The 110,912-nt window shown below is 70.0% G+C and carries 113 protein-coding genes, 1 tRNA gene, 1 pseudogene and 1 riboswitch (2 of these 116 cut by a window edge); of the genes and pseudogenes, 64 read left to right on the plus strand and 51 right to left on the minus strand.

What is annotated here, in order from left to right; genetic code table 11:
* Together BMW88_RS01415 and BMW88_RS01420 are read right to left on the minus strand one after the other, a co-directional pair.
* A protein-coding gene (locus tag BMW88_RS01415; protein WP_089948433.1) for a response regulator crosses the window boundary here: on the minus strand, nucleotides 1–557 show its 5' portion. It extends 100 nt beyond the left edge of the window; only the first 557 of its 657 coding nucleotides appear in the window; its start codon is at nucleotides 555–557; the stop codon falls past the left edge of the window.
* 9 nt (nucleotides 558–566) lie between these two features.
* Entirely contained in the window at nucleotides 567–1,742 is a 1,176-nt protein-coding gene (locus BMW88_RS01420) for a sensor histidine kinase (RefSeq protein ID WP_342714885.1), read from the minus strand.
* A gap of 116 nt (nucleotides 1,743–1,858) precedes the next feature.
* On the opposite strand from BMW88_RS01420, the gene BMW88_RS01425 reads away from it, so the two are divergent.
* Nucleotides 1,859–2,533 (plus strand): hypothetical protein, encoded by a 675-nt coding sequence (locus tag BMW88_RS01425; RefSeq protein ID WP_143115935.1) that lies wholly within the window; start codon nucleotides 1,859–1,861, stop codon nucleotides 2,531–2,533.
* Complete coding sequence (locus BMW88_RS01430) at nucleotides 2,530–2,898, plus strand: GntR family transcriptional regulator (RefSeq protein ID WP_089948437.1); 369 nt, start codon at nucleotides 2,530–2,532, stop codon at nucleotides 2,896–2,898. Before BMW88_RS01425 ends, BMW88_RS01430 begins: the two co-directional genes overlap by 4 nt.
* Here the strand turns inward: BMW88_RS01430 and BMW88_RS01435 are convergent.
* Complete coding sequence (locus BMW88_RS01435; protein WP_089948438.1) at nucleotides 2,883–3,320, minus strand: hypothetical protein; 438 nt, start codon at nucleotides 3,318–3,320, stop codon at nucleotides 2,883–2,885. The two genes, BMW88_RS01430 and BMW88_RS01435, sit on opposite strands and share 16 nt — an antisense overlap.
* On the opposite strand from BMW88_RS01435, the gene BMW88_RS01440 reads away from it, so the two are divergent.
* From BMW88_RS01440 to BMW88_RS01465, 6 genes are all read left to right on the plus strand, one after another.
* Nucleotides 3,319–4,875 carry a dynamin family protein gene (locus BMW88_RS01440; protein WP_425434585.1) on the plus strand — a complete coding sequence of 519 codons (1,557 nt, stop codon included), beginning with the start codon at nucleotides 3,319–3,321 and terminating at the stop codon, nucleotides 4,873–4,875. The genes BMW88_RS01435 and BMW88_RS01440 overlap by 2 nt on opposite strands.
* Nucleotides 4,872–5,237, plus strand: coding sequence for a nucleotide exchange factor GrpE (gene grpE, locus BMW88_RS01445; protein WP_089948440.1), 366 nt, complete (start codon nucleotides 4,872–4,874; stop codon nucleotides 5,235–5,237). The genes BMW88_RS01440 and grpE (BMW88_RS01445) overlap by 4 nt, the downstream gene beginning before the upstream one ends.
* Nucleotides 5,234–7,054 (plus strand): dynamin family protein, encoded by a 1,821-nt coding sequence (locus tag BMW88_RS01450; protein WP_089948442.1) that lies wholly within the window; start codon nucleotides 5,234–5,236, stop codon nucleotides 7,052–7,054. The genes grpE (BMW88_RS01445) and BMW88_RS01450 overlap by 4 nt, the downstream gene beginning before the upstream one ends.
* A gap of 95 nt (nucleotides 7,055–7,149) precedes the next feature.
* Nucleotides 7,150–7,836, plus strand: coding sequence for a DUF6802 family protein (locus BMW88_RS01455; RefSeq protein ID WP_089948443.1), 687 nt, complete (start codon nucleotides 7,150–7,152; stop codon nucleotides 7,834–7,836).
* A gap of 300 nt (nucleotides 7,837–8,136) precedes the next feature.
* A complete protein-coding gene (locus tag BMW88_RS01460) occupies nucleotides 8,137–9,948 on the plus strand; it encodes a phosphoenolpyruvate carboxykinase (GTP) (RefSeq protein ID WP_089948445.1) in 1,812 nt (603 codons plus the stop codon).
* 74 nt (nucleotides 9,949–10,022) lie between these two features.
* Nucleotides 10,023–10,235 (plus strand): hypothetical protein, encoded by a 213-nt coding sequence (locus BMW88_RS01465; protein WP_089948446.1) that lies wholly within the window; start codon nucleotides 10,023–10,025, stop codon nucleotides 10,233–10,235.
* 364 nt (nucleotides 10,236–10,599) lie between these two features.
* On the opposite strand, the gene BMW88_RS01470 is transcribed toward BMW88_RS01465, so the two are convergent.
* The 5 genes from BMW88_RS01470 to BMW88_RS01490 all read right to left on the minus strand — a co-directional run bounded on the left by BMW88_RS01470 (nucleotide 10,600) and on the right by BMW88_RS01490 (nucleotide 15,432).
* Nucleotides 10,600–11,442 (minus strand): septum formation family protein, encoded by an 843-nt coding sequence (locus tag BMW88_RS01470; RefSeq protein ID WP_143115936.1) that lies wholly within the window; start codon nucleotides 11,440–11,442, stop codon nucleotides 10,600–10,602.
* Nucleotides 11,439–12,695 (minus strand): pyroglutamyl-peptidase I, encoded by a 1,257-nt coding sequence (locus tag BMW88_RS01475; protein ID WP_425434586.1) that lies wholly within the window; start codon nucleotides 12,693–12,695, stop codon nucleotides 11,439–11,441. Before BMW88_RS01475 ends, BMW88_RS01470 begins: the two co-directional genes overlap by 4 nt.
* A 62-nt stretch (nucleotides 12,696–12,757) precedes the next feature.
* Nucleotides 12,758–14,392 carry a monocarboxylate uptake permease MctP gene (mctP, locus tag BMW88_RS01480; protein WP_089948450.1) on the minus strand — a complete coding sequence of 545 codons (1,635 nt, stop codon included), beginning with the start codon at nucleotides 14,390–14,392 and terminating at the stop codon, nucleotides 12,758–12,760.
* Nucleotides 14,392–14,658, minus strand: coding sequence for a DUF3311 domain-containing protein (locus BMW88_RS01485; protein WP_089948452.1), 267 nt, complete (start codon nucleotides 14,656–14,658; stop codon nucleotides 14,392–14,394). The genes mctP and BMW88_RS01485 overlap by 1 nt, the downstream gene beginning before the upstream one ends.
* An 87-nt stretch (nucleotides 14,659–14,745) precedes the next feature.
* Nucleotides 14,746–15,432: a GntR family transcriptional regulator gene (locus BMW88_RS01490; protein ID WP_089948454.1), complete on the minus strand. Its 687-nt coding sequence runs from the start codon at nucleotides 15,430–15,432 to the stop codon at nucleotides 14,746–14,748.
* A 93-nt stretch (nucleotides 15,433–15,525) separates the two neighbouring features.
* Here BMW88_RS01490 and BMW88_RS01495 point away from each other — a divergent pair, with 93 nt between their 5' ends.
* Nucleotides 15,526–16,302 (plus strand): LamB/YcsF family protein, encoded by a 777-nt coding sequence (locus BMW88_RS01495; protein WP_089948456.1) that lies wholly within the window; start codon nucleotides 15,526–15,528, stop codon nucleotides 16,300–16,302.
* Between the two features lie 396 nt (nucleotides 16,303–16,698).
* Here the strand turns inward: BMW88_RS01495 and BMW88_RS01500 are convergent, their stop codons facing one another.
* From BMW88_RS01500 to BMW88_RS01530, 8 genes are all read right to left on the minus strand, one after another.
* Complete coding sequence (locus BMW88_RS01500; protein WP_218147974.1) at nucleotides 16,699–17,598, minus strand: ROK family protein; 900 nt, start codon at nucleotides 17,596–17,598, stop codon at nucleotides 16,699–16,701.
* Nucleotides 17,595–19,778: an NEW3 domain-containing protein gene (locus tag BMW88_RS42630; protein WP_218147975.1), complete on the minus strand. Its 2,184-nt coding sequence runs from the start codon at nucleotides 19,776–19,778 to the stop codon at nucleotides 17,595–17,597. The genes BMW88_RS01500 and BMW88_RS42630 overlap by 4 nt, the downstream gene beginning before the upstream one ends.
* 53 nt (nucleotides 19,779–19,831) lie before the next feature.
* Nucleotides 19,832–21,940, minus strand: a complete 2,109-nt coding sequence (locus tag BMW88_RS01505) for a translocation/assembly module TamB domain-containing protein (RefSeq protein ID WP_089948459.1) — start codon at nucleotides 21,938–21,940, stop codon at nucleotides 19,832–19,834.
* Nucleotides 21,941–21,944: 4 nt separating this feature from the next.
* The gene (locus BMW88_RS01510) at nucleotides 21,945–22,712 is read right to left on the minus strand and encodes an amino acid ABC transporter ATP-binding protein (protein ID WP_089948461.1); all 768 of its coding nucleotides are present in this window, start codon (nucleotides 22,710–22,712) and stop codon (nucleotides 21,945–21,947) included.
* Nucleotides 22,709–23,512 carry an amino acid ABC transporter permease gene (locus BMW88_RS01515; protein ID WP_089948462.1) on the minus strand — a complete coding sequence of 268 codons (804 nt, stop codon included), beginning with the start codon at nucleotides 23,510–23,512 and terminating at the stop codon, nucleotides 22,709–22,711. The genes BMW88_RS01510 and BMW88_RS01515 overlap by 4 nt, the downstream gene beginning before the upstream one ends.
* A 79-nt stretch (nucleotides 23,513–23,591) precedes the next feature.
* On the minus strand, nucleotides 23,592–24,404 hold the full coding sequence (locus BMW88_RS01520; RefSeq protein ID WP_089948464.1) for a transporter substrate-binding domain-containing protein: 813 nt from the start codon (nucleotides 24,402–24,404) through the stop codon (nucleotides 23,592–23,594).
* Between the two features lie 241 nt (nucleotides 24,405–24,645).
* The gene (locus BMW88_RS01525; protein ID WP_089948465.1) at nucleotides 24,646–27,300 is read right to left on the minus strand and encodes an MGH1-like glycoside hydrolase domain-containing protein; all 2,655 of its coding nucleotides are present in this window, start codon (nucleotides 27,298–27,300) and stop codon (nucleotides 24,646–24,648) included.
* A gap of 117 nt (nucleotides 27,301–27,417) precedes the next feature.
* A complete protein-coding gene (locus BMW88_RS01530; RefSeq protein ID WP_089948467.1) occupies nucleotides 27,418–28,836 on the minus strand; it encodes a M20/M25/M40 family metallo-hydrolase in 1,419 nt (472 codons plus the stop codon).
* 357 nt (nucleotides 28,837–29,193) lie between these two features.
* On the opposite strand from BMW88_RS01530, the gene pdhA reads away from it, so the two are divergent.
* The 6 genes from pdhA (at nucleotide 29,194) to BMW88_RS01560 (ending at nucleotide 34,880) form a co-directional block, all read left to right on the plus strand.
* Nucleotides 29,194–30,390, plus strand: coding sequence for a pyruvate dehydrogenase (acetyl-transferring) E1 component subunit alpha (gene pdhA / locus BMW88_RS01535; protein WP_089948469.1), 1,197 nt, complete (start codon nucleotides 29,194–29,196; stop codon nucleotides 30,388–30,390).
* Nucleotides 30,390–31,415, plus strand: coding sequence for an alpha-ketoacid dehydrogenase subunit beta (locus tag BMW88_RS01540; RefSeq protein ID WP_089948470.1), 1,026 nt, complete (start codon nucleotides 30,390–30,392; stop codon nucleotides 31,413–31,415). The genes pdhA and BMW88_RS01540 overlap by 1 nt, the downstream gene beginning before the upstream one ends.
* Before the next feature lie 14 nt (nucleotides 31,416–31,429).
* Nucleotides 31,430–32,830 carry a dihydrolipoamide acetyltransferase family protein gene (locus BMW88_RS01545; protein ID WP_089948472.1) on the plus strand — a complete coding sequence of 467 codons (1,401 nt, stop codon included), beginning with the start codon at nucleotides 31,430–31,432 and terminating at the stop codon, nucleotides 32,828–32,830.
* A gap of 318 nt (nucleotides 32,831–33,148) precedes the next feature.
* A complete protein-coding gene (locus tag BMW88_RS01550) occupies nucleotides 33,149–33,520 on the plus strand; it encodes a hypothetical protein (RefSeq protein WP_342714886.1) in 372 nt (123 codons plus the stop codon).
* A gap of 43 nt (nucleotides 33,521–33,563) precedes the next feature.
* Complete coding sequence (locus BMW88_RS01555; protein ID WP_177220870.1) at nucleotides 33,564–34,484, plus strand: helix-turn-helix domain-containing protein; 921 nt, start codon at nucleotides 33,564–33,566, stop codon at nucleotides 34,482–34,484.
* Nucleotides 34,485–34,553: 69 nt separating this feature from the next.
* Nucleotides 34,554–34,880 carry a hypothetical protein gene (locus BMW88_RS01560; protein WP_089948475.1) on the plus strand — a complete coding sequence of 109 codons (327 nt, stop codon included), beginning with the start codon at nucleotides 34,554–34,556 and terminating at the stop codon, nucleotides 34,878–34,880.
* Here BMW88_RS01560 and BMW88_RS01565 read toward each other — a convergent pair.
* The 3 genes from BMW88_RS01565 to BMW88_RS01575 form a co-directional block, all read right to left on the minus strand.
* Nucleotides 34,877–35,281, minus strand: a complete 405-nt coding sequence (locus tag BMW88_RS01565; RefSeq protein ID WP_089948477.1) for a hypothetical protein — start codon at nucleotides 35,279–35,281, stop codon at nucleotides 34,877–34,879. The two genes, BMW88_RS01560 and BMW88_RS01565, sit on opposite strands and share 4 nt — an antisense overlap.
* Before the next feature lie 95 nt (nucleotides 35,282–35,376).
* On the minus strand, nucleotides 35,377–36,591 hold the full coding sequence (locus tag BMW88_RS01570) for an acyl-CoA dehydrogenase family protein (RefSeq protein WP_089948479.1): 1,215 nt from the start codon (nucleotides 36,589–36,591) through the stop codon (nucleotides 35,377–35,379).
* A 10-nt stretch (nucleotides 36,592–36,601) separates the two neighbouring features.
* Complete coding sequence (locus BMW88_RS01575) at nucleotides 36,602–37,231, minus strand: SCP2 sterol-binding domain-containing protein (protein ID WP_089948481.1); 630 nt, start codon at nucleotides 37,229–37,231, stop codon at nucleotides 36,602–36,604.
* 158 nt (nucleotides 37,232–37,389) lie between these two features.
* Here BMW88_RS01575 and BMW88_RS01580 point away from each other — a divergent pair, with 158 nt between their 5' ends.
* Nucleotides 37,390–37,968: a TetR/AcrR family transcriptional regulator gene (locus BMW88_RS01580; protein ID WP_245777509.1), complete on the plus strand. Its 579-nt coding sequence runs from the start codon at nucleotides 37,390–37,392 to the stop codon at nucleotides 37,966–37,968.
* Here BMW88_RS01580 and BMW88_RS01585 read toward each other — a convergent pair.
* Both BMW88_RS01585 and BMW88_RS01590 read right to left on the minus strand, forming a co-directional pair.
* Nucleotides 37,957–38,718: a MaoC family dehydratase gene (locus BMW88_RS01585; RefSeq protein ID WP_089949407.1), complete on the minus strand. Its 762-nt coding sequence runs from the start codon at nucleotides 38,716–38,718 to the stop codon at nucleotides 37,957–37,959. The two genes, BMW88_RS01580 and BMW88_RS01585, sit on opposite strands and share 12 nt — an antisense overlap.
* A complete protein-coding gene (locus BMW88_RS01590; protein ID WP_089948482.1) occupies nucleotides 38,718–39,953 on the minus strand; it encodes a 3-oxoacyl-ACP reductase in 1,236 nt (411 codons plus the stop codon). The genes BMW88_RS01585 and BMW88_RS01590 overlap by 1 nt, the downstream gene beginning before the upstream one ends.
* Before the next feature lie 52 nt (nucleotides 39,954–40,005).
* Here BMW88_RS01590 and BMW88_RS01595 point away from each other — a divergent pair, with 52 nt between their 5' ends.
* Genes BMW88_RS01595 through BMW88_RS01605 form a run of 3 tightly spaced genes read left to right on the plus strand, consistent with a single transcriptional unit; the run spans nucleotide 40,006 to nucleotide 42,532 of the window.
* Nucleotides 40,006–41,211 (plus strand): acetyl-CoA C-acetyltransferase, encoded by a 1,206-nt coding sequence (locus tag BMW88_RS01595; RefSeq protein WP_089948484.1) that lies wholly within the window; start codon nucleotides 40,006–40,008, stop codon nucleotides 41,209–41,211.
* 59 nt (nucleotides 41,212–41,270) lie between these two features.
* Nucleotides 41,271–42,248, plus strand: coding sequence for a serine hydrolase domain-containing protein (locus BMW88_RS01600; RefSeq protein WP_089948485.1), 978 nt, complete (start codon nucleotides 41,271–41,273; stop codon nucleotides 42,246–42,248).
* Nucleotides 42,245–42,532 carry a hypothetical protein gene (locus BMW88_RS01605; RefSeq protein ID WP_143115937.1) on the plus strand — a complete coding sequence of 96 codons (288 nt, stop codon included), beginning with the start codon at nucleotides 42,245–42,247 and terminating at the stop codon, nucleotides 42,530–42,532. Before BMW88_RS01600 ends, BMW88_RS01605 begins: the two co-directional genes overlap by 4 nt.
* Here the strand turns inward: BMW88_RS01605 and BMW88_RS40775 are convergent, their stop codons facing one another.
* Nucleotides 42,533–42,823: a hypothetical protein gene (locus tag BMW88_RS40775; RefSeq protein ID WP_143115938.1), complete on the minus strand. Its 291-nt coding sequence runs from the start codon at nucleotides 42,821–42,823 to the stop codon at nucleotides 42,533–42,535.
* Here BMW88_RS40775 and BMW88_RS40780 point away from each other — a divergent pair.
* Nucleotides 42,804–43,154, plus strand: a complete 351-nt coding sequence (locus tag BMW88_RS40780) for a hypothetical protein (RefSeq protein WP_143115939.1) — start codon at nucleotides 42,804–42,806, stop codon at nucleotides 43,152–43,154. The genes BMW88_RS40775 and BMW88_RS40780 overlap by 20 nt on opposite strands.
* Here BMW88_RS40780 and BMW88_RS01615 read toward each other — a convergent pair.
* From BMW88_RS01615 to BMW88_RS01630, 4 genes are all read right to left on the minus strand, one after another.
* Nucleotides 43,144–43,854 carry a hypothetical protein gene (locus tag BMW88_RS01615; RefSeq protein ID WP_143115940.1) on the minus strand — a complete coding sequence of 237 codons (711 nt, stop codon included), beginning with the start codon at nucleotides 43,852–43,854 and terminating at the stop codon, nucleotides 43,144–43,146. The two genes, BMW88_RS40780 and BMW88_RS01615, sit on opposite strands and share 11 nt — an antisense overlap.
* Before the next feature lie 35 nt (nucleotides 43,855–43,889).
* Nucleotides 43,890–44,228, minus strand: coding sequence for a hypothetical protein (locus BMW88_RS01620; protein WP_089948491.1), 339 nt, complete (start codon nucleotides 44,226–44,228; stop codon nucleotides 43,890–43,892).
* A 1-nt stretch (nucleotide 44,229) separates the two neighbouring features.
* Nucleotides 44,230–44,946: a hypothetical protein gene (locus BMW88_RS01625; protein ID WP_089948493.1), complete on the minus strand. Its 717-nt coding sequence runs from the start codon at nucleotides 44,944–44,946 to the stop codon at nucleotides 44,230–44,232.
* 142 nt (nucleotides 44,947–45,088) lie between these two features.
* Nucleotides 45,089–45,703, minus strand: a complete 615-nt coding sequence (locus tag BMW88_RS01630) for an SIMPL domain-containing protein (RefSeq protein WP_089949408.1) — start codon at nucleotides 45,701–45,703, stop codon at nucleotides 45,089–45,091.
* Between the two features lie 143 nt (nucleotides 45,704–45,846).
* On the opposite strand from BMW88_RS01630, the gene BMW88_RS01635 reads away from it, so the two are divergent.
* The 5 genes from BMW88_RS01635 (at nucleotide 45,847) to BMW88_RS01650 (ending at nucleotide 50,200) form a co-directional block, all read left to right on the plus strand.
* Nucleotides 45,847–47,040, plus strand: a complete 1,194-nt coding sequence (locus BMW88_RS01635) for an ATP-binding protein (protein ID WP_089948495.1) — start codon at nucleotides 45,847–45,849, stop codon at nucleotides 47,038–47,040.
* 158 nt (nucleotides 47,041–47,198) lie between these two features.
* A complete protein-coding gene (locus BMW88_RS41575) occupies nucleotides 47,199–47,345 on the plus strand; it encodes a hypothetical protein (protein ID WP_167969512.1) in 147 nt (48 codons plus the stop codon).
* A gap of 225 nt (nucleotides 47,346–47,570) precedes the next feature.
* Nucleotides 47,571–48,422 carry an NAD(P)-dependent oxidoreductase gene (locus BMW88_RS01640; protein ID WP_089948497.1) on the plus strand — a complete coding sequence of 284 codons (852 nt, stop codon included), beginning with the start codon at nucleotides 47,571–47,573 and terminating at the stop codon, nucleotides 48,420–48,422.
* A gap of 51 nt (nucleotides 48,423–48,473) precedes the next feature.
* The gene (locus BMW88_RS01645) at nucleotides 48,474–49,841 is read left to right on the plus strand and encodes a S28 family serine protease (RefSeq protein ID WP_089948498.1); all 1,368 of its coding nucleotides are present in this window, start codon (nucleotides 48,474–48,476) and stop codon (nucleotides 49,839–49,841) included.
* Between the two features lie 14 nt (nucleotides 49,842–49,855).
* The gene (locus BMW88_RS01650; protein WP_089948500.1) at nucleotides 49,856–50,200 is read left to right on the plus strand and encodes an NYN domain-containing protein; all 345 of its coding nucleotides are present in this window, start codon (nucleotides 49,856–49,858) and stop codon (nucleotides 50,198–50,200) included.
* A gap of 9 nt (nucleotides 50,201–50,209) precedes the next feature.
* On the opposite strand, the gene BMW88_RS01655 is transcribed toward BMW88_RS01650, so the two are convergent.
* Nucleotides 50,210–50,983 (minus strand): HAD family hydrolase, encoded by a 774-nt coding sequence (locus BMW88_RS01655; protein WP_177220872.1) that lies wholly within the window; start codon nucleotides 50,981–50,983, stop codon nucleotides 50,210–50,212.
* Between the two features lie 10 nt (nucleotides 50,984–50,993).
* Complete coding sequence (locus BMW88_RS01660) at nucleotides 50,994–51,512, minus strand: hypothetical protein (RefSeq protein WP_089948501.1); 519 nt, start codon at nucleotides 51,510–51,512, stop codon at nucleotides 50,994–50,996.
* Here BMW88_RS01660 and BMW88_RS01665 point away from each other — a divergent pair.
* Nucleotides 51,511–52,179 (plus strand): dienelactone hydrolase family protein, encoded by a 669-nt coding sequence (locus BMW88_RS01665; RefSeq protein WP_089948503.1) that lies wholly within the window; start codon nucleotides 51,511–51,513, stop codon nucleotides 52,177–52,179. The genes BMW88_RS01660 and BMW88_RS01665 overlap by 2 nt on opposite strands.
* Here the strand turns inward: BMW88_RS01665 and BMW88_RS01670 are convergent.
* A complete protein-coding gene (locus BMW88_RS01670; RefSeq protein WP_177220874.1) occupies nucleotides 52,176–53,192 on the minus strand; it encodes an NAD(P)-binding domain-containing protein in 1,017 nt (338 codons plus the stop codon). The two genes, BMW88_RS01665 and BMW88_RS01670, sit on opposite strands and share 4 nt — an antisense overlap.
* Before the next feature lie 73 nt (nucleotides 53,193–53,265).
* Between BMW88_RS01670 and BMW88_RS41580 the strand changes: the two genes are divergently transcribed.
* The 6 genes and pseudogenes from BMW88_RS41580 to BMW88_RS01695 form a co-directional block, all read left to right on the plus strand.
* Nucleotides 53,266–53,478: a hypothetical protein gene (locus BMW88_RS41580; RefSeq protein ID WP_177220875.1), complete on the plus strand. Its 213-nt coding sequence runs from the start codon at nucleotides 53,266–53,268 to the stop codon at nucleotides 53,476–53,478.
* A 62-nt stretch (nucleotides 53,479–53,540) separates the two neighbouring features.
* Entirely contained in the window at nucleotides 53,541–55,361 is a 1,821-nt protein-coding gene (locus BMW88_RS01675) for an NHL domain-containing thioredoxin family protein (protein ID WP_245777510.1), read from the plus strand.
* Nucleotides 55,362–55,370: 9 nt separating this feature from the next.
* On the plus strand, nucleotides 55,371–55,691 hold the full coding sequence (locus tag BMW88_RS01680; protein ID WP_177220877.1) for a GroES family chaperonin: 321 nt from the start codon (nucleotides 55,371–55,373) through the stop codon (nucleotides 55,689–55,691).
* Between the two features lie 280 nt (nucleotides 55,692–55,971).
* Nucleotides 55,972–57,756 (plus strand): VanW family protein, encoded by a 1,785-nt coding sequence (locus BMW88_RS01685; protein WP_425434605.1) that lies wholly within the window; start codon nucleotides 55,972–55,974, stop codon nucleotides 57,754–57,756.
* A 110-nt stretch (nucleotides 57,757–57,866) separates the two neighbouring features.
* On the plus strand, nucleotides 57,867–58,595 hold the full coding sequence (locus BMW88_RS01690) for a DUF1206 domain-containing protein (RefSeq protein ID WP_089948508.1): 729 nt from the start codon (nucleotides 57,867–57,869) through the stop codon (nucleotides 58,593–58,595).
* A gap of 125 nt (nucleotides 58,596–58,720) precedes the next feature.
* Nucleotides 58,721–59,752 (plus strand): annotated as a pseudogene (locus BMW88_RS01695) (Cmx/CmrA family chloramphenicol efflux MFS transporter); the annotation flags it as partial.
* A gap of 68 nt (nucleotides 59,753–59,820) precedes the next feature.
* On the opposite strand, the gene BMW88_RS01700 reads toward BMW88_RS01695, so the two are convergent.
* Nucleotides 59,821–61,656 carry an acyl-CoA dehydrogenase gene (locus BMW88_RS01700; protein ID WP_089948511.1) on the minus strand — a complete coding sequence of 612 codons (1,836 nt, stop codon included), beginning with the start codon at nucleotides 61,654–61,656 and terminating at the stop codon, nucleotides 59,821–59,823.
* A 518-nt stretch (nucleotides 61,657–62,174) separates the two neighbouring features.
* On the opposite strand from BMW88_RS01700, the gene BMW88_RS01705 reads away from it, so the two are divergent.
* Nucleotides 62,175–63,689, plus strand: a complete 1,515-nt coding sequence (locus BMW88_RS01705; protein WP_089948513.1) for a sodium:solute symporter family protein — start codon at nucleotides 62,175–62,177, stop codon at nucleotides 63,687–63,689.
* Here BMW88_RS01705 and BMW88_RS01710 read toward each other — a convergent pair.
* Nucleotides 63,679–64,044, minus strand: a complete 366-nt coding sequence (locus BMW88_RS01710; protein WP_143115941.1) for a hypothetical protein — start codon at nucleotides 64,042–64,044, stop codon at nucleotides 63,679–63,681. The genes BMW88_RS01705 and BMW88_RS01710 overlap by 11 nt on opposite strands.
* A gap of 91 nt (nucleotides 64,045–64,135) precedes the next feature.
* Here BMW88_RS01710 and BMW88_RS01715 point away from each other — a divergent pair, with 91 nt between their 5' ends.
* Nucleotides 64,136–64,552: a hypothetical protein gene (locus tag BMW88_RS01715; RefSeq protein ID WP_089948516.1), complete on the plus strand. Its 417-nt coding sequence runs from the start codon at nucleotides 64,136–64,138 to the stop codon at nucleotides 64,550–64,552.
* A gap of 5 nt (nucleotides 64,553–64,557) precedes the next feature.
* Here BMW88_RS01715 and BMW88_RS01720 read toward each other — a convergent pair whose 3' ends face one another.
* A complete protein-coding gene (locus BMW88_RS01720) occupies nucleotides 64,558–65,010 on the minus strand; it encodes a hypothetical protein (RefSeq protein WP_089948517.1) in 453 nt (150 codons plus the stop codon).
* 21 nt (nucleotides 65,011–65,031) lie between these two features.
* Nucleotides 65,032–65,691 (minus strand): Crp/Fnr family transcriptional regulator, encoded by a 660-nt coding sequence (locus BMW88_RS01725; RefSeq protein WP_089948519.1) that lies wholly within the window; start codon nucleotides 65,689–65,691, stop codon nucleotides 65,032–65,034.
* Nucleotides 65,692–66,143: 452 nt separating this feature from the next.
* Between BMW88_RS01725 and BMW88_RS01730 the strand changes: the two genes are divergently transcribed.
* Entirely contained in the window at nucleotides 66,144–67,337 is a 1,194-nt protein-coding gene (locus BMW88_RS01730) for a helix-turn-helix domain-containing protein (protein ID WP_089948521.1), read from the plus strand.
* Between the two features lie 93 nt (nucleotides 67,338–67,430).
* Entirely contained in the window at nucleotides 67,431–68,048 is a 618-nt protein-coding gene (locus BMW88_RS01735) for a hypothetical protein (protein ID WP_177220879.1), read from the plus strand.
* A gap of 67 nt (nucleotides 68,049–68,115) precedes the next feature.
* On the opposite strand, the gene BMW88_RS01740 is transcribed toward BMW88_RS01735, so the two are convergent.
* Nucleotides 68,116–68,189, minus strand: a tRNA-Gly gene (locus tag BMW88_RS01740).
* A 74-nt stretch (nucleotides 68,190–68,263) separates the two neighbouring features.
* On the opposite strand from BMW88_RS01740, the gene dcd reads away from it, so the two are divergent.
* The gene (dcd, locus tag BMW88_RS01745) at nucleotides 68,264–68,845 is read left to right on the plus strand and encodes a dCTP deaminase (protein ID WP_089948523.1); all 582 of its coding nucleotides are present in this window, start codon (nucleotides 68,264–68,266) and stop codon (nucleotides 68,843–68,845) included.
* Here the strand turns inward: dcd and BMW88_RS01750 are convergent.
* On the minus strand, nucleotides 68,842–69,816 hold the full coding sequence (locus tag BMW88_RS01750) for a cation diffusion facilitator family transporter (RefSeq protein WP_089948524.1): 975 nt from the start codon (nucleotides 69,814–69,816) through the stop codon (nucleotides 68,842–68,844). The two genes, dcd and BMW88_RS01750, sit on opposite strands and share 4 nt — an antisense overlap.
* Before the next feature lie 250 nt (nucleotides 69,817–70,066).
* On the opposite strand from BMW88_RS01750, the gene BMW88_RS01755 reads away from it, so the two are divergent.
* Nucleotides 70,067–70,447, plus strand: coding sequence for a phage holin family protein (locus BMW88_RS01755; RefSeq protein WP_089948526.1), 381 nt, complete (start codon nucleotides 70,067–70,069; stop codon nucleotides 70,445–70,447).
* Between the two features lie 61 nt (nucleotides 70,448–70,508).
* Here BMW88_RS01755 and BMW88_RS01760 read toward each other — a convergent pair whose 3' ends face one another.
* Entirely contained in the window at nucleotides 70,509–72,770 is a 2,262-nt protein-coding gene (locus tag BMW88_RS01760) for a (Fe-S)-binding protein (RefSeq protein WP_089948527.1), read from the minus strand.
* A gap of 143 nt (nucleotides 72,771–72,913) precedes the next feature.
* Here BMW88_RS01760 and BMW88_RS01765 point away from each other — a divergent pair, with 143 nt between their 5' ends.
* From BMW88_RS01765 to BMW88_RS01800, 8 genes are all read left to right on the plus strand, one after another.
* Nucleotides 72,914–73,237 carry a DMT family transporter gene (locus BMW88_RS01765; RefSeq protein WP_143115942.1) on the plus strand — a complete coding sequence of 108 codons (324 nt, stop codon included), beginning with the start codon at nucleotides 72,914–72,916 and terminating at the stop codon, nucleotides 73,235–73,237.
* Nucleotides 73,238–73,242: 5 nt separating this feature from the next.
* A complete protein-coding gene (locus BMW88_RS01770) occupies nucleotides 73,243–73,824 on the plus strand; it encodes a TetR/AcrR family transcriptional regulator (RefSeq protein ID WP_425434587.1) in 582 nt (193 codons plus the stop codon).
* A gap of 5 nt (nucleotides 73,825–73,829) precedes the next feature.
* Nucleotides 73,830–74,387, plus strand: a complete 558-nt coding sequence (locus BMW88_RS01775) for a hypothetical protein (RefSeq protein WP_089948529.1) — start codon at nucleotides 73,830–73,832, stop codon at nucleotides 74,385–74,387.
* Nucleotides 74,388–74,465: 78 nt separating this feature from the next.
* Nucleotides 74,466–75,299 carry a DUF4097 family beta strand repeat-containing protein gene (locus tag BMW88_RS01780; protein WP_143115943.1) on the plus strand — a complete coding sequence of 278 codons (834 nt, stop codon included), beginning with the start codon at nucleotides 74,466–74,468 and terminating at the stop codon, nucleotides 75,297–75,299.
* 186 nt (nucleotides 75,300–75,485) lie between these two features.
* Nucleotides 75,486–77,348, plus strand: coding sequence for a molecular chaperone DnaK (gene dnaK / locus BMW88_RS01785; RefSeq protein ID WP_089948531.1), 1,863 nt, complete (start codon nucleotides 75,486–75,488; stop codon nucleotides 77,346–77,348).
* Entirely contained in the window at nucleotides 77,345–77,974 is a 630-nt protein-coding gene (gene grpE, locus BMW88_RS01790) for a nucleotide exchange factor GrpE (protein ID WP_089948533.1), read from the plus strand. The genes dnaK and grpE (BMW88_RS01790) overlap by 4 nt, the downstream gene beginning before the upstream one ends.
* A 17-nt stretch (nucleotides 77,975–77,991) precedes the next feature.
* Entirely contained in the window at nucleotides 77,992–79,152 is a 1,161-nt protein-coding gene (dnaJ, locus tag BMW88_RS01795; RefSeq protein WP_089948534.1) for a molecular chaperone DnaJ, read from the plus strand.
* A 5-nt stretch (nucleotides 79,153–79,157) separates the two neighbouring features.
* On the plus strand, nucleotides 79,158–79,586 hold the full coding sequence (locus BMW88_RS01800) for a heat shock protein transcriptional repressor HspR (protein WP_089949414.1): 429 nt from the start codon (nucleotides 79,158–79,160) through the stop codon (nucleotides 79,584–79,586).
* A gap of 244 nt (nucleotides 79,587–79,830) precedes the next feature.
* Here the strand turns inward: BMW88_RS01800 and BMW88_RS01805 are convergent, their stop codons facing one another.
* The gene (locus BMW88_RS01805; protein WP_089948536.1) at nucleotides 79,831–80,730 is read right to left on the minus strand and encodes an SDR family oxidoreductase; all 900 of its coding nucleotides are present in this window, start codon (nucleotides 80,728–80,730) and stop codon (nucleotides 79,831–79,833) included.
* An 86-nt stretch (nucleotides 80,731–80,816) separates the two neighbouring features.
* Between BMW88_RS01805 and BMW88_RS01810 the strand changes: the two genes are divergently transcribed.
* Complete coding sequence (locus tag BMW88_RS01810) at nucleotides 80,817–81,392, plus strand: TetR/AcrR family transcriptional regulator (protein WP_089949415.1); 576 nt, start codon at nucleotides 80,817–80,819, stop codon at nucleotides 81,390–81,392.
* Here the strand turns inward: BMW88_RS01810 and BMW88_RS01815 are convergent.
* Both BMW88_RS01815 and BMW88_RS01820 read right to left on the minus strand, forming a co-directional pair.
* Nucleotides 81,375–82,592 carry a serine hydroxymethyltransferase gene (locus tag BMW88_RS01815; protein ID WP_089948537.1) on the minus strand — a complete coding sequence of 406 codons (1,218 nt, stop codon included), beginning with the start codon at nucleotides 82,590–82,592 and terminating at the stop codon, nucleotides 81,375–81,377. The genes BMW88_RS01810 and BMW88_RS01815 overlap by 18 nt on opposite strands.
* A gap of 13 nt (nucleotides 82,593–82,605) precedes the next feature.
* A riboswitch (ZMP/ZTP riboswitch) is annotated at nucleotides 82,606–82,690 on the minus strand.
* 3 nt (nucleotides 82,691–82,693) lie between these two features.
* A complete protein-coding gene (locus BMW88_RS01820) occupies nucleotides 82,694–83,797 on the minus strand; it encodes an FAD-binding oxidoreductase (protein WP_089948539.1) in 1,104 nt (367 codons plus the stop codon).
* A 318-nt stretch (nucleotides 83,798–84,115) separates the two neighbouring features.
* Between BMW88_RS01820 and BMW88_RS01825 the strand changes: the two genes are divergently transcribed.
* The gene (locus tag BMW88_RS01825) at nucleotides 84,116–84,733 is read left to right on the plus strand and encodes a pyridoxamine 5'-phosphate oxidase family protein (RefSeq protein WP_342714891.1); all 618 of its coding nucleotides are present in this window, start codon (nucleotides 84,116–84,118) and stop codon (nucleotides 84,731–84,733) included.
* 189 nt (nucleotides 84,734–84,922) lie between these two features.
* Nucleotides 84,923–86,581: an MDR family MFS transporter gene (locus tag BMW88_RS01830; protein WP_245777513.1), complete on the plus strand. Its 1,659-nt coding sequence runs from the start codon at nucleotides 84,923–84,925 to the stop codon at nucleotides 86,579–86,581.
* Here BMW88_RS01830 and BMW88_RS01835 read toward each other — a convergent pair.
* Nucleotides 86,479–86,862, minus strand: a complete 384-nt coding sequence (locus tag BMW88_RS01835) for a VOC family protein (RefSeq protein ID WP_089948543.1) — start codon at nucleotides 86,860–86,862, stop codon at nucleotides 86,479–86,481. The genes BMW88_RS01830 and BMW88_RS01835 overlap by 103 nt on opposite strands.
* A 145-nt stretch (nucleotides 86,863–87,007) precedes the next feature.
* Here BMW88_RS01835 and clpB point away from each other — a divergent pair, with 145 nt between their 5' ends.
* Nucleotides 87,008–89,590, plus strand: a complete 2,583-nt coding sequence (gene clpB / locus BMW88_RS01840; protein ID WP_089948545.1) for an ATP-dependent chaperone ClpB — start codon at nucleotides 87,008–87,010, stop codon at nucleotides 89,588–89,590.
* A gap of 57 nt (nucleotides 89,591–89,647) precedes the next feature.
* Here clpB and BMW88_RS01845 read toward each other — a convergent pair whose 3' ends face one another.
* Complete coding sequence (locus tag BMW88_RS01845) at nucleotides 89,648–90,703, minus strand: aldo/keto reductase (protein WP_089948546.1); 1,056 nt, start codon at nucleotides 90,701–90,703, stop codon at nucleotides 89,648–89,650.
* Nucleotides 90,704–90,817: 114 nt separating this feature from the next.
* Between BMW88_RS01845 and BMW88_RS01850 the strand changes: the two genes are divergently transcribed.
* The 7 genes from BMW88_RS01850 (at nucleotide 90,818) to BMW88_RS01880 (ending at nucleotide 96,074) form a co-directional block, all read left to right on the plus strand.
* Complete coding sequence (locus tag BMW88_RS01850; protein WP_089948547.1) at nucleotides 90,818–91,663, plus strand: helix-turn-helix transcriptional regulator; 846 nt, start codon at nucleotides 90,818–90,820, stop codon at nucleotides 91,661–91,663.
* 66 nt (nucleotides 91,664–91,729) lie between these two features.
* Nucleotides 91,730–92,464: a type III secretion system chaperone family protein gene (locus BMW88_RS01855; RefSeq protein ID WP_089948549.1), complete on the plus strand. Its 735-nt coding sequence runs from the start codon at nucleotides 91,730–91,732 to the stop codon at nucleotides 92,462–92,464.
* 54 nt (nucleotides 92,465–92,518) lie between these two features.
* Nucleotides 92,519–93,292, plus strand: a complete 774-nt coding sequence (locus BMW88_RS01860) for an SDR family NAD(P)-dependent oxidoreductase (protein WP_089948551.1) — start codon at nucleotides 92,519–92,521, stop codon at nucleotides 93,290–93,292.
* A 39-nt stretch (nucleotides 93,293–93,331) separates the two neighbouring features.
* On the plus strand, nucleotides 93,332–93,886 hold the full coding sequence (gene pyrE, locus BMW88_RS01865) for an orotate phosphoribosyltransferase (RefSeq protein ID WP_089948552.1): 555 nt from the start codon (nucleotides 93,332–93,334) through the stop codon (nucleotides 93,884–93,886).
* A 59-nt stretch (nucleotides 93,887–93,945) separates the two neighbouring features.
* Nucleotides 93,946–94,314, plus strand: a complete 369-nt coding sequence (locus BMW88_RS01870; RefSeq protein WP_089948554.1) for a DUF2784 domain-containing protein — start codon at nucleotides 93,946–93,948, stop codon at nucleotides 94,312–94,314.
* Entirely contained in the window at nucleotides 94,286–94,951 is a 666-nt protein-coding gene (locus BMW88_RS01875) for a TrmH family RNA methyltransferase (RefSeq protein ID WP_245777514.1), read from the plus strand. The genes BMW88_RS01870 and BMW88_RS01875 overlap by 29 nt, the downstream gene beginning before the upstream one ends.
* A 25-nt stretch (nucleotides 94,952–94,976) precedes the next feature.
* A complete protein-coding gene (locus BMW88_RS01880) occupies nucleotides 94,977–96,074 on the plus strand; it encodes a glycoside hydrolase family 76 protein (protein ID WP_089948557.1) in 1,098 nt (365 codons plus the stop codon).
* 14 nt (nucleotides 96,075–96,088) lie between these two features.
* Here the strand turns inward: BMW88_RS01880 and BMW88_RS01885 are convergent, their stop codons facing one another.
* Nucleotides 96,089–97,063 carry a LacI family DNA-binding transcriptional regulator gene (locus tag BMW88_RS01885; protein WP_089948558.1) on the minus strand — a complete coding sequence of 325 codons (975 nt, stop codon included), beginning with the start codon at nucleotides 97,061–97,063 and terminating at the stop codon, nucleotides 96,089–96,091.
* Nucleotides 97,064–97,097: 34 nt separating this feature from the next.
* Between BMW88_RS01885 and BMW88_RS01890 the strand changes: the two genes are divergently transcribed.
* The 4 genes from BMW88_RS01890 to BMW88_RS01905 are packed head-to-tail and all read left to right on the plus strand — an operon-like array spanning nucleotide 97,098 to nucleotide 101,207.
* Nucleotides 97,098–97,943 carry a PfkB family carbohydrate kinase gene (locus BMW88_RS01890; RefSeq protein ID WP_089948560.1) on the plus strand — a complete coding sequence of 282 codons (846 nt, stop codon included), beginning with the start codon at nucleotides 97,098–97,100 and terminating at the stop codon, nucleotides 97,941–97,943.
* 23 nt (nucleotides 97,944–97,966) lie between these two features.
* Complete coding sequence (locus BMW88_RS01895) at nucleotides 97,967–98,542, plus strand: nucleoside/nucleotide kinase family protein (protein ID WP_245777570.1); 576 nt, start codon at nucleotides 97,967–97,969, stop codon at nucleotides 98,540–98,542.
* Nucleotides 98,543–98,602: 60 nt separating this feature from the next.
* A complete protein-coding gene (locus tag BMW88_RS01900; RefSeq protein ID WP_089948563.1) occupies nucleotides 98,603–100,744 on the plus strand; it encodes an ATP-binding protein in 2,142 nt (713 codons plus the stop codon).
* A 46-nt stretch (nucleotides 100,745–100,790) separates the two neighbouring features.
* Complete coding sequence (locus BMW88_RS01905; protein WP_089948565.1) at nucleotides 100,791–101,207, plus strand: peptidase inhibitor family I36 protein; 417 nt, start codon at nucleotides 100,791–100,793, stop codon at nucleotides 101,205–101,207.
* 4 nt (nucleotides 101,208–101,211) lie between these two features.
* Here the strand turns inward: BMW88_RS01905 and BMW88_RS01910 are convergent, their stop codons facing one another.
* Nucleotides 101,212–101,880: a DedA family protein gene (locus tag BMW88_RS01910; protein WP_089948566.1), complete on the minus strand. Its 669-nt coding sequence runs from the start codon at nucleotides 101,878–101,880 to the stop codon at nucleotides 101,212–101,214.
* Between the two features lie 156 nt (nucleotides 101,881–102,036).
* Here BMW88_RS01910 and BMW88_RS01915 point away from each other — a divergent pair, with 156 nt between their 5' ends.
* Complete coding sequence (locus tag BMW88_RS01915; RefSeq protein ID WP_089948568.1) at nucleotides 102,037–103,440, plus strand: FAD-binding oxidoreductase; 1,404 nt, start codon at nucleotides 102,037–102,039, stop codon at nucleotides 103,438–103,440.
* 22 nt (nucleotides 103,441–103,462) lie between these two features.
* On the opposite strand, the gene BMW88_RS01920 is transcribed toward BMW88_RS01915, so the two are convergent.
* From BMW88_RS01920 to BMW88_RS01940, 5 genes are all read right to left on the minus strand, one after another.
* A complete protein-coding gene (locus BMW88_RS01920; RefSeq protein WP_089948569.1) occupies nucleotides 103,463–104,134 on the minus strand; it encodes a DedA family protein in 672 nt (223 codons plus the stop codon).
* Nucleotides 104,135–104,208: 74 nt separating this feature from the next.
* Entirely contained in the window at nucleotides 104,209–104,403 is a 195-nt protein-coding gene (locus tag BMW88_RS01925; protein WP_089948571.1) for a hypothetical protein, read from the minus strand.
* Nucleotides 104,404–104,407: 4 nt separating this feature from the next.
* Nucleotides 104,408–105,559, minus strand: coding sequence for an N-acetylglucosamine-6-phosphate deacetylase (gene nagA / locus BMW88_RS01930; RefSeq protein WP_089948572.1), 1,152 nt, complete (start codon nucleotides 105,557–105,559; stop codon nucleotides 104,408–104,410).
* A complete protein-coding gene (locus tag BMW88_RS01935) occupies nucleotides 105,556–106,467 on the minus strand; it encodes an ROK family protein (protein ID WP_245777515.1) in 912 nt (303 codons plus the stop codon). The genes nagA and BMW88_RS01935 overlap by 4 nt, the downstream gene beginning before the upstream one ends.
* Nucleotides 106,468–106,607: 140 nt before the next feature.
* Complete coding sequence (locus tag BMW88_RS01940; RefSeq protein WP_089948576.1) at nucleotides 106,608–107,171, minus strand: SigE family RNA polymerase sigma factor; 564 nt, start codon at nucleotides 107,169–107,171, stop codon at nucleotides 106,608–106,610.
* 40 nt (nucleotides 107,172–107,211) lie between these two features.
* Between BMW88_RS01940 and BMW88_RS01945 the strand changes: the two genes are divergently transcribed.
* On the plus strand, nucleotides 107,212–107,493 hold the full coding sequence (locus BMW88_RS01945) for a YciI family protein (protein WP_089948577.1): 282 nt from the start codon (nucleotides 107,212–107,214) through the stop codon (nucleotides 107,491–107,493).
* A gap of 16 nt (nucleotides 107,494–107,509) precedes the next feature.
* On the opposite strand, the gene BMW88_RS01950 is transcribed toward BMW88_RS01945, so the two are convergent.
* Genes BMW88_RS01950 through BMW88_RS01960 form a run of 3 tightly spaced genes read right to left on the minus strand, consistent with a single transcriptional unit; the run spans nucleotide 107,510 to nucleotide 109,634 of the window.
* On the minus strand, nucleotides 107,510–108,361 hold the full coding sequence (locus BMW88_RS01950) for an SDR family oxidoreductase (protein ID WP_089948579.1): 852 nt from the start codon (nucleotides 108,359–108,361) through the stop codon (nucleotides 107,510–107,512).
* Between the two features lie 44 nt (nucleotides 108,362–108,405).
* Entirely contained in the window at nucleotides 108,406–109,332 is a 927-nt protein-coding gene (locus BMW88_RS01955) for an aldo/keto reductase (RefSeq protein ID WP_089948581.1), read from the minus strand.
* Between the two features lie 17 nt (nucleotides 109,333–109,349).
* Complete coding sequence (locus tag BMW88_RS01960; RefSeq protein ID WP_089949416.1) at nucleotides 109,350–109,634, minus strand: DUF427 domain-containing protein; 285 nt, start codon at nucleotides 109,632–109,634, stop codon at nucleotides 109,350–109,352.
* A 360-nt stretch (nucleotides 109,635–109,994) separates the two neighbouring features.
* On the opposite strand from BMW88_RS01960, the gene fbaA reads away from it, so the two are divergent.
* Nucleotides 109,995–110,912, plus strand: partial view of a class II fructose-bisphosphate aldolase gene (fbaA, locus tag BMW88_RS01965; protein ID WP_089948583.1) — the 5' portion only. 117 nt of this gene lie beyond the right edge of the window; only the first 918 of its 1,035 coding nucleotides appear in the window; it begins with the start codon at nucleotides 109,995–109,997; its stop codon lies beyond the right edge, outside the window.

Consider the following 110,912-nt stretch of genomic DNA (forward strand, 5'->3'; position numbering starts at 1 on the left):
GTCTTCACCGTCGCCTCCGACAGGAAGAGCTTGCGGGCGATCTCGGTGTTCGAGAGGCCCTTCGCGATCAGCACCAGCACCTCGCGTTCCCGTTCCGTCAGCACGTCCAGCACGGTGGCGTCCCGCAGCTCGCCACCGCCGTCACCGAGGAACCTGCCCAGCAGGCGCTTGGTCACCGAGGGGGACACCACGGCGTCGCCGGAGGCCACCGCGCGCAGTGCCGAGACCAGGTCGGAGGGCGGGGTGTCCTTCAGCAGGAATCCGCTGGCTCCGTTGCGCAGTGCCGAGAGGGCGTACTCGTCCATGTCGAAGGTGGTCATGACCAGGACCTTGGACGTGTTCGCCTCGGCGATGCGCTTGGTGGCTTCCACGCCGTCCAGCACCGGCATGCGGACGTCCATCAGGACCACGTCGGGGCGCAGCTTGTCGGCCATCTGGACGGCGTCCAGGCCGTCGGCTGCCTCGCCGACCACGTCGATGTCCTCTTGCGCGCCCAGCACCATGCGGAAACCCATGCGCATGAGTTCCTGGTCGTCCACCAGCAGCACCCGAATCACCTGATCACCCTATGCGGCCAGGGGGAAGGTCGCGCGGACCCGCCAGCCCCCGCCGGGGTTGGGGCCCGCCTCGAACTCGCCGCCCAGCACCGCTGTCCTTTCCCTCATGCCGATCAGCCCGTTGCCGCCGGACACCTTGACGACGTCGTGCGGTGTGCCGAAGCCGTTGTCGATCACTTCCAGCCGCAGCTCTTCCTGGGTGCGGGCCAGGCGCACCAGGGCGGTGGTGCCCGCTCCCGCGTGCTTGATGGTGTTCGTCAGCGCTTCCTGCACGATCCGGTAGATGCTCAGGCCGACGCCCGCCGGGAGGTCGTCGACGTCGCCGGTGATCTCCAGGCGGACGGGGACGCCGGCGGCCCTGGTGTTCTCGGCCAGTTCGACGACGCCCCTGACGTCCGGCTGCGGTGCCCACTGGGTCTCGGCGTCCTCGCTGCGCAGGACTCCGAGCAGGCGGCGCATCTCGGTCAGGGCCAGGCGGCCGGTCTGGGCGATCGTGCGGACGGCGTTCTCCGCCACCTCCGGCTGCGACCTGATCGTGTAGGCGGCGCCGTCGGCGTGGACGATCATCACGCTCACCGCGTGGGCGACCACGTCGTGCAGTTCGCGGGCTATGCGGGAGCGTTCCTCGCCCACGGCGAGCTTGGCCTGCTGGTCCCGTTCGGTCTCCAGCAGCTTGAGGCGCTGTTCCAGCTCGCTGTGGTAGGCGCGGCGGGCACCGACGAACTCGCCCATCGCCCAGCTGAAGCCGAAGATCACGAAGACCATGAACGCGAGGAAGACGGCCTGGATCTCGCCGATCTGGAAGATCGCCCACAGCAGCGTGCCCGCGAGCAGCCAGCCCGAGTAGACCAGCGCCGCTTTGCGGCCCGTGTACGCGACGAGCGTGTAGAGGGCGATGGCCAGGGCGAAGTCGGACATCCGCACCGGCACGCCCTCGTTGCCGCCGTGGGTGAAGAGCTGCAGGAACGCGCCCGCGAGGATCAGGTAGGCGGAGCCGAGCGGGTGGTAGCGGCGGAACGGCAGCGGTCCGAGCATCAGCAGCGTCACGGCGAGGAACGCGGAGAACGACACGCCGCGGTCGAACGCGGACACCCCGACGCCCATGTCGAAGATCAGCAGGAGTCCGGCGATCAGGGAGTCCCCGAACGCCGGGTGAGCCTTCATCCACAGGCTGAACCTCCGCACCGGACAAGGTTAGGTGCGAACCGAACTTCCGCGCGTCGCGCCACGGGCTGACCTCGCGTACGACTTCAGTGTGAGTTATTGTGTCGAGTGGTTGGTACAAACTTCGGGGGGCTGCCATGAGCGATCGCGTGGCCGCGGTGGTCGCGTTCGTGTTCGTCGGGCTGATGCTGCTCGTGCTGTTGTGGCCGACCGCCGCGAACGGCAAGCGGTTGCTGAGGAAGTGGGAGGTGCCCGATCCCGCGGAGCCGCAGGTGCAGGACGCCGTCCGGTACCTCAAGCGCCGGCGGCTGCTCTACCCGTGGCTCTACCCGGCGATCGGCTACTTCACCCCGCTGGGCAGCGGCAACGGCGACCTGGTGGCCACCGTGCTGGTGGGCACCCTGCTCGCCGAGCTGCTGGCGCTGCGGCCGCCGCGGCACGCCCGGCGCGAAGCCACGCTCGCACCGCGGGAGCTGCGCGGCATCGCGTCCAGGTACGTGTTGCTCACCTACGTCGTCCTGGTGGTGGCGGCGGCGGTCTACCACGTGGTCAACCGGGACTGGATGGCCGCGGGCGTGCTGGGGTTGTCGGCGGTGGCGGTGGCCGTGATCATCTGGGCGGCCGTCGCGCGGCCCGCGAGCGGTGACCACGTCGTCGACATGGCGTTGCGGACGCGCAGCGTGCACGTGTCGGCGGGGCTCGGTGCGGCGGTGGCCGGGGTGTCGGTCGCCGGGTGGCCCGGCTTCATCGGCATCCTGGCGTGGGTCGCGATGGCGAACACCAAGCCGCCCGCGGCGACAATCGTGCGGTGAGCGCTCCGAGGATCGTCGTCGACGTCGACAACGGCGTCGCCCCCTGGCGTCAGGTCCGCGACCAGCTCGTCCGCCTGATCGGCGGCGGGGTGCTGCCGGTCGGTTCCCGGTTGCCCGCCATCCGCCAGCTCGCCGCCGACCTCGGGCTCGCCGCGGGCACGGTCGCGCGGGCGTACCGCGAGCTGGAGACCGAAGGCGTGCTCATGACAGGACGAAGGCAGGGCACCGTGGTGGCTGCCCTGCCTTCGCATGCACCGGACCCGCTCTCCGCCGCAGCGGCGGAGTTCGTCGCCATCGCTCGGTCGCTCGGCGCCAGTGAGGGGGAGGCACTGAACGCCGTGCGGTCCCACTACGGGGCTGAGTAAGGCGACTCGATCTTGGGCGCGGGTCGCGGTTCGCCGACGTGCGCGTGGCGTTCCTCGTAGATTCGGTGCTCTTCGGCCATCTGGTCCGCGAGCTGCTGCTGCATCTGACGATCCCGGATCCTGGCCAGGATCGCCATCGTCACGCCGTGAGCCAGTGCCAGCAGCAGCAGCACGATGCCCAGCTTCACGACCACGTTCTTCACCGGATCGCCGGTCTCGACGTCGACGATCGACACCAGTGCGAGCAGGCCGAGCACGACGAGGTGGAACAGCACCGCCGTCAGCTTCATCATGCCGCCGGCCTGCTCGTCGTCGTACGCAGCGCGCTTCAGGTATCCCTTGCCGCTGCGGTAGATCAGCTGGCCGTCGACCACGACCAGGACGATCCCCAACACTAGGAACGTCACGTAGCTGTCACCCATGAGCTGTGGCTACCCGCGCACGAACAGCCACAAACCGTGGCAGGATTCGGCCGTGACGGCGTTGCAGGGACAACAACTGGCCGGGCCGTTGTGCGCGGCGGTGGCCAACCTGTGCGTTGCCCTCCGGCCGCAGGTCTCGCCGCAGACGGCCGCCGGTTTCCAGGAGGTGCTGCGCCGGCTGCACGCGCCGTTGCAGGTGGCGGTCGCCGGTCGGATCAAGTCCGGGAAGTCGACGTTGGTCAACGCCCTGATCGGCCGCCGCGTCGCGCCCACCGACATCGGTGAGTGCACCCGGCTCGTCACGCGTTATCAGTACGGAACGGTCGACCGCATCGAAGTCGTCCTCCAGGACGGCCGGCGGCAGGTGCTGCCGTTCGACGCGAACGGCATGATCCCCGCCTCTCTTGGCGTGGAGGGCATTTCCCACATCGAGGCGTATCTGACGAACGCGGTGCTGCGCGACTTCACCGTCATCGACACGCCGGGCCTCGGTTCGCTGGACGCGGCTTCGGTCGCGCGCACCGAGGAACTGCTGGATCCCGTGTCGCGCAACGCCGTCGCGGGTGCCGAGGCCGTTCTCTACGTCGTGACGCAGGGCGTGCGCGCGGACGACCACTCGACCATCGCCGCCTTCACCGCCGCGACCGCGTCCCGGGAGGCGGGCCCCGTCAACGCCATCGCCGCGTTGAACAAGGTCGACGCCGTGGCGCCGGAGACCGTCGAGGGCTCGGACGGCGACCTCTGGCGTGCCGCGGAGATCCTCGCGGCGAAGCAGGCCCAGCTGCTCAAGCCGCGCGTCGCCGACGTGCTGCCGGTGATCAGCCTGCTCGCCGAGTCCGCGGAGACCGGCGAGTTCACCTCCGCGGACGCGGAGGCGTTGCGGCAGCTCGCGGCACTGGACCCGGACACCCGCACGATGATGCTGATGTCCGGCGACCTCTTCACGTCGTGGGACTGCGCCGTCGCGGCCGGCGTCCGGTCCCGGTTGCTGGAGAAGCTCGACCTCTACGGCATCGGCCGCGCGCTGGCGGCACTGGACGCCGAGCCGGGGCTGACCGCGGGCGCGTTGCGGCGGGTGCTGTTCGACGCCTCCGGGTTCGCGGCCGTGCGCGGACGGCTCGACGCGGTGTTCCGCGCGCGGGCGGACGGCATCAAGGCGGCCGCCGCGCTGGCGTCGGTCACCGCACTGGCCTCGGGCGACCCCGGCGAACGGCAGCGCGTGCACGACGCGATCGAGGTCCTGCTGGCCCGGCCGGAAGCGCACCAGCTCCGGCTGCTGGAGGCGTTGACGCTGATCTCGTCCGGCGCGGTCGAGCTGGCCGCCGACCTGACGGAGGAGGTGCTGCGCGTCGGCAGCACCCCGGACGTCGCCGATCGGCTGGGACTGCCCGGCCGTCCCGTCGGTGAGCTGGTGGCGCACGCGCTGGAACGGGCCGGCTGGTGGCGTTCGTTCGCGTCGTTCGGTGCGACGCCGGCGCAGGCCAGGGTGGCGCACGTCGTCCACCGGGCGTACTTCCTCATCTGGCAGCGACTACGTGCTGGGGGGCACCGATGAGCCTGAACGGAACCGATCCCACTCATCTGGCGTCGGACGACGGTGTGGAGACCATTGCCGACGAGCTGCTCGACCAGGCGTTGGCGGAACGCCGAGCGCTGGTCCAGCTGTGCCTGTACGCGCTGGACCGCGCCAGTGCGGGCGTGGTCCAGCGCATCGAGGAAGGCCTGTCGTCCATAGGGGTTGTCGCGATGCGGGCCGACGGTCAGCGCTTCGACCCGTCCCGGCACGAGGCGGGCGGGACCGTGCCGACGGACGACCTCTCGTTGCAGGGCCTGGTCGCCGAGACCGAGGTGCCCGGCTTCTGCGACCGCGGACGCCTCCTGCGGGCTCCGATCGTGACGGTCTACACGGCCCGATGAGCAACCTCTCGCAGACAGTCCGGCAGACGCGCGAACGTCTGACCTCCCTCGTGCGCGAGCTCGACCCGTCGATGGCCGACTGGGTCGCGCGCCGATCAGCGCAGGAGGTCTCGTCCGTCGTGATCGTCGGCGAGACGAACCGCGGCAAGTCCTCGCTGGTCAACGCCTTGCTCGCCACGCCGGGCCTGTCGCCGGTCGACGCCGACGTCGCCACCTCGACCTACCTGGTCTTCCAGCACGGCCCCACCTGGGCGGCCCGCGCCTGCTACCCCGGCCTGCTCGCGCCGGTGGCGTTCCCGCTGCCGGCTCTGATCAACTGGGTCTCCGCGGCGCACGAGCTGCCCGAGGGCGAGCTGCCCCCGCGCTACGTCGAGGTCGACGCGCCGATCCCGCTGCTGGAGCGCATGTCCATTGTGGACACACCGGGCGTCGGCGGTCTGGAGTCGGTGCACGGCGAACTGGCCCTGGAAGCCGTCACCTCGGCCACCGCCCTGGTCTTCGTCGTGGACGCGTCGGCGCCCTTCACCCGCGGCGAGCTGGACTTCCTCAAGCGCGTCGGCGACCGCGTGGAGACCGTCGTCTTCGCCCTGACCAAGACCGACCAGTACCGCGGCTGGCGGCAGGTGCTCGACGCGAACCGCGCCCTGCTCGGCGAACACGCCCCGCGCTTCGCCGACGCCCCCTTCCACCCGGTGTCGTCGCGCCTGTTCGACCTGGCGGCGCAGGCCCCGAACCCGGACGCCGCCGCGATGCTCCGCGAGCGGTCCGGCATCGCGTCCCTGCAGACCGCGTTGCAGGAACTGGTCGCGGGCCGCGCCGGCATGCTGGCCGAGGCCAACGCCCTGCGCGCGCTGTCCACGGTCCTGGCCGAGCTGACGGTCCGCCTGGAGCACGAGAAGCGCGCCCTCTCCGTCGGCGAGGACGAGGCCGCCGTGCTCAGGGCCCGGCGCGAGGAGCTGCAGACCGAACGCCGCTCGTCCACCCGCGGCTGGCAGGTCCGCCTGCGCGGCGAGGTCCAGCGCGCCCGCGTCGAGAACTCCCACGAGATCTCCCGCCAGATGCGCGACCTGCAGACCTGGTACCGCCACGCCATCGACGCCGCCGACCGCACCACCCTCGCACTGCTGCCGCAGCAGGTCGACACCGCGCTGCAGGTGGTGTCCGGCCGCATCTCCACGGCCCTGTCCGTGCGCCTGGCGCAGGTCACCGACGCGGTGCTGGCCACCCTGTTCAGCGCCGAGGAGCTGACCCTGCTCCGCGGCCAGTTCGCCCGCGGCGAGCAACCGCCGGTCGTCCTGCGCCCCAAGGAGAAGCGCCCGCCGACAGCCGAGGACAAGCTGCTGGTGTTCATGGGCGTCTCCGGCGGTCTGGGCGCGGGCAAGCTGGCCGTCATGCCGCTGGCTGGCCTGGGCATCGCCGTGCTGAACCCGATCGTCCTGCCGGTCACCATCGCCCTGGGCCTGGGCGCGGGCTGGTGGATGGCCAGGACCCGCACCCACACCGCCGAGAAGCAGCACGTCAAGCAGTGGCTCTCCGACGCCATCGCCGACGCGCGCTCCACAGTGGACCAGCTCGCCGCCGAGCAGCTGATCGAGGCGGAGCAGGCCCTCTCCCTCGCCCTGGACGAGGCGCTGGCCAAGCGCATCGAGGCGATCGAGGCCGAGCTGCGCGAGGTCGACCGGGCGCTGCGGATGGAGGCCGGGGAACGCGGCCGCGAGCTGCAGGCCGTGACCCGGCAGCTCGCCGAGGTGGAGTCGGGGCACGCGAAGGCCGAGGAGCTGCTGGGCCGGATCAGGTCGGTGCGCGACCGGGCCTAGGCATCCCGCCGCAGCCGGTGTTGCGCTTGGCGGGGGAACCGAACCGGCATAACGTGGGTCATACCGGTACATGAGCAGGCAGGAGGTGTGTCCCGGTGTACATCGACGAGAACGGTGCGGCCGACGCCGAGCTGAAGGTGACCGTCGAGGACGAGGAGTACACCGCCGACGTCACCTTCGACCTCGACGAGGACGGCGTGAACGACTCCGCCGTGGTCGAGACCGATGACGGTGGTCACCTGGCGTTCACCGACACGAACGGCGACGGCGACGCCGATCTGATGAGCACGTTCGACAAGGACGGCAATCTCCTCAGCCAGGCGCGGTTCGAGGAGAATTCGGGCGAGTGGGTCGCCGTCGACCCGAGCGATCAGCAGCGGGAAAAGACGAATTCGTCGCCCGAGCAGTCGATTGTTGTGCCGACCGGCGAAGGTGAGCGAAACGTCGGGCAGGCGACCGAGGACACCGACGGGGACGGCAGGGCCGACACCGCCGTCGTGCGCGACGAGCAGGGCGACACGTGGCTGTTCACGGACAAGAACGGCGACGGCAAGGCCGAGGTGGCCACCGAGATCACCAAGTCCGGCGAGGTCACGATGTCGGAACACCGCGGTGACGACTGGGTCGAGGTGGAGCACGGGCACATCGAGTCCGACGGCCGGTACGTGACGGACTCGAAGAGCGGCATTTTGGACGACTCGGACGACTGGTTCGAGGAAGAACGGTTCGACGGGGTCGTCCGAATCGATTCCACGACCGGGCAGTGGATCAGCCCGAACTGAAACGCACGTCACAGGCCCCGGTGTGGTGAGAACCGCACCGGGGCCTCTTGTGTTTTTCCCGCCTTGCGCCGTGCCTAACTCCGTCCGAGTGCTGAATCGATTCCAGAATCGGTTTTGTGAGAGAAGCGACAGGCTGGGGGTGCGTTACCCGCCATTCACCGGGCTAACCTCGGTCCATCCCCTTCACGTACGCCCGGCCCACCCCGGGCGTCTGGAGCTATTCCCGAGGACGACGAAGTCCTGAACGGACCAGCTACGTCCTCGGTCGGCCGAGGCGTTTTAGTCAGGAGACGAGACGAGATGACGGCAGTGACCATTCCCGGTCTCGAACACGCACCTACCAACCACGCGCGCTTGCTCGCATGGGTTCAGGAAGTCGCTGAGCTGACCTGCCCCGACGAGGTTGTTTGGGCTGACGGGTCCCAGGGCGAATGGGACCGTCTCACGAAGAAGCTCGTCGACGCCGGCACGTTCGTCCCGCTGAAGAAGAAGCCCAACTCGTTCTGGGCCGCCTCGGACCCCACTGACGTGGCCCGCGTGGAGGAGCGGACCTACATCTGCTCGGTGCGCGAGGAGGACTCGGGCCCCACGAACAACTGGATGGACCCTTCCAAGATGAAGGCCATCATGACCGAGCTGTACCGGGGTTGCATGCGTGGCCGCACGATGTACGTGATCCCGTTCTGCATGGGCCCGCTCGACGCGGAGAAGCCGATGCTCGGCGTGGAGATCACCGACTCCGAGTACGTCGTCGTCTCCATGCACATCATGACCCGCATGGGCACCAAGGCCCTCGCGCTCTTCGGCGAGGACGCCGACTACGTCCCGGCGCTGCACTCGCTCGGCGCCCCGCTCGAGCACGGCCAGCAGGACGTGCAGTGGCCGTGCAACGAGACCAAGTACATCTCCCACTTCCCGGAGACCCGCGAGATCTGGAGCTTCGGCTCCGGCTACGGCGGCAACGCCCTGCTCGGCAAGAAGTGCTACTCGCTGCGCATCGCGTCCGTGATGGCGCGCGACGAGGGCTGGCTCGCCGAGCACATGCTGATCCTCAAGCTCACCTCGCCGGAGAACAAGGCGTACTACATCGCGGCGGCGTTCCCGTCGGCCTGCGGCAAGACGAACCTCGCGATGCTCGAGCCGACCATCCCCGGCTGGAAGGTCGAGACGCTCGGCGACGACATCGCGTGGATGCGCTTCGGTGCGGACGGCCGCCTGTACGCGGTGAACCCGGAGAACGGCTTCTTCGGCGTCGCGCCCGGCACGGACTACCACACCAACCCGAACGCGATGCGCACCATCGCCAAGGGCAACTCGCTGTTCACCAACGTCGCGCTGACCGACGACGGCGACATCTGGTGGGAGGGCATGGGCGAGCCCCCCGCCCACCTGACCTCGTGGAAGCACCAGGACTGGACGCCGGACAGCGAGGAGCTGTCCTCGCACCCGAACTCGCGCTACTGCACGCCGATCGAGCAGTGCGACATCAAGGCGCCGGAGTGGGACGACCCGAACGGCGTGCCGATCTCGGCGATCTTCTTCGGTGGCCGCCGCGCCACGACGATCCCGCTGGTCACCGAGTCGCGCGACTGGCAGCACGGCACCTACATGGGCGCCACGCTGTCGTCGGAGACCACGGCCGCCGCGGTCGGCAAGACCGGTGTCGTGCGCCGCGACCCGATGGCGATGCTGCCGTTCATCGGCTACAACGCCGGCGACTACTTCCAGCACTGGGTCGACCTCGGCAAGCGTGCCGACGCCGACAAGCTGCCGAAGATCTTCTACGTCAACTGGTTCCGCCGCGGTGAGGACAAGCGCTTCCTGTGGCCGGGATTCGGCGAGAACTCGCGCGTGCTGAAGTGGGCCATCGAGCGCATCGAGGGCAAGGCCGCCGCGCAGGAGACGCCGATCGGCTACGTGCCGACCGCCGAGGACCTCGACCTCGAGGGCCTGGACGCGTCGCGCGAGGACGTCGAGGCGGCGCTCGCCTTCGACGCCGACGAGTGGCGGGCCGAGATCCCGCTCGTCGAGGAGTGGTTCGCCAAGATCGGCGAGAAGGTCCCGACCACGCTCCGCGACGAGCTGGCGGCCCTGAAGCAGCGCCTGGGCTGATCCCTTCCAGGTGTGTGGTGACCCAGCGGTCAACGGCGACCGCTGGGTCACCTTTTTGAGGTACTACTGGTGGCGTGACGCAGGACGAGGACTTCCTCGGCGGACTCCACCACGACGGCTCGCAGCGCGATGTCGAGCTCGGGCCCGCCAGGGGCATCGTGCGCTACTACCCCGTGCCGGCCGCGCCGCCGGCCCCCGCGCCGTGGTGGCGCTACCTGGCCGTGTTCATCGTCGGACTGGCGCTCGGCGTGGCTGTCGGCGTGGCCCTGTGCAGCAATTTTCTCTGAGTCGGCGCAGCTCACCGTCCTCTTGAGACGAAGTTGTCCACAGGTGTGGACGAGTCTGTGCACATGTTGTGGATAGCTGTGGACAGGCCTGTGGGCACCGCAGCCGGGCGCTGGCCGTTGCCCTTCTCGGACGTCCGTGGAACGCTCTCGGCCGCGAACCGCGTCCTGATCGGACTTCTTCACGATCCGGCAAAACGGTCATGCTCCGGGAATGAACCCGGCCCCTTCCGGGAACGTCTTGAGTACGTGACGGCGATCACAAAGATCGTCACCGGAATGGAAGGGGAGGTGTGCCGTGGGAATCGCAGGAATCGCGATGCTGGTGCTTTCCCTGGCCGCCGTGCTGATGGTCGTGGTGGCGGGGTCAGTTCGGGAGCGGGTTGTCCCTGATGCCGAGGAGAGTCCCGCTGAAGGGCTTGGTGGCCTCCGCGTAGCAGACGGCGTTGGTCCATCCCTCTGACCAAGCCTGGGAACCGGGGTTGCGCCACGCGGGGAAGACGTCGGTGCGCTTGCTGGAACCCAGGTAGTCGTGCACGGCCTTCGTGCACTTGTCGTTCGCGATGGCGTTCATCTGCTCCTTGGACGGAGCCGGGTCGCTCGACTTGCCGAGCGGCACCACGCCGGCGGGCACTGCCTCCGCCAGGTGCGCGGTGTTGCACGCGACGACCTTGACCTCCTGGTCCTTCGAGGGCGAGCCCTGGGTGCACGTCTGGAACGTGCTGAACCCGCTGCCCTTGAGACCGTCCCGCACAGAACCCTTGCGCGGCAAGGGCTTCTCGTCGGGGCTGATCTCCACGACCGTGCACAGCCGCCAGCGCTGGCCGTCCTTCCAGCCCTGCTCGTTCGGCCAGAACGCCCAGACGCGCAGGCGCGTCGAGTCCGCGTCCGCACTGCCCAGGTACTCGTTCAGCACCTGACGGCACGGCGGCAGCGCGGCCTTGCGCAGCACCTGCATGTCCGGGTACGTCGTCGGGAGGCCGGTGAGCTCACCGATGCTCATCACCTCCGCCTCGTGCGAGTCGGCGCATTGCAGCACCTTCAGCTCGTAGGCGTTCATGCACTGGCCGGTCTTCGGCAGCGTGGGTGCGGAGGCGGAGGCGGTCGACGGCATCGGTCCGGGGACCGCCTGCCCGCCCACCTGGATCGAGCACGCGGACAACGTCAACGTGCTCAGGACAATTGCCACCGCCAGCCGCACACGAGTCACACCACAGAGACTAGAGCCCGCACCTGGTCGGCGATGTCCCGACGCTGACTTTCGAACGCCGCATCGGTCAAAGCGGCCGGGTCGGCGGGCTGCCCCAACACCGGCGTGTGCAGGTGTCCACCCAAGACGTTCGTTGCGCCGTAACCGATTCGCAGCCGGTTGGCCCGGTACATGCTCTCGTTGGAGAGGTAGTCACCGCCGCCACCGCTCGCCGCGACCCTGCCGGGAGTCGGCTCGTCCGTGCGGCACGACTGCTCGGAGCCGACGAAGACCCACTCGCAGAAGCCCCGGTTCAGCGCCACGGTGAACGGACCGGTGCCCGCGTCGATCATCTTCTGGAACGGCAGCGAGGTCTCGATGAACTCGGGGTCCGGCTGCGGCCAGCCGGCCGCGTCCGGGACGCTGCCGAACGACTCGACGTCGTTGTTGTCGGCGAAGCCGCCGCGCCAGCGCGCCGCCCACCGCTCGATGTCGAACCGGCCGGGCCTGCCCTGGCTGATCGTCACGAACGCGTCGGGCTTCTGCGCCAGCGCCGTTCCGTAGAACTGCTCGACGACCCCTTCGTCGAACCCGCCCCACAGCACCGGCAGCACCGCGGCCTGGAGCACGACCTTGCCGGTCGGCGTGGTGATCTCGCGGCCGTCGAGCTGCAGGGCCGCCGCGCCAGCGGGGTTGGCGCGCCGCACGTTCGTCCCGGTGAGCTGGAACGGGTCGAAGCCCGTCACCGCGATCCTGCGCACACCCGGCGTGGTGGGGAACGCGGTGTCGCTCAGGCCGCGCGAGGCCCAGTCGAAGCGCTGGACGAGCTTCGCGCGGTCGCCAGGCGAGAGCGCGAACCGGGGCTTCCACTGGCGCAGCGCGGAGGTCAGCTGGAGCCGTGCCCAGTAGAGCGGGCGGTCGTCGTAGGCGTCGTGGGCCAGTGGCGTCGTGCTCTGGGCGCGGGCGACAGCGGCCTTCCACAGCGCGGTGCCCTCGCGTTGCACGAACTGCTGCGCCTGCCCCGGCACGACCTGGCGGCAGAGCTTGGCGGTGAAGTCGGCGACGCGGCCGTCGAACCCGGCGAGCTCCACGAGCGCGGGCCCGACGGCGGGGCCGCCGGTGACGAGCGTGTCGTCGAGCCGCTGTTCTTCGACGGTGAGCGGGGCGGCGGTGTCGTAGCAGGTCGCGTCCTGGGCGTGGGCGACAGCGGGACTCAGCGTGAGTGCGAGGGCGGTCAGCCCGAGCAGTCCGGCGATGGTTTTCACGTCTTGCATCTCAACGGAAGAGGGCCACCCGCCGTAACCGACGGGTGGCCCATGTCGTTAACTGCTGCGTCTCAGTGGGCGGCCACGGGCTTGACCCGCGGGCTGTCCTCGTCGACGTGGTAGTCGGACGGATCGGTCTGGTCCGTGCCGTTGAAGGCCCTGGCCTTCTTGGCGATCAGCGTGACGACCACCGCGACCAGCAGGTTGACCAGCAGCGAGATGATGCCGACGTAGATCTGCACGGCCGAGTCGCCGAACGGGTGCCAGCCGAAGATCGACAGCTTGCCCAGCGGCAGCGCCGAGCCGGCGAAGTGCGCCTTGCCGATGGCCGGGTTGCCGATGTTGTAGAGCAGCCACATGCCGTAGCCCATGCCCGCGATCCAGCCGGCGATCAGGCCGTACACGTGGAACCAGCGCGTGTAGAGCGCGATCGCGACCGCCGGCAGCGTCTGCAGGATCATGACGCCGCCGATGAGCTGCAGGTCGATCGAGAACTGCGGGTCGACGAACACGATGAACGCCACCGCGCCGAACTTCACGACCAGCGAGGCGAGCTTGGCCTGCTTGGCCTCCTCGGCCGGCGTGGCGTTCTTCTTCAGGTACTCCTTGTAGACGTTGCGCGTCCACAGGTTCGCCGCCGCGATCGACATGATCGCCGCCGGCACCAGCGCGCCGATGCCGATGGCCGCGAACGCGATGCCCGCGAACCACGACGGGAAGTTCTGCCCGAAGAGCTCCGGCACGATCGTGTTGGTGTCGGGACGGCCGGTCGCCTGGTTGACGATCGGCTTGGTGCCCGCGCTGATCGCCACGTAGCCGAGCAGCGCCAGCAGGCCCAGCACCAGCGAGTACGCCGGCAGCGCGACCATGTTGCGCTTGATGACGTTGCGGCCGCGGCTCGCGAGGATGCCGGTCAGCGAGTGCGGGTAGATGAACAGCGCGAGCGCGCTGCCCAGCGCCAGCGTGGCGTACTGGAGCTGGTTGTTGCCGTTGAGCAGGATGCCGTCGGTCTTGGCCGGGGTCGCGTCGAACTTGGCCTGCGCGTCGTTGAAGATCTCGCCCCAGCCGCCGAACTTCGACGGCAGGTAGACGATCGCCACCAGGATGACGATGTAGATCAGGATGTCCTTGACGAACGCGATCAGCGCCGGCGCCCGCAGCCCCGACTGGTAGGTGTAGAGCGCGAGGATCACGAAGGCGATGAACAGCGGCAGGTGGCCGAGGATGCCGCCGCCGTTGAGGCCCATGCTCCGCAGCACGGCTTCGAGGCCGACGAGCTGCAACGCGATGTACGGCATGGTCGCGACGATGCCGGTGATCGCGATCAGCAGCGCGAGCCAGTGCGAGCCGTAGCGGCCCTTCACGAAGTCGGCCGGCGTGACGTAGCCGTGCACGCGGCTGACCGACCACATCCGCACCAGCGGCAGGAAGACGATCGGGTACAGGATCACCGTGTACGGCAACGCGAAGAACCCGGTCGCGCCCGCGCCGAACATCAGCGCCGGCACCGCGACGAACGTGTAGGCGGTGTAGAGGTCACCGCCGACCAGGAACCACGTGATCCAGCTGCCGAACTTGCGTCCGCCGAGGCCCCACTCGTCGAGGTGGTCGAGCGTGTCGCCCTTCTGCCACTTCGCCGCCAGGAAGCCCATGACGGTGACCAGCAGGAAGAGGGCGCTGAATACGATCAGCTCGGTCCACTGCATCAGTTCGCTCCCTCGTCCAGGTCGTCAACGCCGAGCTTGTCCGGCTTCCCGGTGACCACCGGTTCGTCCTTGGTCTTCAGGTAGACCAGGCCGACGCACAGGACGCCGAGCGGCACGAACAGGAACTGGTACCAGTAGAAGAACGGCATCCCGAAGACCCGGGGTTCGTCCATGTTGAACCACGGCGTGACGAGCATGAGCAGCGGAACCAGCAGCAGCAGGTTCCAGTTGCTCCAGCGCAAGCCGGTCTTGTGATCCGACGGCATGGTGGCCCTCCGTGTACGCGGTGTTGCGCGGATGTTAGGCCTGATGAGGTGTGCCGTCAGCCTCGTGATCGGAATCGTTGCACTCCGCTAACGTTGCTCCAGTTGTGCGACGAGGTCCGACTCGGCCAGGTCGAAGTACTCCCGCAGCCTGGTCGTCGCGCCGTCGACGTCGCCGGAGCTCAGCAGCTCGACTATCTCCCGGTTGAGCGGCAGGTACGCCATGTGCAGCCGCTCGGGATCGCTGACCACCCGGAACGCGAGCATGAGCTCCGCGAACAGCCGGTCCGACTCCTCGCTCAGCCGGTGGCTGCCGGCCAGCCCGACGATGCCGCGGTGGAACCGGATGTTGGCGGCCCCGACCTTCGCCCAGTCCCTCCTGGCCCCGTGGGCGGACGCCTCCTCGACCGGCGTCCGCACCGCCGCACGCCGGTCGTCGCCGACCGCGGGCCAGTTCTGCAACGCCCCGCACTCGATCACCCGCCGCGCGGCGTACAGGTCCCGCACGTCCTCGCCGCCCGGCCGCCGCACGAACACGCCGCGGCTGTGCTCGTGCACCAGCAACCGGTCGCGCGTCAGCAGCCGGAACGCCTCCCTGAGCGTGTTGCGGCTGACTCCGAGGGCACCGCCGATCGCCTCTTCGCTGAGCCGGAGACCGGGTGCCAGCTCGCCGTCGAGCACCCGCTCCCGCAGCATGTCGGCGACCTTCTGAGCGGTGCTCGCGCGCTCCAGGTCGGCCCTGCCCTGCGCCAGCGCGGACACCCACGTCTCACTCACCGAGCCAGTCTATTTGCAGGATCGTTTGATTGCACTATCGTAGAATCGTTCAACAATCCAACGATCCACCCACCTGCGTGTCGGAGGACGGCCATGGACCTGAACGCGGACCTCGGCGAAGGCTTCGGCCACTGGACCCTGGGCGACGACCGCGCGCTGCTGTCGATCGTGACCAGCGCGAACATCGCCTGCGGGTACCACGCCGGTGACGCCGACACGATGCGCTCGGTGTGCGCGGCCGCCGCCGAGGCAGGCGTGGCCGTCGGAGCGCACGTCGGGTACCTCGACCTCGCCGGGTTCGGACGGCGGTTCATCGACGTCGCTCCGGACACCCTGACCAACGAGGTGCTGGCCCAGCTCGGCGCCCTGTCGGCGTTCGCCCGCGCCGCCGGCACTCGGATCTCGTACGTCAAGCCGCACGGCGCTCTCTACAACGCGCTGTTCCGGCACGAGGCCCAAGCCGACGCCGTGGTGGACGCGGTGCGGTTGTTCGACCCGGCGCTGGCCGTACTGGGCGCGCCCGGAGCCGTGTGGCTGAAGCGCGCCTCGGTGGCCGGGTTGCGGGTGTGGCACGAGGCTTTCGCCGACCGGGCCTACACGGCTTCCGGATCGCTCGTCCCCCGCGGAGAGCCCGGGGCCGTGCTGCGGGACCCGGCGGAGATCGCCGCCCGGTGCGTGCAGCTCGCCACCGAGGGGTGGGTTCGCAGCGTTTCCGGGCGGCCGGTTCGGATCGTTGCCGATTCTCTTTGCGTGCACGGGGATACGGCGAACGCTGTGGCGATCGCTCGGGCGGTTCGGGGGGCTTTGGAGGGTGCTGGGGTTGCGGTGGGGCGGGTTGAGTCGCCGCTCCTGCACACGCGGGCTGGTTGAGGTCGGGTTCTGTTTCGTCGGGTTCCTGTTTCAGGGCGCGGGGCTCCGCCCCGGACCCCGCCAATCTGATCCAGGACCGGGCCGGCGCCGTTCGCGGGTTGATGGCACGCCTGTTGGTGTGGGCGCTTGCTGTTGCGTGGGTGTCTGGGGTGCGGGAAGGACGGCTCGGCTTCGGCTTCGCGGTCGGCTCGGCGTCGGGGTTGGGGTTGCCTGCGGCCTGGTCGGCTTGCCTGCGCCTTCACCACTTGCCTGTGGCCGGTCGGGTCGCTTGCGCCCCTTGCCGCTCGCCCGCGCTCCTCGACTCGCCGCTCGCGGCTCGCCTCGCCGCCCCAGAACTGTCAGACCTGCCTTGTACGTTGGGTCGCGGGGGGCGCTGACCCCGAGGGGACCCCTGCGTCAGCGCGCCTGCCGGACCAGTGCGGCCGCGCCCACCAGGCCCGCTTCGCCGCCGAGCTGGGCCGCGCGCACCTCCAGCCCTTCCAGGTACGACAGACCGGCGTGCGTCTTCAACGCTCGTCGCACCGGCTCGAACAGCAGCTCACCGGCCTGGGCCACGCCGCCGCCGATGACCGCCAGTTCCAAGTCGCAGATCGCGGCTGCTCCCGCGATGGCCATGCCCACGGCGTGACCGGCGCGGTCGAAGGCTTCCAGCGGGATCTCCTCGCCGGCCAGTGCGGCGGCGGCGAGGTGGGCGGCGTCGGCGTTCCGCGGGGCTCGCCAGCCGGTTCGGCGTGCCCAGTCGACCATGCGGGGGCCGCCCGCGACGGTTTCCACGCAGCCGCGGCCGCCGCAGGTGCAGGGGGCGCCGTCCGGTTCCACGACCAGGTGTCCGATGTGGCCGGCGTTGCCCGTTCGGCCGCCGAAGGGGCGGCCGTCCAGCACCAGGCCGCCGCCCACGCCCGTGGACACGACCAAGCCGACCATGAACCTGCTGCCCTGGCCCGCGCCGCGCCAGTGTTCGCCCAGTGCCATGCACACGCCGTCGCCGGCCAGTTCCACCGGGACGTCCGGGAACAGGGCTGCGACCGACGAGCGCAGCGGGAACGCTTGCCAGGACGGGACGTTGATCGGGGAGACGGTGCCGTGGACGGTGTCGACCGGACCGGCTGAGGCGATGCCCACGCCGGAGATCGGTGCGTCGCCCGCGACCGTCGACAGCACGGAAACGACGGCGTCCCACGGGTTTTCGGGCGGGGTCGGCACTCGTTCGGAGCGCAGCACGGAACCCGAGGAGTCGACCAGGGCGGCTGCGATCTTGGTGCCGCCGAAGTCCAGTGCCAGCACCGGATCAGTCACGAGGAGGCATGGTAACCAGCCACTTCCAGGCAGATGGGCGCAGTGGTGCGGACGAGGTCGCCCGCGACGACCCGGACGACCGCCGGCCACCTGCCGGGCTCGGCCCACGGAGGGGCCGAGACGGTGAAGTCGAGCGAGGTCCTGCCCCTCGCGGGGAGCAGGCCGCCGACGCAGAAGGGGCCGACCAGGTCCCAGGTCGGGCGTGGGGACAGGACGCGGGCCTGCAGCGGCAGGTCGCCGTGCGCGCTGGAGGCCATGACCACCCGCAGCGCGGCCGAGGAGCCGGGGCGCACGGACACCGTCGACGGCGCGGACGCCACCCACAGGACCTCGACGGGGTCTTCGGCATCCCATTCCGGCACGGTCAGCAGCACCACGTCGTAGACCTCGAACGGCAGGCCCTCCAACGTCGCGCGCACCGGGTGGCAGCCGGGGGTGCGCGGCGGCGCCAGGAGCACCTCGGCCGTGACGTGGTCGCCCGCGCGCAGCGTCACGGGCAGCGCGTTCCAGGAGGCCGCCCAGCCGTCGGGCAGGCTGAGGCGGACCGTGCCGGTGAAGTCCTGGCCGTTCGCCACGGCGACCACGCGCAGGCGGGTCGGGCCGAGCACCTCCAGGTGGACGTTCGCCGGGAGGCCGCCCAACGGCGTGGGCTCGTGCAGCCAGTAGCGGGCGAAGACCGGCGTCACGGCGGGGGTGGCGGGGCCCAGGGGAGGTCCGGCCGGTGCCGGGCGGGAGGGAACGTCGGGCAGGCTGCCGGAGGAGGGTGTGCGCGCGCCCAGCACGCCGACCAGCGGGGACGGGCCGAGGTGGTCGACGTCGTGCCACAGCGTGAAGGTCGACGAGCCGACCATCTTCTCGCCCACCTCGCTGTGCCAGACGGTCACCGGGCCGAGCAGGCGCGGGGACTCCAACGGTGGGCCGTTCACGGCGACGAGGGAGGCGATCGGGTCGTACGACAGGACGTAGTGGTTGGACGCGATTTCGTTCCCGTGCCCACGTTGCCAGCCGTGGTCGACGTCGTCGTCGACCAACGCGTAGGTGCGCCATCCGTGCGGCGGCACGTCACGGGCCAGAAAGGTCACCGTCAGGCCGTCGACCAACGTCGGCAACGTCTCGCCGGACAACTCCACGTGCACGTTCCTGGGCGTGGGCAGGTGCACCGAGACGATGTCGGTGCACGGCGAGGGCAGCGGGTTCCAGACCACCACGCAGGAGTCCACAGTGGACGTCAGGGCTGCCAGCGAGCGGGAGACGACCTCGGACCGCAGGTCGAAGGCTTCACGCGGGTGTGCCGTGGCGGCACGGGTGAGAGCGGCGGACGGGTAGGCGGCTCCGGTCAGGCGGGACGCGTGCGTCGCGAACACGGCTGCGGGTGAGTCGTCTGGCGGAGCGGGAGGCACAGGCACAGAACTGCGCACGTAGTAGTCGCGCGGCAACGAGCAGATGACTCGCGGCCAGGTGTAGCGCGCGCTCCAGTCGTGGTGGATCGCCGTCACCCACGGGTTGGGGCCGCAACGATCGCCGCCGACCGGCAGCATCACGTGCGGCGCGTCGGCCGAGGAGCGCAGCTCCAGGAAGGAGGAGTAGACACCACGCTCGGCCTCGCCCAGCGAGGAAGCGGTCAACGGCTGACCGGGAGGCAGCGCCGAGAGCACCGGCGGCACACCGACCACGTTGGACTCGGCGCCGACGACCTCGATCTGTCCCTCCGAGATCAGCCGCAGCAGCGGTGAGCGGTGCTGCGGGAACATGTCCCAGTAGGGCTGGAGCAACTCCACCGACGTCACCGCGAACCGGTAGGCGCGGTCGGTCAGGGCGAGGTCCAGGTGAGCCCGCAGGGCGGCGAACGGCGCGTCGCCCGCGACGTGCCCGACGAGGTGCACAGTCCAGCCGGGCGAGCCCACGACCAGCGAGAACGTGCAGGTCTCCACGCCGGAGGCCGAGCGGACCACGGCCTGGGCCGGCACCACGGCGCCCGGGAGGTGCGCCGAGACGTCGACGGCGACCTCGTAGCCGAACGGGCCGGGGACCAGCGGGCCGCTGTGCCGCGGCGAGCGCAGACCGGGTCCCGACACGTGCGCGTGCACCGGTCCCGCCAGCGCGGGCGAGGTCAGCCGCACCACCTGCAGCAGCGCGGTCCGAGACCCGACGAAGAGCTCGGTGGACTCGGCGATGATCACCGCACGATCGCACCACTGTCCACCGACCGGCGAAATACCACGATGGTGGCGTTCTACCGCTTGAGCATCCGGGTCAGGCCGGCGGCGACGGTGGTCGCCAGGATCCAGCCGGTCACGATCAGGCCGGAGGCGATCCACTGCGACGCGCCCGGTGTCTGCCAGCGGTTCTTGTTGCCGAAGTCGACGATCGGCACCACCAGGTCGATCGTGTAGAGCCACGCGTTCCACGGCAGGCGGTCATCGGCGTTGATCTCCACCAGCGGTCCCTTGACCTGGAACCAGATGCTCCCCAGCAGCCACGCCGTGATCAGCCACCCGAGTGCGCGCGCCGGGCGGTAGCCGTAGCCGACCATCGAGCGTTGCAGGAAGCTCCACACCAGCACCAACGGGCCGAAGAAGCGCATGCCCTCGGCGACCGCGCGGTAGCGCAGGCGTTGCTTCTCGATCAGCACCGTCGAGGCGTGCTCCTCGTTGCCCGCGGCGGTCAGCATCTCGGCGAACTGGTCGTACGGGCGCGGGTGGTAGCTGCGGCGCATCGCGTTGCGCAGCCAGCGCAGGCGTTGTGCCACCTGGGCGTCGTCGCGCAGGTCGATCGGGTAGGCCAGCGAGTCGTAGCGGAAGTCGTCGAGGTCGATGAAACCCGTGGCGTTCCAGAAGTTCTCGTTGTCGTCGAGCGACGTGCAGCGCGCCTGCCGCAGGGTCACGAGACCCCTGGGCGGGGACACGACGTTGAGCATCAGCTCCTGGACCTGCATGCCCATGGCGTTCAACGCGTGGCTGTCGAGCTTGTAGCCGAGCACCGCGCCGTTGAAGTTCGCCATGCGGCCGATGGTGGCGCGCCGGCACCGCACACCGCCGTGCGCCACGAACTCCTTCTCGCCGCGGGCGCAGATGAGGTCGCGGCCGATCGTGGCACCGCCGATGTCGAGCGACGGCTTCTCGCGCGGCTGGTGCCGGTACGTGCCCGGTTTGGTCAGGCGGCTGCCGCGCAGGTCGAGGTTCGCGCCGACGGTGATGCCGCGCAGCTCCAGGCCGCCGGCGACGTCCGACTCGCGCACCACGAAGTTGCTGCCGATCTGCGAGCGGTTGGCCAGCACGGCGTCCGCGGCCGGGTTGTCCACCGTGGCCCGTTCGATCGTGATGCTGCCGCGCACGTGGGTGTCGACCATGCGCAGCTGGCCCTTGATCCGCACACCGCGCCCGACGACGTCGCCGCCGATCTCCGCGCCGTCGACGTGCAGCGCGCGGCCCGATCCGGTCGGGTCGGTGCCGACGGCGGGCGGGGACACGGCGTCCAGCTCGGCGTCGGCCAGCGACAACGTGCCGCCGATGCGCGTGTTCACGGCGCGGATGGTGCCCGCGCTGGTGAAGCCGCGGTCGAGCTCCAGGTCGCCGGAGACGTCCGCGCGGTCCAGGACCAGCGTCGCGGACGGGTCGGCGTGCGGGTCGGTGGTCTCGGCGAACGCGTCCCCGCGCGAGAGCACCGCGCCGCGCAACGAGAGCGCGGAGCTGATCCGGGCGTTCGCGAGGAACACCACGCCGTGCGAGGTGAACGCGCCGAGGAAGTTGCCGCCGACCTGCATCCCGTTGCCGTTCAACGTGTAACCGTCGGCGTTCGCCAGCACCGCGCTGCCGAGGTTGACGTTGCCGCCGATGCGCGCGCCCGCGAGCCGCACCTCGCCCTCGGTGCGGATGCCGAACCCGAGCAGCGCGCCCGCGACCGTCAGCCGGTCACCGTGCACGCACAGGCCGCCGGGGACGCTGAACCTGCTGTCGCGCAACAGGACCGAGCCCGCGATCTCGGCGTCGGTCAGATCGGCGAGTCCGGTCACGCGGCAGCGGAGCAACGAGACGTCGTTGCTGCTGTTGAGGTTGCGCGCTTCGAGACCCGGCAGCTCGCAGTCGCGCCACGAGATGCCGGCGAGGTTGGCCTGCCGCAGGTCCGGCGGCGCCTCGAACTGGCAGCGCTCGAACTCGAGCACGTACGGCACCTCGACCGCGCGCAGGTCGAGGACGTCGGTGATGACCCGGTCCACCACGCGGATGACGGGCGGGGTGCTCGGCTTGCGCCGAGGCAGCCGCCACCCGCCACCGCCCGTGTTGTCGTTCTCCCCCAACAGCCCCCGCAGCACCTCCGCCGCGGCGACCCTCCCCCTGGCCACGCGGCTACACCGGGTCGCTCGGACCGTGGTGCGTGGGGTCGAGGACGCGGGCCAGGAACTCCCGCGTGCGTTCTTCCTGCGGGTTGCCGATGACCTCGGCCGCCGGGCCCTCCTCGACGATGTAGCCGCCGTCCATGAAGATCACCTTGTCGGCGACCTCGCGGGCGAACTGCATCTCGTGGGTGACGACCAGCATCGTCATGCCCTCGTCGGCGAGCTGGCGCATCACGCCCAGCACGTCACCGACCAGCTCCGGGTCGAGCGCCGAGGTGGGCTCGTCGAACAGCATCACGTCCGGGTCCATCGACAGGGCGCGGGCGATGGCCACGCGCTGCTGCTGGCCGCCGGAGAGCTGCGCGGGCATCGCGTGCGCCTTCTCGCTCAGGCCCACGCGCTCCAGGTTGTGCAGCGCGACCCGGCGCGACTCCTCCTCGGAGCGCTTGAGGACCTTGCGCTGCGCCACGGTGAGGTTCGCCAGCACGTTGAGGTGCGAGAACAGGTTGAAGCCCTGGAAGACCATGCCGATCTTCGTCCGGGCGGAGTCGATGTCGACGTCCGGGTCGGTCAGCTCGACGTCGTTGACGACGATCTTGCCGGCGTTCGGCTCCTCCAGCAGGTTCACGCAGCGCAGCAGCGTCGACTTGCCGGAGCCGGACGGTCCGATGATGCAGACGACATCGCCGCGGTCGACCTTCAGGTCGATGTTCTTGAGCACTTCGAGCGGGCCGAACGACTTCTTCAGCCCGGTGATCTCGACGAACGTCTCGCTCATGCGGACACCTTCTTCCTGGCGCCACCGGTGCCGCGGCGCTCCAGGTACCGCGACAGGTAGCCGAGCGGCAGCGTGATGATCAGGTAGCAGAGACCGGCGATGAGGATCGGCGTCAGCGACGGGCTGCGGCTCAGCGTCTCCCGGCCGAACTTCGTGAGCTCGTACTGCTCGCGGAAGAGGCCGAGGATGTAGATCAGCGAGGAGTCCTTGGTCAGCAGGATCAGCTCGTTCGTGAGCGGCGGCAGGATGATCCGGAACGCCTGCGGGATCACGATCGTGATCATGGCCCGGCCCTGCGACATGCCGAGCGAGCGGGCGGCCTCCACCTGGCCCTTCGGCACCGCCTGGATGCCGGCGCGGATGGTCTCCGCCATGTAGGCCGCGCCGACGCCACCGAGCGCCAGCATGACCGTGGTGAGCGGCGGGAACTGCATCTGGAACGCGATCGGCACGCCGTAGTAGATGCCGATGAACACCAGCAGCGCGGGCACGCCGCGGAAGAACTCGATGTAGACGGTCGCGATCCAGCGGTACGGCGCGACCGACGACAGCTTCATCAGCGCTAGCACGAGGCCCAGCGCGAGTCCGAACGCGAAACCGAGCGCGGTGTAGATGATGGTGTTCTTCAGCGCCACGGTGATGACGCTCGGGAACATCGACTTCGCGATGTCCACGTTGAAGAACGCTGCCCGGATCTGCCCCCAGTCCGCGAGGAACGCGACGACCAGGGCTATGACGATCAGAAGGCCGTACTGCGCATAGCGGATGTACTCCGCGCGCTTGCGCTTGGACACAGCCATGGAGGCTCCTAGCGGATGTGGTTCGGACAAGCGGCGGGGCCGGCGCGACGTAGCTGCACCGGCCCCGAAGGCAAGGGGGTTACTTGCTCTCCGGCTTCTTGCCGAACCACTTCTCGTAGATCTTGTCGTACTCGCCGTTCTCCTTGGCCTTCTTCAAGACCTCGTTCACCTTCGACTGGAGGGCGGTGTTGCCCTTCTTGATCCCGATGCCGTACTTCTCACCGGTGTCGAACTCCTTGGTGACCTCGGTGTCCGGGAACTCCTTGGCGTAGTCGTAGAGCACGCCGTTGTCGTTGATCGCCGCGTCGACCGCGCCGGTGCGCACGGCGGTCTCCATCAGCGGGAGGTCCTCGAACTGGACGACGGTGTAGCCGTTGGCGGCCGCGTTCTCGTTCGCGTACTTCTCACCCGTGGTGTCCTGCTGGACGCCGAGCTTCTTGCCCTTGAGGCTCGCGAGGTCCGAGATGCCGGAGCCCTTCTTCACGAGCAGCGCCTGCGAGGCGTCGAAGTACGGGTCGGAGAAGTCGATCGCCTGCTTGCGCTCGTCGGTGATCGTCATGCCCGCGGCGGCCAGGTCGCACTGGTTCGCGCTGAACGACGTGCCCGAGGTGATCGTCTCGAACGGGGTGTCGAAGATCTGCTGGGTGACGCCGAGGTCCTTCGCGACCAGGTCGACGAGGTCGACGTCGAAGCCGACCGTCTTGTCGCCCTCGCTGTACTGGAAGGGCTTGTAGGACAGGTGCGTGCAGGTGACGAGCTTGCCGCTCTGCACCAGTGAGACACCCGAGTTGCCAGCGGGCTGGTTCACGGGAGTCGCGCAGCCCGAAGCTGCCATCACGGCCAGCCCCAGTGCCGGGATCATGGCCATCAACTGCCTGGTTCGACGAGCCACTGCGTCACTCCTCGTAACTGTTGCGGACGAGTGAACGGGATCCTGCCACTCGGGTGACGTGGTGGACAGCACGTGCGTGTTACAGGACAGTGCGTTGCAACAACTTTGCGTCAAATGGCGAGAACAGGTGCAAAATATTGCGTCAAATGGCCTGGATCACACAACGTATGCACGTATTGCACACGAATGATAACCATCTGCGAGCGCGTCCTTGATCAGGATTTGATCACGACAGCGCTGCTCAGCGGGTGCGTTCGACCAACAGACCGGCCACCAGGGCCGTCCAGCCCGTCTGGTGGGTGGCACCGAGCCCTTCACCCGTGTCGCCGTCGAAGTACTCGCTGAACGTGACGTGCTTGCGCCAAAGCGGTGAGTCGGACGCCTCGATCCTCTTGCCGTCCGACGGCCGCCGACCGTCCCGGTCGGGCAGGAACAGCCCCACCAGCCGGTCGCTCAGCTCGTCCGCCGCCTGACCGGCGGTGACGTGGCGGCCGGAGTGCGTCGGCATCTCGACCTGGAACGTGCCGTCGTGGAACGCGCAGACCGTGCGCAGCGCCTCGACCAGCAGGGCGTTGGTCGGCAGCCAGACCGGGCCGCGCCAGTTCGAGTTGCCGCCGAACATCGGCGTGTGCGACTCGCCGGGCTCGTAGCCCATGCGGTGGTCCTGGCCCGCGACCTTGACCTCGAGGCCCTCGCGGTGGGCGGCGCTGAGCGAGCGGATGCCGTGCGGCGAGAGGAACTCCTGCTCGTCGAGCATCCGGTGCAGCACGCGCCGCAGCTTGTGCTCGTCGAGCAACGACACGAACGCGCCGCGCTCGTAGTGGAACGTGATGAACTGCCGCAGCTCCGGCCGGCGCTTGAGCAGGTGCTCCAGCCGGCTGGTGAACCCCGGCAGCTCCTCGAGCACCCACGGTTCGAGCACGGCGCAGGCCAGCAGTGGGATCAGCCCGACCATCGACCGCACGCGGACCGGCTCGGACTCGACGCGGCCGTCGGGGTGGCGGCGGGAGACCCGGTCGTAGCAGAACCCGTCCTCCTCGTGCCAGATGCCGGCGCCGTGCGAGCCGAAGTGCGTGAACGCCTCCGCGATCGACAGGAAGTGCTCGACGAACTTCGTCGCGACGTCCTCGTAGCACTCGTCGTCGCGCGCCAGCTCCAGGGCGATCTGCATCAGGTGCAGGCTGTAGGCGGCCATCCACGAGGTGGCGTCGGACTGCTCCAGCCGCCACTCGCCCAGCATCGGCTCCGACCTGTTGATCGGCCCGATGTTGTCCATGCCGAGGAACCCGCCCTCGAACAGGTAGCTGCCGCCCGCGTCCTTGCGGTTCACCCACCAGGAGAAGTTCAGCAGCAGCTTGTGGAAGATCTTCGCGAGGAACTGCCGGTCGCGGCTGCCGTCCGCGCGGTAGACCTGCAGCGCCGCCCACGCGTGCACCGGCGGGTTGACGTCGCCGAACTCCCACTCGTAGGCGGGGATCTGGCCGTTCGGGTGCATCATCCACTCGCGGCAGAACAGCAGTAGCTGCTCCTTGGCGAACGCCGGGTCTACCAGCGTGAACGGGATCGTGTGGAACGCGAGGTCCCACGCCGCGAACCAGGGGTACTCCCACTCGTCCGGCATGGAGATCACGTCGGCCACGTCGAGGTGCCGCCAGTGCACGTTGCGCGCCTCCGGCGTCCTGCGCGACGAGGGCGCCTCCGGCTTGGTCGGGTCGCCGTCGAGCCAGTCGCGCGTGCGGAACCGGTAGTGCTGCTTGGTCCACATCAACCCGGCCAGCGCGCGCCGCAGCACGTGCTTCTCCTCCGCGCCGACGTGGGGCGCGATCTCGTCGTGGAACTCGTCCGCCTCGGCCTTGCGGGCGGCCAGGGTCTCGTCGAAGCTCGGCCCGAACGGGTCCACGTGCCCGTCACCGCCCACGAGCCGCAGGCGGACGGTCACCGTCTCACCCGGCTCCACCGGGTCGAACGAGTACCAGGCCGCGAACTTGGTACCGGCCGCGCCCGCGTCGTCCGGCCCGACCACCTGGCAGCTCGTCGTGCTGCCCCGCACGACGTAGTCGCAGATGCCGTCCTTGGTCCACGGCGACGGGTTGCGTTCGGCCCCGAAGAGCGCCACCTCGTTGGTCTCGTTGTCCGTCACGAGCATCGACGGCGAGTCGTCGAGGTGCAGCGTGTAGCGGCCGAGGTTGCCGTGGTCGGCCGTGACCTTGCGCCCGGTCGTGGTGCTGGCGACGAGCTGGCACGGCCGCTGGTCGCGTCCCCACGCCCAGGTGTTGCGGAACCAGAGCTGGGGCAGCAGGTGCAGCGGCGCGTCCTCCGGCCCGTGGTTGGTCGCCCGGATCTCGACGCAGATGTCGTCGGTGTCGGCCTTGGCGTAGGTGACCTGCACGTCGAAGAACCGGTTCTCGTCGAGCACCCCGGTGTCGGAGAGCTCGGGCTCGCGGTTCTCCCGCCCGGCGTTGCGGGCCATCTCCCGCAGCCGGCCGTAGGGGAACTCCCGCTGCGGGTAGCGGTAGACGACCTGCATCCAGGAGTGGGTGGGCGTCCCGTCGGTCACCCACCAGTGCTCCTTGACGTCCTCACCGTGGTTGCCCTCGTCGTTGGTGAGGCCGAAGTACCGCTCCTTGAGGATCGGGTCCTCGCCGTTCCACAGGGCGACGGCGAGGTTGAGGAACCCGTGCACGTCGCAGATGCCCGCGATGCCGTCCTCACCCCACCGGTAAGCACGCGCGCGGGCGTGGTCGAACGGGAACGACGCCCAGGCGTCACCCTCGGGCGAGTAGTCCTCGCGGACCGTGCCCCACTGGCGACCGGAGAGGTACGGTCCCCACAGCCGCCACGGCGAGGTCGGGGTGTCCGACTCGGCGAGACGCGCCCGTTCCGCTTGTTGACCCATCACCCCAGTGTGGGACAACTTCTCGCGAGTCCGGTGGGGTCCACGTCTTGTCTGAGTTTTTCCTCACTGGAAGAACGGTGGACCCACGCCTGGGTGTGACGCCGGGACAGCGGACGGTCAGCGCTGCCGGGAGTGCGCGTCCAGCACCAGCGCCACGGCCTCGGTGATCCTGGCGGCGTGCGCCAGGTGCAGCCACTCGTCCGGCACGTGGCAGTTCGAGTCCGGCCCCACCGCGCCCGTGACCAGGAACTGGGCGTCCGGGTAGGCCTCGTGCAGCAACCCCATGAACGGGATCGAGCCACCCAGCGACACGGTCCGCCACGGCGCGCCGAAGACCTTCTCACCGGCCTCGTCCAGCGTCGCCGACAGCCACGGCGCCAGCGCCGGCGCGTTCCAGCCGTCGGCGGCCTCGACGCGCGAGAGCTCGACCGTCGCGCCGTAGGGGACGTCGGTGGTCAGCTTGGCCCTGACCGCCTCCAGCGCCACGGCGGAGGAGGCCGTCGGCGGCAGCCGGAACGACAGGACCAGGGTGGTGAACGGCCGCAGCACGTTGCCGGCGTCGTCCGGGGCGGGCAGGCCGTCCGCGCCGGTGACCGAGAGCGTCGGGCGCCAGCCCGCGTTGAGCGCGAGCTCCACCTCGTCGTCGGACATCGGCCGCAGGTCGCCGACGCGGGGCACGGGCCCCCACAGCGCGCCCGGCGCGGCCTCGACGGCCTCGCGGACCTCGGCCAGCCGGTGCGCCGGGATGTCGACGTGCATCTCCGGGACGAGGACCTCGCCGGTCGCCGAGTCCTCCAGGCGGTCGAGCAGCGCCCGCGCGATCCGGAACGAGGACGGGACGATGCCCGAGGCCATGCCGGAGTGCAGGCCGCCGTCCAGCACGCGGACGGTCATCGTGACCTGCACCAGCCCGCGCAGCGACGTCGTCAGCCACATGCGCTCGTAGTCGGAGCCGCCGGAGTCCAGGCAGACCACGAGCGACACGCGGCCCAGCCGTTCCGAGAGGTGCTCCAGGTATGCGGGCAGATCAGGCGAACCGGACTCCTCGCCGGTCTCCAGCAGCACGACGCACCGGGAGTGCGAACCGCCCGCCGCACGCACGGCCTCGATCGCCGCGATCGCGGCATATCCGGAGTAACCGTCATCGGCGGAACCGCGGCCGTAGAGACGTCCGTCACGCAGAACCGGGGTCCACGGACCGAGGCCTTCGCTCCAGCCGCCCACCGGCGGTTGCTTGTCGAGGTGTCCGTAGAGCAACACCGTGTCGTCGCCGGGGTTGCCGGCCGCGGGCACGTCGACGACCAGGAGCGGGGTGCGTCCCGCCAGTTGGACGACCTCGAGCGTCACGCCCGGCAGGTCCCTGGCCGCGATCCAGGTGCGCACGTGCTCGATCGCGGCGGCCAGCTCGCCGTGCTCCTCCCAGGCGGGGTCGAACGCGGGCGAGATCGCCGGCACGGCGACGAGCCGAGACAGGCTCGGGACGATGTCGTCGTCCCAGAGCGTCCTGACGGTGCTGGTCACAACTGAGCGGTCCACCTCTCGATCCTGTCACGACTCCGCCTCTGCTGGCGTCCTTAGGCTCATCCCCACGGGCCGTCACTGGAGTTAACGATCGGTAACCGGGACAGGAGTGTCCGGTGACCGGACGTCCTAGTTGGAGGACAAAAGGTCGAACCTCCGACTGTTGTCGCTGATCAGACCGTTGACTCGTGTGTTACGAAGTGGGACGGGTCTCACCAACTCGGGTGAGGCCGTGTCAGGATGTGGTCGTAAGCCACCGTCACCGTCGACGGCTGCCTCCGGCCCCACAGGGTTGGCGGCGACCGCCGACGTCGCCGCACGAGGTCGTCACGAGCGATCAGGCGGTCGGAGAAGACAGAGGAGTGAAGGCGCATGTCGTCCCCTGAGCAATGGACGCACCCTGAGCCGGACGCAGCGCCGGCCGCCACTGCCGCGAAACCGACAGCGGAACAGGTGATCGCGGGCTTGCGAGCGACCGACGAGGGCGGCGCCGACCTGGTGCAGCTCCTCACTCCCGAGGGCGAGCGGGTCCAGCACCCCGACTTCGACATCGACATCACGGCGGAGGAGCTGCGCGGCCTGTACCGCGACATGGTCCTGATCCGCCGCGTCGACCGCGAGGCGAACGCGTTGCAGCGCAAGGGCCAGCTCGGCATCTGGGTGCCGCTGCTCGGCCAGGAGGCCGCGCAGATCGGCGCCGGCCGCGCGATGCGGCAGACGGACATGGCGTTCCCCAGCTACCGCGAGCACGGCATCGCGTGGACGCGCGGGATCAACCCGACGGAGCTGCTCGGCATCTTCCGCGGCACCGACCAGGGCACGTGGGACCCGGTCGAGAAGCGCTTCCACCCCTACACGATCGTCATCGGCAACCAGGTCCTCAACGCGGCCGGGTACGCGATGGGCCAGAAGTTCGACGGCAAGGTCGGCGACGACGAGGGAGAAGCCACCATGTGCTTCTTCGGCGACGGCGCGACCAGCCAGGGCGACGTGCACGAGGGCTTCGTGTGGGCGGCGGTCTACGACGCGCCGCTCGTCTTCTTCTGCCAGAACAACCAGTGGGCGATCTCCGAGCCGACCGAGCGCCAGTCGCGCCTGCCGCTGTACCAGCGCGCCCGCGGCTACGGCTTCCCCGGCATCCGCGTCGACGGCAACGACGTCCTCGCGACGCTGGCCGTGACGAAGTGGGCGCTCGACGAGTGCCGCCACGGCAACGGCCCGATCCTGATCGAGGCGTTCACCTACCGGATGGACGCGCACACCACCTCCGACGACCCGACGCGCTACCGGCTGTCGGACGAGCTGGAGATGTGGAAGCTCAAGGACCCGATCGAGCGCGTGAAGGTCTACCTGGTGCGCCAGCAGTGGGCCGACAGCGCGTTCTTCGAGAGCGTCGAGGCCGACGCCGACGAGCTGGGCGAGGAGCTGCGCGAGTTCTGCACGAACATGCCGGACCCGCCCGCGGAGCGGATCTTCAGCAACGTGTACGCGGAGGGCAACCCCAACCTCGACGCTCAGCGCGACGAGTTCCTCGACTACGTCTCGGGTTTTGCTGGAGGTGAGCACTGATGGCTGCTCCGACGATGGACCGCTCCACCGCCGCCGCCCCGGCGACCCCGGTGCAGACGCTCACGATCTCGAAGGCGCTCAACATGGGCCTGCGGGCGGCCATGGAGGCCAACCCCAAGGTCATCATGATGGGTGAGGACATCGGCAAGCTCGGTGGCGTCTTCCGCATCACCGACGGCCTGCAGAAGGACTTCGGTGAGCAGCGCGTGCTCGACACGCCGCTCGCGGAGTCCGGCATCATCGGCACCGCCGTCGGCCTCGCGATCCGCGGCTACCGCCCGGTCTGCGAGATCCAGTTCGACGGCTTCATCTTCCCCGGCTTCGACCAGATCGTGTCGCAGGTCGCGAAGCTGCACTACCGCACGCAGGGCAAGATCAAGATGCCCATCGTGATCCGCGTGCCGTTCGGCGGCGGCATCGGCGCCGTCGAGCACCACTCGGAGTCGCCGGAGTCGTACTTCGCGCACACCGCCGGCCTCAAGGTCGTCTCGTGCTCGAACCCGGCCGACGCCTACTGGATGATCCAGCAGGCCATCGACTGCGACGACCCGGTGCTGTTCTTCGAGCCCAAGCGCCGCTACTACGAAAAGGGCGAGGTCGACACCACGGCCACGCCCGGCCCGCTGTTCGAGTCGCGCGTGCTGCGGCAGGGCACGGACGCCACGCTGGTCGCCTACGGCCCGATGGTCAGGACGTCGTTGGACGCCGCCAACGCGGCCGCGGAGGACGGCACCTCGCTGGAGGTCATCGACCTGCGCACGCTGTCGCCGCTGGACCTGGCGCCGGTGTACGAGTCGGTGCGCCGCACCGGCCGGCTGGTCGTCGTGTCCGAGGCGCCGTCCGAGTCCTCGATCGCCAGCGAGATTGCAGCCAAGGTCCAGCAGGAGTGCTTCTACTCGCTGCAGGCACCGGTGCTGCGGGTGACCGGTTTCGACACCCCGTACCCGCCGTCGAAGCTCGAGGAGGAGTTCCTCCCCGACCTCGACCGGGTGCTGCACGCCGTCGACCGCTCTCTCGCCTGGTAAGGGGACCACCGGAAATGCCGCAGTACAAGCAGTTCCCCCTGCCCGACACGGCTGAGGGGCTGACCGAGGCCGAGATCCTCACCTGGCACGTGAAGCCGGGTGACACCGTCACGGTCAACCAGATCATCGTCGAGATCGAGACGGCCAAGGCCGCCGTCGAGCTGCCGTGCCCGTGGGCCGGTGTCGTGACGGAGCTGCTGGCCGAGCCAGGCCAGACCGTCGAGGTCGGCGTCCCGATCATCACGATCGACACCGACCCCGGTGGCGCCGCCGCACCCACCGCCCCCGCTCCGGCCGCCGCCGAGGCGAACGGCACCTCGTCCGGCAAGATCGGCGAGGAGATGCCGGGCGGGCGCATCGCGACGCTCGTCGGCTACGGCCCGAAGTCCGGTGCGGCCAAGCGCCGCGCGCGCAAGGACGCCCCGGCCGCCGCCAAGGCAGCCGCGGCCGCGATCACGCCGGCGGCGCCGGTCGTGGCGGCTCCCGCGCCGGTCGCTCCGCCCGTCGCGGCTCCGGCACCGGCACCGGCTTCGGCTTCGGCGCCCGGCGGGTACGTGCCGCTGGCCAAGCCGCCGGTGCGCAAGCTGGCCAAGGACCTCGGCGTCGACCTGCACGCGCTCACGGGCTCCGGCCCCGGCGGTGTGATCACCCGCGAGGACGTCGAAAGCGCCGTGGCGGCACCGGTTCCCGCCGCTCCGTCCGTTGTGGACAGTGGCTCGCGCGAGCGCCGGGTGCCGATCAAGGGCGTCCGCAAGGCGACCGCGCAGGCGATGGTGGACAGCGCGTTCACCGCGCCGCACGTCACCGAGTTCCTGACGGTGGACGTGACCCCGATGATGGAGCTGCGCGCGCGCCTGAAGAACGCGCCGGAGTTCCGCGGCGTGAAGCTGACCCCGCTGGCGTTCTGCGCCAAGGCCGTCGTCCTCGCGGCGAGGCGCACTCCCGACGTCAACGCGACGTGGGACAGCGCCACCAACGAGATCGTCTACAAGGACTACGTCCACCTGGGCATCGCGGCCGCCACGCCGCGCGGCCTGGTGGTCCCGAAGGTCCGCGACGCCGACCGCATGTCGCTGAAGGAACTGGCGATCGCGCTCGACGAGCTCGCCACCGTCGCCCGTGACGGCAAGACCGCCCCGGCCGACATGATGAACGGCACCATCACGATCACCAACGTCGGCGTCTTCGGCGTCGACACCGGCACGCCGATCCTCAACCCCGGCGAGTCCGCGATCCTCGCCCTGGGCGCGATCCGCGACATGCCGTGGGTGGTCGACGGCGAGATCAAGATCCGCAAGGTCTGCCAGCTCGCGCTCTCGTTCGACCACCGCGTGGTCGACGGGCAGCAGGGCTCGCAGTTCCTCGCCGACGTCGGCGCGCTGCTGGCCGACCCCGGCATCGCGATGACCTACTGAGGTTAGTCCGAGCGAAGGCCCCCGCACTCCGGTGTGGGGGCCTTCTCGCTGTTTCTGCTGATGGTTGCTAGAGGCACCAGCGTGCAGCCTCGAAGTTCGCGGATGAGTGCCGAGGCGACCACCCACCGGATGTCCGGGTCGTCGTAGGCCAAGTTCACGTCGTCCACCGCGACAGCTCCGGACGCGCCCTTCCGGTACAGCGCTCCGCGGACACCTGCCAGCTCGAACTGGCGAACACGGACAGCCGCGGCTCCCCGTCTGAGCGCAGGGCACAACCGCAGGGAGAGGGCGACGCATGGCACGCAGACGGGTGGCTCGGTGCAGGCCATGCCCTCCGGCCATCCTTCCCAATCGTCCCGGTGGTCACGCAGCAGCCAGAGCACGATCAACAAGTGGGCGGCAGGCATTGCCGACACCTACGTGCTCACACAGCTTGCCGAGCTGACGGGGCTGGGCATCCCGATTGCCGTGCTGCCGTTCGTGAACACCGCGCTCGCCAACAACCGCCCGTTCCGGCGCAGCGTCGAGGAGCTGCGCGAGTCGGGTGTGACCGTGCTGTTCGGCGAGGGTGGGTTCGTGCCGCATCCGCCTCGAACTGGCGGGCAGGTCATGGAGTCGTATCCGTGGACTGCGGCACTTTCGGCTGTAGGCAGTTCAAGCCTTTTCGCTGGTCAGTGCCCAATCGCTTAATCCGGTTTGACTCTCCAGCGGCTGGAGACTGCACAGTTTCCCCGTGACGCGCTACCAGATCGGTGAGCTGGCCAGGATGACCGGCCTCGCCGTCCGCACCATCAGGTTCTACTCCGACTCGGGTCTCGTCCCGCCCACGGACAGGACCGCCGGTGGCTACCGCACCTACGACGCCGAGGCGCTCGCCAGGCTGAAGCTCGTCCGCACCCTCCGGGACCTGGGGGTGGACCTGCCGACCGCCGGACGCGTGCTCGCGCGTGAGGTGTCGGTGACGGACGTGGCGCGAGCACACGCGGAAGCGATCGACGCGCAGATGAAGACGTTGCGGCTGCGCCGCGCCGTTCTGCGCGCCGTCGCCAAAGGAGGGGAGATGGAACTGATGAACGAGTTGGCACGCATGTCGGACGAGGAGCGCCAGCGCATCCTCGACGACTTCTTCGAGGAGGTGTTCGGCCCCTACGAGCTGGATCCGCAGTTCGAGCAGCACATGCGTTCCGTGCGCATCGAGCTGCCGGACGACCCGACGACCGAGCAGCTCGAGGCGTGGGTCGAGCTCGCGAAGCTCGTGCAGGACCCGGACTTCCGCGCGTCGATCAAGCGGATGTCGGCCCAGCACGAGGAACAGCGCCGCAACGGCGTGGACATGGGCCCGCGGTCCGACGACAACATGGAGGCGTTCAACTACGCCATCGCCCAGGCCCGCGAGGCCATCGACGCCGGCATCGCGCCGGAGCCCCCCGAGGCCCGCGAGGTCGTGGACCGGGTGAACGCCAGGTGGGCGGAGGCACTCGGCGTGCCGAACGACGAGCACCTCGTCGAACGGCTGCGCTCGTACGCCGACTTCGCCGACCCGCGCGCAGAGCGCTACTGGGTGCTCATCGCGAAGATCAACGGCTGGCCCGGCGTGCCGGACCACTCGGCTGAGCGCACCTGGCTGCGCGAGGCCGGGCAGCCGTTCGGCTAGACCGCACCCCAGGCGCGGGAACAAGCTGGGCGCCCAGCTCGTTCCTGTGGCAACGGAGGGGGGAACGTGATGTCTGCGTTGTTCGAGATTCTCGGGGGCGTTCTGGCGGAGGCCTTCGGTCCCAGCGGCGAGGACCACTCACGCGGGGACGGCGACGTCTTCCTGGACGGCGAGTGGCACGAGGGCGAACTGTTCTTCGGCCCCAAGAAGATCATCTGGGACGAGCGGATCGTCTTCAGCGACGACGAGGGCCGCGTCGAGCAGATCATCGACCAGGACCCGCCACACCCGGACTTCGTGGTGCTGCACTTCCGCCGCGCCCACGACACCGTGCTGCTCGCCGTGCACCGGCGCGAGCTCAAGCGCGTGAGCGCCGTCCTGACCCTGCCGCTCTAGTCCGGTTCCTCGTCGGGCCGCCGGATCGCGGCGTAGGCGAGCGTGCCTCCCGCGAACGCGAGAGCGAGTCCGACCCACCCGCGCTGGTTCGCGGCGAGGCCCGCGGCGTCGGAAGTGTCCGGGATACCGGTCAGCAGCGGAATCGCGAAGAGCAGAGCCCCGCCGAAGAACGCGACGAGCGCCACCGCTCCCATCCACGGCGGCCGGACCAACCCGCGGAAGCTGGACCCGCCCCCGACCATGAACCGCACCACCAGCATGAGGGCGCCGGAGACCACCACCAGCACGACGTTCGCCGCCCGCGGCAGCATCGGGCTGCCCGCCACGAACCCGTACGCGATGACGATGGCGTCGACGAGGACTACCAGAAGCGAGGCCCACTCCGGCCGCGACGGTCTCATGCGTCACGACAGTAGGACCAGCGACCTGTTCGCCGGGGCACAACCGGCGAGATCGGTGGCCCGCCGGCTTCCCTGATCCGGCGGGCCACCTCACGTCACTTGATCTGCATCCCGGAAATGGCCCTGGACACGACCAACCGCTGAATCTCGCTGGTCCCCTCGAAGATGGTGAAGATCTTCGAGTCCCGGTGCATCCGCTCCACCGGGTGCTCCCGCGTGTACCCGGCGCCGCCGAGGATGTGGATGGCCCGCTCGGTGGCCCACACCGACACCTCGGACGCCTTGAGCTTCGACATCGAGCCCTCGCCGGCGGTGAACGGCACGTTGTTGCGCCCCATCCACGCCGCGCGCCACACCAGCAGACGGGCCGCGTCGATCTCCATCTTCATGTTCGCGAGGTCGAACGCGATCGACTGGTTCTCGATGATCTTCCGGCCGAACGCCTCGCGGTCCTTCGCGTAGTCCAGCGCGTACTCGTACGCGGCCCGTGCGACGCCTACGGCCATCGCGCCCACAGTCGGGCGCGTGGTCTCGAACGTCGCCATGGCGGCCTGTCCGCCGGCACGTTGTCCCTCGCGCGCACGGGCCAGACGAGCCTCAACGCGCTCGCGGCCGCCCAGCACACAGCGGCCGGGCACGCGGACGTCGTCGAAGAACACGTCGGCCGTGTGGGAGGCGCGCATGCCGTGCTTCTTGATCTTCCCCGGCGAGGAGACCCCCGGCGTGCCCGGCGGGATGATGAAACCCGCCTGGCCGCGCGAGCCCAGGGAGGGGTCGATCACGGCGGTCACGACGTGCACGTTCGCGATGCCGCCGTTGGTGGCCCACGCCTTCTGGCCGTTGATCACCCACTCGTCGGTCGCCTCGTCGTAGCGGGCGCGCGTGCGGTAGCCGGCCACGTCGGAACCCGCCTGGGGCTCGGAGGCGCAGAACGCGGCCAGCTTCGGGTCGGACTCGTCGCCGAAGCACTCCGGCACCCACTCGGCCAGCTGCTCGGGCTCGCCGGACGCGAAGATGCCCGCCACGGCGAGGCCGGTGCCCATCAGGGCCAGCGCGATCCCGGCGTCACCCCAGAACAGCTCCTCGGTGGCGATGGGCAACGACAGGCCGATCGGGTCGGCGAACCAGGTCGCGAGGGCCTCGAAGCCGTAGAGGCCGATCTTCGCCGCCTCCTGGATCACCGGCCACGGTGTCTCCTCGCGCTCGTCCCACTCCGAGGCCGCTGGCCTGATCACGTCGCGGGCGAAGCCGTGCACCCAGTCGCGCAGGTCGGTCTGGTCTTCGTTCAGCTCGAGCGAGAAGCCACCCACAGAATTTCTCCTAGGCCTTCGGGATGTTGAACAGGCTCATGAAGCCGGCCGCGAAGCCCAGGTCGCCCTTCACCTTCAGCTTGCCCGTCATGAACAGCACGGGGGCGGAGGCGTTGCCGGTCGCGAGCTTCAGGAAGTCGGCGGGCAGGAGCGTCACGATGGCGCGGGCCTCGCGCGTCACGCCCTTGTTGATGGTGCACGTCGCGTCTTCGATGATGGCCTCGTAGACGTCTTCCAGCACGTGGAAGTGCACGACGGCGCGGGTGGCGCCGGCCCGGTCCGCGCGGAAGTGGGCCTCCATGCGGCGGAACACCTCGTCCAGCACGCGGACGCGCAGCGCGGGGTCGGCGACGACGCCCTCGATCTGGTCCTTCGAGGCGCGCGAGATGATGCGGGCGAAGTTGGTCGGGTCCATCTTCGCGAGGTCGAGGTCCGCGCCGCCGTCCGCGAGCCTGCCCAGCGCGTTCAGCAGGGCGGCGAAGTCGTCCTTGCCGAGCTTCTTCGGGTCGATGCCGCGGGCGATGACGTCGATGTCCGCGCCCTTCAGGGCGGGGTCGTCCGGCGAGATCTGCTCCAGCGCGCTGATCAGCTCGGCAGGGCTGAGCTTCGCGACGGCCTCGGTGCTGAGGTCGAGCGTCATTGACACACCTCCAGGTACCTACTGGCGAGTAAGACTACTGATGAGTAGATAGGGCGGCAAGCCGATCCGATAATCTTGTCCTCTTCGACTGAGGGGTAGTGATGCGCACAGAAGGTCGAGCCAAGCGCTTGCCACGCGCGGTGCGTGAGCGGCAGATCATGGACGCTGCCGTCGACGTGTTCTCGCGGCTCGGCTTCCACGCGGCCTCGATGGACGAGATCTCCGACGTCGCGGGCATCTCGAAGCCGATGCTCTACGCCTACCTCGGTTCGAAGGAGGAGCTGTTCGCCACCTGCATCCGGCGTGAGGCCACCCGGATCATGGAGGCCATCGCGACCGGAGTCGAGCCCGACCAGGAACCCGACGTGCAGCTGTGGAGCGGGCTGCGGGCCTTCTTCGGGTTCGTCGGCGAGAACCGGGCGAGCTGGCAGGTGCTGCACCGGCAGGCGTCCACGCAGGGCGGGCCGTTCGCGGCCGAGCTCGCGGACATGCGCGGGCGGGCCGTGTCGCTGGTCGCCGCGCTGCTCACCCAGTCGACGAAGGCGCCGGCGACCCAGCACGAGGCCGAGTCGCTCGCCGCCGCGCTGGTCGGGGCCGGCGAGTCGCTCGCGGAGTGGTGGCTCGACCACCCGGAGGAACCGGCCGGCGTCGTCGCGGCGCGGCTCATGAACCTCGTCTGGATGGGCTTCGGCGACCTCGTCGACGGCAACGTCTGGCACCCGCCGTCACGTCGCTGAGCCGACCAGGTGGGGCCCCTTGCCCCAGACGGCGAACTCCCAGCCGTCAGCGCTCCCGGACGCCGAGAACTCGACGCGGCCGGGGATGAGCAGCGGCTTCTTGAACCGCACGGCCACGGTGACGGCCTCGGGCAGCCTGCCCTCCAGCGCCGCGACGCAGCGCGCCTTCGTCCACATCCCGTGCGCGATGGCGCGCGGGAAGCCGAACAGCTTGGCGCCGACCGGGTGCAGGTGGATCGGGTTCCGGTCGCCGGACACCGTGCCGTAGCGCCGCCCGATGTCCGCGGGCACCCGCCACACCGCCGACCCGGCCGGCCGCTCCAGCTCCTCGCCGGGGCCGGAGGTGCCGCCGGACCGCCGCAGGTAGGTCGACACGCCTTCCCAAACACCGGAAACCGACGTCACCACGTCGACCTGCGTGCCCTGCGGATGCGGCCGCAGGTCGCGCGCGGACACCGTGATCTCCAGCGGCTCGCCCACCGCGAGGGCCCGCGACTGCGTGATCCGGTTCGCGACGTGCACCAGGCCGGGCAACGGGAACGGGAACCCGGCGCCCGTCATCAGCTTCATCTGCAACGGGAAGCCCAGCACGTGCGGGTAGGTCAGCGGCAGCGCGTCCCGCAACCCGAACCCGCACACCGCGTTGTACGCCGCCAGGTGCCGCACCGACACCTCGTGGGAGGCGGAGACCGGCTCGGCGGTGAGGGTTCCGCCGCGCCGCAACGACGTGAGCGCCGCCTTGAGCAGCATCACGCCCCCAGCAGCATCTGGCCGCACACCCGCACGACGTTGCCGTTCACGCCACCGGACCCCGGCGACGCGAACCACGCCACCGTCTCCGCGACGTCGACCGGCAGGCCGCCCTGCGACAGGCTGTTCATCCGCCGCCCGGCCTCGCGCGTCACCAGCGGCACGGCCGCGGTCATCTTCGTCTCGATGAAACCGGGCGCGACGGCGTTGATGGTGGCTCCGCGCGCGGCCAGGACCGGCGCCAGCGCGTGCACCATCCCGATCACGCCGGCCTTCGAGGTGGCGTAGTTGGTCTGGCCGACGTTGCCCGCGATGCCGGCGATCGACGACACCCCGACGATCCGCCCGCCCGTGCGCAGCACCCCGTCGTGCAGCAGCGCGTCGTTGACCCGTTCCTGGCAGGCCAGGTTGACCTCCAGCACCGCGTCCCACCTGTCGGAGTCCATGCGCGCCAACGTCTTGTCGCGCGTGATGCCCGCGTTGTGCACGACGACGTCCACGCCGCCGTGCCGTTCCAGGAGGTACGAGGTCAACCGGGCCGGGTCCCCGGTGATGTCGAGCTGCAACGCCGACCCGCCGATCGCGTTCGCGACCTTCGAGAGCTCGTCACCGGCGGCGGGGACGTCCAGGCACACCACGTGCGCGCCGTCGCGGGCCAGGGTGGCCGCGATGGCCTCGCCGATGCCCCGCGAAGCGCCCGTGACCAGCGCGACCTTGCCTTCCAGCGTGCCGGTCGGCGAGTTCCCGGAGACGTGCACGACCTGGCCCGACACGTACGCCGAGCGGCCGGAGAGCAGGAACCGCAGCGTCGACTCGGCACCTTCCTCGGCGCCTTCGGCCACGTAGACGAGGTTCGCCGTGCCGCCGCGCCGCAGCTCCTTGCCGACGGACCGCACGAAGCCCTCGAGCGCCCGTTGCGCCACCGAGTCCGGCGACTGTCCGATGACGACCACCCGCCCGCACGGCCCGAGCTGCGTGATCACCGGGTGGAAGAAGTCGTGAAGCTGCCGCAGGTCGCTCACGGAGGCGATGCCGGAGGCGTCGAACACCAGCGCGCCGTACGGAGCGGATCCCTCTTCGAGCTGCTTCAGGAAGGGCAACCGGGATGCGCCGCCGACCAGCACGGGCGTGGCCAGCGCGGCGTCGCGGCGCAGCGGGTACGGGTTCGGCAGGCCGAGCCTGCGCACGAGCCGGCGGCCGAGCGCGGAGTTTGCGAACTTCTGGTACCTGTCCACGCAACCAACCTACTCGCTAGTAAGTCTACCCGCTAGTAGGTAGTATGGCGGCATGCGAGTAGCGATCATCGGCGGCAACCGCATCCCGTTCGCCCGCTCGAACGGCCCGTACGCCACCGCGTCGAACCAGGACATGCTCACCGCGGTGCTGGACGGCCTGGTCAGCCGCTTCGGGCTGCAGGGCGAACGCCTCGGCGAGGTGGTCGCCGGCGCCGTGCTCAAGCACTCGCGCGACTTCAACCTCGTCCGCGAGTCGGTGCTGGGCAGCAGGCTCAGCCCGCAGACGCCCGCGTACGACCTCCAGCAGGCGTGCGGCACGGGGCTGCAGGCCGTCATCGCCGTCGCCAACAAGATCGCGCTCGGCCAGATCGAGGCGGGCATCGCCGGTGGCGTCGACACCACGAGCGACGCCCCGATCGGCGTCAACGAGAACTTCCGCAAGCTGCTGCTGGAGTTCAACCGCACCCGCAAGCTCAGCCTGCTCACCAAGCTGCGTCCCAGCCACGTCGTGCCGCACCTGCCCCGCAACGGCGAACCGCGCACCGGCATGTCCATGGGCGAGCACGCGGCCATCACCGCGGCGAAGTACGGCATCACGCGCGAGGAGCAGGACGAGCTCACCGCGCGCAGCCACCGCAACCTCGCCCGCGCCTACGACGAGGGCTTCTTCGACGACCTCGTCACCCCGTACCTGGGCCTGACCCGCGACCAGAACCTCCGCCCGGACAGCAGCCCCGAGAAGCTCGCGAAGCTCAAGCCGGTCTTCGGCGACACGATGACCGCGGGCAACTCGACCCCGCTCTCCGACGGTGCCTCCGCGGTCCTGCTCGCGACCGAGGAGTGGGCGCGGGAGCGTTCGCTGCCGGTGCTCGCGTACCTGACCTTCGCCGAGACCGCCGCCGTCGACTACGTGCACGGCGACGAGGGCCTGCTCATGGCACCGGTGCACGCCTCGCCGCGGATGCTCGGCAAGGCGGGTCTCAAGCTGCAGGAGTTCGACTTCTACGAGGTGCACGAGGCGTTCGCGTCGCAGGTGCTCGCCACCCTGAAGGCGTGGGAGCCCGACCTGGGCGAGATCGACAGGTCCAAGCTCAACGTCAACGGCTCGTCGCTCGCGGCGGGCCACCCGTTCGCGGCGACCGGCGCCCGGATCGTCGCGACCCTGGCGAAGCTGCTGCACCGCAAGGGCAGCGGGCGCGGGTTCGTGTCGATCTGCGCGGCCGGCGGCCAGGGCGTCACGGCGATCCTGGAACGATGAGTTCCCCGGCCCGATGAGGTCTGCCCGTCCGAACCCCTCACCGGAGAAGGACGGCGACCATGACGCTGCAGGCAGTGCTGGAGGCCCACCGCGACACCGTGCCCACCGCGGTCGCGCTCGTCGCCCGCGGTGACGACGTCGAGTTCGCGGCGGTCGGCGAGGACACCCGCGAGTCGGTCTTCCCGATCGCCTCGGTCACCAAGCCGATCGTCGCGGCGGCGGCGCTGCGGCTGGCCGGGGACGGCGTGATCGGGCTCGACGACCCGATCGCGACCTGGTTGCCGGAACTGGCGCACCCCCTCGTCGTCCGCACCCCGGACGCCGGGGTCGGCGACGTCGTCCCCGCGACGGGCCCGATCACCGTCCGGCACCTGCTCGCCTCCCGGTCCGGCTGGGGCTTCACCGCGGACTTCTCCCTGCCCGCCACGCGGAAGCTGCTGGCGGAGGCGCACCTGCACGGCGTCGAGGAGCTGCCCACCCCGGACGAGTGGCTGAAGCGCCTCGCCCTCGTGCCGTTGCTGCACCAGCCGGGCGACGGCTGGACCTACAACACGTCCTACGACGTGCTCGGCGTGCTGCTCGACCGCGTCACGGGCTCGCTCCCCGGCCACCTGGCCGAACGCTTCTGCGCCCCGCTCGGCATGACGGGCACGAGCTTCGCCGGCCCTGCCCTGCCGTCCGGCGCCGGCGGCTTGCGGTCCACAGTGGACGACCTGCTCGCGTTCGGCCGCTTCCTGCTGTCAGGCGACCTGCTCGCGGAGCTCGCCGTCGACACCACGACCGCCGGGGAACGCGAGGCGGGCCGGATCTTCCTGGAGGGACAGGGCTGGGGCTTCGGCGGCAGCGTCGACATCGTCAGGACCGACCCGTGGAACGTGCCCGGCCGCTACGGCTGGGTGGGCGGCTCCGGCACGTCTTTCCACGTCGTGCCGACACACGGAACTGTCACGATCCTGTTGACCCGCACGGCAATGACCGGTCCTGCCCCGTTGCCCGTGATGCGTGATTTCTGGCGAAGCGCTGTGCAGACTGCATGAACCGCCGTTGTGCGGACCTGGGGGTGGGGCTCATGCAGGTGGATCCGGAGAACGACCCGGTGCTGGCACGGGCGCTGGTCGGCACGCTGCGCGACGAGTGGCGGCCGGCGGCCGACGCGATGGCCGCGGCGCGGGGGTGGGAGCGCCGCGCGTACGTCGTGCTGACGCTGGCCACCGCCGCCCGCCGCCCGGACTGGCTGCGGAACTGGCTGTGCGCCCGCCCCGGCGACCTCGACGCCAAGGCCGTGCAATGCGCCGTGGAATCGTTGCGGGGCCGCGACTAGCTACGGCTGCACAGCGGCGAAGAACTTCTTCGCCAGCTCGCGCACGGATGCGCGGCACTGCTTCTCGTCGATCGTGGTGTCATCGGTGTGGGTCACGATCATGACACCGTTCGCGTCGAGGATCTCCAGCGAGCAGGCAGCAGCGTGTGCGGTGCGCCACCGCGCGTCCGAGCCGAGCCGCACGCCGCTGTCCTGCTCCCACGACCCGGTGCGCTCGGTGAAGTACTTCTCCGCGTAGTCCGTGCCCGATCTAATACCGGTGATGTCGTCAGTGTTCTCCCACAACCTCACGCTGAAGGCGATCGTCGAATCCTCGGCCTTGAAAGTGCACGTCCGTGACGACGAGTTCGTGCCGAGCCTCTGGTCTTCGTCTGGCCGTGCAGGCGGCAGATCTCCACCGACCTCTTGCTTGATGTCGAGACACGTCTTCAACGCAGCGGGAAGGTACTTCATCGGCTTCGCCGGTGCGGTGGGGATCGACGGGAACTCCGTCGTGGTCACCGTTGCAGCCGGTGGGAACGTCGGCGTCTCCACCCGCGCGGCGCTGCAACTGCCGACGAGTGCCAAAATCGCCGTCACGCCGATGACCCGCCAGTTGTTCGAGGAGGTCATCAGCCGTTGACCGCCTGCGGCCATGCCTGATTGGGCAGCTTCATGTCGGTCATGAGGCTCATGATGTCCCGCACCTTGCTGAGTGCCTCGGCAAATCGCTTGGCGATGCCGACCAGGTTGTCGAGCTGCTGGGTGACAAGCGTGCCGATGGCGCCGGCGAGGTCCTTGACCGCGAACGGGATGCCGATGACCGTCGCACTCTCGATCCCGGCGGCGACCAGCGCTCCGAGAAAACCCGTCGCCATCTTCGACAGCTCGGTCATGTACTCGATGTTGTACTTCGCGATGTCCATCAACCATTTGCTGACGCTGTCCGCTTTGGTTGCGACGGCGACCATTGCCTCGTGCTGCGAAGTGAACCGCTGTGAGTACGCGGTGGCCGCGTGGCCGGACCAGTTGGCCGCGAGATCGGTGTCCACGGCTTGGTGGCCGAGCCCGTTCACCGGTTGCTGGACCTTCTCGAGCCAGTTGAACGACTGCCAGATCAACGACACGACCGGGGCGTGGTGCTCCACCGCTTTCCTGATCAGGTTGAACATCTTCTCCAAGCCCTCGCGGATGACGTCGAGAGCCGGGTTGATGGCGAGCATCGTGGGACCGAGCAGGTAGCGCCAATCGTTGATGTGGTCGACCGCGCCGTTGAACCTCTGGGCACATTCGCGCGCCCTGTCTTCGAGACCTTGGAACCCGCGCTCGAACAGGTTGGTCATCTCTTCGGGACCGCTCATGGATCTGTGGGCTCCTGCTAGCCGTAGAACTTGCGAAGGTCGATTTCGGTGACGCTCTCGGCGCGCTCGTACTCGTCCGCTATTGCTCGCAGCGCGTGGTCGATCTGGTTGAACTCGGTGACAGCACCCGTCAGGCACTTCTCGATGAACGCCCGGAAGTCCTCGTACTGGCTCGCTTCGAGTGCCGCGGTGGCAAGCCCGACACCGAGGGTCGCGAGGTCACCGACGAAGAACGCGGTCTCCGTGAGGTAGGCGTCGCGTACGGCCCGCACGATCGGCTCGGCCCTGTCCGCTTTCTCCTGCCAGAGCTTGGCCTCTTCACGCAGGTCTCGGGTGACGACCTCATAGCCGGCCATGTCAGTCCCTCCTGCCCAGGATCCGGAAGTCGGTGAAGTAGTCGTCGTCGGCCTCGTCGCCGCCGGCGCGCGGTCGAGTCGCCGGGCGAGGACGTTCGCCGGGGTCGACACCGAGGCCGGCGCGGACGAAGAGACGGAGGACGTCGTCGGACAGGACGGTGTCGGAAGGGTTGTCCAGCGCCTGCGGGTCGCCGTGCAGCGAGATCGGACTCCCGGCTCGCAACCGCATGGACAGGTAACCGAGAGGACTGCGGATCTCGACCTCTTCCGGCTGCCGCGGCGCCCGCTCCTGACGGCGGATCGCGTCGTACTCGGCGTCGACAGCGTCGAGCCGAGCCCTGGTCCTCGCCATCCACTCCTCGAGCGGCAGATCCGGCTGCGGCTCGTACGACGCGGCCTGGATCTGCTCATCCGCCGGCCGGTGGGCGAACTCCACGGCGACAGAGCGCTGAACCGCGGTCGCGTAGGTGTTGTAAACCGTGGCGGGAAAGGCCTCGGGCCGCAGTTGCTCGTACCACCGGGGGCGAATCCGCACGTTCGTCACCTGCTGGTCCTTGTTCACCGTGATGGTGACCAGCTCGGCGGGATCTCGGGCTTCGTACGTCCCGGCCGGCTGCGGAGCCGCGCCTCCGGGATGGGTCAGTTCGGCCAGCAGCGCCCTGGTGCGCGGGTCGTCCGGAACGTTCAGACGTCTCAGTTCGACGTGTTCGAGCGGCACAAATTCCCCCCGGATTCCGGCCGTGCCCATGTTCTACGGCCCGACCATAGCGACGTTGGATCACCGGCGTAGGTGATTTCGGTGATTGGTCCATCGCTGTGGGTGACCGCACTGCAGCCGGGGGACCGCAGTGCGACCAGACCTAGTCGAGCAGCGACCACGCCGCCGTGCACGACGCCGACACCACGATCTGCTGCGCCTTGAGGTTGAGCTGGTCCACCATCCCGGCGGGCCCGGCCATCTCGAACGACGCGCCGCCGCGCATCATCTTGGGCGAGTACCCGGCACCGCCCTCGGTGTCGCCGATCCGCAGCAACGGCCCGAGCCGCCGCCCGAGCGCCGTCGCGTAGCCCTCGGCTCGACGCAACGCATCGGCCACGGCTTCCTTCTGCGCCTCGCGGACGGCCTCGTTGTCGTCGACGAGCGTCCACGACGGGCCGTTGATCCAGGACGGCTCGGCCTGCACCAGCTCGGCCAGGAGGCCGTCGAGGCGGTCGAGGCCGGAAACCCAGATCACGTACTGCTGCTGGGCGCGGCTGCCGATGCGCTGGTTGTTGTCCCAGTTGTCGTGCACGGACAGCTGGCGCGAGCGCACCTCGAAGCTCTCCAGCAGCGGTTCGACGGCGGAGATGCGCTGGTTGAGCATGCTCACCGCCTCGGACCGTTCGGCGCCGAGCGCCTCGAACGTCACGTCCACCTGCGCGCGGTCGGCGGTGCGCTCGACCTCGCCCGTCCCCTTCGTCACGACTTCAGCCACGCGGCCCAGCCAACCGGTGTACCGGTCCATGCGCAACTATTAAGCAATCTAGCGTCCACGCTAGAAAGCCGGATAGAGATCCAGCAGAGGTTCGTCTGCGCGTCTCTACGGCGGGCCCTAGAAACGCCGATACGGTGCGAGTCATGGACCCGGTGCGCAACCCGTTCGCCCCCGGTGCAGGCCAGCGGCCTCCTGAGCTCGCCGGCCGCGACAAGGAGCTCTCCGCCTTCGAGGTGGTGCTCGAACGCGTAGCGCGCGGCCGTCCCGAGCGCAGCCTCGTGCTGACGGGGTTGCGGGGCGTCGGGAAGACGGTGCTGCTCGGCGAGCTGCGCTCCATGGCGGTCCGACGCGGGTGGGGCGCGGGCAAGGTCGAGGCCCGACCCGACGCCGACCTGCGCAGACCGCTCTCCGCGGCGTTGCACCGGGCGATCCGCGACCTCGCGGTCCGGCACCGCGCGCCGGACCGGGTCGAGGCGATCCTCGGTGTGCTGAAGGCGTTCGCGCTCCGGGCGGCGCCGGACGGTGCCAAGTTGCGCGAGCGCTGGCAGCCGGGCATCGACGTGCCGGCGGCCCGCGGCAGGGCCGACTCCGGGGACATCGAGATCGACCTGGTCGAGCTGTTCACCGACGTCGCCGAGCTCGCGCAGGACGTGGGCACCGGGGTCGCGTTGCTCATCGACGAGATGCAGGACCTCCGGCCGGACGACATCAGCGCGTTGTGCGCGGCGTGCCACGAGCTGTCGCAGCTCGGCGCGCCTCTCGTGGTCGTCGGCGCGGGCCTGCCGCACCTGCCGGCGGTGCTCAGCGCGAGCAAGTCGTACTCCGAGCGCCTCTTCCGCTACGTCCGCATCGACCGGCTCAGCCGCGAGGACGCCGACCGCGCGGTGCTCGCCCCGGTCGAACGGGAGGAGGCGGGCATCACCGAGGAGGCGCTCGACGCCCTCTTCGACGCCTCCGGTGGTTACCCGTACTTCATCCAGGCCTACGGCAAGGCCGCCTGGGACGCCGCGCCGGTCGATCCGATCAGCGCGGTGGACGTGTCCGTGGCGGCGCCGGAGGCCGACGCCGAGCTGGCCGTCGGCTTCTTCGGCTCCCGGTACGAGCGTGCGACGCCCGCCGAACGCGAGTACCTGCGGTCGATGGCCGAGCTGACCGACGGCAAGGACGCCGGGGTCAACACCGCCCAGGTGGCCGACCACCTCGGCCGCAAGCCGTCGTCGCTGTCGCCGGCCAGGGACTCGCTCATCAAGAAAGGCCTGGTCTACAGCGCGGAACGGGGTCAGATCGCCTTCACCGTGCCGCACTTCGGCCGGTTCCTGCTCGGTCGCGAGGACTGACCACGCTCTCCCGGCGTTGTCCGGCCGTTCACGTTGTCGGCCGATGATTCATCGGCGTGTGCCCCAACTCACCGGATAATCACGTGCTTTCGCTCGTGAGCGGGTGCATACTTGGGTTACCAGCGAACAGGACCTCCGAGAGGGAAGTGCAGACCGAGATGAACTTCGCAGCGAAGCTCCGCGCCCGTCGTGCCGAGGCGCGCAACCGGAAGGCCGTGGCTCGCGCGATCGACATGGCCACCACCCCGGCCATGCGTCACGAGCTGATGGCCATCGCCCAGGCTCAGGTCACCACCCTGCGCTGACTCGAGACCCGGCACTCGCACGCCGTCCCGTCGCGAGTGCCTCCCCGGCGGGAACCCCTGACGCACCTCCCGCGCGTCAGGGGTTCACTCTTTTAAACGTGACCGACGCCACAGTAAGGTGGCGGTGTAACAGCGCGCATCGGTTCGCCGATGTCACGGTTGACCTCGCGGTGCTGTCGGACCCCCGACCTGGCAGCACCGCGAGGTTTCTTGTTTGCTGGGGACATGAAGATCGCCGTGCTCGGCACCGGCCTCATGGGTGCCCCCATCGCAGCCAACCTCGCCGCCGCCGGACATGACGTCCGGGTCTGGAACCGCACACGCGCCAAGGCCGAGCCGCTCGCCGGCCGGGGCGCGACCGTCACCGACTCGCCCGCGCAGGCCGTCGAGGGCGTGGAGGTCGTGCTGACGATGCTCAACGACGGTCCCGCCGTCACCGCGGCGATGCAGGCCGCCGCGCCGTCCCTGCCGCACGACGCGGTCTGGGTCCAGGCGTCCACGGTCGGCGTCGAGGCGACCGAGGACCACGTCGCGCTCGCCCGCTCGCTCGGCCTGGAGTTCGTCGACGCGCCGGTGCTCGGCAGCGTGAAGCCCGCGACCGACGGCACGCTCGTCGTGCTCGCCTCCGGCGACGAGCACCTGCGCGACCGCGTGCAGCCGGTGTTCGACGTGATCGGCGCCCGCACGATGTGGGTGGGCGAGGCCGGTGCGTCGTCGCGGTTGAAGCTCGTCGCCAACAGCTGGGTGCTCGCGCTGACCGCGGCGGTCGGCGAGGCCGTGGCGCTGGCGGAGTCGTCCGGGCTCGACCCGAAGCTGTTCCTGGAAGCCGTGTCCGGCGGTGCGATGGACTGCGCGTACTTGCAGATGAAGGGCAACGCGATCATGACGAAGTCCTTCGAGCCCGCGTTCACGGTGCAGAACGCGCTGAAGGACGCGTTGCTCGTGAACGAGGCGGCGGTGCGCGCCAACGTCCACCTCGACGTCGCCCAGGCCGCGGCCGCCCGGCTCAACCGCGCGGTCACGAAGGGCCACGGCGACGAGGACATGGCCGCGTCCTACTACGCCAGCTACCAATGAGCCGACGATCGGCCGGTCCGGCGGGGCGTGCGGGCTCAATAGCGTGACGGGGTGAACAGACTCGCACGCTCCCTGCTGGCGTTCGGCCTGGCATCGGCGCAGGTCATGGCCACGGCCACGGTGGTATCCGCGGCACCCGACATCAAGGACCGCATCGCCGCCGTCCCAGGCGTGCGGATCATCGGCGAGGGGACGTCCGGCACCGCCCGGACGTTCGTCCTCGGCATCCAGCAGCCCGCGGACCACCGCAGGCCGTTCGGCACGAGGTTCGAGCAGCGGTTCTCGTTGCTGCACAAGGCGGAGTCCAAGCCGATGGTGCTGCACACCACCGGCTACGGGCTGCCGGGCACGATCAGCGCGTCCGAACCGGCGCGGCTCGTCGACGGCAACCAGATCAGCGTGGAGCAGCGGTTCTTCACGCCTTCGCGGCCGGCGCCCGCGGACTGGGACGACCTGACCATCTGGCAGGCGGCCAACGACCACCACCGGATCGTGCGGGCGTTCAAGAAGATCTACGGCGCCAAGTGGCTCTCGACGGGGGCCAGCAAGGGCGGCATGACGTCGATCTACCACCGCCGATTCTTCCCGCGCGACGTCGACGCCACCATCGCCTACGTGGCGCCGAACGACGTGGTGAACGACCGCGACGTCTACGGCGAGTTCATCCGCGAGGTCGGCGACGACCCGGCGTGCAACCGCCGGCTGGAGGGCGTGCAGCGGCAGGTGCTCCAGCACCGCGACGAGATCGTGTCCCGCCTGGAGGCCAAGGGTTACACGTACTCGGTGTTCGGCGGCCCGCACCGGGCGCTCGAGATCCTGGTGCTCGACACACCGTTCACGTTCTGGCAGTACGGCACCCAGGAGCAGTGCGCGCTGGTCCCCGGCGCGGGTGCTCCGGTGGACGACCTGTGGACGTTCATGGACCAGACCGTCGGCTGGGACTTCTACACGGACGCGGGCGTGGCCCCCTACGTGCCGTACTACTACCAGGCGGGGACGCAGCTCGGCTGGCCGGAAGCGGACGAGTCGGCGGTGCGTGACCTGCTGCGCTACCCCGGCGTCAGCGTGCCGCGGTCGATGGTGTCGTCCGAGCTCAAGTTCCCGCGCTTCGACCGCCATGCGATGCGGGACATCGACTCGTGGGTGCGCTACCAGGGCAGCCGGCTGTTGTTCGTGAACGGCCAGAACGACCCGTGGGCCGCGGAACCGTTCCGCCTGGGTCCCGGCACGCGTGACTCGTTGTCGTTCGTGGTGCCGAACGGCAACCACGGCGCGAACATCGCGAAGCTGCCGGAGACCGAACGCGCCGCCGCGACGGCGGCCGTGCTGAGGTGGGCCGGGGTGTCCGGGACCGTGGGGGCGCTCGCCCTCGACGAGGGGCCCGACTCCCTGGACGCGCTGCGGGCGCGCCGGGGCTGAGGCAGGCTGGGGACGTGCAGCCGTTGCTCGTGGTCGACGCGGCCAACGTCGTGGGGTCGGTGCCCGACGGGTGGTGGCGCGACCGGGCAGGCGCGGCCGAACGCCTCCGCGACGCCTTGCGCGGCCGGGACGAGGAGGTGGTCCTCGTCGTGGAGGGCAAGGCGCGCACCGTGTGCAGCGTCGAGGGGGTCCGGGTCGTCGCCGCCGAGGGAGAGGGCGACGACACGATCGTCGAGGTCGTGCGGTCCGAGGGCGCCGGCCGGGACGTGACGGTGGTGACCGCCGACCGCGCGTTGCGGCAGCGGGTGAGGGCACTGGGCGCCGAGGTGGCCGGACCCACCTCGGTGCCCCGCCGTTGACGCCGCCGGTCACAGCCCGAAGAGGCGCTCCAGGACCTGGGCCACGCCGTCCTCGGTGTTCGGCGGCGCGTGGTTCGCGCACGCCTGCTTCACGAGCGGGTGCGCGTTGCCCATCGCGTACGCGGTGCCGGCCCAGCCGAGCACCGACAGGTCGTTCGGCATGTCGCCGAACGCGATCACCTGCTCTTGGCCGATCCCCCTCGCGCGGCAGAGGGTCTCCAGCGTGGCGGCCTTCGAGACGCCGGGCGGGCTGATCTCCAGCAGGCCGAGCCCGCCGGAGTGCGTGACCGTGACGTGCTGCCCGACGGCCTCGCTCGCGATCTCCATCAGGTGGTCGCTTTCGGCGTCCGGCGCCCACGCGAGCAACTGCACGACCTGGTGCGCCTCGTCGAAGACGTGGTCGAGCAGCTCCAGCGTCCGGTGCGGGTTGTTCGGGCCGAAGCCCCGGAAAGCGGGCTCGGACAACACTTCCAGCCCGGTCTCGACGGCCATGCCGACGTTCGGGATCACCTCGGCCAGCGCCTCGCACACCTTCCGGACGACGTCGAACGGCAGCGTCCGCGCGTGCGTGACCTCGCGGGCGGTGAGGTCGTAGACCATGGCGCCGTTGGAGCAGATCGCGGTGCCGGTCAGCTCCAGGTCCTGCACGAACCGCGGCGGCCGCGCGGTGACCACCACGACGTCCGCGTCGACGGCGTCGAGGGTGGCGCGGGTGCGTTCGCTCAACACCCCGCCCGGCCGCAGCAACGTGCCGTCGAGGTCCGTGGCGATCAACCTGGTCATCGGCCGATTATCAGGCAGGACCTCCTTGCGCACGAACGGTTTCCGCTCGTGCGAGGAGGCCGGCCGCGGTCACCTCGGCGGTGCGGCGCACGACGTCGGCGAAGTCGATGCGCGTGGCGGCGACGGCCGGGTCGGCGTCGTAGGCGGCGAGGAGGGACTGCGGCGGGCGGCTGTGCGGCCAGGCCGCGACGGCGACCAGCAGCACGGTCTCCAGCAGCGTCGTGGCGCCTTCGTCGCCGATCTCGGGCACGTGGCGGGAGGTGAGCCGGACCATCGACCGCAGGTGGCCCCCGGCGGTGCGCTTGTGCCTGATCGCCGTCTCGGCCGAGATGTTGCGCTCCAGCACGGTGGCGGCCTGCGCGCTGAGCAGGTCGCACAGCACCGGCCGGTCCGCCAGGGCGGAGGCGGGACCGCCCGGCGGTGCGGCCTCGCGCTCCAGCCCGGCGACGAACCCGGCCATCTCCGCCTCGGGACGTCCGCGGAAGTCGTGGGCCGCTGAGGCCCGGTTCTCGGGCAGGATCTCGGTCATGACTCATCGCGTTGACGACATGCCGTTGCCGGTTTGGCTGCCCGAGTCCGGTTCCGGTCCCGGCATCGTGCTGATCCAGGAGATCTTCGGCCTGGACGGCTACCTGCGGGGCATCGCGGAGAAGCTCGCCGCGCTCGGCTACGTCGTGGCCGTTCCCGAGCTCTTCCACCGCTTCGAGCCGGGCTGGGTGGGTGAGCACGACGAGGCGGGCATCGCGAAGTCGATGGAGGTCGTCGGGCGGCTCGACTTCCCGCTGGCCGTCCAGGACGTCGTCGCGTCGGTCACCTACCTGCGCGGCCTGCCCGAGGTTACCGGCGGCGTGGGCGTGCTCGGCTTCTGCCTCGGCGGCACGCTGGCGTACTCGGCGGCCGTCGTCGCCGACCCGGACACCGCCGTCTCGTTCTACGGCTCGGGCGTGCCGGACGAGATCGGCAAGCTGGACCAGGTCTCGTGCCCGATCCTGTTCCACTTCGGCACCGAGGACGCGTTCATCACCGGTTATCAGAGGGTCGTGGACGCGGTGGCCGCGCACGAGGGTGCCGAGATCCACCTGGAGGCCGCCGGCCACGCGTTCCTCAACCACCTCGGCCCCTGGTACGACGAGGAGGCCGCGAAGCGCGCCTGGGACATCACCGCGGCGTTCCTCGCGCGCACCCTCCCGGTCTAGGCGATGCACGGCACCGCGAGCTGCTGGGAGAAGAACTTCTCCAGCGGCTTGCGGTGCAACCGGTGCTCGACCGCGATCAGCTCGTTGCGCCGGTAGTGCCGGACCTGGGTGCTCGTGACGACGAACCCGTTGCGCTCGGTCGTGGGCATCTCGTCGTAGAGCAGCGCGTGCTGTCCTTGCGGCACGACGACGTCCGCCAGTCCGTCGGGGATCTTCCCGGCCCGCACGGCGATCGTGGCCGCCAGCGCGTCCGGCCGGTTGCGCAGCCTGCGGTGCGGCCACGGCACCCCGTGGTGCTCGGCCTCCAGCGTCCGGTGCAACGCCCTGGCGGAGTGCCGGATGGCCCTGATCGAGTCGCCGGTGAGCACGTGCGCGTGCGGCACGTCGAGCGCGGTGTCACGCCGGAACCCCGCGCACACGATGACCTTGTCGTACCGCAGCTCGCCGGTGCCGTCGATCGTGGCGACGAGCTCGTCGCCCTGCCTGGCGATCCTCAGCACCGTCCGCCCGACCGTGTGCGTGAGCTTGGCCGTCGCCGCGATGTTGTCCGCCGTCTCGAACGCGCTGTGCCCGCGCCCGATGATCAGCACCCGCTTGCCCGCGTACGCGATCGGGTCCGTGGTGGCGCTCGCGTACGTCTCGGCGTGCTCGATCCCCGGGATGTTCGGGACGTGCGGCTTCTTGCCGGTCGCGATGATGACGTGCCGCGCCGGGAAGTCGGAGATGTCGCCGACCGGGGTGTCGTAGCGGACGTTCAACGGCCGGGCGAAGTCCTCCAGGTAGCGCACCAGGTCGTCCGCGTCGGGGAAGGACCTCTTGCTGTACCGGGAGAACGGCTCGCCCTCGAACAGCCGGTTGTCGTCCGTGGAGAGCACCCGGTGCCGCGGGAACTCCCGGAAGAAGCCCGCCGGCCCCGGCCCCCTCTCGACGACCACGTACTCACGGCCCGCGCGGTGCAGGAAGCGCCCCATCTGCAAACCCGCCGGGCCCGCACCGATCACCAGGTACTCCACCACCGCGCACCTCCCTGCGTCCTCTACGCCAAACCTGGCACAAAGGTTCAGCCCGGCGGATACCGTCCACGATGTGGATTCCGGCCTGCTCCGGTCGATCAGGAGGCACATCGGCGTCGTCGTTCTGACCGGGCTGGCGGTTTTCGTCCTGGCGGCCTCTTCGCTCTGGGCGGCACTGGGATTTCCCACCGCCGCGGCGTCCCGGCTCGACATCGTCGAGGTCTCGCTGACCGTGGTCGCGGGTGCGGTTCGAGGGTGTTCGACGACGGCGAGGAACCGGGGCTGAAGCTGCCGTCCACATGATGGACGCCGGAACAGGACAACCGTCCCACAGTGTTGGATACCGTCGTGACGACTGCTAAGCGCCGTGCCCGTGTTCGTGCCCCTGAGCTGGTAGGACGCGGCTGGCTGAACACGGGTGACGCCACCGTCGGTCTCAAGGACCTGCGCGGCAAGATCGTGCTGCTCGACTTCTGGACGTTCTGCTGCATCAACTGCCTGCACGTCCTCGACGAGCTGCGCCCGCTCGAGGAGGAGTTCGCGGACGTCCTGGTCACGATCGGGGTGCACTCGCCCAAGTTCGTGCACGAGGCCGACCCCGATGCGCTCAGGGCGGCCGTCGAGCGCTACGAGGTGCACCACCCCGTCCTCGACGACCCCGAGCTCACGACGTGGCAGAACTACGCCGTGAAGGCGTGGCCGACCCTCGTGCTGGTCGACCCCGAGGGCTACGTCGTGCACGTGGCCGCGGGTGAGGGGCACGTCGAGGCGCTCAGGACGATCGTCGGGGAGCTCGTCGAGGAGCACGACGAGAAGGGCACGCTGCACCGCGGCACCGGCCCGTACGTCGCGCCCGAGCCGGAGAACACCACGCTGCGGTTCCCCGCCAAGGCGATCGTCACGCCGAGCGGCACGATCCTGGTCAGCGACTCCGCCCACCACAGCGTCGTCGAGCTGGAGGCCGACGGCGAGACCGTCATCCGCCGCATCGGCACCGGCGAACGCGGCAGGGCCGACGGGGCCAGGCCCACCTTCTCCGAGCCCGCCGGCCTCACCCTGGTCCCGAACACCCACGGCTACGACGTGGTCGTCGCGGACACGGTCAACCACCTCCTGCGCGGCATCCACCTGGAGACCGGCGAGGTCACGACGCTGGCCGGCACCGGTGAGCAGTGGCGCGACGGCGAGACCGACGGGCCCGCCGACAAGATCGACCTGACCAGCCCGTGGGACGTCGCCTGGTGGAACGGCGGTGTGGCCATCGCCATGGCCGGCAACCACACGCTGGGCTTCTTCGACCCCGAGGCCGGCACCGTCAGCAGGCTCGCCGGCACCACGGTCGAGGGCATCAACGACGGTCCCGCCGAGGGCGCCTTCTTCGCGCAGACGTCCGGGCTGGCCGCCGACGGCGCCAGGCTGTGGATGGTCGACTCCGAGACGAGCGCGCTGCGCTACCTGGAGGACGGCGAGGTCCACACCGTCGTCGGCAAGGGGCTGTTCGCGTTCGGCCACCGGGACGGCGACGCGGACGAGGCGCTCCTTCAGCACCCGCTCGGCGTCACGGTCCTGCCGGACCACTCCGTCGCCATCTCGGACACCTACAACAACGCGGTCCGGCGCTACGACCCCGCGACGAGGACGCTGTCCACGATCGCCACGGACATCGCGGAGCCGTCCGACGCGCTGCTGGTGGACGGTGAGCTGCTCGTCGTCGCGAGCGCCGCCCACCGCCTCGAGCGGTTCTCGGCGGCCGCCACGAAGATCGACGGCGAGGCGCACGAGGTCAAGCGGCCCTCCACCGACATCGCGGCCGGCGAGTTCGAGCTCGCCGTCGTCTTCACCCCGCCGCCCGGGACGAAGCTGGACGAGAGGTACGGGCCGTCGACCCGCCTGCAGATCACCAGCTCGCCCCCGGAGCTGATCCTGGAAGGCGCGGGCGTCGGCACGGATCTGGTACGGGTGTTGCGGATCAACGATCAGGTCACGAACGGCGTCCTGCACGTCGTCGCGCAGGCCGCGAGTTGCAGCGACGACCCGGCGGAGGAACACCCCGTGTGCCGCCTGACCAGGCAGGATTGGGGAGTACCCGTTCGAGTGCTTGACGATGCACCTACCAGGCTGCCCTTGCTCATGGGCGGCATGGACGAAGCAGGTCAGGAGGCCACGTAGACTCTGCGGGTGCCTGATGTCAAGCTCGAGATCCAGATGCTGTACGACCGTGTGATGGTGCGCATTTCGCCGGAGGACGGCGAGCGGCGTTCCAGCGGAGGCATCGTGATCCCCGCGACGGCCCAGATGGCGAAGCGGTTGGCGTGGGGTGAGGTGTTCGGAGTCGGTACCGGCGTGCGGCAGGTCAAGGTGGGCGACCGGGTGTTGTTCAACCCGGAGGACCAGCTCGAGGTCGAGGTGCACGGCACCACGTACCTCGTGATGAGGGAGCGCGATCTGCACGCCGTTGCGACGGAGCTCACCGAGCACGGTACTGGTCTGTACCTATGAGCCGCCGGTTCGTGATCTGCGCCTGGTAGCCACGGGGATATGCCGCCTCAGGAGAGACAGGGCAACGGGGAGAGCTGTGCCGTACGACGCTGACAAGACGAGAGCGATGCCTCCGGTGGGTCCCGGTGGCACCTCCTCCGAGAAAACCGCCAAGATCAACCCGGTGCAGGCGGACGCCTCGACCGCGGCTTGGCCGTCTGAGGAGCCGGACAACGAGCCGACCGTCACCGCGGCCGTGCCCGGCGTCGGTTTCCCCGCGAGCGAGGACGCCACCGAGTACATGCGGCCGGTGTCACCGCAGCCGCGGCCGGAGGACTCGGGCGTCTACGGCCCCGTGATGGTCGAACCGGGCGAGGACGAGGATCGGCCGAAGAACAGCAGGAAGAAGGCGCTGGTCGTGGCCGCGGCCGTGGTCGGCGCGTTCGGCCTGCTCTACGGCCTCGACATGCTCGTCTCCAGCGGCAACGTGCCGCGTGGCGTGACCGTGGCCGGCGTCGACGTCGGGGGCATGAGCCACGCCGACGCCGAGAAGAAGCTGCGCGACGAGATCGGCCCGCGGCTCAGCAAGCCCGTCGCGCTCAAGGCGGGTGACGTCACCTCGGAGCTCGACCCGAAGTCCGCCGGCCTGGAGCTCGACTGGAACGGCACGATCGACCGTGCCGGCAGCCAGCCGCTCAGCCCGGTCACGCGCGTCACCTCGTTCTTCACGAGCCGCGAGGTCGGTGTCGCGACGAAGGCCGACGCCACGAAGGTCTCGGGCGCGCTGGAGGCGCTGCGTCCCAAGCTCGACCACGAGCCCGTCGAGGGCACCATCAGGTTCGAGGGCGCCACCCCCGTCGCCGTCGACCCGCACAACGGCCAGAAGCTCAAGGTCGACCAGGCCGCGAGTGCGGTCGTCGCGAACTGGGCCTCCGGCGCGCCCGTCGAGGTCCCGATGGACTTCACCCCGGTGAAGACCACCAAGGAGGGCGTCGAGAAGGCGCTCAACGAGATCGTCAAGACGGCCGTGTCCGGGCCGGTCAAGATCAAGGGCGAGGGCAAGGACGCGACGCTCACGCCGGAGCAGATCGGGGCCACGCTGGCCTTCGCGCCCGGCGACGGCGGCGCGCTGAACGTCGGGCCGAACAAGGACAAGCTCGTCGAGGCGGCCCTGCCGCAGCTCAAGGACACCGTCAAGGAGGGCAAGGACGCCCAGATCGTCTTCGAGGGCGGCAAGCCGACCGTCAAGGAGTCGGTGGACGGCCTCGACCTCGACTGGGACAAGAACCTCCAGCCCTACTTCGACGCGCTGAAGAAGACCGACGCGCGCGAGGTCAAGTTCGAGTACAAGCACACGCCCGCGAAGGTCACCACCGAGCAGGCGAACAAGATGGGCATCAAGGAGGTCATCGGCGAGTTCACCACCGGTGGCTTCGCCGCCGAGTCCGGCGTCAACATCAGGGTCGTCGCGCAGAAGGTCAACGGCGCGATCGTGAAGCCCAAGGAGACGTTCAGCCTCAACAAGCACACCGGGCCGCGCGGCACCGCCCAGGGCTACGTCGAGGCGGGCATCATCGAGAACGGCATCCCCGGCCGCGCGGTCGGCGGTGGCATCTCGCAGTTCGCCACGACGCTGTACAACGCGTACTACCTCGCCGGCATGAAGGACGCGGGGCACAAGGAGCACAGCTACTGGATCACCCGGTACCCCAAGGGCCGGGAGGCGACGGTGTTCATGGACGGCGCGGGCAACAGCCTCATCGACATCGCCTTCACCAACCCCGACGACACCGGCGTCGCGATCCAGACGATCTGGACCCCGTCCTCGATCAAGATCGTGCTCTGGGGCACCAAGAACTACGACGTCACCGGCTCGACCAGCGCGGAGTTCAACCACACCCAGCCGGAGGAGCGCAAGGTCAACAAGACCCCGTGCTCGCCCAGCAACGGCGCGCAGGGCTTCTCGGTGACCGACACCCGCACCATCAAGGACCGCCGCACCGGCCAGGTCCGCACCGAGTCGCGCACGGTCCGCTACGACCCGTCGCACAAGATCATCTGTGAGCCGCCACCACCCGGCGGCTGAGCGCCTTTGCGGATTCGCGGTGGCCACGAACGGGTAATCACCCGTTCGTGGCCACTGTTGCGCATGAGGCGCGAAGACATCCCGTCGTCCAGACGCTGGGGCGGGTGGGGATGGTTGTGTACGGAGCGGTCCACGTGCTCATCGCGTGGCTGGCGCTCCAGGTCGCGTTCGGCGGTGACGCCGAGCAGACGGACTCGAAGGGCGCGCTGAGCGAGCTCGCGCAGAACGGCGCCTGGCTGCTGTGGGCGGTCGGCATCGGCCTGGTCTTCTTCGCGATCTGGCAGATGATCCTCGCCTTCGTCGGGTACACCTACATCGGCAAGCAGCGCAAGCGGATCTCGAAGCGCATCGGTTCCGCCGCCCGTGCGATCACCGCCGGCGGTATCGCGTTCGGTGCGTTCAAGTACGCCACCAGCGGAAGCGCGGGCAACCAGACCGCCCAGCAGCAGGAGCTGACCGCGCAGGTGCTCGCGTGGCCCGCGGGCCAGTGGATCGTCGGGGCCGTCGCGATCGGCGTGCTCGTCACCGCGGGCGTGATCGCCTACAAGGGTTTCAAGAAGTCCTTCGAGAAGGACCTCGACATGGGCCGCGCGCCCTCGTGGATCGAACCGGTCGGCCGCATCGGCTGGATCGGCAAGGGCGTCGCGTACGGCGTGATCGGTCTCCTCATCGGGCTGGCCGCGGTCAACGCCGACCCGCAGCAGGCCGGCGGCATGGACAAGGCGCTGCACACGCTGGCAGCGCAGCCCTACGGCATGTTCCTGCTCGCCGCCGTGGCGATCGGCATCGCGGCCTTCGGCGTCTACTGCTTCGTGGCGGCACGCGCGCTCAAGGAGTGAAAACGGACGTGCGCCGCGCCGGATCACCGCGCTAGCGTGCCGTCCGTGGTGAGTCCGGAAGCGAACAGGTTCGGGGCTGCGGTCCAACCGTCAGCCCCGACACCTCTTCGCCTCCGGAGTCGTCCGTGCCTCTTGCGCTGTACCTGCTCGCCCTGGCCGTGTTCGCCATGGGCACCTCCGAGTTCATGCTGGCCGGCCTGCTGCCCGGCATCGCGGCCGATCTCGGTGTCCCCGTGGGCACCGCGGGCCTGCTCACCTCCGCGTTCGCCGCGGGGATGGCCGTCGGCGCGCCGTTGCTGGCGGCGCTCGCCCGCACCTGGCCGCCGCGGGTCAGCCTGTGCGGTCTCGTCGTCCTCTTCCTGACCGCGCACGTGGTCAGCGCCTTCACCACCGGCTTCACCGTGCTGCTGGCGGCCAGGGTGGTCGCCGCGCTGGCGAACGCCGGATTTCTCGCCGTGGCACTGACAACGGCCTCCGCACTGGTGCCACCGCAACGGCGCGGCCGGGCGCTGGGCGTGCTGCTGTCCGGCACGACGGTGGCCATGATCGCCGGTGTGCCGGGAGGCGCGCTGCTCGGCACCGCGTTCGGCTGGCGCACCACGTTCCTGGCCGTCGCCGTGCTGTGCGTCCCGGCGGCGATCGGCGTGCTGGCGGGGATCTCCGCGCGGGAGGATCGGCCCACCGCCCCGCTGCGGCCGGAGCTCGCCGAGCTGGGCAAGCCGCGGCTGCTGCTGGTCGTGGCGCTCGCCGTGGTGGTGAACGCGGTGACCTTCGGCCACTTCACGTTCCTCGCGCCGGTCGTCACCGACGTCGCCGGGATGGGCGAGTGGTGGGTGCCGGCCACCCTGGTGCTGTTCGGAGCCGGTTCCTCCGCCGGGGTCGCGATTGGCGGCCGGCTGGCCGACACCGCGCCACGTCCTGTGATCGCCGTCGGCGGACCGCTGGTGCTCGTCGGCTGGTGGAGCCTGGACGTGCTCGGTCGCGAGCCGGTCCTGCTGCCGCCGCTGGTCTTCGTCCTCGGCGTGCTCTCGTTCGCGGTGGGTGGCACGCTGATCGCGCGGGTGCTGCACCACGCGGCAGGGGCGCCCACGATGGCGGGGTCCTACGCCACCGCGGCGCTCAACGTCGGCGCGGTCATCGGGCCGGTCGCGTTCGCCTGGTAGGGGAACGGGAACGGGCCCCGCACCTCGGGCAGGAGGTGCGGGGCCCGTCGTCCTCAGAGCGCTCAGAAAACGCTCTCGTCGATGTCCATCAGCGAGTTGTCCGTGGACTCCGCGATCTTGCGACGGGCGGTGAGCTCCGGCAGCACGTTCTTCGCGAAGAACGACGCCACGGCGACCTTGCCCTCGTAGAACGCCTTGTCCTTGGCCGACACCGTGCCGCCGAGCTTCTGCAGCGCGACCTCGGCCTGGCGCAGCAGCAGCCAGCCCACGAGCACGTCACCCGCGGTCATCAGCAGGCGGACCGAGTTCTGCCCCACCTTGTAGAGGTTGCGGACGTCCTCCTGGGAGGAGGTCAGGAAGCCGACCAGCGAGCCGAGCATGCCCTGCAGGTCCTCGAGACCCTGCTTGAGCAGCGCGCGCTCCTCCTTCAGGCGACCGTTGCCGCCCTCGTTGTCGAGGAACGACTGGATCTCGCCGTTGATGAACGCGAGCGCCTGGCCCTTGTCGCGGATGATCTTGCGGAAGAAGAAGTCCAGCGACTGGATGGCCGTGGTGCCCTCGTACAGCGAGTCGATCTTCGAGTCGCGGATGTACTGCTCGATCGGGTACTCCTGCAGGAAGCCCGAGCCGCCCAGCGTCTGCAGCGACTGCGCGAGCTGCTCGTACGCGCGCTCCGAGCCGACGCCCTTGACGATCGGCAGCAGCAGGTCGTTGACCTTCGCCGCGAGCTCCGCGTCCTCGCCGCCGAGCATCACCTTGTCCTGGAACGTCGCCGTGTACAGGTACACGGCGCGCAGGCCCTCGGCGTACGCCTTCTGCAGCATCAGGCTGCGGCGCACGTCCGGGTGGTTGGTGATGGTGACGCGCGGGGCCGTCTTGTCCGTCATGCGCGTGAGGTCGGCGGACTGGACGCGCTCCTTGGCGTAGGACAGCGCGTTCAGGTAGCCGGTCGACAGCGTCGCGATGGCCTTGGTGCCGACCATCATGCGGGCGTACTCGATGACGTCGAACATCTGCGCGATGCCGTCGTGCACCTCGCCCAGCAGCCAGCCCTGGGCGGGGACGCCGTGCTGGCCGAACGTCAGCTCGCACGTGGTGGACGCCTTGATGCCCATCTTGTGCTCGACGTTGGTGACGAAGGCGCCGTTGCGCTCGCCCAGCTCACCGGTCTGCGGGTCGAAGTGGAACTTCGGCACGAGGAACAGCGACAGGCCCTTGGTGCCCGGCTTCGCCTCGATGCCGTCGCCCTCGGGCCGCGCCAGCACCATGTGCATGATGTTCTCGGTCAGGTCCTGGTCGGCGGACGTGATGAAGCGCTTCACGCCCTCGATGTGCCAGGAACCGTCGTCCTGCTTGATCGCCTTGGTGCGACCGGCGCCGACGTCGGAACCGGCGTCCGGCTCGGTGAGCACCATCGTGGCGCCCCAGCCGCGGTCGATCATGATCTGCGCCCAGTGCTTGTCGCGCTCGGTGCCGTTGTTGTAGACGACCGTCGCGAAGCTCGGGCCCGCGAGGTACATGTAGATCGGCGGGTTGGCGCCGAGGATCAGCTCGGACGCGGCCCAGGCGACCGACGGCGGCGTGCCGAAGCCGCCCAGCTCCTCCGGCAGGAACATGCGGTACCACTCGCCGTCCCACACGGCCTTGTACGACTTCTTCAGCGACTCCGGCAGCGTGGCCGAGTGGGTCGCCGGGTCGAACTGGGGCGGGTTGCGGTCGGCGTCGGCGAACGAGTCCGCGAGCGGCCCCTCCGCGAGGGTCTTCATCTCGGCCAGAACGCCGCGCGCGGTGTCCTCGTCGGACTGCTCGAACGGCCCCTTGCCGAGGTGGTCCTGCACGTTGAAGACCTCGAACAGGTTGAACTCGAGATCCCGGACGTTGCTCTTGTAGTGGCCCATCTCGTCAGCTCACTCCTCAGGGTCGCGGCGGGGTCGCCTACTGACCGGTAACAACAGGGTATTACTCGACAGTAACCCCGGCAAGAGCGACCACCCACTGGTGGCGAACCAGACAGTCCTCCACGCCGCCTGAATCGGGCATGAGACCCGGTCACACCCGTGTCGGGCGCTCGACCGCCATGTCTTTCGGCGCCGCGTTCGCGGCTCCCCGGCATCGGACCGGTGATGGCGCATGGGCGTTCTTGCCCAGGCGCAGCGGATTCAGGCGGCATTCGTGCCCCCGTTGGTGCATCCAGTCGAGTCGCGTACTCCCCTTCGGCGTGCGGCGCACTCTTGGCCTTTCACGTCTATGAACAAGGGTCACGAATGTGATTCAAGACTGGCGTAGGTCTTCCGCCCCACCGCAACAGTCTCGTAAGACGTACGTCACATATCCCGTGCGGATGTGCCAGGTTCCGCCGCCCGAGACCTGGTGCGACTCGCGGGCACACGTGTGTGCACACGCCGCAGGAGGTCACATGGGCACCCTCGACTGGTTGGTCGTGGTCGGCTACTTCTTCGTGATGGTCGCGATCGGGCTTTGGTCACGCGGGCGCGTCCACAACATCGCCGACTTCTTCACCGCGGGCGGCAAGATGCCCTGGTGGCTGTCCGGCATCTCCCACCACATGTCCGGTTACAGCGCCGTCATGTTCGTCGCGTTCGCCTCCGAGGCCTACCGGCTCGGTCTCACCGTCTACGTCTGGTGGTCGCTGACCATCGGCGTCGGCGTCGGCATCGGCGCGTTCCTCTTCGCGCCGCGGTGGAACCGGCTGCGCTCGAAGCACGACGTCAAGTCCCCGCTCGAGTACCTGGCCAAGCGCTACAACCTGCCCACCCAGCAGGTGATGGCCTACGCGGGAGCGCTGCTCAAGGTCGTCGACATCGCCGCCAAGTGGGCGGCCGTCGCGATCCTGCTGCGCGGCTTCGCGGGCGTCCCGATCACCTGGGGCATCGTCATCATCGGCCTGGTCACGATGGTCTACTCCGTGCTCGGCGGCCTCTGGGCCGACGCGCTCACCGACTTCGGCCAGTTCGTCATCCAGGCCGCCGCGGGCTTCGCGATGTTCTTCGCCGTCGCGGGCCGCCTCGGCTGGGGCTTCCCGGCGACGATCTGGGACAAGCTGCCGGAGACCCACAGCGACCCGCTCGCCGGCCCGTACACCTCGACGTTCCTGATGGCGCTCTTCCTGATCAAGACGCTCGAGTACAACGGCGGCATGTGGAACCTGGCGCAGCGCTACATGGCCGCGCCGTCCGGCTTCGCGGCGAAGCGGTCCGCGCTGCTGTCGTCCGCGCTGTGGCTCGTGTGGCCGCTCGTGCTGTTCTTCCCGATGTGGGCCGCGCCGCTGATCGTCCCCGGCCTGGAGGGCGCGCAGGCGGAGAACGCCTACATCGAGATGGGCAAGGAGATGCTGCCCGCGGGCATGATCGGCCTGGTGCTGGCGGGCTTCTTCTCGCACACGATGGCCATGGTGTCGTCGGACGCCAACGTGATCGCCGCCGTCATCAACCGCGACATGCTGCCCCACATCTGGAAGAAGGTGAAGTCGTTCTCGGCGGACAACCAGCTCCTGCTGGCCCGCATCACGACGTTCACGTTCATCGGCGTCAGCATGATCATCGCCATCGCCTCCGGCGGCCAGGGCTTCGTGCTCAAGGTGGTGGTCGACCTGGTCGCCGCCACGATGGGCCCGATCGCGATCCCGCTGATGCTCGGCCTGCTGCCGTGGTTCCGCAAGGTCGGCTCGACCGCGGCGATGGCGTCCGTGATCGGTGGCCTCGGCATGTGGGCGTTCCTCTACATCGAGCAGATGAACAAGGCGGCCTGGGTCACCAAGGGCGTGCTCGTGTCGTGGCCGCTGCTGCTGTCCCTGGTCCTCTACCTGGTGATCGGCTTCATGAAGAAGGAGCCGAGCGCCGAACGCGACAGGCTCCTCGACTCCCTGCAGTCCGACACGCCGGACGAGAAGGCGGAGCCCGTCAAGGCGTAACGGCCCGTTCGTTCCTGATGATCCTCGCGGCGGCGCACCCGAACAGGGTCGCCGCCGCGAGCCACACGTAGGGCATCGGAGTACCGAGGTGCTCGCCCGCGGTCAACGTAAGAACGGTCGTAGCGCCCACCACGACGCTGACGGTGTGCAACACCGGCATCGGGCTCGTCAGCACCGTGGCAAGAGCGACGGGCACGAGCAGAAAGCCGTACCCCAGCACACGCGTCAGGAGGTTGGCCTGCTCGACGACCTCGTACTTGAGCGCCGGCACAGCCAGCCACATGAGCAACACACCGACGACGAGCCCCACAGCCAGACTGAGCAGCACGGTAAGCCCTTGCCACACACGCGTCATGCGCTACAAGACGCGTACGTCACCCGATGGTTGCCGTGGCGTGCGTCATCGTCACGAGACTCATGCGAGCCCACGCATGCACAGTGGATGCATGGGTAAGTGGTGTCCCGCCGACGAAGCGGAGCTGGCCGCGGGCTGGCGGCTCTGGCTGGAGCTGAGCGACCGCGTGTGGCCGGACCCGTCCTGGGACGGCACCCCGGCCGACGTCATCCGCCAGATCCGGGCCCTGCTCGCCGCGTGCGAGGAGATCCGCCTGGACTACCTCGCCGAGTCCTCGCGGCCGTCGATCGCGTTGTTGCAGCTCCTGCAGTCGATGCCGTTCGTCGCGTCGTTCCCCGTCGACCTGTGGCACGACGACACCCACCCGCTGGACGTCGAGCGCGCCGAGCTGCTGCACGGGGACCTCGCGTCGTTCGCGGACCACGTGGCCGGGGTGCGGGCGGCGCTGGCCCAGGGCGGGGGCTGGGTGGAGCTGGACCGGCGGCCGTGGGGCCTGCCGGTCGACTGAAGCCCTCAGCGGAGCGAGGCGTGCTCGGCGGTGAAGTTGCTCCGAACCTGGTCGAGGTGCACGAGATCCTTAGGTCGTTGCAGCAGGAGCTTGTAGGTCACCACGCACTCGAGCCGGACGAACCGGAAACCGCCGAGCCACTCGGACTGGTCGATCAGGAAGTCCGCGTCCCAGAGCCGGGGCAGCCACTCGCTGAAGACCTCGATCTTGCCCTCCCAGAACTGGATGATCGGTACGCCGCGGGGCGGCGTGAAGACGGGCTTGCCGAGGCGGCACGCCCGCTCCCACGCGGAGCCGCGAGCGACGATGTCGAGGTCACCGATCGACGGGATCATCTTGCGGATGTACAGCGGAGCGCTGCCGAAGATGGCGAAGTTGTCGCGGTCGAGATCGAGCTGGTCCAACCGCCTGAACAGCGGGTGCTCGGCCGCGTCGAAGGGAACTCGGTGCGACGACATGATCGGTTCTCCTCCCGGGAGCTAGTCCCGCGCGATCAGCTCCAGGGCCGGCAGGTCGAGGATCACGATGCTCTGACGTCCCATCGAGATCACCCCCTTGGCCTTCAGGGCACGGACGACCTTCTTGACGGAGTCGGTGGAAATGCCGGCCAGCTCGGCGAGGTCGAGCTGGCTGAAGCGAAGGACCTTCTTGCCGCCTGACACAGCCCCGAGACCGCGCGTCCACAGGTCGACGAGCGAACGAGCCAGCTTCTGCTCGGCGGCGAGCTGGGACATGACCGTCAAGTGCGTCGACTCCGCGAGCCGCTCCTGACACGTGTAGAGCAGGGCGAGCGTGGCCCGGAAGTTCGCACTGAGGAACTTCAGCCAGTCCGACGACGAGACCTGCAGCGCCTCGACGTCCTCCAACGCGAAGATGCTGGCGGACCGCGGCTTGTTCCGGATCGCCGCCATCTCCCCGATCAGATCACCAGGTCCGCGGATGGCGACGATGCGAGCCGGGTTGCCGGCCACGACCTTGACGTGGCCCTTGCGGATCAGCAGCACGGACTTGGTCGTCTCGCCCTCGCCCATGAGGATGCTGCCCTTGGGGTGGCGAGTCACGTCTCCGATCTTCTCCAGAGCGGCAAGCTCCTCCTCAGTGAGGGGGAGATCTAGCCTCTCCAGTGCGATCTCATCCATGTTGCTAAGTGTATATCTACACTTTCAAGAGTGCCAGCGATGAGGTTCGGCTGACCGGACCAACTTGCTCCACAACGCGAACGCCCTGGTTGTGTGCAGGCTGCGGCCCTGCTGGCCGTCATCGCTTCAATCATGCGGGGCACACTTGGTGGCCACGTCTTCGTGGAGCGGGTGACGGGATCGAACCCGCCTCGGGGCGACTCAGGGAGGGCCGGGAAGAGACCTGAGCGGCGGGATAGGCGCGGCGTGGTCCGCCAGCGGCCCCGCAGGGGCCGCCTCGATGGAGAAAAGAAACTCTGAACACCCTGCTCCGGATCAAGTCGGCGTCTGATCGACACCGGTAGATCCGCTGGTGGCCTCGACCATCCGGCTACGCTGGAGATGCGCTTGATCCATGCGGCACTCATCTACGTGCAGATAGCCAGGGACCTCCGGGCGAACGAGGTGCTGTCGTGACCGACGAACCCTCCGCGAGCGACATCGGGCACCGGCTGCGACAGATCCGCCACGCGCGGAGGAAGTCGTTGGCCGTGATCGCCGGTCTCGCGGGCATCTCGACGTCCTATCTGTCGCGCCTCGAGTCCGGGGCGCGGGCCTTGGATCGTCGATCGCTCATCGCGGCCTTGGCGAACGCACTCGAGGTCGCTCCGAGCGAGATCACCGGTCCCGGGGTCGTGTCGCCTGGTCAGCTCGAAGAAGATCGTTCGCTGAACGCGGTGAGGCTGGCGCTTGTCGCGGTGAGCATGAACGACCCGCGCGGCGAGGTCGTCCCCGTCGAGGTGTTGTCGAGTCGGGCAAACGCACTGTTCGAAGCGCAGCGGGAGTGCAGATACGCAGAGGTCGGCGCGGCGCTACCGGCGTTGATCCGTGATCTCCACACGACGCTGGCAGCAGGTCGAGGCGTCGAACCGGTATTGCGCCTGCTGGCTCTGACGCATGTTCAGGGCACCCAGGCATGGTTGATGGACATCGGCGCCAACATGGATCTTGGCTGGCACGCTGTGACCCTCGCGCAGCAGGCAGCGGCTCGCATCGATGATCCACTTTCACATGCGGTGAGTGCGTTCGGCACGGCCTTCGGGCTCATGGGTGCGGGCGCATTCGAGTTGGCGGCACAAGCGCTGTCGGTCCCTGATCTCGGAACGGAGACCAACGATGCGATGGAGGCGTCGGGAATGCTCGCCCTGACGTCGTCCCTCGTCGCGGCCGCCAGCGGGAACGAAGGTCAGCGAGAGGCAGCGCTCGAGAATGCGGCGGACCTGGCCGCACATACGGGCGAGGGAAATGCTCTGTGGTTCGGGTTCGGTCCCAGCAACGTCGGTGTCTGGCGGATGTCCGTCGCACTCGAAGCCGGTGATCACGCCGAAGCCGCCCGGATCGCGACCACGGTGACGCCCGAAGCCTTGCCGTCACCGACCAGGCGCTCGGCGTACTGGCGTGAGTACGGGCGCGCGCTGGCGCATCTACCTCGGCGGCACGAGGACGCGGTGACGATGTTGCGGCGGGCCGAGCAGATATCTCCCGCGCGCATTCATCGGCATCCGTTCATGCGCTCGGTACTCGCCGAACTGCTGACAAAGGCCAAGCGGGACAGCGTCGGCCGGGAACTGCGCGGCATGGCCTACCGGGCGGGCTTGCCTGTGTAACCCGATCAGGCGACATTGCCACACAGGCAAAAGGCCGGTTCAGGCTGTTCCTAGCGTGCGACACATGGTGATCGTCAACTTGGGGAGCCGACGGTGAATCGGATCGTCGCGCCATACATAACCATGTGGAGCGCAGAGCAGGATGTGCCCTGCAGGGTGATCGAGCGTCCCGGACGCGGTATCGGCTACGTGAACGAGATCCTGACCGATCGGGATGCCCGTGGCGTGTTGTGGCGGCAGACCACGGGCCGCCAAGGGCTGGGACGGCCCGAGTTCGGCAAGGTTCATCCTTTGCGACAGCGGCAGGCGATGGACCGGCTTCTGTGTCAGGTGTGCGGCGGTCCCGCGGACGAGACCCAAGAGGGCGTGCTCTTTCTTTTGCGAGACTTTCGCGACGATTGGCCGCGTTGGCCGGAAGGCATGGGTTCGACAGAGCCACCCGTGTGCCTGCGCTGCGTCGCGCTGTCCCTGCGACTGTGCCCAGCGTTGCGACGCGGCGCTGTCGCGATTCGCGTCCGTGAGTTCCCGATCGCCGGTGTGCGAGGCACGCTCTACAGACACGGCCTGCTGTCACCTGTCACAGACCGGGCGGTGAACATGCCTTACGACGACCCTGCCGTGCGGTGGGTGCTCGCTTCAGCTCTGATCCGCGAACTGCGGAACTGCGCCATCGTCCCGTTCGAGGAGATCGCGCTCACGCCCGTCGGCTAGCCGCACGGTGTTATGTCCCACACCAGCAAAAACGAGGGCCCAGGTCGTGTGACCTGGGCCCTCTTCGTGGAGCGGGTGACGGGAATCGAACCCGCCTCTACAGCTTGGGAAGCTGTCGTTCTACCAATGAACTACACCCGCATGAGCAACGCTCGCAGCCGATCATACACAGCCGCGCAACGCGACCCCGCAGCCTCTTCGGTTAGCCTGTCCCGGTGCTGCTGAGTGACCAGGATCTGCGCAAAGAGGTCGAGTCCGGCCGTCTCCTCCTCGACCCGTTCGACGTCGAGATGGTTCAGCCGTCGAGCATCGACGTGCGGCTGGACCGGTTCTTCCGGGTCTTCAACAACACGCGCTACACCCACATCGACCCCGCTCAGCAGCAGGACGACCTGACGAGCCTGATCGAGGCGCCGGAGGGTGAGCCGTTCGTGCTGCACCCCGGTGAGTTCGTGCTCGGCTCGACGTACGAGATGGTCACGCTGCCGGACGACCTGGCGGGCCGGCTCGAGGGCAAGTCGAGCCTCGGGCGGCTCGGGCTGCTCACGCACTCCACCGCCGGGTTCATCGACCCCGGTTTCTCCGGCCACATCACGCTGGAGCTGTCCAACGTCGCGAACCTGCCGATCACGCTGCACCCCGGCATGAAGATCGGGCAGTTGTGCCTGTTCAAGCTGTCGAGCCCGGCGGAGCACCCGTACGGCTCGGCGCAGGCGGGCAGCCGCTACCAGGGGCAGCGCGGGCCCACGCCCAGCCGGGCCTACCTGAACTTCCACCGCACCGACACGCGTCGCTAGATGCCGTAGCGCTCCAGCACCCGGCGGCGCAGTTCGGGGTCCGAGCGCGGGACCGGCTCCAGGAAGATCTCGTCCAGGTCCCCGAACTCCTCGTGCAGTTCCGCGGAGATGCGCACGCACGCGCTCTCCAGTTCGGCCGCGGACAGCGCGTCGTCGAAGTCGAGCCGCGCGCACAGCAGCACGCGGTCGGTGCCGATCAGCATCGTCAGCAGGTCGACGACGGCGTCCACCTCCGGCTCGTCGGCCAGCCTGCGCCAGATCGCCTTCACCACCGCGGGGTCGGCCTGCCGGCCGATCAGCAGGCCGCGGTTGGTGCGGGCCAGGACGTAGGCCACGAGTGCCAGCAGGACGCCGATCGCGAGCGACGCGAGGCCGTCCCACAGCGACGAGCCGGTGAGCTGGTGCAGGCCCAGGCCGGAGAAGGCCAGGACCAGGCCGATCAGCGCGGCCGAGTCCTCCAGGAACACCGTCTTCACGGTCGGGTCGTCGGACTCCTTGAGGAACTCCCAGAAGCCGTGGCCGTGCGCGGTGGACTGGGAGCGCACCTGCCGGAACGCCTGCGTCCACGACACCGACTCCAGCGCGAACGCCAGGCCGAGCACGACGTAGCCCACCAGTGGCCGGGTCTGCTCCTCCGGTTCTCCGAAGACCGTGCGGAAGCCCTCGTAGAACGCGAACATCGCGCCCGAGGCGAAGATCGAGACGGCGGCCAGCAGCGACCAGAAGTAGCGCTCCTTGCCGTAGCCGAACGGGTGGCGGCGGTCGGCCGGGCGGTCGGAGCGGCGCAGGGCCGTCAGCAGGAGCGCCTCGGTGAACGTGTCGGCCACGGAGTGCGCGGCCTCGGAGAGGATCGCCGCCGAACCGGTCAGCACGCCCGCGATGGCCTTGGTGATCGCGATGGCCAGGTTGACCAGCAGCGCGAGGACGACGGTCAGAGTGCTCTCACCGGATCCCGGCGGCTTTCCGCTCATGGTGATCAGCCTAGGACCGGCAGGCCGGGACAACCGGCCACTACTGCATTCGGGTGACATTCGCGGCGGGGAGCAACATTCGCGGCCCTCGCGGTGTCTTAAGGCTGGGATCCGCTCCGGGGGGACGCTGATCACCAGGGGGTAAGGCGGAACGGCCCGCGTCCGGGAGAGGCGCGGGCCGTTCCGCGTGTCGGGGTGGCGCGCCGCCGCCGTTACCGGCCACTTAGGACCGCCACCGCTAGTCTGCGGCATGGGCATCTTGGTGCATGTGCTGCTGACCGCGGTGGCGGTCTGGGTGTCGACCGCCCTCCCCGGCATCGACCTGGGTGAGGACACCACCGGCTGGCGGATCCTCACGCTCATCGGCGTCGCGGTGATCTTCGGCCTGGTGAACGCGGTCGTGAAGCCGCTCGTGAAGTTCTTCGGCTGCCTGTTCTACCTGCTCACGCTGGGCCTGATCGGGCTCGTGGTGAACGCGCTGCTGTTCCTGCTCACCGGGTGGATCGCCGAGCAGCTCGACCTGCCGTTCCGCGTCGAGGGCTTCTGGCCCGCGTTCTGGGGCGCGATCATCGTCGCCCTCACCGGCTGGGTGCTGAACGTGGTCTACGACAAGGTCACCGACAGGGACTGACCCGCGTACGGCGAAGGCCCTCGGTCCGCACCGGACCGAGGGCCTTCGCCGTACGCGCCGACTAGGCCTTCGCCTTGTCCTCGTCCGGCAGCGGCGTGCCGGTCGGGACCTCGTCGGTCGGCGTGTCCTGCTTCTCCTTGCCGCGCCGCACCGACTCCAGCAGCATCTGCGCCACGTCCACGACCTCGACGTGCTGCCCGGCCTGCCCGTCGGACTGGCGCGCGGTCACGCCGTCGGTCAGCATCACGCGGCAGAACGGGCAGCCGGTCGCGATCTTCGACGGCGCGGTCCCGAGGGCCTCGTCCACGCGGTCGAGGTTGATGCGCTTGCCGATCCGCTCTTCCATCCACATGCGCGCACCGCCGGCGCCACAGCACATGGACCGCTCTTCGTGGCGCGGCATCTCGCGCAGGGTCGCGCCGGACGCGCCGATGAGCTCACGCGGTGCCTCGTAGACCTTGTTGTGGCGGCCCAGGTAGCACGGGTCGTGGTAGGTGACGTCCTCGGTGACCGGCGCGACCGGCACCAGGCGGCGTTCGCGCACCAGCTTGTTCAGGAGCTGGGTGTGGTGCACCACCTCGTACGTGCCACCGACCTGCGGGTACTCGTTCGCCAGCGTGTTGAAGCAGTGCGCACACGTCACGACGATCTTGCGCTGGCCGGCGGGCCGGTCCTCGAACACCGAGTTGAGGACCTCGACGTTCTGCTGCGCGAGCATCTGGAACAGGAACTCGTTGCCGGCGCGGCGGGCCGGGTCGCCGGTGCAGGTCTCCTCGGGGCCGAGCACCGTGTACTTCACGTCCGCGGTGTGCAGCAGTTCGGCGACGGCACGCGTGGTCTTCTTCGCGCGGTCCTCGAACGCGCCCGCGCAGCCGACCCAGAACAGGTACTCCGCGTCGCCCAGCTCGCCGTCGAACACCGGCACCTCGAAGTCGAGGCCCTCGGTCCACGCGAGGCGGTCCTTGGCGTTCTGGCCCCACGGGTTGCCCTTGTTCTCCAGGTTCTTGAACATGCCGCCGAGCTCGGTCGGGAAGTTCGACTCGATCAGGACCTGGTAGCGGCGCATGTCGACGATGTGGTCGACGTGCTCGATGTCGACGGGGCACTGCTCGACGCAGGCGCCGCAGGTCGTGCACGACCACAGCACCTCTGGGTCGATGACGCCCATTTCCTCCGGGCCGCCGACCAGCGGGCGCTCGGACTCGGCCATCGCCAGCACGTCGATCGACTCGAGGCGCTTCTTGTAGTCCTCGTACTTGTCCTCGACCAGGCCGACCTCGTCACCGGCCATGTCGCGCGAGCCGCCGGCGAGCAGGTACGGCGCCTTGGCGAACGCGTGGTCGCGCAGCTGCGTGATCACCATCTTGGGCGACAACGGCTTGCCGGTGTTCCAGGCGGGGCACTGCGACTGGCAGCGGCCGCACTCGGTGCAGGTCGAGAAGTCGAGCCAGCCCTTCCAGCTGAAGTCCTCGACCTTGCCGACGCCGAACACGTCGGAGTCCGGGTCGGCCTCCTCCAGGTCCAGGACCTTGCCGCCGGACATCATCGGCTTGAGCGCGCCCAGCGCGACGCCGCCGTCGTCCTCGCGCTTGAAGTAGATGTTGAAGAACGCCGAGAACCGGTGCCAGGCGACGCCCATCGTCAGGTTCCGGCCGACCACGACCAGCCAGAGCATCCCGCTCAGCAGCTTCACCAGCGCCATCACCGACACCCAGATCGGCGCGGCGGGCAGGATCTGCGCGAGCGGCTGCGTCACGAACGACGTCCACAGCGGCGCGGCCTCGAGGCCGCTCGACTGCTTGAACGCCTTGACCATGAGGATGCCGACACCCTCGACGATCACGACGGCCTCGACGAAGTAGGCGGACCGGAAGCTCGACCCAGCGAACCGGGAGAGCCGGTCGGCCCGGCGCGGGTGGTTGAGCTGACGGATGACAGCGAGCGCGATGCCGCCGACGACGGTGCCGAGCCCCAGGAGCTCGATCAGCAGCAGCCAGATCGACCACGTGCCGATGACCGGCCAGTGGAAGCGCGGGTCGAACACCTCGCCGTAGGCCTCGAACAGCACCGCGGAGCCGATGAGGAAGCCCCACATCACCATCCAGTGCCACGGGGCGACCGCGCGGAACTTGGCCATCCTGGTGTGCGCCACGAACTCGACGACCATCGTCCTCAGACGCGGCCAGAACGGTCCCGTGCGGGTTCCGTCCGGCTGGCCGAGCCGGATGATCTTGATCATCTTCCAGACGCCAGCGACGAACACGCCCCAGGCGACGACGCTCACCGCAACGGCGACGAGTCCGAGAACCAGCTGGAGGGTCATGGCGGGAGTCTAGGCCAGGTTACTGCTGAGTAACCACTTGGACGTGGCCGGTGTCTCGTCACGTACCGGTCAAGTTCCCCGAAGGCGCCCGAAAACTTGTGGAACACTCGTTCAGGTAGTTGGGTCGAACCCGGGGAGTCGCCTTGCTGTACGTGTACCTGGCCGCGGCGATCATGGCGGAGATCACCGCTACCGTGTCGCTCAAGTTGTCCGAGGGATTCACCAGGTTGTGGCCATCGGTCTTGGTCGTCGTCGGCTACGCCACCGCCTTCACAGCACTTTCGCGCGCGTTGAAGTTGGGTATGCCCGTGGGCGTCGCCTACGCCGTGTGGTCCGCCATCGGCGTTGCAGCCGTCGCGATCATCGGCTGGAGGTTCCTCGGCGAGACCCTCAACCCCACGATGGTCATCGGGCTGGCTCTGATCATCGGAGGCGTGGTGACGCTCGAGCTCGGGAGGACGCACTGACCGCGGTGATCGACGGCCCGAAGGTGGACGGCCGCAAGGCGCGCGGCGAGAAGAAGCGCCGCGCCATCGTCGAGGCCACCCTGCGCGTGATCGAACGCGACGGCATCGCCGGCGTGACGCACCGCAGCGTGGCCAGGGAGGCCGGCGTGCCCACGACGGCGCCGACCTACTACTTCGCGACGCTCGACGACCTGCTGATCGCGACTCTGCTGTGGTCGGCCGAGGAGCTGTGCGACGACATGCTGCGCATCGTCGCGAGCGGTGGCAGCGCGCGAGAGATCGCGCGGAGCATCGCGAGGGCGGTCGACGAGAACCGCGGCCGCACGCTCGCCGAGTACGAGCTGTACCTGCTGGCCGGCCGGCGTCCCGAGCTCAAGGCCGCCGCGCGCCGGTGGCTCGACCTCGCGGTGGAGGCCGTGCGACCGGCGGACCCCGTCGCGTTCCGCGCGTTCCTCGCGGCCGTCGACGGGCTGCTGATCCAGGGCCTGATCGCCGACGTGGCCCCCGGCGAGGACGAGCTGGAGCCGATCGTGTCCTTCTTGCTCCGCGACTGCGACGACTTCACGGCCGCCGCGCGGGGAGGATGAGACCCATGAAGTTCGCGCGAGAGGTGTCCGGCATCAGCCACGGGGTGAGCCTCGGGCTGCTCGCCGCGCTGTACGTGCGCGACTCGCTGGCGTTGTCCGTCGACGTCGAGCCGCACGTGCCCGGCCTGGAGCCGCCGCTGCCGGTGCGGGTGCCCGCGGGCGTCGACCGCGCCGCCGTGACCGCGCAGTGGCCGGGCTGGTGGGCCGACGCGCTCCAGGCGTGGACGCGAGGCGTCGAGCCCCTCGCCGCGGAGAACGCCGAGGCGTTGCTGACCCGGCCAGCCTGCCGGGCGGCCGTGCTGGCGCTGAAGCCGGGCCTCGACGAGCTGCACCGGCTGCGGAGCCCGGCTGCGTTGCCGATCGGCGACGTGCTGCGCGGTGTCGAGTCGCGGATCGGCCGCTGGGCGCAGAGCGTGGAGCTGCACATCGCCGAGGTGCCCGTCGACGGGCTGCTGTGGGAGCGCATCGGGCCCGCGCACGTGCTGGCCTCGACGCGGTTCCTCGGCGACCCGGCGCGCAGCGCGCCGGCCCTGCGCGCCGTGCTCGAGGACCTGGTCCGGTGACGGTAGGGACAACCCCACCCCGCCTCCGGGGGCTGACTGCCGTGTGAGCGGGGCGCCGCCGCCTCTAGTTTTGTGCTCATGATGAGGACGGCGCTGGTGGCGTTGGTGGCGGGGACGGTGCTCACGGCGCTGACGGGTTGTGGGATTCGCATCATGGAGTACGAGTTCTCCGATGACCACGTCGTCGCGGAGAAGTTCACGTCGGTGCGCGCCCGGTCCGGCGCCGGCGACGTGACGATCAGGTACCGGCCGGGCACCGAGACGAAGATCCACCGCGTGGTGGAGCACCGGAAGAACAACAAGCCCAGCGGGGTGGCGCACCGCGTCGAGGGCAGTTCGCTGGTGCTGGACGGGTGCGGGGACGACTGCGAGGTCGACTACGAGGTCCTCGTGCCGTCCGCCGGCATCGCGGTGCTCGGTGACGTCGGGGCGGGGGACGCGCTCATCGAGGGGCTGGCGTCCGTCGAGTACGGGACCGGCTCGGGCAACGTCATCGCCCGCGACATCGCCGGCGACGTCAAGGTGAAGACGGGGTCCGGCAACTTCGAGGGCACCAGGATCGGCGGCGCCGTCACCGTCGACCTGGGCTCCGGCCGGGTCGACCTGAACGCGGTGAAGGGCAAGGTGCTCGCCGTCACCAGCTCCGGTGACATCGACGGCACCGGCCTCGACGGCGAAGTGATCGCCGACGCCGGGTCCGGACGCGTCGAGCTGACCTTGACGACGCCGAGGTCCGTGCGGGCCAACAGCGGCTCCGACGACGTCGTCGTCCGGGTGCCGGGTGGCCCTTACAAGATCGTCGGGTCGTCGGGCAGCGGGGAGCGCGTGGTCAACGTCCCGACCGACCCGAACGCGCCGCTCGAACTCAACCTCACCAGCGGCTCGGGGGACGTCCAGGTGCTCGCGGCGTGAGCTCCGCCAGGGGGAATGTGTCGAGGGCCACTCCGCGAGGAGTGGCCCTCGCCGCGTTGTGAGGGAACAACCAGACCTTCCCGGCCGTTGGTGCAGTCAGAAAGCTTGAGTCGGGTAGGCTCAAGGTTGAGCGAGTGGCAAACTTGAGTCAGGAACGCTCAACAAGTACTAGCGGAAGGAACTCCAATGGCGCGTGCAGTCGGCATCGACTTGGGGACGACCAACTCCGTCGTCGCCGTTCTCGAGGGCGGTGAGCCGACGGTCATCGCCAACTCGGAGGGCTCGAGGACGACCCCGTCCATCGTCGCTTTCGCGAAGAACGGCGAGGTGCTCGTGGGTCAGCCCGCGAAGAACCAGGCCGTCACCAACGTCGACCGCACCATCCGCTCGGTGAAGCGGCACATCGGCACCACCTGGAAGACCGATGAGATCGACGGCAAGCAGTACACCGCCCAGGAGATCAGCGCGCGCGTGCTGATGAAGCTCAAGCGCGACGCCGAGGCGTACCTGGGTGAGGAGATCACCGACGCCGTCATCACCGTCCCCGCCTACTTCGAGGACGCGCAGCGCCAGGCCACCAAGGAGGCCGGCCAGATCGCGGGCCTCAACGTGCTCCGCATCGTCAACGAGCCCACCTCGGCCGCGCTGGCCTACGGCCTCGACAAGGGCGAGAAGGAGCAGACCATCCTGGTCTTCGACCTCGGTGGCGGCACGTTCGACGTCTCGCTGCTCGAGCTCGGCGACGGCGTCGTCGAGGTCCGCGCGACCTCCGGTGACAACCACCTCGGTGGCGACGACTGGGACCAGCGCGTCGTCGACTGGCTGGTCGAGCGCTTCAAGCAGGCCAACGGCATCGACCTGACCAAGGACAAGATGGCCCTGCAGCGGATCCGCGAGGCCGCCGAGAAGGCCAAGATCGAGCTGTCGAGCTCCAGCACTGCCTCGATCAACCTGCCCTACATCACCGTCGACGCCGACAAGAACCCGCTGTTCCTCGACGAGACGCTGTCCCGCGCCGAGTTCCAGCGCATCACGAACGACCTGCTCGAGCGCACCCGCGCGCCGTTCAACAACGTGATCAAGGACGCCGGCATCTCCGTCGGCGACATCGACCACGTCGTGCTCGTCGGTGGCTCGACCCGCATGCCCGCCGTCGCGGAGCTCGTCAAGGAGCTGACCGGCGGCCGCGAGCCCAACAAGGGCGTGAACCCGGACGAGGTCGTCGCCGTCGGCGCCGCCCTGCAGGCCGGTGTCCTCAAGGGCGAGGTCAAGGACGTCCTGCTGCTCGACGTCACCCCGCTGTCCCTCGGCATCGAGACCAAGGGCGGCATCATGACCAAGCTGATCGAGCGCAACACCACGATCCCGACGAAGCGCTCCGAGACCTTCACGACCGCGGACGACAACCAGCCGTCCGTGCAGATCCAGGTCTTCCAGGGCGAGCGCGAGATCGCGGCGCACAACAAGAAGCTCGGCATGTTCGAGCTGACCGGCCTGCCCCCGGCCCCGCGCGGCGTGCCGCAGATCGAGGTCACCTTCGACATCGACGCGAACGGCATCGTCCACGTGTCGGCGAAGGACCTGGGCACCGGCAAGGAGCAGTCGATGACGATCACCGGTGGCTCCGCGCTGCCGAAGGACGACATCGACCGCATGGTCAAGGACGCCGAGGCCCACGCGGAGGAGGACAAGCGCCGCCGCGAGGAGGCCGAGGTCCGCAACCAGGCCGAGACGCTCGTCTACCAGACGGAGAAGGTCGTCAAGGAGAACGACGACAAGCTCCCGGCCGAGATCAAGGACAAGGTCAACGCCGCGATCGCCGAGGCGAACGAGGCGCTCAAGGGCACCGACATCAACGCCATCAAGTCGGCGGTCGAGAAGCTCGCGACCGAGTCCCAGGCCATCGGCCAGGCGATCTACGCCAACGCGCCGGGCGCTCCGGGTGCCGAGGCCCCAGGTGCCGACGCGCCGGGTGCGGGCGCCGGTGCCAAGGCCGGCCAGGACGACGTCGTCGATGCCGAGATCGTGGACGAGGACGAGAAGAAGTGACCGAGCCGAGGCACGCCGCCCCTGACGAGGAGCAGCCTCAGGTCGTCGTGAACGACCGGCGCCGGATCGACCCCGAGACGGGTGAGGTCCGGCCGCCGGCCCACGCGGCAGAGGAGACGGCTGCTCCGGCTGACGAACCCGTGGTCGCGGAGGTCGTGGACGAGGTGGCCGCCGAGCTGAAGACCCAGCTCGACGAGCGCACCGCCGACCTCCAGCGGCTCACCGCCGAGTACGCGAACTACCGCAAGCGGGTGGAACGCGACCGCGAAGCGGTGATCACCAACGCGAAGGCGTCCGTGGCAGCCGAGCTCCTCCCGCTGCTGGACGACGTCGAACGGGCCGCCGCGCACGGCGACCTGACCGGCGCGTTCAAGGCGGTGGCGGACAAGCTCGTGTCCACGTTGCAGAAGACCGGCCTGGAGCCGTTCGCGCACGAGGGCGAGGCGTTCGACCCGGCGGTGCACGAGGCCGTGCAGCACAGCACGTCCCCGGACGTCGACGGGCCGACGGTCACCGCCGTGCTGCGCCGCGGCTACACGTTCGGCGACAAGCTCGTCCGGCCCGCGCTCGTCGCGGTGACGGACCACGAGCCGGCACCCAGTGCCGAGCCGGCCGAAGAGGAATAGGGAGGAGGAGACGTCCGGTGAGTGCTAGGGACTGGATCGAGAAGGACTTCTACCGCGAGTTGGGCGTCTCCTCCGACGCGCCGGCGGACGAGATCAAGAAGTCGTACCGCAAGCTCGCCCGCGAGCTGCACCCCGACGCGAACCCCGGTGACGCCAGGGCCGAGGCCCGCTTCAAGGCGGTCTCCGAGGCCTACGGCGTGCTGTCGGACCCGGCCAAGCGCAAGCAGTACGACGAGGCCCGCCGCCTGTTCGCGGGCGGCGGTGGCTTCCCGGGCTCCGGCGGCTTCGGCTCCGGCGGCTTCGACGTCAACGACCTGTTCGGCCGCGCCGCGCAGGGCACCGGTGGCGGCGGGCTGGGCGACCTGCTCGGCGGGCTGTTCAACCGGCGCGGCGGGGCGGCCGGTGCGCCCACGCGCCCGCGCCGCGGTGAGGACGTCGAGACCGACGTCCGCATCGACTTCACCGAGGCCGTCCGCGGGGCGACGGTGCCGCTGCGCCTGTCCTCCCCCGCGGCCTGCACGACGTGCGGCGGCTCCGGCGCCAAGCCGGGCACCACGCCGCACGTCTGCGCGACCTGTTCGGGCTCCGGCCTGGTCACGCGCTCGCAGGGCGCCTTCGCGTTCAGCGAGCCGTGCCGCGACTGCCGGGGCACCGGGCGGATCATCGACGACCCGTGCCTCGAGTGCGGTGGCGACGGTGTGAGCACCCGGACCCGCACGCTGACCGTGCGGATCCCGTCGGGGGTCGACGACGGCCAGCGGATCCGCCTCGCGGGACAGGGCGAACCGGGCCGCAACGGCGGTCCGAACGGCGACCTGTTCGTGCGCGTGCACGTCAACCCGCACAGCGTGTTCGGCCGTCAGGGCAACGACCTGACGCTGACGGCGCCGATGACGTTCCCCGAGCTCGCCCTGGGGACGACGTTGACCGTGCCGACGCTGGACGGCAAGGTGACCTTGAAGGTGCCCGCCGGCACCGCCGCCGGGCGGGTGCTGCGGGCCAGGGGCAAGGGGATCGCGAAGCGCGACGGCACTTCCGGGGATCTCCTGATCACCCTGGAGGTCGCGGTGCCGAACAACCTCTCGTCCGAGGCCCGCAAGGCCCTCGAGGCGTACGCGGACGTGACGAAGGACCACGACCCACGTGACGACCTGAACGCACTTCTTGAAGGGCGGTGAGTTCGGTGGGTTTTCCGTTCCCTCCCGGGACCGATGAGGACACGCCGTTCTTCGTGATCTCGGTGGCTGCCCAGCTGTCCGGGCTGCACGCGCAGACCCTCCGGTCCTACGACCGGATGGGTCTCGTCTCCCCCGGCCGCACCCCCGGAGGTGGGCGCCGGTACTCGATGCGCGACATCGTGCTGCTGCGCGAGGTGCAGAGGCTGTCCCAGGACGAGGGCGTGAACCTCGCGGGGATCAAGCGGATCATCGAGCTCGAGAACCAGGTCGACGCGTTGCAGTCCCGGGTTGCCGAGTTGCAGCAGGAGCTCGCTCAGGCCTTGTCGGCTGCTGATTCCGCTGCGGCTGCCGTGCATGCCTCTTATCGGCGGGACCTGGTCCCGATTCGGCGAGAGACCGCGCTCGTCGTGTGGAAGCCGAAGCCGCGCAAGTGACCTGCGGGTCGCGGGGTCGCGGTCGGGCGGCCTGGTTGTGTTGAGTGCTCCTCCCAGGGGCTCTGCCCCCGGTCCCCCGGCAATCTGATCCGGGGGACCGCGCCGCTCGCGGGTTGATGGCACGCCTGTTGGTTTGGGCGGCTGCCTGTTTCGTAGTGTGGTTGCGCCGAGCTTCGCTCGAAAAGCCTGTTCGGCTCGGCTTCGCCTTCGCCCGTCGTGTGCTCGCCTTCGGCTTCGTGCCCTGCTACCGCTGTTCGAAGTAGAACCCGGCTTCCAGGTCCTCCAGGAGGCCGGGTTCCTGCGGTTCCCAGCCCAGCAGTGCCTTCGTGCGCTCCGCCGACGTCGGTGCGTCGCGCGACACCATGAACGCCAGTGCGCCGAAGTGCTCCTGCGCTCGTTCCGCCGGGATGCTCTCCGTCGGCACGCTCAGTTTGCGGCCGATCACCTCGGCGATCTCCCTCGTGGTCACGGCCTCCTCGGCCACCGCGTGCAGCACCGAGCCGGCGGGTGCCTTCTCCACGGCCAGGCGGTAGAGCCGGGCCGCGTCTCGGGTGTGGGCGGCTGACCAGCGGTTCGTGCCGTCGCCGGGGTAACCGGAGATGCCGGTGGCCCTCGCGGTGCTGACCAGGATCGGGATGAAGCCCGCCGTGTCGAGGTGGCTGTGGACGGTCGGGGGCAGGACCACCACGGAGCCGCGGGCGTCCTGGGCGTCGATGATCGCGTTGCGGGCCGCGCCGCGTGGGCTGTCGTCCGGGACGCGTTCCTCCTCGGTGGCCGTGCGGCCCAGGCCCGAGTACGACAGGGTGCCGCTGGTGCCGACCAGGGGCTTGCCGGTGCCCGCCAGCTCGTCGAGGAACGCCCTGACGACGGTGAGGTCGGCGTCGGCTGCGCCCTGGTAGTCGCCCGCGTACATCTCGTCGTGCTTGAACGCCAGGTGGACCACGGCGTCGGACTCGGCAGCGCCCTTGCGCAGGCCGTCCAGGTCGTCGAGGTCGCCGAGTTGCGCGGTGGCGCCCTGGGACTCGATCTTGGCGGCGGACGCCTCTGAGCGGGCCAGGCCCACTACCTGGTGGCCTGCTCGCAGGAGTTCGGGGACCACTGCGGATCCGACGTGGCCGCTGGCGCCGGTGACGAAGACCTTCATGGGTGCTTCTCCAGAAGTGATGGGACTTGGTCTCGTCAACCGTAGCAGAGTGATGGGACTAAGTCTCATCACTTAGGATGGGCATCATGGGTCGATGGGAGCCGGACGCGCCGGAGCGGTTGGTGCTCGCGGCACTCGACCTGTTCACCGAGCAGGGCTACGAGAACACCGCGGTCGCGCAGATCGCCGAGCGGGCCGGGCTCACGAAGAGCACGTTCTTCCGGCACTTCCGGGACAAGCGCGAGGTCCTGTTCGGCGGCCAGGAGGTGCTGGCCGAGATGCTCACGAGCGGGATCGCGGGCGCGCCGGAGCAGGCGGGCCCGCTCGCGGCGGTCGAGGCGGCGCTCGTCGCGGTGTCCGCGGGGCTCACGGAGGAGCGGCGCGCGCACGGGCCGCAGCGGCTCGCGGTGATCGCGGGCAACGTCGAGCTGCGCGAGCGGGACGCGTTGAAGATGGTCGGGTTCTCCACCGCGATGGCGGAAGCGCTGTGCCGGCGCGGGGTGCCGGAGCTGGAGGCGAGCGTGGCCGCCGAGCTCGGCGTGCTCGCGTTCCGGCGCGGCTACCACCGCTGGCTGGAGAACGGCGGGGACTTCGCCGAAGTCGCCCGCCGGACCCTGCGCGAGGTGCGTGCCGCGGTGGCCGGGCTAGAGGGCGGCGAGTAGCTCCTCGACCTCGGCGGCGATGCGGTCCAGCGCCTGGTCGTTGTCGTGGGCGGCGATCGCGCGGTCGATCCAGGCGGCGATCAGCGGCATCTGCTCCGGCCGGAGGCCGCGCGTGGTGACCCCCGGCGTGCCGAGGCGGATGCCGGACGGGTCGAACGGCTTGCGGGGGTCGAACGGGACCGCGTTGTAGTTGAGCTCGATGCCCGCCCGGTCCAGCGCCCGCGCGGCGGGCTTGCCGCCGATCAGCTTCGACGTCAGGTCGATCAGGACCAGGTGGTTGTCCGTGCCGCCGGACACCAGGTCGAACCCGCGGTCCAGCAGCGCCTCCGCCAGCGCCTTGGCGTTCGCGACGACCGCGTGCGCGTACTCGCGGAACTCCGGCTGCGCGGCCTCGTGCAGCGCGACCGCGATGGCGGCGGTCGTGTGGTTGTGCGGGCCGCCCTGCAGGCCGGGGAAGACCGCGCGGTCGAGCGCCTTGGCGTGCTGGGCGTCGCTGAGGATCATCGCGCCGCGCGGGCCGCGCAGCGTCTTGTGCGTCGTCGTGGTGATCACCGGCGCGTGTCCGGCCGGTGAGGGGTGCGCGCCACCCGCGACGAGTCCGGCGATGTGCGCGATGTCGGCGACCAGGACCGCGCCGACCTCCTGGGCGATCTGCGCGAACGCCGGGAAGTCGATGGTGCGCGGGATCGCCGTGCCACCGCAGAAGATCACCTTCGGGCGTTCGGCCCGCGCCAGCTCCCGCACCTGGTCGAGGTCGACGCGGCCGGTGTCCTTGCGCACCTCGTACTGCACCGGGCGGAACCACCTGCCGGTCGCCGAGACGCTCCAGCCGTGCGTGAGGTGGCCCCCCATCGGCAGCGCCATGCCCATCACGGTGTCGCCGGGCCGCAGGAACGCCAGGTAGACGGCCAGGTTCGCCGGGGAGCCCGAGTACGGCTGGACGTTCGCGTGGTCCACGCCGAACAGCGCCTTCGCCCGGTCGACCGCGAGCTGTTCGACCTGGTCGACGACCTGCTGGCCCTCGTAGTACCGCTTGCCGGGGTAGCCCTCGCTGTACTTGTTCGTCAGCACCGAGCCCGTTGCCTCGAGCACGGCGCGCGACACGTCGTTCTCGGAGGCGATCATGCGCAGCTTGCGGGACTGGCGGCGTTGTTCGGACTGGATCAGGGCGGCGATCTCGGGATCGACGTCAGAGAGCACGGCGCAACTCCACGCCGGGCACCCAGGCGTTCGGTGCGCTCGGCCGTCGCTTCCCGGTGGTCGTTTCCACCCTCGGCACGCCAGTCGCGGACGTGCCGAGCTTAGTCCAGCGTGAACGGGTCGTACTTGATCCGGTCCAGCGGCGTTCCGGCGACCAGCATGCGGGACACCGTCGACCTGATCATGGCGGGGCTGCCGCAGACCAGGACGTCGCGGTCCTCCCACGCGCCGTAGCGGGTGACCACGTCGGCGAGGCTGCCCTGCTCGACCCCCCGGACACCGGGGTCCGACTCCAGCACCGGCACGACCGTGAGCCACGGGTTCGTGGTCGCGATGCGTTGCAGGTTGTCGAGGTCGTAGAGGTCCTCGCGGGTGCGGCCGCCGTAGAACAGGTGCACGCGCGGGTTCTCGCCGTACTGCGCCATCTCGTCGATCATGGCGTGCATCGGCGCGACGCCCGTGCCACCGGCCACCATCAGGATGTCCGACCCGGACGTGCGGTCGACCGAGAGACGTCCCATCGGCGGGCCGATGCGCCAGGTGTCGCCGGCCTGCGTGTGGCCGACCACCGACCGCGACACCCAGCCGCCGTCGACGGACCGGATGTGGAACTCGATGACGCCGTCCTCACGCGGGGCGTTCGCCGGCGAGTAGTACCGCCACAGGCGCTTGCGCTGCGGCGTCTCCACGCTGACGTACTGCCCTGCGCGGTAGTTGACCGGGTGGTCGGGCTGCAGCCGCACGACGGCGAGGTCCCACGAGACGCGCTGGTGCTCCAGCACCGTCGCGTGCCAGTACGCGGGCCCGGTGTCGGCGTCCGCGGCCTCCTGCATGGCCCGTGCCATCAGCGTGTAGGCCTCGGCCCACGCCATCTCGACCTTGGGCGTCCAGGCGGGACCGGAGAACTTCTTCACCGCGGACAGCAGCGCCGTCCCGACCGCCTCGTAGTGGACGTTGATGACACCGAACTTGCGGTGGTCGCGGCCCAGCTGGCGCAGGAACGGGATGAGGTCGTCCGGGCGGTCGACCATCTGCACGACGTGCACGAGGGCGCGCAGCAGGCGGCTGCGTTGCACCTCCATGTTCGCGGGGAACATCTCGCGTGTGGCGGGCGAGAGCGAGAAGAGCATGCCGTAGAAGAACTTCGCCACTTCTTCGGCGTGCGGCTCCACCACCGCGAAGCTCTCCCGGATCATCCGCACCATCGCGGTGACACCAGGCGGAGGTTCTCGGTGGGGCGGGGTAGGGATGGGGCTCAGCACAGCGTTCGCAGTCATGGTCCGCGCGCAGTCTCCACGTTCTGGTTGGCGCCGGCAAGGCGCGGTCGTCCTCGTCAAGCATCCGTCCCCCGACAGGGTGGACAGTAACCCCTGAACGGGCTCTTCGACTCCTTGATGCCACCTTCGAGCGAAGTACGGTTACTCTACGCAACTAGTTGCTAGCTCAACAGTGTGAATGTGAGGCCCCGTCTGTACCGGGTTGCATGCTTGCGTGCGACGGTTAGGCGCGTGTCCCTGCCTGAGTTGACTGAAACCACCTCCTCCAACCGTGTCGAGCTGCCTGGCTCACGCGGTGAGCACTTCCTCCAATGTGCCCTGGAGACCCAGGACCGCGCTACACGCTTCTACTCAGACCAGGTCCTGGACCACCTCAACCCCGCGATGGCCGAGTTCGTCGCCCGGATGGAGATGGCGTTCATCTCGACCGCCGACGCGGACGGCGAGTGCGACTCGACCCTGCGGGCGGGGCCCGCGGGGTTCATCCAGGTCATCGACCCCCGGACCGTCGTGTACCCGGAGTACCGGGGCAACGGCGTGATGGCGTCGCTGGGCAACATCATGGAGAACCCGCACGTCGGGATGCTGATGGTGGACTTCACCGAGGACCTGATCGGGCTGCACGTGAACGGGCGCGCCCGGATCGCTCCCCGGGAGGAGTTCGCGGAGTTCGCGGGGGAGGACCGCCGGATCGAGCGGTGGGTGGTGGTGTCCGTCCAGGAGGCCTACATCCACTGCCGCAAGCACATCCCCCGGATGGTGCCGGTCGATCGCGTCCGGCACTGGGGGACTGACGACACCAAGCGGAAGGGTGGCGACTTCTTCGGCGTCAAGGCCGACAAGACGAGCAACGCGAAGGACTGACCGCCCGCGACGGCCCCCGCCTTCCCCTGACACGCGGAAGGCGGGGGCCGTCGCGCGTCAGGACGGCGAGACCGGGGCTCGAGCGCCGGCCGCGACCCTCGGTGTGACCGATCAGCCACCGGATTAGTTGGCCTAGCTAAGTATCTCCAGATATAGTTGTATTGCATCAACTAACTACTGGAGGTGTGCTTGAACCGGCCCTCGTCGCATCGGGAGATCCTCGAAGCGCTGTCCGGCATCTGGGTGGCGCTGCTCGTCGCGATCCTCAGCTCCACCATCGTCTCGAACGCCCTCCCGACGATCCTGGCCGAGCTCAAGGGCACGCAGACCCAGTACACCTGGGTCATCACCTCGATGTTGCTCGCGTCCACCGCCAGCACGCCGTTGTGGGGCAAGCTCGCGGACCTCTTCGACAAGAAGCTGCTGCTGCAGAGCGGCATCGTGCTGTTCGTGATCGGCTCGGTGCTCTCCGGGCTCAGCCAGAACATGGAGCAGCTCATCGCGTTCCGGGTCGTCCAAGGGCTCGGCATGGGCGGCGTGCAGGCGCTCGGCCAGGTCGTGGTCGGGGCGCTGCTCAGCCCGAGGGAGCGCGGGCGGTACAGCGGCTACACCGGCATGGTGATCTCCGCGGGCACCGTGGGCGGGCCGCTCGCCGGCGGGTTCCTGGTCGACTGGCCCGGCTGGCGCTGGTGCTTCTTCGTCTGCGTGCCGCTGGCGCTCGTGGCGCTGGTCGTGCTGCACAAGACGCTGCACCTGCCCGTCAGCAGGCAGCACGTGAAGATCGACTACCTCGGGGCGACGCTGATCACCGGTGGGGTGAGCCTGGTGCTGATGTGGGTGTCGTTCGCGGGCAAGGACTTCGCCTGGCTCTCCGCGGAGAGCGCGTTGTTCGCCGGCGGGGCGCTGCTCGCGGTCGTGGGGGCCTACTTCGTCGAGCGCCGCGCGTCGGCGCCGGTCATCCCCCTGCACCTGTTCCGGAACCGGACCGTGGTGCTGGCGATGCTGGGTGGCGTCGCGGTGGGCACGGCGATGTTCGGGGCCTCGGTGTTCATGGGGCAGTACTTCCAGATCGCGCGCGGGTTCTCACCCACGAAGGCCGGGCTGCTCACCGTGCCGCTGGTGCTCGGGCTGAGCATCTCCAGCACGGTCAGCGGGCAGCTGATCGCGCGGAGCGGCAGGTGGAAGAGCTACCTGGTCTGGGGCGCGTTCTCGCTGGTGGCCGGCCTGGCGCTGCTCGGGACGATCGACCACGGCACGAACCTGGTGCTGATGGGCGCCTACCTGCTGCTGGTCGGCGTCGGGATCGGGCTGACCATGCAGAACCTGGTCCTGGCCGTGCAGAACGGCGTGGGCATGGCGGACCTCGGCGCGGCCAGCTCCACGGCCACGTTCCTGCGGTCGCTGGGCGGGACGGCCGGCGTCTCGGTCCTCGGGGCGGTCCTGGCCGCCAGGGTGAGCACGACGACGCTCGACGCCGGTTCCCTCTCGCCGGTCGTGCGGGACTCCTACGGCGACGCGATGGGTGAGTTGTTCCTCATCGCCGCCGGTCTCGCGGTGTTCACCGTGATCGCGGTGCTGATGATCAAGGAGCAGCCGCTGCGGGACTCGGTGGACATCACTCCAACGGGTTCTGGCGAACTGCCGGTCGCCACTGAACTTGCTTCACCTGTGGATACTGACCAGCGGGTTGTGGACAACTCCCGACCCGCTGTGGACAAGCTGTTGGTGCTTTCGAGTGACGGGGATCAAGCGGTCGCGGCGCGTTCGGCTGCGCTGCGTTCGACGCAGAACTCGTTGCCCTCGGGATCGCGCATCGTGACCCAGCCGGTGCCGTCGGGCCTGCGCTGATCGTCGTGGATCGTCGCGCCGATGCCGAGGAGGCGCTCGACCTCCTCGTCGCGGGTGCTGTCGGTGGGCTGCAGGTCGAGGTGCAGGCGGTTCTTGACGGTCTTGGCCTCGGGGACCTCGATGAAGAGGTAGCGGATGCCGCTCGGCAGGGTGATCAGGCACTCCGGGTCGGCGGGGTTGTCCTCCGGGTCCAGCGGCAGGCCGAGGACCTGGCTCCACCACGAGGCGATCTCGTACGCGTTCCGGGCGTCGACTGTGACGTTGTGAATGGTCGAGGTCATTCGTTGATCTTCGCCGAACCGGTGCTCGTGGACACGCGATTTCGGGACGTTCGTCACGTTCTTGTAGTTGAGCGGAACAGGCTCAACTTTTCTGACGTTGTGCGGGATGATGGTCCATGCTGGTGGCTGACCACGAGGTGGAGGAATGGACGCTTTCAACCCGACGACGAAGACGCAGCAGGCGGTGTCCGCCGCGGTCCAGGCCGCGACGCTCAACGGCAACCCGGACGTGGGGTCGGTCCACCTGCTCAGCGCGCTGCTGGCGCAGGCGGACGGGTTGACCGCGCCGTTGCTCGAGGCGGTCGGCGCCGACCAGACGCTCGTGCGCAAGGAGCTGGAGCAGCTCTCCAGGTCGTTGCCCAGCGCCTCCGGCTCGACGGTCTCCGCGCCGCAGCTCTCGCGCGACGCCGTGCGGGTGCTCGGCAAGGCGCAGGAGCTCGCGACCGAGATGGGCGACGAGTACGTCTCCACCGAGCACCTGCTCGTCGGCCTGGCGCAGCACGGCGGCCAGGTGGCCGACCTGCTGCGGCGGCACGGCGCGACGCCGGACGCGCTGAAGGAGGCCTTCACGCGGGTCCGCGGCTCGGCGCGCGTGACGTCGCCCGACCCGGAGGGCACCTACCAGGCGCTGGAGAAGTACGGCGTCGACCTGACCGAACGCGCGCGCAAGGGTGAGCTCGACCCGGTGATCGGCCGTGACGCCGAGATCCGCCGGGTCGTCCAGGTGCTCTCGCGGCGCACCAAGAACAACCCGGTGCTGATCGGCGAGCCCGGCGTCGGCAAGACGGCGATCGTCGAGGGCCTCGCGCAGCGCGTGGTGGCGGGCGACGTGCCCGAGTCGCTGCGCGGCAAGCGGGTCGTCGCCCTCGACCTCGGCTCGATGGTCGCGGGCGCCAAGTACCGCGGTGAGTTCGAGGAGCGGCTCAAGGCCGTCCTGAAGGAGATCACCGACTCGGCCGGCCAGGTCATCACGTTCATCGACGAGCTGCACACGATCGTCGGCGCGGGCGCGACCGGCGAGTCGGCGATGGACGCCGGCAACATGATCAAACCGATGCTCGCCCGCGGCGAGCTGCGCATGGTCGGCGCCACGACCCTGGACGAGTACCGCGAGCACATCGAGAAGGACGCCGCCCTGGAGCGCCGCTTCCAGCAGGTGCTGGTCGGCGAGCCGTCCGTGGAGGACACCGTCGGCATCCTGCGCGGCCTCAAGGAGCGCTACGAGGTGCACCACGGCGTGCGCATCACCGACGCCGCCCTCGTCGCCGCCGCGACGCTGTCCGACCGCTACATCACCGCGCGCTTCCTGCCGGACAAGGCGATCGACCTCGTCGACGAGGCCGCGTCCCGGCTGCGCATGGAGATCGACTCCCGGCCCGTCGAGATCGACACCGTCGAACGCGCCGTGCGCCGCCTCGAGATCGAGGAGATGGCGCTGGCCAAGGAGTCCGACCTCGCCTCGATGGAACGGCTCTCGGCGTTGCGCGCCGAGCTGGCCGAGAAGCGCGAGGAGCTGGCCGGGCTGACCGCGCGCTGGCAGAACGAGAAGGGCTCCATCGACCGCGTGCGGACGCTGAAGGAGCAGCTCGAGTCGTTGCGCGGCGAGTCGGAGCGGGCCGAGCGCGACGGCGACCTCGGCCGTGCCGCGGAGCTGCGCTACGGCCGCATCCCCGCGCTGGAGAAGGAGCTCGCGACCGCCGCCGAGTCCACCCAGGACACCGCCATGCTCAAGGAGGAGGTCGGCCCGGACGACGTGGCCGACGTCGTGTCCGCGTGGACCGGCATCCCGGCCGGCCGGCTGCTGGAGGGCGAGACCGCCAAGCTGCTGCGGATGGAGGACGAGCTGGCCCGCCGGGTCGTCGGCCAGGCCGAGGCGGTGCGCGTCGTGTCCGACGCCGTGCGCCGCACCCGCGCCGGCGTGGCGGACCCGGACCGCCCGACGGGGTCCTTCCTGTTCCTCGGCCCCACCGGCGTCGGCAAGACCGAGCTGGCCAAGGCGCTGGCGGCGTTCCTGTTCGACGACGAGCGGGCGATGATCCGCATCGACATGAGCGAGTACTCCGAGAAGCACTCGGTGGCCCGCCTGGTCGGCGCGCCTCCCGGCTACGTCGGCTACGACCAGGGCGGCCAGCTGACCGAGTCGGTCCGCCGCCGCCCGTACTCGGTGGTGCTGCTCGACGAGGTCGAGAAGGCGCACCCGGACGTGTTCGACGTGCTGCTGCAGGTCCTCGACGACGGCCGCCTGACCGACGGCCAGGGCCGCACGGTCGACTTCCGCAACACGATCCTGGTGCTCACCTCGAACCTCGGTTCGCAGACGATCGTGAACCCGGCGCTGACCGACGTGGAGCGCAAGGACGCGGTGATGGCGGTGGTGCAGCGGCACTTCAAGCCGGAGTTCCTGAACCGGCTCGACGACGTCGTGGTGTTCCACGCGCTCGCCACCGAGGAGCTGACGTCCATCGTGGACATCCAGGTCGCCAGGCTCGCGGACCGGCTCGCGGCCCGCCGCCTGGTGCTGGAGGTCACGCCGGCCGCCCGCGACTGGCTCGCCCTGAACGGCTTCGACCCGGTGTACGGGGCCCGGCCGTTGCGCCGGCTCGTGCAGTCGGCGATCGGCGACCAGCTCGCCAAGGAGCTGCTGGCGGGTGAGGTGCGCGACGGCGACACCGTGAAGGTCGACGTGCTGGCCGACCAGACCGGCCTGATCGTGGGCCGCACCGGCTGAGCCGTGCCGAGTCCGGCGGTGTGAGGGGGATCCGGCCGGGTCCCCCTCACACCGCTGTCAGCGGCTTTCCACCTTCAGGTCCCCCGTCGTCACCGCGCGGATGTGCTCCCCGGCGAGCAGGTCGTGCGGGTAGCCGAGGTCCACCGCGCCGACCTCGTCGAGGCGAGCCACCTGAGCGGCGCTGAGCTCGACCTCCAGGGCGTCCAGGTTCCCCCGGAGCTGCTCGGGGGTGCGGGCGCCGATCACGGGCGCCGTCACGCCGGGGCGTTGCAGCACCCACGCCAGCGCGACCTGCGCCGGGGCGCGTTCCACCTCCGCGGCGACCTCCCGCACGGTGCCGGCGATGGCGAGGGTGCGTTCGGTGACCATGCCCAGAGCGGCGTTGAAGCTCTTGCGGGAGCTCTCACCGGAGGCGGGCGGGGCACCGGTCAGGTCGGCGTTGCCGTACTTGCCGGAGAGGACGCCGCCGCCCAGCGGCGAGAACGGGGTCACGCCCAGGCCCATCGCCCGCGCCATCGGGATCAGGTCGCGTTCGGCGCCGCGGTTGATCAGGCTGTACTCGACCTGCAACGCCACCAGCGGAGCCCAGCCCCGCAGGTCGGCGGTCGCCTGCATGCGGGAGATCTCCCAGGCGGGCGCGTTGGACATCGCCACGTACAGCACCTTGCCCTGGCGGACCAGGTCGTCCAGGCCGCGCAGGACCTCCTCCGCCGACGTCCGGAAGTCCCACACGTGCACGAAGAGCACGTCGAGGTAGTCGGTGCGGAGCTGCCGCAGGCTGTTCTCCACCGACGCGAACAGGTTCTTGCGGTGGGCGCCCCCGGAGTTCGGGTCGCCGGGACGGCGCTGGGTCGAGTACTTCGTCGCCAGCACCAGGCCCTCGCGGCGGTCGCGGGTGAACTCGCCCAGCATGCGCTCGGAGCTGCCGTAGGCGCTGGCGGTGTCGATGAAGTTGCCGCCGCGCTCGACGTAGAGGTCGAACAGCTCGCGTGCGACGTCCTGCTCGGCGCCCCAGCCCGTCTCCGTGCCGAAGGTCGCCGTGCCCAGGGCCAGCGGGGAGACCCGCAGCCCGGAGCGGCCCAGCAGCCGGTAGGTGTCGAGGGTGAGCGGCATCGGGGTCCTCCTGTGCTCGTGTGCGTCGGCGACCAGCCTGCGAGCACCGCGGACGAGCGGTAAGGGAGGCGGCTTCCTGGGAACACCCGTCCTACCCGGCCGGTTGGACCGGTCATGGTCACCGGCACCGCGGACGTCACGCACGAGCTGGCCGCCTTCCTGCGGACCCGGCGTGAACGCCTCGACCCGCGCGAGCTCGGGCTGCCGCCGCGCCGGCAGACCCGGCGCACGCCGGGGCTGCGCAGGGAGGAGGTCGCCGAGCTGGCCGGGATCAGCGTCGACTACGTCGTGCGGCTGGAGCAGGCCCGCGGGCTGCGGCCCTCGGCGGACGTGGTGGAGGCGCTGGCCGGGGCGTTGCGCCTGACCCCCGACGAACGCGCCTACCTGTTCGGCCTGGCCCGGCAGCACCCCCGCGACGCGGGCGGGCCCGCCACCGCCGCGGCGCCGCCGCTGGCCCGGCTCGTCGAGGACCTGTCGCCGCGACCGGCCATGCTGATGAACCACCGCTTCGACGTCCTGGCCTGGAACAGCGCGATGGCGAGGTTGTTCGTCGACTTCGGCGCCCTGCCGCCGGGCAGGCGCAACGCGATCTGGGTGTGCCTGGTGCACCCCGGGATGCGCGAGCGCTACGTCGACCGCGGGAGCGTCGTGCGGGACGGCGTGGCCCACCTGCGCACCGCGTGGGCGGCGCACCCGGAGGACCGGGTGCTCGCCGCCCTCATCGCCGAGTGCGCCACCCGCGACGAGGAGTTCGCGCGGTTGTGGGACGCGCGCGACGTCAAGCTCAACGGCCGGGGGCGCAAGCTGCTGCGGCACCCGGACGTCGGCGTGATCGAGGTGGAGTTCGAGACGCTCAGGCCGGTCCAGGACCCGGACCAGGTGCTGGTGGTCCACCGCGCCGCGGACGAGGACAGCCAGTCCGCACTGGACCGGTTGTGCGCCCTCGACCAGGTCGAATAGGGCATCCGGCGCACGACGCGCGGAAGTGATCTTCGTTCCTCGGGCCGGACCCACTACGCTTCAGCTGTGGGCATACCGGCGTGGGTCTGGTTCACCGTCGCCGCGGTGGCGGGTGTGGCGGGGTTCGCCCTGCTCGCGACCGACCGGGCGCAACGAACCGCGCGTAATCGTGAACGGCGCCGTTGGGCTGCCCTCCGCGGCTGGCAGTTCGAGGAGACAGACCACGTGCTGCCGACTCGCTGGGAAGCGGGCGCCATCGCGTACTACGGCACCGGGCTCGCCCGGGACGTGGTCGCGGGCTCCACCTTCACCGCGGACGGGCGGCGGCAGGTCTACGTGCTCGACCACGAGACCGGCGGCAAGGTCAACTCGGTGCTGGTCGGCGTGCGCTGCCGCAGGGCGTTGTCCGTGGTCATCGAGCTGTGGCTGTCGACGGTGCCGTTCCAGCGGGACAACGACAAGATGCCGATGCCGGACCTGCTCGGGCCGGTGGGCTCGCGGTACGCGTTCGTCACCGACGTCCCGGCCGCGCGCAAGATCATCACGCCGGACCTGATCGACGCGGCCGAGGAGATCGGCGGCGACGTCACGGTCGTGTGGATGGAGAACGACTGGGTGCTGGCCGCCGCGCCGCCGAACTCGTCGCCCGCCCGCCTGGAACGGCTGCTGCGCGACGTCGGCGAGCTCGCGGACGTCATCGACCCGTTCGACCCGGACCCCTCCGAGCGGGAGGAACCGGCGGAGCGGGAGGACGAGGGCGGCGAGGTCTACCGCCCGTCGTTCGGCCGCAAGCAGCAGTGATCTGATCCTCGGCGGTCTTCGGCCGCGGCGGCTTTCCGACTACCGTGCGATGGCATGCCAACCGCACTGGTGACCGGATCGACCGTCGGGATCGGGGCCGCCTTCGCCCGCAGGCTCGCGGCGGAGGGGTACGACCTCGTCCTGGTCGCGCGCACCGCGCCCGCACTCGAAGAACTCGCGAAGCAGCTGCACGACCGCCACGGCGTCCACGTCGACGTCCTGCCGGCCGACCTGAGCGACCACGGCGAGCGCGCCGAGGTCGAGGCGCGGCTCACCGAGTCGCCCGTCGACCTCCTCGTCAACAACGCGGGCTTCGCGAGCACCGGCGAGTTCTTCGCGGCCGACGTCGAGAAGCTGCAGGCCCAGCTCGACGTGAACGTCGCCACCGTGCTGCGCCTGTCCAGGGCCGCCATCCCCGGCATGATCGCCAGGGGCAGGGGCGACGTGGTCAACGTGTCGAGCGTCGCGAGCTTCCTGCCCGGCCGCGGCACCAGCTACAGCGCCGACAAGGCGTGGGTGACAGCGTTCTCGGAGGGCATGTCCCTCGCGGTCGGCGACTCCGGCGTGCGGGTCATGGCCCTGTGCCCCGGTTTCGTGAAGACCGAGTTCCACAAGCGCGCGAACATCGACATGTCGAAGACGCCGGACTGGCTCTACGTCGACGTCGACCGGCTCGTCCACGAGGGCCTGCGCGACCTGCGCCGCGGCAAGGTGCTGTCGGTCCCCGGCGCCCAGTACAAGGCGATCGTGGGCGTCACGAAGGTGCTGCCGCGGTCGCTGGTGCGCAGGATGGCCTCGCGCTTCGCGGGTGGTCGCGGACGCACGTGACGCCCGCGTGTGCGAAGGTAGCGACCTGTGCGAACTGAAGTGGTCTTGGACGCGAACGCGAAGTCGGAGCTCGCCCGCCTGGTGAGCGAGTTGGCCGTCGTGCACGGCAAGGTGACCCTCTCCAGCGGCAAGGAAGCCGACTACTACGTCGACCTGCGGCGGGCGACGCTGCACCACGCGGCGGCACCGCTGATCGGCAGGCTGCTGCGGCAGCTCACCAGCGACTGGGACTTCGTCGCGGTCGGCGGCCTCACGCTCGGCGCCGACCCCGTCGCCTACGCGATGATGCACTCCGCCGCGGCCGCCGGGGACGTGCTCGACGCGTTCGTGGTGCGCAAGGCCAGCAAGGCGCACGGCATGCAGCGGCAGATCGAGGGCATCGACGTGCGCGGTCAGCGCGTGCTCGCCGTCGAGGACACCTCCACCACCGGTGGCTCGGTGCTGACGGCCGTCGCGGCGCTGCGCGAGCACGGGGCCGAGGTCGTGGGTGTCGCCACCGTCGTCGACCGGGGTACGGGCGCCAAGGAGGCCATCGAGGCCGAGGGTCTGCCGTACCGATACCTGCTCGACCTGAACGACCTCGGGCTCGCCTGAGGTTTTGCCGAGAGCGCTTCGAGTCACCCCGTCCTAGTCTGGAGGGCGGGGTGGTGCGAATGGCTGGGGTCTTCGCGGAAGCGGTCGTGGTTCTGCACTTCGCTGTGCTCGCGTTCCTGCTCGTGGGCGGCTTTCTCGCGTGGCGGTGGCGGTGGGTGATCTACCCGCACCTGGCGCTGGGCGCGTGGGCGGTCCTCAGCGCGGTGACGCCCACGGTCTGCCCGCTCACGGTGTGGGAGAACCACTTCCGGGAGGAGGCCGGGAGGCCGCTGCTCGGGACCGGGTTCATCGACCACTACATCGACGGCGTCTGGTACCCGGAGAGCGCGTCGACGCTGGTGCAGCTGGTGCTCGGGGCGGTCGTGCTGGCCTCGTGGATCGGCTTCTACGCTGGCGGGCGTGCTGCTCGAAGGCTTTCACACGGTTAAGCACGCCCTGCGCTTCGGCGCGCGGGTAAGCCCGCTGCTCACCACGGACCTGCGCGGCGCGGTGAGCCTCGCCGAGTCGCACGCGCCCGACCTGGTCGAGGCGTTCGCGCTGGCCACCGAGGTGGACCAGGCGGCGTTCGTGCTCAGGGTCGGCCGCACCCACCCGACCGGCGTGGCCGGGTTCGCGGAGAGGCCGGAGCTGCCGTTCGACCGCGCCGCGCCGGTCGTGCTGCTCGACAACCCGCGCAACCTCGGCAACTTCGGCGCGGCGATCCGGGTCGCGGCCGGCCTGGACGCGGGCGGGGTGATCTCCACCGGTGACGTCGACCCGTGGCACCCGAACGTGCTCCGGGGGTCCGCCGGGCTGCACTTCGCGCTGCCCGTCGCGAAGGTCGAGAGCCTCTCCTTCCCCGGTGAGCTGATCGCGTTCGACGCCGACGGCGACCTGCTGCGCGGCCCGATCCCCGACGACGCCGTCCTGGCGTTCGGCTCGGAGCGCCACGGCCTGTCCCGGGAGGTCCGCGCGAAGGCGTCGCGGGTCGTCCGGCTGCCCATGCGGGAGAAGGTCAGCAGTTACAACCTGACAACTTCTGTGGCGATGGGCCTGTACCACTGGGCGGTTCACCGAGCTTCTTGATCGGTCAAGAACGCAGGATGACCCGATGGCTATCGCGAAACTGCTGGCGGCGCGCGCAGGGGTCGCGGAGCGCGCGGTGTACTCGAGGCACCTGCGGCGGGTCTGGGGTGTGCCCGGCACGCTGCTCGGCGCGCGGGCGTGGCCCCCGCTGCTGCGCGACAGGCTGCACACCAGCTTCAACTACTGGTGGCAGGCGCACCTGCTCGACTGCATGATCGACGGCTACCTGCGCGCGCCGAACGAGCTGCGCAGGACCTCCATCGCCAGGGTCGTGCGGGGCATCCGGGTGCGCAACGTCCTCGGCTGGACCAACGACTTCTACGACGACATCGCGTGGCTCGGCCTCGCCCTGCAACGGGCGCAGCGCGAGGTCGGGGTCACGAAGCCCCAGGCCCTCGCCGCCATCGCCGAACGGCTGCGCGACGGCTGGACCGACCACGCCGGCGGCGGCATCTGGTGGAAGCGCCACGACGACTTCAAGAACGTGCCGGCCAACGGCCCCGCCGCGATCTTCCTGGCCCGCCGGGACGACCGCGCCGACCTCACCCGCGCGCGGTCCACGGTGGACTGGATCGAGGAGCACCTCGTCGACCCGGGCAGCGGCCTCGCCTGGGACGGCCTGCACGTCCACCCCAACGGCGAGATCCGCGAGTACGAGAAGAACACCTACACGTACTGCCAGGGCGTCCTGATCGGCGCGTGCGTCGAGCTGGCCGGGCACGGCCAGCAGGAGAAGTGGCTCGACCGGGCCGCGCGCACGATCACCGCCGTGCACGACGACCTCGCCACGAACGGCGTGATCAAGGGCCAGGGCGGCGGTGACGGCGGCCTGTTCGCGGGCATCCTCACCCGCTACCTCGCCCAGGCCGCGCTGATCATCCCCGAGCTGGACCCCGAGCGGCACGAGACCGCGGACCTCGCCAGGGAGCTCGTCGTCCAGTCCGCGGACGCGGCCTGGACCAACCGGACGGTGGCGGTGAGCGGTCCGCTGTTCGGCCCGGAGTGGAGCGTGCAGGCCACCGAGGACGAGGGGCGCGACCTGTCCGTGCAGCTCGGCGCCTGGATGTGCCTGGAAGCGGCGGCGTTGCTCGAGCGGAACGGCCTGAGCGTCGCCACGGCCTGAGCGTCACGGCCTGGTCAGCACCCGCAGGACTGCCGGTGCATGAGCGAGGGCGACAGCCGGATGGTCTCCGGCGGCCGCTGCGGGTCGGAGATCCGCGAGAGCAGCAGCTTCACCGCGGTCCTGCCGATCTCCTCGACGGGCTGGGCCAGCGTCGTGAGCGGCGGTTCGATCAACGTCGCCCACTCCACCTCGTCGTACGCGACGACGGCGAGGTCGGTGCCCAGCTTGAGGCCGCGGGCGCGCGCCTCGTGCAGCATGCCCACCGTGACCAGGTGGTCCGCCGCGACGACCGCCGTCGCCGGGTCCTCCTGGTCGAGCAGCGGCGCGAGCCAGCCGCTCTGGGAGACCAGTGCCTCGTCCCACTTGAGGCCCGCGCGGCCGAGGCCGAGCCGGTAGCCGAGGATGCGCTCCTCGGTCGTCGCCACGCCCGCCTTGCCGCAGACGATGCCGATCCGCCGGTGCCCCAGCTCCGCGAGGTGCTTCACGAGACCCGAGGTGGCCTGGACGTTCTCCGGCCCCACCTGGTCGATGTCCTGGGCCACGGTGAGCCGGTCCACGAGCACGGTGGGGATGTTCAGCCGCTTGAGCTCCGGCAGCACGAGGCTCCCGCCGCCGGCCGACGGGGTCAGCAGCAGCCCGTCGACCCGTCGCGAGCGCAGCATCCTGACCGCGGTCTGCTCGGACTCCGGGGTGTCCCTCGTGTCGATCAGCACGAGCGAGTAGCCGTTCCTGGTCGCCTCCGACTCGATGGCGGCGATCAGCTCGGCGAAGTAGGGGTGCGAGACCAGCGAGACCGCGAGACCCAGCGACTTCGTGCCACCCATGACCAGCGACCGCGCGATGGCGTCACCCGTGTACCCGGTTTCGTCGATCGCCTTCTGCACGCGCTCGCGCGTGTCCTCGGCTACCGGCCTGGTCTCGTTGATCACGTGTGACACCGTGGTGATGGAGACCCCCGCGAGAGCCGCGACATCCCGCATGGTGACCATGACCAGGGACCTTACCCGTTTGGAGGAAGCCCAGATGGCAGCCGTGCTGTGTGTCGGGCTCACAACTCTCGACGTGACCCAGCGGGTGGACGACTTCCCGGCCGCGGGGCAGAAGGTCCGCTCGCTCGACGCGCGGCTCTCGCCCGGCGGCCCGGCGGCGAACGCGGCCCGTGCCGTCGCCGCGCTGGGCGGGAGGTCGGCACTGCTCACCGCCTTGGGGGCCGACGCATTGGGTGAATTCGTCAAGGCCTCCTTGGACCCGGTCCAAGTGACCGCGGTGGCCGGTACGACGCCGGTGAGCATGGTCGTCGTCAGAGCCGCTGATGGGGAGCGCACGGTCGTCTCGCGCAACGCGTCGGTGCCGGTCGTCGCGCCCGATCTGTCCGATCTCCTGGCGGCCGCGGACGTGGTGCTCTTGGACGGGCACCACGACGGCCTGGTGATCCCGGCCGCCCGGCGGGCGAAAGCCCTGGGATTGCCGGTGGTGCTCGACGCCGGGAGCTGGAAACCTGTCCTCGATCACCTGTTGCCGCTGGTCGACGTGGCTGCCTGCGCTTCGGGGTTCGAGCGGTCCGACGCCGAGGTGCACTCGTACGGGGTGCCGCTGGTGATCCGCACGCACGGTGCGGCGCCGGTGACCTGGTCGCGGAACGGCTCGACCGGGGAGGTGCCCGTGCCGGTGGTGGAGGTGGAGGACACGAACGGTGCCGGAGACGTCTGGCACGGCGCGTACGCCTACGCGCTGGCGTCGGGGTGGGATCCGGTGAAGGCCATCGGTTTCGCGTCGGAGGCGGCCGCTGTTCGCGTCGGCGCGGTCGGGGACTGGGTTGAGAGGCTGGCACGGTGGCAGGACAGCAGGTCAGGTTCGAGGAGCTGCTAGAACGGGCCCGAGCGCTCACGGACATGGGTGAGCGGAAGCTCCTCGGCATCGGTGGCGCGCCGGGTTCCGGCAAGTCGACACTCGCGCGGCGGCTCGTCGAGGCCCTCGACGGCCAGGCGGTGCTCGTCGAGATGGACGGCTTCCACCTCGCGCAGAGCGAGCTGGAACGGCTGCGGCTCGTCGAGCGCAAGGGCGCCCCGGACACGTTCGACATCCCCGGTTACGTCGACCTGCTCGGCAGGATCAAGGCGTGCGGGCCGGACATGATCTACGCGCCGGAGTTCCGCCGCGAGATCGAGGAGCCGATCGCGTGCGCGGTGCCGGTGCACCCGGACGTCCCGCTGGTCGTCACCGAGGGCAACTACCTGCTGCTCAACTACGACAAGTGGAAGCGCGTCCGGATCATCCTCGACGAGGCGTGGTTCCTGTTCATCGACGAGGACGTGCGGGTGCAGCGCCTGATCGACCGCCACCTGCGCTACGGGCGCACCTTGTCGGAGGCGCAGGAACGCGTGCTGCACGGCACGGACCACGTCAACGCGTTGATGGTGAACTCGTCGAAGGGGTCGGCGGACCTGCTGATCACCGAGGTGCTGTAGGCGGCAGGCTCGGCGGCGCGGGGGACTTGGCGCGGGGGATTCGCTGTGGGGGGATGAGGGGTGGACTCTGCGCTGGGCGCGTTGTTGCGGCACCACCGGATCACCGCGGGGCTCACCCAGGAGGCGCTGGCCGAGAAGGCCGGTCTCAGCGGTCAGGCCGTCGGCGCCCTGGAACGGGGTGACCGCCGGCATCCTCATCGCGAGACGGTGCTGCGGCTCGCCGACGCGCTCGGCCTGGGCGCGGACGAGCGTGCCGAACTCGCGGCGGCCGCCGCCCGCACGCCCCGGCCCCGCCACGCGCCGTCCGCACCCGTCCGGCAGCTCCCCGCCGCGCCGGTGCGGTTCTCCGGGCGTGAGGCGGAGGTCGCCGAGCTGACCGACCTGGTGCGCCGGCCGGGGGTGGTGGTCGTCTCCGGCATGGCGGGCGTCGGCAAGACCTCGCTCGCGCTGCACGTCGCCCACCGCGTCGCCGAGCTCTTCCCCGACGGCCAGCTCTACCTGGACCTGCGGGGAAGCCTGCAGCCGCAGGACGCGCTGGGCCAGCTTCTGCGCGCGCTCGGCCGGCCGGACCACGGCGGAACGCAGGCCGAGACCGCCGCGCGGCTGAGGTCGGCACTGGCGGGGCGGCGGGTGCTGCTCGTGCTCGACGACGCCGCGACGATCGACCAGGTCCAGCCGCTGCTGCCCGGCACCGTCGGCTGCTCGGCGGTCGTGACCAGCCGCCGGGCCATGGACACCCTGCCGCAGGCCCGTCACCTGAGGCTGGACGTGCTGCCCGAACGCGAGGCGCTCGACCTGCTCACGGCCTACGCGGGGCCGGAACGGACCGGCGCCGACCCGGCCGCGGCGGCGCAGGTGGTCCGGCAGTGCGGACGGCTGCCCCTCGCCGTCCACCTCGCCGGTGCCCGGCTCGCGTCCCGGCCGGCCTGGCCGATCGCCCACCTCGCGCACCGCCTGGCCGTGCGCAGGCTCGACGAGCTGGACCGCGACGACGCGGGTATCCGGGCGAGCTTCGCGGTGTCCGTCGACCAGCTCGACCCCGCGGACCAGACGGCGTTCACGCGGTTCGGCGTCTTCGGGGACGTCTCGCTGCCGGTCGCCGCCCGGCTGCTCGACGTGGACACCCTCGCCGCCGAACTGGTGCTGGAACGGCTGGCCGACCTGCACCTGGTGCGGTGCACGACGCCCGGCCGCTACCGGATGCACGACCTCATCCGGGCCTACGCGCTCGAACGGTCCGCGGACCCCGAGGCGCTGGGCCGGGTCGCCCGCCTGTTCGTCGCGGTGGCGTGGCGGTCGGTGGCCCTGGCCGTGCCGCACAGCTTCCGCGGGACCTGGGCCGACCCGGTGTGGGCGGCGGGCGCACCGGACTTCGCCACTGCCGCGGCGGCCTTCGCGTGGCTCGACGAGCACCGCCCGCAGCTCGTCGACCTCTGCCGGGCGCCCGGCGTGCCGGCGCAGGCGCTGGTCCGGCTGGCGACCGGCCTGTTCCCGTACTACCTGAGCCGCGGCCACCGCGCGGACTGGGCCGAGGTGTGCGGGCGGGCGGCGGCCGTGGCGAGCGACCCGCCGGCGCGCGCCATCGTCGAGATGGACCTGGGCGTCGCGCTGCGCGACGCCGGTCACCTGCGCCGCAGCCTGGCCCTGTTCCGGCAGCTCGGGGACACCAACGGCGTCGCGGTCTGCCTGGTCAACCTCAGCGAGGTGCTCCAGACGTGCGGTGACCTGGCCGTCGCTGTCTCGACCGGGGAGGAGAGCCTCGCCTTGGCGCGCGAGCTGGGGCTCCGGTGCGTCGAGGCCTCCGTCTTGGAGCACCTCGGCAGTGCGCACGGCCGAAGGGGCGACCACGAGCGCGAGCTCCGCTGCTACCTGGACAGCTTGCGCCTGAACACCGCTGAGGGCGACGACCGCGCCTGTGCCGGTGTGCTGCACCGGATCGGCGCGCTGCACCGGCGGTCCGGCCGGGCCGACGAGGCCGCGACGGCACTGACGCGGAGCCTGCACCTGCACCGCGAGGGCGGAGACCCGTCGGGTGAGGCCGCGTGCCTGGAGGAACTGGGACTGGTGCACCTGCTGCGCCGGGACCGCGTCGCGGCAGCCGAGGCGTTGCACCGCGGACTCGACATCGCCGAGCGGCACGGAGACCTCGGGCGGCAGGCGAGCCTGCGGCGGCACCTCGCGGAATGTGGAGGTTCTTCGTAGAGGTTGTCGCTGTCGATGCCCGCGCGTTCTCGCCAGCATCAACGGCATGAACAACTCTTCGAAGAAAGTGATCCGGACGGCCTTCGCCGGCGCGCTCGCGGCCGTGTTCGTCGCCGTGGCCGCACCGGCCGCCTCGGCCGCGGCCCGCGACGGCGTGTGCAACGACAACGAGTTCTGCCTGTACCACTTCAGCAACCGCATCGGATCGATCTCCGACTTCACCGGCAACATCCCGAACTACGGCGACTCGCAGCCGACCTGCTACGAGTTCAAGAAGCCGAGCGCGGCGGGCTACCTGGAGTGCGTCAAGAACAACGCGGCGTCCGTGTGCAACTACTTCGACCGGGACATCCGCGTGTACTTCAACAGCAACTACGAAGGCACTTACGACACCGTCCGGGCCAACACCTGCGGCAACCTCGTCAACACCTACTACGAGAACGCGTCACACAGGTTCATCTGACGCGTCAGCCCGCGTGCGGGTGGCTGACGTGCTCGAGGTCCTCGCCGGCCTCGTCGATCGGCTTCGCCATCTCCTGGCGGTAGCGCCAGATGCCCCAGCCGGTACCACCCAGGAAGAACGCGACGCTGACGACGATCGCGGCCGTCTCGAGCCACGGGAGCTGCCGCAGGATGCCCGCCCCGTAGTAGCCGGCCAGCACCAGCGTCGGCACCCACGCGATGGCGCCGATGGTCGTGGCCAGCGTGAACCGCCGGAGGTCCATCCGCGCGGCACCGGCGATCATCGGCGCCAGCGTGCGGATCCACGGGATCCAGCGGGCGAGCACGACGGCCCAGAAACCGCGCCGGTCGAGGAACTCGCCCGCGCGTTGCAGGTTCTGCCGGTTCAGCACCTTGCCGTCCTTGCGCGCGAGCACGCGCGTGCCGGTGTGCCTGCCGATGTAGTAGCCGACCTGGTTGCCGACGACGGCGACGATCAGCGCCACACCGGACAACGCCCAGGCCGACAGCTCGCTGTTGTGCGTCGCCAGCACCACGCCGGCGGCGAACAGCAGCGAGTCACCGGGCAGGAACAACCCGAAGATGAATGCGCACTCGACGAAGATGAAGGTCAGCACGATGAGCCACACGGCCACCGGACCTGCGGTCTCCAGCGAGGCGAATGCGTGCGCCACGGTGAGCCAGCCTACGTCGTGCTACGCCGGCGGTGCGGCGACATCGGTCTGACCGGATGACGAAATCTGGATTGAGCACACTCAGTCACCGCGTGAACTCCCTTCCGCCGAGATCACCGTCGAGTGACCCGGCCGGATCGGGCTAGCGTGGCGAGCATGGAGACGTTGCTCGCTGAACTCCGCACCGCAGTGGGTGACGCAGGCGTCCTGGTCGACGCCGATGTCACCGCGAGCTACCAGCGCGACATGATGCCGCTGGCGCCGTACGGCAGTCCGTTGGCGGTGGTGCTCCCGCTGAACACGGAGCAGGTTCAGGCGGTGGTCCGTGCGTGCGCGCGCCACCGCGTGCCGATCGTGCCCCGTGGTGCCGGCAGCGGTCTCTCGGGCGCCGCGAACGCGATCGACGGCTGCGTCGTCCTGGTCACGACCAAGATGAACGCGATCGTGGAGATCGACGCCGACAACCGCCTGGCCGTGGTCGAGCCGGGTGTGGTCAACCTCGACCTGCGCGACGCCGTCGAGAAGGAAGGCCTGTTCTACCCGCCGGACCCGAGCAGCTACGACTGGTGCACGATCGGCGGCAACCTCTCCACCAACGCGGGCGGCCTGTGCTGCGTGAAGTACGGCGTGACCACCGACTCCGTGCTGGGCCTGGAGGTCGTCCTGGCCGACGGCGAGGTGCTGCGGACGGGCCGCCGCACGGTCAAGGGCGTCGCGGGCTACGACCTCACCAAGCTCTTCATCGGCTCCGAGGGCACGCTCGGGGTGATCACGCAGGCCACGCTGGCGCTGCGCCCGCTCCCGCAGGCGCCCGCCACGCTGGTGGCCGCGTTCGGCAGCACCGCCACGGCGGGCGCCGCGGTCAGCCGGATCGTGCGCGAGGGCCTGGTGCCGTCGTTGATGGAGATCATGGACCGCACCTCGATCGAGGCCGTGGAGCAGTACCTCAAGACCGAGCTCGGCGCCGGACCCGGCTGCGCGGCGCTGCTGATCTGCCAGACCGACGCGGGCGGCGAGCAGGCCGCGCGCGAGCTGCGGCAGATCGAGGAGATCTGCCTGGAGGCCGACCTCGTCTACGCCACGCACGACGTGAACGAGGGTCGCGACCTGCTGACCGCGCGCCGTGCCGTGCTGACCGCGCTGGAGGTCTACGGCTCCTGGCTGACCGACGACGTGTGCGTGCCCCGCACCCGCATCGCCGAGCTGATCCAGGGCTGCGAGGCCGTCGCGGAGGAGATCGGCCTCAAGATCGCCGTCGTCGGTCACGCGGGCGACGGCAACATGCACCCGACGATCGTCTACGACCCCGCCGACGCCGATGAGTTCGCGCGTGCCCGCAAGGCGTTCGACGACATCCTCGCCCTCGGGCTGTCGCTGGGCGGCACGATCACCGGCGAGCACGGCGTCGGCAAGGTCAAGCGCGAGTGGCTCGCGCGGGAGATCGGGCCGGTCGGCCTCCGGGTCCACCGCGAGATCAAGCGCGCGCTGGACCCGGAGAACCTGTTCAACCCGGGCTCGATGTTCAGCCTCCAGGCGGGCAGCGAAAAGGCCCGCCGGTGATGGCGGGCCTTCGGCGACTCAGTCAGCGCTCGACGCGGGGGATGATTTGCGTCGCGTCGTCGTGGATCTGCGCTTCCATGATCTCGGTGATGTCGTCGGCCTCGGCCTGGACCAGCGACTTCTTCTCCCGGCGCGCCTTGATCACCTCGATGATGATCGGCACGATCGACAGGAGGACGATGGCGAGCAGCGTGACCTCGAGGTTCTCCTTGATGAAGGAGATCTGGCCGAGGTAGTAGCCGAGCACGGTCAGGCCCGCGGCCCACGCCACGCCGCCGATCGCGGAGTAGGTGAAGTACTTCTTCGGGTCCATCCGCCCGACACCGGCCATGGCCGTGATGAACGTGCGGACGATCGGCACGAACCGCGCGAGGACGATGGCGCGCGGGCCGTACTTGTCGAAGAACTCCTGCGTCTTGTCGACGTACTCCTTCTTGAAGATCTTCGACTCGGGTTTGTTGAACAGCGCCGGACCGGCTTTGCGGCCGATGTAGTAGCCGACGACGTTGCCCACGAAGGCGCACACCGTCAGCAGCACGCACACGAGCCAGAGCGGCGTGGAGATGTGGCCCGCCGCGACGAAGAGTCCCGCCGTGAACAGCAGCGAGTCGCCCGGCAGGAAGAACCCGACGAGCAGACCGCACTCGGCGAAGACGATCACGCACAGCCCGACGAGCATCCACGGGCCGAGCATCGTCAGCAGTTTTTCGGGATCCAGCCAGTCAGGGCCCAAGGCAAGCGTCGTCGTCACGGCGACAACGGTACAGGTCAGCTCAGCGTGATCACTGCGGCCACCGTGCCCGCTGCCAGGCCCAACAACATCGCGAGGCCCAGCACCCACCACGCGGACATGGGTGCCGGGCGCTCGTCGGAAATAGGGACGGGAACGGCAAATCCGGCATTCGTGCTGGTTGCCTGCGCTCGCAACGCGTCGGTCACCAACCGCTCCGGATCGTCCGCCATCCACCTAGTCCTTGACCCACTCGCCCCTGACCATCACGTCCCGCGGCCTCAATTCTGCATCGAGGACGACGAGGTCGGCCGCACAGCCCGCCTGCAGCTTGCCGGTGTCGAGGCCGAGGAGCTCGGCGCCGCGGGTGGAGGCCGCGTACGCGGCCTCCACGAGCGACAGTCCACAACTGCCGACCGCGTTGCGGAACGCCATGTCCATCGTCAGCGTGCTGCCGGCCAGCGCGGCACCGCCCGCCAGCGTCGGCACCCCGTCGACGACGCGCACCTCGAGCCCGCCGACGTCGTACACGCCGTCGCCGACACCGGCCGCCGCGATGGCGTCGGTGATCAGGACGGTGCGGCGGGTGCCGGCGTGGCGCGCGGCCAGGCGCACCGCCGTCGGGTGCAGGTGCACGAGGTCGCAGATCAGCTCGACGGTCACGCGTTCGTCGTCCAGCAGCGCGCCGATCGGGCCCGGCTCGCGGTGGTGCAACGGGCGCATGCCGTTGAACAGGTGCGTGGCCACGGACGCGCCGGCGTCGACCGCCGGGCGGACCTGCGCCTCCGTCGCGTCGGTGTGGCCGATGGCGGCGATGACGCCCGAGTCCACGAGCTGGTGCACGGCGCTCACGGCGCCTTCGAGCTCGGGGGCGATGGTGATCATTCGGACGGTGCCCTTGCCCGCGTCGAGCAGCTTCGTCACCGCGGTGTGCTCCGGCGGGCACAGGATCGCGGGGTCGTGCGCGCCGCAGCGGGCCGCGGACAGGAACGGCCCCTCCAGGTGGATGCCCGCGACGACGCCCTCCTGCACCAGCTCGGCGAGCGCGGACACCTGGTCGGCCAGCTCCGGCACCGGGCGCGAGACCAGCGAGGCCAGCATCGTCGTGGTGCCGTGCCGGCGGTGGGCGCCGGCGGCCTTGCGGATCTTCACCGGGTCGCTGCTGGTGAACGCGTCCCCGCCGCCGCCGTGGCAGTGGATGTCGACGAAGCCCGGCACGATCGTGCCGCCGCCCACGTCGGTCGTCGGGCCTTCGGGCGCCTCGCCCTCACCCACCGCGGCGATCCGGCCGTCGGTGACGCTGACCCACCCGTTCTCGAGCACCCTGTCCGGCGTGACGACCCGACCACCGGTCAGGGTCACGTCGACAGGTCCACCCCACGTGCTCACGATGCCTCCAGCATGTCGATGGCCAGCAGCGCGGCGCCGAGGAAGCCCGCCTCGTCGCCGAGCGCCGCGAGCCGCAGCTCCGGTCGGCGCTGGAAGGCGATCAGCCCGTCCAGCCTTTCCCGCAACGGCTCCACCAGCAGGTCTCCTGCGAGTGCGAGTCCGCCGCCGAGCACAACGGCCTCCGGGCCGAGCAGCGTCGCCAGCACCAGGATGCCCCTGGCGAGCGCGTCCACGGCCTCGTGCCACACGGCGACGGCGTCCTGCTCCCCCTCCCGCACCCTGCGGGCGACCTCGGCCGCGCCGTTGACGGGCGTGCCGGTGCGCGCGGTGTACCGGCGGGCGATCGCCGCGGAGGACGCGACCGTCTCCACGCAGCCGGTCTGGCCGCACGCGCACGGCACGCCGTGACCGACGTCCACGTGCCCGATCTCCCCCGCGTAGCCGCCGCCCGCGAAGATCTTCCCGTCGAGCAGCAGCGCGCCGGCGATGCCGGTGCCGATGGGCATGATCACCGCGGTGCGCAGGTCCTTCGCCGCCCCCATGCGGCACTCGGCCAGTCCGGCGGCGCGCACGTCGTGACCGAACGCGACGGGGACGCCGAGCCGTTCGGTGAGGACGGTGCCGAACGGGAACTGGTTCCACGGCAGGTTCGACGTGTAGACGCCGACACCGCTCGCCTCGTCCACGATGCCCGGCGCCACGACCCCGACGGCGTCGACCTCGTGCTCGCAGGACCGCCGGAGCCCGTCGACGAGCTCGGCGATCACGGTGAGCAGCGGCTCCAGCTCGCCGGGAGTCGCCCGGCGCGCGTGCTTGTGCACCGCCACCGCGGCCGAGGTGCCGGCGACGAGCGCCGCCTTGGTTTCGGTGCCACCGATGTCAACGGCGACCACGTGTCTGCGTGCCACGAGGACTGATCCTGCGGCATTGGAGCCCTATTGGTCTATACCAAGTACCGGATTGGGCGCCTGGTCTTGCCCGGTGGAACCGTCCGCACCGGACAAAACGGCTCAACCAGGGAAATGGTGAACTTCGCTTACTGCTGCGGTCAGCCCGCCATGATCTTCTGGAGGGCGTCGAGCGCGCGGGACGCCGTCGACTTCACGGTGCCCTTCGAGATGCCCGTGGCCTCGGCGATCTCGGCCTCGGACAGGTCGCCGTAGTAGCGCAGCACGAGCACCTCGCGCTGGCGCGGCGGGAGCTGCTGCAACGCCTTGACCACGGCCTGGTGCTCGGCGGTCAGCATCGCGAGCGACTCGGCCGACCGCGCGTTCGCCACGTGCGGCGGCGTGTAGTCGCGGGCCGTCTTGCGCCGGCGCAGCACGCTGCGCGAGCCGTTGACCACGGCGGTGCGGAGGTAGCCGACGGCCGCCTGGGCGTCGCGCAGGCCCTTCCAGTTGCGGTGCAGGCCCGTGAAGGCCTCCTGCACCACGTCCTCCGCCGTCGCTGGCTCGTCCACGAGCAGCAGCGCGAGCCGGACGAGGCGCATGCGGTGCTGCTTGTAGAGGTCTTCGAGCGTGAGCGGCCCTGCGGGAGGTCCTGCGACGCCGTCCTTGATTCGCAGGTTGGTCAGGGTGTCCTGCACGGTGCGCGGGGTTTCTTCGCCAACCACGGGATAGGACGGTACCGGTCACCGTCGCTACGGTGGACGCATGGCCCGCTTTGCAGTCGAATTGGTGTTCGGTCCCGACCAGGAGAAGCGCCTCGCGGTGCGCCCCGCGCACCGCGAGTACATCGCCTCCCTCGCCGGGAAGGGCGTGGTCCTCGCCGCCGGCCCGTACGCGGACGACACCGGCGCGTTGATCATCTACGAGGCCGCCGACGAGGCGGCGGTGCGGGAGCTCATCTCCGCCGACCCCTACACGCCGGCCGACGTCGTCGCGAAGTGGGAGGTCCGCGCCTGGAACGCGCTCCTCGGCTCCTGGCTGCGGTGACGACCGGCGCCCGCGCTCAGCGAGCCGCGGCCTGCCCGCCCGGCCCGACCAGCCCTGACGTGTCCGACCTGGCCATCTCCAGGTCGGCGGCCGCCACCTCGGCGACCGCCTGGCGGTCCACGACCACCGGCGTGAACGCGCGGAAGTACTTCAGCGCGCCCACCCAGCCGGGGACGTGGATCGCCTTCGCGCGTTTCTCGATGCCCTTGACCACGGCCTTGCCGACGTCGCGGACGGGGTACTTCTTGCCGGCGAGGCCCGGCATGCCCTTGCGCAGCTTGCCGAAGACCGGGTGCTGGTCGGCGCTGTCGACCATGTCCGTGGAGATCCACGAGAAGTAGGCCGTGCCGACGTCCACGCCCAGGTGCCGGACCTCCGCGCGCAGGCTGTCGGCGAACGCCTCGCAGCCCGCCTTCGCCGCCGAGTAGGCCGCGTTGCCGGGGATGTGCACGATCGCGGCCAGCGACGACACGACCAGGCAGTAGCCGCGGCTCTTGACCAGGTGCGGCAGTGCCGTGCGGACCGTGCGCCACACACCGAGCAGGTTGACCTCGATGACGCGTTCGAACGCCTTCGGGTCCATCGACCGCACGAACCCGGTGGCCGCGATGCCCGCGTTCGCCACCACGACGTCGATGCCGCCGAAGTGCTCGGCGGCCTCGTTCATGACGCGTTCGAGCACGTCCCAGTCGGTGACATCGGCTTCCCACGCCTTGCCACCCGTCTGCCGCGCGACCTCTTCGAGCCGGTCCTTCTCCAGCCCGACGAGCGCGAGGCGAGCCCCGCGCGCGGCCAGTCGCCCCGCCACCTCGGCGCCGATGCCCCTGGCCGCGCCGGTGATCAGTACCACCTTGCCCGTGACGTCCATGCCGTCACGGTAACGCAACCTACTCCCGGTAAGCTACTGGCAAGTTAAATTGCGCTGAGGCGGTCCACCTCGGTCTGGGACAGCACGAGGTCCAGCGCCGGGACGAGTTCGCCGAGCTGCTCCACCGTGCGGGCGGACGCGATCGGCGCGGCCACCGTCGGCTGCTGCGCGAGCCAGGCCAGCGCGACGGAGGCCACCGTGGTCCCGCGGGTCTCGGCCAGCTCGTCGAGCACCTCCAGCACCTGGAGGCCGTGCTCGTCCAGGTGCCTCGACGCCGCGCCGGCCCGCGCGCTGCGGACCTGGACGCCCGGCCGGTACTTGCCGGTCAGGAAACCCCTGGCGAGCGAGCAGTACGGCACGGTGGCGAGCCCGTGCCCGGCGACGGTCGCCAGGAGCTCGCCCTCGAACGCGGCGCGGCTCACCAGGTTGTACTCGGGCTGCAGCGCCACGAACTTCGCGAAGCCCTCCCGCTCCTGGACCTCCAGCGCCTTCGCCAGCCGCTCGGCCGAGAAGTTGGACGCGGCGACGTGGCGGACCTTGCCGTCGCGGACGAGCCGGTCGTAGGCGGCCAGCGTCTCCTCCAGCGGCGTGCCGGGGTCGTCGCGGTGGCTGTAGTAGAGGTCGACGTGGTCGACGCCGAGCCGCTTCAGCGACCGCTCGGCGCCGGCCAGGACCGTGTCGCGCTTCTGGTTGTCGAACCCGGCGAGCATCCCGACCTTGGTGGCGATCACGACGTCGTCGCGGTTCCCGCGCCGGGCCAGCCACCTGCCGATGATCGTCTCCGACTCGCCGCCGGAGTTGCCCTCGGCCCAGGCCGAGTACGAGTCGGCGGTGTCCAGGAAGTTCCCGCCCGCCTCGGTGTAGGCGTCGAGCACGGCGAAGGACTCGTCCTCGCCGGCGGTCCAGCCGAACACGTTGCCGCCCAGGCACAGGCGGGACACGGTCAGGCCGGTGGTGCTCAAGATCCCCATGTTCCGACGGTAGTCGGTCAGGCGGTGATCTCGACGCCCTTCCAGAACGCCACGCGCCCCTTGATCTGCGCCGCCGCTTCCTTGGGCTCGGCGTAGTACCAGGCGGCGTCGGTGTTCTCGGCGCCGTCCACCTGCAACGAGAAGTAGTTCGCGGTGCCCTTCCACGGGCAGACCGACGTGTGGCCGGACGGCTTCAGCACGTCCGGGTCCACCGAGTCGAGCGGGAAGTAGTGGTTGCCTTCGACGACGACCGTGTCGTCGCTCGAAGCGATGATCCTGTCGTTCCACCGGGCGGTTGCCATGTCCTCCACTATGCCCTCACGCGCGGGGTGCGACGACTTGCGGAACGTCCGGTGGGTCCGGTGGGTCCGCGTCCGCGAGACGCTCGGTGACCAGTTCCCCGCGCCGGAGGTCACCGTGGTCGCGGAGGAGGACGACGCCGCCGATCCCAGGTCCGGCAGCTTGATCGATGCACCCGTACCGTCCGGTAACCCCGGCCGGGTGGCGGAGGAGCCGCGCGCCCACTCGGCCGCGGGCGCCGGCCACCTGGCGATCCGGTCCCTGAACGGGCACTATGCCGAGCTGGCCGCCGCGTCGGGTCTGGGACGCGGCCTCGTAGGATGCGGTCGACACCCGTTCAGGGCGCCTGAGGAGGACCACCGATGCCCATCGCAACCCCTGAGGTCTACGCGGAGATGCTGGACCGGGCCAAGGCGAACGAGTTCGCCTACCCCGCGATCAACGTCACCTCGTCGGAGACTCTCAACGCGGCTCTGCGCGGCTTCGCCGAGGCCGAGAGCGACGGCATCATCCAGATCTCGACCGGCGGCGCCGAGTTCGCCTCCGGCACGAAGGTCAAGGACATGGTGACCGGCGCTGTGGCGCTCGCCGAGTTCGCGCACGTCGTTGCCGCGAAGTACCCGGTGAACATCGCGCTGCACACCGACCACTGCCCGAAGGACAAGCTCGACGGGTACGTGCGTCCGCTGATCGCCATCAGCCAGGAGCGGGTGGACAAGGGCGGCAACCCGCTCTTCCAGTCGCACATGTGGGACGGCTCCGCCGTGCCTCTGGACGAGAACCTCCAGATCGCGAGCGAGCTGCTCGACCTCTCCGCCAAGGCGAAGCTCGTCCTCGAGATCGAGGTCGGCGTCGTGGGCGGCGAGGAGGACGGCGTCGACAACGAGATCAACGACAAGCTCTACACGACGCCCGAGGACTACCTGAAGACCGTCGAGGCGCTCGGCGCGGGCGAGAAGGGCCGCTACCTGCTGGCCGCGACCTTCGGCAACGTGCACGGCGTCTACAAGCCGGGCAACGTCAAGCTGCGCCCGGAGATCCTCAAGCAGGGCCAGGACGTGGCGGCGGAGAAGCTCGGCCTGGCCGCCGGCTCGAAGCCGTTCGACCTCGTCTTCCACGGCGGCTCCGGCTCGCTGCTGGAGGAGATCCACGAGGCCGTGTCGTACGGCGTCATCAAGATGAACATCGACACGGACACGCAGTACGCCTTCACCCGCCCGATCGCGGCGCACATGTTCTCGAACTACGACGGTGTGCTGAAGATCGACGGCGAGGTCGGC

It is taken from the genome of Lentzea xinjiangensis (assembly GCF_900110955.1).
GTDB classification, from domain to species: domain Bacteria; phylum Actinomycetota; class Actinomycetes; order Mycobacteriales; family Pseudonocardiaceae; genus Lentzea; species Lentzea xinjiangensis.

Bases quoted from the DNA above. Each gene is read 5' to 3' on its own strand.
- BMW88_RS01425 (WP_143115935.1), top strand. From the start codon at position 1,859: ATGAGCGATCGCGTGGCCGCGGTGGTCGCGTTCGTGTTCGTCGGGCTG.
- BMW88_RS01440 (WP_425434585.1), top strand. From the start codon at position 3,319: ATGAGCTGTGGCTACCCGCGCACGAACAGCCACAAACCGTGGCAGGAT.
- BMW88_RS01435 (WP_089948438.1), bottom strand. From the start codon at position 3,320: ATGGGTGACAGCTACGTGACGTTCCTAGTGTTGGGGATCGTCCTGGTC.
- grpE (WP_089948440.1), top strand. From the start codon at position 4,872: ATGAGCCTGAACGGAACCGATCCCACTCATCTGGCGTCGGACGACGGT.
- BMW88_RS01450 (WP_089948442.1), top strand. From the start codon at position 5,234: ATGAGCAACCTCTCGCAGACAGTCCGGCAGACGCGCGAACGTCTGACC.
- BMW88_RS01460 (WP_089948445.1), top strand. From the start codon at position 8,137: ATGACGGCAGTGACCATTCCCGGTCTCGAACACGCACCTACCAACCAC.
- BMW88_RS01475 (WP_425434586.1), bottom strand. From the start codon at position 12,695: ATGCAAGACGTGAAAACCATCGCCGGACTGCTCGGGCTGACCGCCCTC.
- mctP (WP_089948450.1), bottom strand. From the start codon at position 14,392: ATGCAGTGGACCGAGCTGATCGTATTCAGCGCCCTCTTCCTGCTGGTC.
- BMW88_RS01485 (WP_089948452.1), bottom strand. From the start codon at position 14,658: ATGCCGTCGGATCACAAGACCGGCTTGCGCTGGAGCAACTGGAACCTG.
- BMW88_RS01495 (WP_089948456.1), top strand. From the start codon at position 15,526: ATGGACCTGAACGCGGACCTCGGCGAAGGCTTCGGCCACTGGACCCTG.
- BMW88_RS01510 (WP_089948461.1), bottom strand. From the start codon at position 22,712: ATGAGCGAGACGTTCGTCGAGATCACCGGGCTGAAGAAGTCGTTCGGC.
- BMW88_RS01515 (WP_089948462.1), bottom strand. From the start codon at position 23,512: ATGGCTGTGTCCAAGCGCAAGCGCGCGGAGTACATCCGCTATGCGCAG.
- BMW88_RS01525 (WP_089948465.1), bottom strand. From the start codon at position 27,300: ATGGGTCAACAAGCGGAACGGGCGCGTCTCGCCGAGTCGGACACCCCG.
- pdhA (WP_089948469.1), top strand. From the start codon at position 29,194: ATGTCGTCCCCTGAGCAATGGACGCACCCTGAGCCGGACGCAGCGCCG.
- BMW88_RS01540 (WP_089948470.1), top strand. From the start codon at position 30,390: ATGGCTGCTCCGACGATGGACCGCTCCACCGCCGCCGCCCCGGCGACC.
- BMW88_RS01545 (WP_089948472.1), top strand. From the start codon at position 31,430: ATGCCGCAGTACAAGCAGTTCCCCCTGCCCGACACGGCTGAGGGGCTG.
- BMW88_RS01560 (WP_089948475.1), top strand. From the start codon at position 34,554: ATGTCTGCGTTGTTCGAGATTCTCGGGGGCGTTCTGGCGGAGGCCTTC.
- BMW88_RS01565 (WP_089948477.1), bottom strand. From the start codon at position 35,281: ATGAGACCGTCGCGGCCGGAGTGGGCCTCGCTTCTGGTAGTCCTCGTC.
- BMW88_RS01575 (WP_089948481.1), bottom strand. From the start codon at position 37,231: ATGACGCTCGACCTCAGCACCGAGGCCGTCGCGAAGCTCAGCCCTGCC.
- BMW88_RS01580 (WP_245777509.1), top strand. From the start codon at position 37,390: ATGGACGCTGCCGTCGACGTGTTCTCGCGGCTCGGCTTCCACGCGGCC.
- BMW88_RS01585 (WP_089949407.1), bottom strand. From the start codon at position 38,718: ATGCTGCTCAAGGCGGCGCTCACGTCGTTGCGGCGCGGCGGAACCCTC.
- BMW88_RS01595 (WP_089948484.1), top strand. From the start codon at position 40,006: ATGCGAGTAGCGATCATCGGCGGCAACCGCATCCCGTTCGCCCGCTCG.
- BMW88_RS01600 (WP_089948485.1), top strand. From the start codon at position 41,271: ATGACGCTGCAGGCAGTGCTGGAGGCCCACCGCGACACCGTGCCCACC.
- BMW88_RS01605 (WP_143115937.1), top strand. From the start codon at position 42,245: ATGAACCGCCGTTGTGCGGACCTGGGGGTGGGGCTCATGCAGGTGGAT.
- BMW88_RS01615 (WP_143115940.1), bottom strand. From the start codon at position 43,854: ATGACCAACCTGTTCGAGCGCGGGTTCCAAGGTCTCGAAGACAGGGCG.
- BMW88_RS01620 (WP_089948491.1), bottom strand. From the start codon at position 44,228: ATGGCCGGCTATGAGGTCGTCACCCGAGACCTGCGTGAAGAGGCCAAG.
- BMW88_RS01635 (WP_089948495.1), top strand. From the start codon at position 45,847: ATGGACCCGGTGCGCAACCCGTTCGCCCCCGGTGCAGGCCAGCGGCCT.
- BMW88_RS41575 (WP_167969512.1), top strand. From the start codon at position 47,199: ATGAACTTCGCAGCGAAGCTCCGCGCCCGTCGTGCCGAGGCGCGCAAC.
- BMW88_RS01640 (WP_089948497.1), top strand. From the start codon at position 47,571: ATGAAGATCGCCGTGCTCGGCACCGGCCTCATGGGTGCCCCCATCGCA.
- BMW88_RS01655 (WP_177220872.1), bottom strand. From the start codon at position 50,983: ATGACCAGGTTGATCGCCACGGACCTCGACGGCACGTTGCTGCGGCCG.
- BMW88_RS01665 (WP_089948503.1), top strand. From the start codon at position 51,511: ATGACTCATCGCGTTGACGACATGCCGTTGCCGGTTTGGCTGCCCGAG.
- BMW88_RS01660 (WP_089948501.1), bottom strand. From the start codon at position 51,512: ATGACCGAGATCCTGCCCGAGAACCGGGCCTCAGCGGCCCACGACTTC.
- BMW88_RS01685 (WP_425434605.1), top strand. From the start codon at position 55,972: ATGCGGCCGGTGTCACCGCAGCCGCGGCCGGAGGACTCGGGCGTCTAC.
- BMW88_RS01690 (WP_089948508.1), top strand. From the start codon at position 57,867: ATGGTTGTGTACGGAGCGGTCCACGTGCTCATCGCGTGGCTGGCGCTC.
- BMW88_RS01700 (WP_089948511.1), bottom strand. From the start codon at position 61,656: ATGGGCCACTACAAGAGCAACGTCCGGGATCTCGAGTTCAACCTGTTC.
- BMW88_RS01705 (WP_089948513.1), top strand. From the start codon at position 62,175: ATGGGCACCCTCGACTGGTTGGTCGTGGTCGGCTACTTCTTCGTGATG.
- BMW88_RS01710 (WP_143115941.1), bottom strand. From the start codon at position 64,044: ATGACGCGTGTGTGGCAAGGGCTTACCGTGCTGCTCAGTCTGGCTGTG.
- BMW88_RS01715 (WP_089948516.1), top strand. From the start codon at position 64,136: ATGGGTAAGTGGTGTCCCGCCGACGAAGCGGAGCTGGCCGCGGGCTGG.
- BMW88_RS01720 (WP_089948517.1), bottom strand. From the start codon at position 65,010: ATGTCGTCGCACCGAGTTCCCTTCGACGCGGCCGAGCACCCGCTGTTC.
- BMW88_RS01725 (WP_089948519.1), bottom strand. From the start codon at position 65,691: ATGGATGAGATCGCACTGGAGAGGCTAGATCTCCCCCTCACTGAGGAG.
- BMW88_RS01750 (WP_089948524.1), bottom strand. From the start codon at position 69,816: ATGAGCGGAAAGCCGCCGGGATCCGGTGAGAGCACTCTGACCGTCGTC.
- BMW88_RS01755 (WP_089948526.1), top strand. From the start codon at position 70,067: ATGGGCATCTTGGTGCATGTGCTGCTGACCGCGGTGGCGGTCTGGGTG.
- BMW88_RS01760 (WP_089948527.1), bottom strand. From the start codon at position 72,770: ATGACCCTCCAGCTGGTTCTCGGACTCGTCGCCGTTGCGGTGAGCGTC.
- BMW88_RS01775 (WP_089948529.1), top strand. From the start codon at position 73,830: ATGAAGTTCGCGCGAGAGGTGTCCGGCATCAGCCACGGGGTGAGCCTC.
- BMW88_RS01780 (WP_143115943.1), top strand. From the start codon at position 74,466: ATGATGAGGACGGCGCTGGTGGCGTTGGTGGCGGGGACGGTGCTCACG.
- dnaK (WP_089948531.1), top strand. From the start codon at position 75,486: ATGGCGCGTGCAGTCGGCATCGACTTGGGGACGACCAACTCCGTCGTC.
- BMW88_RS01805 (WP_089948536.1), bottom strand. From the start codon at position 80,730: ATGAAGGTCTTCGTCACCGGCGCCAGCGGCCACGTCGGATCCGCAGTG.
- BMW88_RS01810 (WP_089949415.1), top strand. From the start codon at position 80,817: ATGGGTCGATGGGAGCCGGACGCGCCGGAGCGGTTGGTGCTCGCGGCA.
- BMW88_RS01820 (WP_089948539.1), bottom strand. From the start codon at position 83,797: ATGGTGCGGATGATCCGGGAGAGCTTCGCGGTGGTGGAGCCGCACGCC.
- BMW88_RS01835 (WP_089948543.1), bottom strand. From the start codon at position 86,862: ATGACCTCGACCATTCACAACGTCACAGTCGACGCCCGGAACGCGTAC.
- clpB (WP_089948545.1), top strand. From the start codon at position 87,008: ATGGACGCTTTCAACCCGACGACGAAGACGCAGCAGGCGGTGTCCGCC.
- BMW88_RS01845 (WP_089948546.1), bottom strand. From the start codon at position 90,703: ATGCCGCTCACCCTCGACACCTACCGGCTGCTGGGCCGCTCCGGGCTG.
- BMW88_RS01850 (WP_089948547.1), top strand. From the start codon at position 90,818: ATGGTCACCGGCACCGCGGACGTCACGCACGAGCTGGCCGCCTTCCTG.
- BMW88_RS01860 (WP_089948551.1), top strand. From the start codon at position 92,519: ATGCCAACCGCACTGGTGACCGGATCGACCGTCGGGATCGGGGCCGCC.
- BMW88_RS01870 (WP_089948554.1), top strand. From the start codon at position 93,946: ATGGCTGGGGTCTTCGCGGAAGCGGTCGTGGTTCTGCACTTCGCTGTG.
- BMW88_RS01880 (WP_089948557.1), top strand. From the start codon at position 94,977: ATGGCTATCGCGAAACTGCTGGCGGCGCGCGCAGGGGTCGCGGAGCGC.
- BMW88_RS01885 (WP_089948558.1), bottom strand. From the start codon at position 97,063: ATGGTCACCATGCGGGATGTCGCGGCTCTCGCGGGGGTCTCCATCACC.
- BMW88_RS01890 (WP_089948560.1), top strand. From the start codon at position 97,098: ATGGCAGCCGTGCTGTGTGTCGGGCTCACAACTCTCGACGTGACCCAG.
- BMW88_RS01895 (WP_245777570.1), top strand. From the start codon at position 97,967: ATGGGTGAGCGGAAGCTCCTCGGCATCGGTGGCGCGCCGGGTTCCGGC.
- BMW88_RS01905 (WP_089948565.1), top strand. From the start codon at position 100,791: ATGAACAACTCTTCGAAGAAAGTGATCCGGACGGCCTTCGCCGGCGCG.
- BMW88_RS01915 (WP_089948568.1), top strand. From the start codon at position 102,037: ATGGAGACGTTGCTCGCTGAACTCCGCACCGCAGTGGGTGACGCAGGC.
- BMW88_RS01920 (WP_089948569.1), bottom strand. From the start codon at position 104,134: ATGCTCGGCCCGTGGATGCTCGTCGGGCTGTGCGTGATCGTCTTCGCC.
- BMW88_RS01925 (WP_089948571.1), bottom strand. From the start codon at position 104,403: ATGGCGGACGATCCGGAGCGGTTGGTGACCGACGCGTTGCGAGCGCAG.
- BMW88_RS01945 (WP_089948577.1), top strand. From the start codon at position 107,212: ATGGCCCGCTTTGCAGTCGAATTGGTGTTCGGTCCCGACCAGGAGAAG.
- BMW88_RS01950 (WP_089948579.1), bottom strand. From the start codon at position 108,361: ATGGACGTCACGGGCAAGGTGGTACTGATCACCGGCGCGGCCAGGGGC.
- BMW88_RS01955 (WP_089948581.1), bottom strand. From the start codon at position 109,332: ATGGGGATCTTGAGCACCACCGGCCTGACCGTGTCCCGCCTGTGCCTG.
- BMW88_RS01960 (WP_089949416.1), bottom strand. From the start codon at position 109,634: ATGGCAACCGCCCGGTGGAACGACAGGATCATCGCTTCGAGCGACGAC.